Annotated in this window: 96 protein-coding genes, 3 rRNA genes, 2 riboswitches and 1 other annotated feature (2 of these 102 only partly in view); of the genes, 75 read left to right on the plus strand and 24 right to left on the minus strand. The window is 47.1% G+C overall.

What is annotated here, in order from left to right:
- The 4 genes from MKY85_RS03490 to MKY85_RS03505 all read right to left on the minus strand — a co-directional run.
- Positions 1-1,193: the 5' portion of a spore germination protein gene (locus MKY85_RS03490; RefSeq protein ID WP_342571785.1), read on the minus strand. It extends 277 nt beyond the left edge of the window; only the first 1,193 of its 1,470 coding nucleotides appear in the window; its start codon is at positions 1,191-1,193; the stop codon falls past the left edge of the window.
- Positions 1,174-2,280 (minus strand): endospore germination permease, encoded by a 1,107-nt coding sequence (locus tag MKY85_RS03495; protein ID WP_342571786.1) that lies wholly within the window; start codon positions 2,278-2,280, stop codon positions 1,174-1,176. Before MKY85_RS03495 ends, MKY85_RS03490 begins: the two co-directional genes overlap by 20 nt.
- 69 nt (positions 2,281-2,349) lie before the next feature.
- On the minus strand, positions 2,350-3,342 hold the full coding sequence (gene trpS / locus MKY85_RS03500) for a tryptophan--tRNA ligase (protein ID WP_342571787.1): 993 nt from the start codon (positions 3,340-3,342) through the stop codon (positions 2,350-2,352).
- Between the two features lie 140 nt (positions 3,343-3,482).
- Positions 3,483-3,796, minus strand: a binding site (T-box leader).
- 27 nt (positions 3,797-3,823) lie between these two features.
- Positions 3,824-4,759, minus strand: coding sequence for a DMT family transporter (locus tag MKY85_RS03505; protein ID WP_342571788.1), 936 nt, complete (start codon positions 4,757-4,759; stop codon positions 3,824-3,826).
- Between the two features lie 167 nt (positions 4,760-4,926).
- On the opposite strand from MKY85_RS03505, the gene MKY85_RS03510 reads away from it, so the two are divergent.
- The gene (locus tag MKY85_RS03510) at positions 4,927-6,312 is read left to right on the plus strand and encodes a PLP-dependent aminotransferase family protein (protein ID WP_342571789.1); all 1,386 of its coding nucleotides are present in this window, start codon (positions 4,927-4,929) and stop codon (positions 6,310-6,312) included.
- Positions 6,313-6,527: 215 nt separating this feature from the next.
- Here the strand turns inward: MKY85_RS03510 and MKY85_RS03515 are convergent, their stop codons facing one another.
- Positions 6,528-7,847, minus strand: a complete 1,320-nt coding sequence (locus tag MKY85_RS03515) for a glutamate-1-semialdehyde 2,1-aminomutase (protein ID WP_339239447.1) — start codon at positions 7,845-7,847, stop codon at positions 6,528-6,530.
- Positions 7,848-7,978: 131 nt separating this feature from the next.
- The gene (locus MKY85_RS03520) at positions 7,979-9,022 is read right to left on the minus strand and encodes an LCP family protein (RefSeq protein WP_339239448.1); all 1,044 of its coding nucleotides are present in this window, start codon (positions 9,020-9,022) and stop codon (positions 7,979-7,981) included.
- A 128-nt stretch (positions 9,023-9,150) separates the two neighbouring features.
- On the opposite strand from MKY85_RS03520, the gene MKY85_RS03525 reads away from it, so the two are divergent.
- The 4 genes from MKY85_RS03525 to bcp are packed head-to-tail and all read left to right on the plus strand — an operon-like array spanning position 9,151 to position 12,293.
- Entirely contained in the window at positions 9,151-10,197 is a 1,047-nt protein-coding gene (locus tag MKY85_RS03525; RefSeq protein ID WP_339239449.1) for an ABC transporter ATP-binding protein, read from the plus strand.
- 1 nt (position 10,198) lies between these two features.
- Positions 10,199-10,993, plus strand: coding sequence for an ABC-2 family transporter protein (locus tag MKY85_RS03530; RefSeq protein ID WP_339239450.1), 795 nt, complete (start codon positions 10,199-10,201; stop codon positions 10,991-10,993).
- A 4-nt stretch (positions 10,994-10,997) separates the two neighbouring features.
- Entirely contained in the window at positions 10,998-11,783 is a 786-nt protein-coding gene (locus MKY85_RS03535; protein WP_339239452.1) for an ABC-2 family transporter protein, read from the plus strand.
- 45 nt (positions 11,784-11,828) lie between these two features.
- Entirely contained in the window at positions 11,829-12,293 is a 465-nt protein-coding gene (gene bcp / locus MKY85_RS03540; protein WP_342571790.1) for a thioredoxin-dependent thiol peroxidase, read from the plus strand.
- 92 nt (positions 12,294-12,385) lie between these two features.
- Here bcp and MKY85_RS03545 read toward each other — a convergent pair whose 3' ends face one another.
- The 6 genes from MKY85_RS03545 to MKY85_RS03570 all read right to left on the minus strand — a co-directional run bounded on the left by MKY85_RS03545 (position 12,386) and on the right by MKY85_RS03570 (position 18,604).
- Entirely contained in the window at positions 12,386-13,513 is a 1,128-nt protein-coding gene (locus MKY85_RS03545; RefSeq protein WP_342571791.1) for an endospore germination permease, read from the minus strand.
- Positions 13,514-13,608: 95 nt separating this feature from the next.
- Positions 13,609-14,733, minus strand: a complete 1,125-nt coding sequence (locus tag MKY85_RS03550; protein ID WP_342571792.1) for an endospore germination permease — start codon at positions 14,731-14,733, stop codon at positions 13,609-13,611.
- 18 nt (positions 14,734-14,751) lie between these two features.
- Positions 14,752-14,988 (minus strand): hypothetical protein, encoded by a 237-nt coding sequence (locus MKY85_RS03555; RefSeq protein WP_339239457.1) that lies wholly within the window; start codon positions 14,986-14,988, stop codon positions 14,752-14,754.
- Between the two features lie 6 nt (positions 14,989-14,994).
- Positions 14,995-16,197, minus strand: coding sequence for a Ger(x)C family spore germination protein (locus MKY85_RS03560; protein WP_342571793.1), 1,203 nt, complete (start codon positions 16,195-16,197; stop codon positions 14,995-14,997).
- Positions 16,198-16,217: 20 nt separating this feature from the next.
- Entirely contained in the window at positions 16,218-17,732 is a 1,515-nt protein-coding gene (locus tag MKY85_RS03565; RefSeq protein WP_342571794.1) for a spore germination protein, read from the minus strand.
- Between the two features lie 224 nt (positions 17,733-17,956).
- Positions 17,957-18,604: a DedA family protein gene (locus MKY85_RS03570; RefSeq protein WP_342571795.1), complete on the minus strand. Its 648-nt coding sequence runs from the start codon at positions 18,602-18,604 to the stop codon at positions 17,957-17,959.
- A 242-nt stretch (positions 18,605-18,846) separates the two neighbouring features.
- Here MKY85_RS03570 and MKY85_RS03575 point away from each other — a divergent pair, with 242 nt between their 5' ends.
- From MKY85_RS03575 to rrf, 11 genes are all read left to right on the plus strand, one after another.
- A complete protein-coding gene (locus MKY85_RS03575) occupies positions 18,847-20,148 on the plus strand; it encodes a polysaccharide deacetylase (protein WP_342571796.1) in 1,302 nt (433 codons plus the stop codon).
- A 103-nt stretch (positions 20,149-20,251) separates the two neighbouring features.
- Positions 20,252-21,241 (plus strand): MoxR family ATPase, encoded by a 990-nt coding sequence (locus tag MKY85_RS03580; RefSeq protein ID WP_342571797.1) that lies wholly within the window; start codon positions 20,252-20,254, stop codon positions 21,239-21,241.
- Positions 21,238-22,497: a DUF58 domain-containing protein gene (locus tag MKY85_RS03585; RefSeq protein ID WP_342571798.1), complete on the plus strand. Its 1,260-nt coding sequence runs from the start codon at positions 21,238-21,240 to the stop codon at positions 22,495-22,497. Before MKY85_RS03580 ends, MKY85_RS03585 begins: the two co-directional genes overlap by 4 nt.
- Positions 22,484-24,850: a transglutaminaseTgpA domain-containing protein gene (locus MKY85_RS03590; RefSeq protein ID WP_342571799.1), complete on the plus strand. Its 2,367-nt coding sequence runs from the start codon at positions 22,484-22,486 to the stop codon at positions 24,848-24,850. Before MKY85_RS03585 ends, MKY85_RS03590 begins: the two co-directional genes overlap by 14 nt.
- A gap of 17 nt (positions 24,851-24,867) precedes the next feature.
- Positions 24,868-25,008, plus strand: coding sequence for a hypothetical protein (locus MKY85_RS03595; RefSeq protein ID WP_342571800.1), 141 nt, complete (start codon positions 24,868-24,870; stop codon positions 25,006-25,008).
- A 214-nt stretch (positions 25,009-25,222) separates the two neighbouring features.
- Positions 25,223-26,761 carry a glutamine-hydrolyzing GMP synthase gene (guaA, locus tag MKY85_RS03600; protein ID WP_339239472.1) on the plus strand — a complete coding sequence of 513 codons (1,539 nt, stop codon included), beginning with the start codon at positions 25,223-25,225 and terminating at the stop codon, positions 26,759-26,761.
- A 246-nt stretch (positions 26,762-27,007) separates the two neighbouring features.
- Positions 27,008-27,247: a hypothetical protein gene (locus MKY85_RS03605; protein WP_150364231.1), complete on the plus strand. Its 240-nt coding sequence runs from the start codon at positions 27,008-27,010 to the stop codon at positions 27,245-27,247.
- 368 nt (positions 27,248-27,615) lie between these two features.
- Positions 27,616-27,715, plus strand: a riboswitch (purine riboswitch).
- A gap of 172 nt (positions 27,716-27,887) precedes the next feature.
- Complete coding sequence (locus MKY85_RS03610; RefSeq protein WP_253430011.1) at positions 27,888-29,264, plus strand: NCS2 family permease; 1,377 nt, start codon at positions 27,888-27,890, stop codon at positions 29,262-29,264.
- An 816-nt stretch (positions 29,265-30,080) separates the two neighbouring features.
- A 16S ribosomal RNA gene (locus tag MKY85_RS03615) occupies positions 30,081-31,632 on the plus strand.
- A gap of 311 nt (positions 31,633-31,943) precedes the next feature.
- Positions 31,944-34,868: ribosomal RNA gene (locus tag MKY85_RS03620) — 23S ribosomal RNA — on the plus strand.
- Between the two features lie 76 nt (positions 34,869-34,944).
- Positions 34,945-35,061, plus strand: a 5S ribosomal RNA gene (gene rrf, locus MKY85_RS03625).
- Together the 16S, 23S and 5S rRNA genes form the textbook arrangement of a ribosomal RNA operon.
- Positions 35,062-35,239: 178 nt before the next feature.
- Here rrf and MKY85_RS03630 read toward each other — a convergent pair.
- Positions 35,240-35,791 carry an NADPH-dependent FMN reductase gene (locus tag MKY85_RS03630; protein WP_342571801.1) on the minus strand — a complete coding sequence of 184 codons (552 nt, stop codon included), beginning with the start codon at positions 35,789-35,791 and terminating at the stop codon, positions 35,240-35,242.
- A gap of 301 nt (positions 35,792-36,092) precedes the next feature.
- Between MKY85_RS03630 and MKY85_RS03635 the strand changes: the two genes are divergently transcribed.
- Complete coding sequence (locus tag MKY85_RS03635) at positions 36,093-37,094, plus strand: ketoacyl-ACP synthase III (RefSeq protein WP_342571802.1); 1,002 nt, start codon at positions 36,093-36,095, stop codon at positions 37,092-37,094.
- 178 nt (positions 37,095-37,272) lie between these two features.
- On the opposite strand, the gene MKY85_RS03640 is transcribed toward MKY85_RS03635, so the two are convergent.
- Positions 37,273-39,207, minus strand: a complete 1,935-nt coding sequence (locus tag MKY85_RS03640; RefSeq protein ID WP_339239476.1) for an amidase family protein — start codon at positions 39,205-39,207, stop codon at positions 37,273-37,275.
- Between the two features lie 372 nt (positions 39,208-39,579).
- On the opposite strand from MKY85_RS03640, the gene MKY85_RS03645 reads away from it, so the two are divergent.
- The 25 genes from MKY85_RS03645 (at position 39,580) to MKY85_RS03765 (ending at position 69,421) form a co-directional block, all read left to right on the plus strand.
- Positions 39,580-41,709: a DNA topoisomerase III gene (locus MKY85_RS03645; protein ID WP_342571803.1), complete on the plus strand. Its 2,130-nt coding sequence runs from the start codon at positions 39,580-39,582 to the stop codon at positions 41,707-41,709.
- A 160-nt stretch (positions 41,710-41,869) separates the two neighbouring features.
- On the plus strand, positions 41,870-42,007 hold the full coding sequence (locus tag MKY85_RS03650; protein ID WP_278296959.1) for a hypothetical protein: 138 nt from the start codon (positions 41,870-41,872) through the stop codon (positions 42,005-42,007).
- A 136-nt stretch (positions 42,008-42,143) separates the two neighbouring features.
- Positions 42,144-42,407, plus strand: coding sequence for a DUF1294 domain-containing protein (locus MKY85_RS03655; RefSeq protein WP_017690702.1), 264 nt, complete (start codon positions 42,144-42,146; stop codon positions 42,405-42,407).
- Positions 42,408-42,591: 184 nt separating this feature from the next.
- The gene (locus tag MKY85_RS03660) at positions 42,592-43,026 is read left to right on the plus strand and encodes a universal stress protein (protein ID WP_339239478.1); all 435 of its coding nucleotides are present in this window, start codon (positions 42,592-42,594) and stop codon (positions 43,024-43,026) included.
- A 270-nt stretch (positions 43,027-43,296) separates the two neighbouring features.
- Positions 43,297-43,398, plus strand: a riboswitch (purine riboswitch).
- A gap of 194 nt (positions 43,399-43,592) precedes the next feature.
- Positions 43,593-44,078 (plus strand): 5-(carboxyamino)imidazole ribonucleotide mutase, encoded by a 486-nt coding sequence (gene purE, locus MKY85_RS03665; protein ID WP_017690699.1) that lies wholly within the window; start codon positions 43,593-43,595, stop codon positions 44,076-44,078.
- Entirely contained in the window at positions 44,075-45,277 is a 1,203-nt protein-coding gene (gene purK, locus MKY85_RS03670; RefSeq protein WP_342571804.1) for a 5-(carboxyamino)imidazole ribonucleotide synthase, read from the plus strand. The genes purE and purK overlap by 4 nt, the downstream gene beginning before the upstream one ends.
- Positions 45,274-46,572 (plus strand): adenylosuccinate lyase, encoded by a 1,299-nt coding sequence (gene purB / locus MKY85_RS03675; RefSeq protein ID WP_339239480.1) that lies wholly within the window; start codon positions 45,274-45,276, stop codon positions 46,570-46,572. The genes purK and purB overlap by 4 nt, the downstream gene beginning before the upstream one ends.
- Before the next feature lie 252 nt (positions 46,573-46,824).
- Complete coding sequence (locus MKY85_RS03680) at positions 46,825-47,700, plus strand: phosphoribosylaminoimidazolesuccinocarboxamide synthase (RefSeq protein WP_342571805.1); 876 nt, start codon at positions 46,825-46,827, stop codon at positions 47,698-47,700.
- Positions 47,701-48,198: 498 nt separating this feature from the next.
- A complete protein-coding gene (gene purS, locus MKY85_RS03685; RefSeq protein WP_017690695.1) occupies positions 48,199-48,444 on the plus strand; it encodes a phosphoribosylformylglycinamidine synthase subunit PurS in 246 nt (81 codons plus the stop codon).
- Positions 48,445-48,448: 4 nt separating this feature from the next.
- Positions 48,449-49,138, plus strand: a complete 690-nt coding sequence (gene purQ / locus MKY85_RS03690) for a phosphoribosylformylglycinamidine synthase subunit PurQ (protein ID WP_342571806.1) — start codon at positions 48,449-48,451, stop codon at positions 49,136-49,138.
- Positions 49,116-51,359: a phosphoribosylformylglycinamidine synthase subunit PurL gene (purL, locus tag MKY85_RS03695; protein ID WP_339304177.1), complete on the plus strand. Its 2,244-nt coding sequence runs from the start codon at positions 49,116-49,118 to the stop codon at positions 51,357-51,359. Before purQ ends, purL begins: the two co-directional genes overlap by 23 nt.
- Positions 51,344-52,822, plus strand: a complete 1,479-nt coding sequence (gene purF, locus MKY85_RS03700; protein ID WP_339239482.1) for an amidophosphoribosyltransferase — start codon at positions 51,344-51,346, stop codon at positions 52,820-52,822. Before purL ends, purF begins: the two co-directional genes overlap by 16 nt.
- A 3-nt stretch (positions 52,823-52,825) precedes the next feature.
- Positions 52,826-53,269 (plus strand): immunity 26/phosphotriesterase HocA family protein, encoded by a 444-nt coding sequence (locus MKY85_RS03705; RefSeq protein ID WP_342571807.1) that lies wholly within the window; start codon positions 52,826-52,828, stop codon positions 53,267-53,269.
- A gap of 129 nt (positions 53,270-53,398) precedes the next feature.
- The gene (gene purM, locus MKY85_RS03710; RefSeq protein ID WP_105602187.1) at positions 53,399-54,439 is read left to right on the plus strand and encodes a phosphoribosylformylglycinamidine cyclo-ligase; all 1,041 of its coding nucleotides are present in this window, start codon (positions 53,399-53,401) and stop codon (positions 54,437-54,439) included.
- Positions 54,439-55,056 (plus strand): phosphoribosylglycinamide formyltransferase, encoded by a 618-nt coding sequence (gene purN / locus MKY85_RS03715; RefSeq protein WP_339258778.1) that lies wholly within the window; start codon positions 54,439-54,441, stop codon positions 55,054-55,056. The genes purM and purN overlap by 1 nt, the downstream gene beginning before the upstream one ends.
- Before the next feature lie 333 nt (positions 55,057-55,389).
- A complete protein-coding gene (gene purH, locus MKY85_RS03720; protein ID WP_339239487.1) occupies positions 55,390-56,937 on the plus strand; it encodes a bifunctional phosphoribosylaminoimidazolecarboxamide formyltransferase/IMP cyclohydrolase in 1,548 nt (515 codons plus the stop codon).
- Positions 56,938-57,067: 130 nt separating this feature from the next.
- On the plus strand, positions 57,068-58,333 hold the full coding sequence (gene purD / locus MKY85_RS03725; protein ID WP_339239488.1) for a phosphoribosylamine--glycine ligase: 1,266 nt from the start codon (positions 57,068-57,070) through the stop codon (positions 58,331-58,333).
- 716 nt (positions 58,334-59,049) lie between these two features.
- Positions 59,050-60,387: a hemolysin family protein gene (locus tag MKY85_RS03730; protein ID WP_342571808.1), complete on the plus strand. Its 1,338-nt coding sequence runs from the start codon at positions 59,050-59,052 to the stop codon at positions 60,385-60,387.
- Between the two features lie 229 nt (positions 60,388-60,616).
- Positions 60,617-61,699 (plus strand): hemolysin family protein, encoded by a 1,083-nt coding sequence (locus tag MKY85_RS03735; RefSeq protein ID WP_342571809.1) that lies wholly within the window; start codon positions 60,617-60,619, stop codon positions 61,697-61,699.
- A gap of 267 nt (positions 61,700-61,966) precedes the next feature.
- Entirely contained in the window at positions 61,967-62,920 is a 954-nt protein-coding gene (locus MKY85_RS03740) for a ring-cleaving dioxygenase (protein ID WP_339308761.1), read from the plus strand.
- A 14-nt stretch (positions 62,921-62,934) separates the two neighbouring features.
- Positions 62,935-63,540, plus strand: a complete 606-nt coding sequence (locus MKY85_RS03745) for an alpha/beta hydrolase (RefSeq protein WP_339261305.1) — start codon at positions 62,935-62,937, stop codon at positions 63,538-63,540.
- A gap of 334 nt (positions 63,541-63,874) precedes the next feature.
- Positions 63,875-66,166 (plus strand): glycoside hydrolase family 3 C-terminal domain-containing protein, encoded by a 2,292-nt coding sequence (locus MKY85_RS03750; RefSeq protein WP_342571810.1) that lies wholly within the window; start codon positions 63,875-63,877, stop codon positions 66,164-66,166.
- A gap of 370 nt (positions 66,167-66,536) precedes the next feature.
- Complete coding sequence (locus MKY85_RS03755) at positions 66,537-67,427, plus strand: alpha/beta hydrolase (protein ID WP_342571811.1); 891 nt, start codon at positions 66,537-66,539, stop codon at positions 67,425-67,427.
- Positions 67,428-67,490: 63 nt separating this feature from the next.
- Positions 67,491-68,783, plus strand: coding sequence for a threonine ammonia-lyase IlvA (gene ilvA, locus MKY85_RS03760; RefSeq protein WP_339239493.1), 1,293 nt, complete (start codon positions 67,491-67,493; stop codon positions 68,781-68,783).
- A gap of 50 nt (positions 68,784-68,833) precedes the next feature.
- Positions 68,834-69,421, plus strand: a complete 588-nt coding sequence (locus MKY85_RS03765) for a GNAT family N-acetyltransferase (protein ID WP_342571812.1) — start codon at positions 68,834-68,836, stop codon at positions 69,419-69,421.
- 127 nt (positions 69,422-69,548) lie between these two features.
- On the opposite strand, the gene MKY85_RS03770 is transcribed toward MKY85_RS03765, so the two are convergent.
- Positions 69,549-70,514: a hypothetical protein gene (locus MKY85_RS03770; RefSeq protein ID WP_342571813.1), complete on the minus strand. Its 966-nt coding sequence runs from the start codon at positions 70,512-70,514 to the stop codon at positions 69,549-69,551.
- Positions 70,515-70,831: 317 nt separating this feature from the next.
- Here MKY85_RS03770 and MKY85_RS03775 point away from each other — a divergent pair, with 317 nt between their 5' ends.
- Together MKY85_RS03775 and MKY85_RS03780 are read left to right on the plus strand one after the other, a co-directional pair.
- On the plus strand, positions 70,832-73,999 hold the full coding sequence (locus tag MKY85_RS03775) for a copper amine oxidase N-terminal domain-containing protein (protein WP_342571814.1): 3,168 nt from the start codon (positions 70,832-70,834) through the stop codon (positions 73,997-73,999).
- Between the two features lie 217 nt (positions 74,000-74,216).
- Positions 74,217-75,122 carry an AraC family transcriptional regulator gene (locus MKY85_RS03780; RefSeq protein WP_342571815.1) on the plus strand — a complete coding sequence of 302 codons (906 nt, stop codon included), beginning with the start codon at positions 74,217-74,219 and terminating at the stop codon, positions 75,120-75,122.
- Between the two features lie 104 nt (positions 75,123-75,226).
- Here the strand turns inward: MKY85_RS03780 and MKY85_RS03785 are convergent, their stop codons facing one another.
- Positions 75,227-76,039, minus strand: a complete 813-nt coding sequence (locus MKY85_RS03785) for a hypothetical protein (protein WP_342571816.1) — start codon at positions 76,037-76,039, stop codon at positions 75,227-75,229.
- Positions 76,040-76,450: 411 nt separating this feature from the next.
- On the opposite strand from MKY85_RS03785, the gene MKY85_RS03790 reads away from it, so the two are divergent.
- The 3 genes from MKY85_RS03790 to MKY85_RS03800 all read left to right on the plus strand — a co-directional run bounded on the left by MKY85_RS03790 (position 76,451) and on the right by MKY85_RS03800 (position 78,666).
- Positions 76,451-76,684 (plus strand): hypothetical protein, encoded by a 234-nt coding sequence (locus tag MKY85_RS03790; RefSeq protein ID WP_133387380.1) that lies wholly within the window; start codon positions 76,451-76,453, stop codon positions 76,682-76,684.
- Positions 76,685-76,946: 262 nt separating this feature from the next.
- Positions 76,947-77,777: an alpha/beta fold hydrolase gene (locus MKY85_RS03795; RefSeq protein WP_339239500.1), complete on the plus strand. Its 831-nt coding sequence runs from the start codon at positions 76,947-76,949 to the stop codon at positions 77,775-77,777.
- Between the two features lie 103 nt (positions 77,778-77,880).
- Positions 77,881-78,666, plus strand: a complete 786-nt coding sequence (locus MKY85_RS03800) for a class III extradiol ring-cleavage dioxygenase (RefSeq protein ID WP_339304153.1) — start codon at positions 77,881-77,883, stop codon at positions 78,664-78,666.
- Positions 78,667-78,833: 167 nt separating this feature from the next.
- On the opposite strand, the gene MKY85_RS03805 is transcribed toward MKY85_RS03800, so the two are convergent.
- Positions 78,834-79,046, minus strand: a complete 213-nt coding sequence (locus MKY85_RS03805; protein ID WP_017690673.1) for a hypothetical protein — start codon at positions 79,044-79,046, stop codon at positions 78,834-78,836.
- 154 nt (positions 79,047-79,200) lie between these two features.
- Positions 79,201-79,740 carry a DoxX family protein gene (locus tag MKY85_RS03810; RefSeq protein WP_339239503.1) on the minus strand — a complete coding sequence of 180 codons (540 nt, stop codon included), beginning with the start codon at positions 79,738-79,740 and terminating at the stop codon, positions 79,201-79,203.
- A gap of 338 nt (positions 79,741-80,078) precedes the next feature.
- Between MKY85_RS03810 and MKY85_RS03815 the strand changes: the two genes are divergently transcribed.
- From MKY85_RS03815 to corA, 4 genes are all read left to right on the plus strand, one after another.
- Entirely contained in the window at positions 80,079-81,155 is a 1,077-nt protein-coding gene (locus MKY85_RS03815; protein ID WP_342571817.1) for a DUF3048 domain-containing protein, read from the plus strand.
- Positions 81,156-81,471: 316 nt separating this feature from the next.
- The gene (locus MKY85_RS03820) at positions 81,472-82,089 is read left to right on the plus strand and encodes a DUF47 family protein (RefSeq protein WP_062836231.1); all 618 of its coding nucleotides are present in this window, start codon (positions 81,472-81,474) and stop codon (positions 82,087-82,089) included.
- A gap of 14 nt (positions 82,090-82,103) precedes the next feature.
- Positions 82,104-83,093 carry an inorganic phosphate transporter gene (locus tag MKY85_RS03825; protein WP_062836232.1) on the plus strand — a complete coding sequence of 330 codons (990 nt, stop codon included), beginning with the start codon at positions 82,104-82,106 and terminating at the stop codon, positions 83,091-83,093.
- Positions 83,094-83,443: 350 nt separating this feature from the next.
- The gene (gene corA / locus MKY85_RS03830; RefSeq protein ID WP_076333421.1) at positions 83,444-84,403 is read left to right on the plus strand and encodes a magnesium/cobalt transporter CorA; all 960 of its coding nucleotides are present in this window, start codon (positions 83,444-83,446) and stop codon (positions 84,401-84,403) included.
- Positions 84,404-84,630: 227 nt separating this feature from the next.
- On the opposite strand, the gene MKY85_RS03835 is transcribed toward corA, so the two are convergent.
- Both MKY85_RS03835 and MKY85_RS03840 read right to left on the minus strand, forming a co-directional pair.
- Complete coding sequence (locus MKY85_RS03835; RefSeq protein WP_342571818.1) at positions 84,631-85,719, minus strand: DNA alkylation repair protein; 1,089 nt, start codon at positions 85,717-85,719, stop codon at positions 84,631-84,633.
- Between the two features lie 135 nt (positions 85,720-85,854).
- On the minus strand, positions 85,855-86,490 hold the full coding sequence (locus MKY85_RS03840; RefSeq protein WP_342571819.1) for a tyrosine protein kinase: 636 nt from the start codon (positions 86,488-86,490) through the stop codon (positions 85,855-85,857).
- A 452-nt stretch (positions 86,491-86,942) separates the two neighbouring features.
- Here MKY85_RS03840 and MKY85_RS03845 point away from each other — a divergent pair, with 452 nt between their 5' ends.
- Positions 86,943-87,233, plus strand: coding sequence for a YerC/YecD family TrpR-related protein (locus MKY85_RS03845; RefSeq protein WP_017690665.1), 291 nt, complete (start codon positions 86,943-86,945; stop codon positions 87,231-87,233).
- Position 87,234: 1 nt separating this feature from the next.
- Positions 87,235-88,020 (plus strand): CbiX/SirB N-terminal domain-containing protein, encoded by a 786-nt coding sequence (locus MKY85_RS03850; protein WP_342571820.1) that lies wholly within the window; start codon positions 87,235-87,237, stop codon positions 88,018-88,020.
- Between the two features lie 76 nt (positions 88,021-88,096).
- On the opposite strand, the gene MKY85_RS03855 is transcribed toward MKY85_RS03850, so the two are convergent.
- The gene (locus tag MKY85_RS03855; protein ID WP_342571821.1) at positions 88,097-88,666 is read right to left on the minus strand and encodes a TetR/AcrR family transcriptional regulator; all 570 of its coding nucleotides are present in this window, start codon (positions 88,664-88,666) and stop codon (positions 88,097-88,099) included.
- A gap of 169 nt (positions 88,667-88,835) precedes the next feature.
- On the opposite strand from MKY85_RS03855, the gene MKY85_RS03860 reads away from it, so the two are divergent.
- Both MKY85_RS03860 and MKY85_RS03865 read left to right on the plus strand, forming a co-directional pair.
- Complete coding sequence (locus tag MKY85_RS03860) at positions 88,836-89,762, plus strand: 2-dehydropantoate 2-reductase N-terminal domain-containing protein (protein WP_342571822.1); 927 nt, start codon at positions 88,836-88,838, stop codon at positions 89,760-89,762.
- Between the two features lie 76 nt (positions 89,763-89,838).
- A complete protein-coding gene (locus MKY85_RS03865) occupies positions 89,839-90,255 on the plus strand; it encodes a DUF4395 domain-containing protein (protein WP_339258807.1) in 417 nt (138 codons plus the stop codon).
- A gap of 180 nt (positions 90,256-90,435) precedes the next feature.
- On the opposite strand, the gene MKY85_RS03870 is transcribed toward MKY85_RS03865, so the two are convergent.
- The gene (locus MKY85_RS03870) at positions 90,436-91,152 is read right to left on the minus strand and encodes an NPP1 family protein (RefSeq protein WP_339239511.1); all 717 of its coding nucleotides are present in this window, start codon (positions 91,150-91,152) and stop codon (positions 90,436-90,438) included.
- A gap of 523 nt (positions 91,153-91,675) precedes the next feature.
- Here MKY85_RS03870 and MKY85_RS03875 point away from each other — a divergent pair.
- The 17 genes from MKY85_RS03875 to MKY85_RS03955 all read left to right on the plus strand — a co-directional run bounded on the left by MKY85_RS03875 (position 91,676) and on the right by MKY85_RS03955 (position 110,521).
- A complete protein-coding gene (locus MKY85_RS03875; protein ID WP_074093499.1) occupies positions 91,676-92,557 on the plus strand; it encodes a diacylglycerol kinase in 882 nt (293 codons plus the stop codon).
- Positions 92,558-93,051: 494 nt separating this feature from the next.
- On the plus strand, positions 93,052-94,785 hold the full coding sequence (gene rlmD / locus MKY85_RS03880) for a 23S rRNA (uracil(1939)-C(5))-methyltransferase RlmD (RefSeq protein WP_342571823.1): 1,734 nt from the start codon (positions 93,052-93,054) through the stop codon (positions 94,783-94,785).
- Positions 94,786-95,500: 715 nt separating this feature from the next.
- Complete coding sequence (locus MKY85_RS03885) at positions 95,501-95,740, plus strand: phosphopantetheine-binding protein (protein ID WP_342571824.1); 240 nt, start codon at positions 95,501-95,503, stop codon at positions 95,738-95,740.
- Positions 95,737-97,230, plus strand: coding sequence for a class I adenylate-forming enzyme family protein (locus tag MKY85_RS03890; protein ID WP_342571825.1), 1,494 nt, complete (start codon positions 95,737-95,739; stop codon positions 97,228-97,230). The genes MKY85_RS03885 and MKY85_RS03890 overlap by 4 nt, the downstream gene beginning before the upstream one ends.
- A 48-nt stretch (positions 97,231-97,278) precedes the next feature.
- Positions 97,279-98,334, plus strand: coding sequence for a hypothetical protein (locus MKY85_RS03895; RefSeq protein ID WP_342571826.1), 1,056 nt, complete (start codon positions 97,279-97,281; stop codon positions 98,332-98,334).
- Between the two features lie 371 nt (positions 98,335-98,705).
- Positions 98,706-99,653 (plus strand): NAD-dependent epimerase/dehydratase family protein, encoded by a 948-nt coding sequence (locus MKY85_RS03900; RefSeq protein ID WP_342571827.1) that lies wholly within the window; start codon positions 98,706-98,708, stop codon positions 99,651-99,653.
- Between the two features lie 13 nt (positions 99,654-99,666).
- The gene (locus MKY85_RS03905) at positions 99,667-99,918 is read left to right on the plus strand and encodes a phosphopantetheine-binding protein (RefSeq protein ID WP_339239517.1); all 252 of its coding nucleotides are present in this window, start codon (positions 99,667-99,669) and stop codon (positions 99,916-99,918) included.
- On the plus strand, positions 99,915-101,273 hold the full coding sequence (locus MKY85_RS03910; protein WP_342571828.1) for a hypothetical protein: 1,359 nt from the start codon (positions 99,915-99,917) through the stop codon (positions 101,271-101,273). Before MKY85_RS03905 ends, MKY85_RS03910 begins: the two co-directional genes overlap by 4 nt.
- 44 nt (positions 101,274-101,317) lie before the next feature.
- A complete protein-coding gene (locus MKY85_RS03915) occupies positions 101,318-102,433 on the plus strand; it encodes a UDP-glucuronosyltransferase (protein WP_342571829.1) in 1,116 nt (371 codons plus the stop codon).
- Between the two features lie 27 nt (positions 102,434-102,460).
- Complete coding sequence (locus tag MKY85_RS03920; protein WP_339239520.1) at positions 102,461-103,555, plus strand: radical SAM protein; 1,095 nt, start codon at positions 102,461-102,463, stop codon at positions 103,553-103,555.
- 43 nt (positions 103,556-103,598) lie between these two features.
- On the plus strand, positions 103,599-104,777 hold the full coding sequence (locus MKY85_RS03925) for a radical SAM protein (RefSeq protein ID WP_342571830.1): 1,179 nt from the start codon (positions 103,599-103,601) through the stop codon (positions 104,775-104,777).
- Between the two features lie 32 nt (positions 104,778-104,809).
- Entirely contained in the window at positions 104,810-105,814 is a 1,005-nt protein-coding gene (locus MKY85_RS03930) for an ATP-binding cassette domain-containing protein (RefSeq protein ID WP_339239522.1), read from the plus strand.
- Positions 105,792-106,601: an ABC-2 family transporter protein gene (locus MKY85_RS03935; protein WP_253430152.1), complete on the plus strand. Its 810-nt coding sequence runs from the start codon at positions 105,792-105,794 to the stop codon at positions 106,599-106,601. The genes MKY85_RS03930 and MKY85_RS03935 overlap by 23 nt, the downstream gene beginning before the upstream one ends.
- Before the next feature lie 4 nt (positions 106,602-106,605).
- Positions 106,606-107,418, plus strand: a complete 813-nt coding sequence (locus tag MKY85_RS03940; protein WP_253430156.1) for an ABC-2 family transporter protein — start codon at positions 106,606-106,608, stop codon at positions 107,416-107,418.
- 4 nt (positions 107,419-107,422) lie between these two features.
- Positions 107,423-108,310 (plus strand): FkbM family methyltransferase, encoded by an 888-nt coding sequence (locus MKY85_RS03945; RefSeq protein WP_342571831.1) that lies wholly within the window; start codon positions 107,423-107,425, stop codon positions 108,308-108,310.
- 2 nt (positions 108,311-108,312) lie between these two features.
- Complete coding sequence (locus MKY85_RS03950; protein ID WP_342571832.1) at positions 108,313-109,266, plus strand: class I SAM-dependent methyltransferase; 954 nt, start codon at positions 108,313-108,315, stop codon at positions 109,264-109,266.
- 208 nt (positions 109,267-109,474) lie between these two features.
- On the plus strand, positions 109,475-110,521 hold the full coding sequence (locus tag MKY85_RS03955) for a hypothetical protein (protein WP_342571833.1): 1,047 nt from the start codon (positions 109,475-109,477) through the stop codon (positions 110,519-110,521).
- Positions 110,522-110,728: 207 nt separating this feature from the next.
- On the opposite strand, the gene MKY85_RS03960 is transcribed toward MKY85_RS03955, so the two are convergent.
- Complete coding sequence (locus MKY85_RS03960) at positions 110,729-111,667, minus strand: 2-dehydropantoate 2-reductase N-terminal domain-containing protein (RefSeq protein WP_342571834.1); 939 nt, start codon at positions 111,665-111,667, stop codon at positions 110,729-110,731.
- Between the two features lie 148 nt (positions 111,668-111,815).
- On the opposite strand from MKY85_RS03960, the gene MKY85_RS03965 reads away from it, so the two are divergent.
- On the plus strand, positions 111,816-112,397 hold the full coding sequence (locus MKY85_RS03965; protein WP_339258834.1) for a TetR/AcrR family transcriptional regulator: 582 nt from the start codon (positions 111,816-111,818) through the stop codon (positions 112,395-112,397).
- 130 nt (positions 112,398-112,527) lie between these two features.
- Here MKY85_RS03965 and MKY85_RS03970 read toward each other — a convergent pair whose 3' ends face one another.
- Positions 112,528-112,671 (minus strand): leucine-rich repeat domain-containing protein, encoded by a 144-nt coding sequence (locus tag MKY85_RS03970; protein WP_342571835.1) that lies wholly within the window; start codon positions 112,669-112,671, stop codon positions 112,528-112,530.
- Positions 112,672-112,884: 213 nt separating this feature from the next.
- On the opposite strand from MKY85_RS03970, the gene cysD reads away from it, so the two are divergent.
- Both cysD and MKY85_RS03980 read left to right on the plus strand, forming a co-directional pair.
- On the plus strand, positions 112,885-113,784 hold the full coding sequence (gene cysD, locus MKY85_RS03975) for a sulfate adenylyltransferase subunit CysD (RefSeq protein WP_253430176.1): 900 nt from the start codon (positions 112,885-112,887) through the stop codon (positions 113,782-113,784).
- Between the two features lies 1 nt (position 113,785).
- A protein-coding gene (locus MKY85_RS03980) for a GTP-binding protein (protein ID WP_342571836.1) crosses the window boundary here: on the plus strand, positions 113,786-115,343 show its 5' portion. 116 nt of this gene lie beyond the right edge of the window; 1,558 of the gene's 1,674 nt are visible here — the first part of the coding sequence; its start codon is at positions 113,786-113,788; its stop codon lies beyond the right edge, outside the window.

Consider the following 115,343-nt stretch of genomic DNA (forward strand, 5'->3'; position numbering starts at 1 on the left):
ACGAGAATATAGCTGGAGATAACTGAAATGGCTACCGTGACTATGATGGTAGGAGACGTAATCCCTGCGCGAATAGCGGCATCCCCAATGATAAGCCCGCCGACCACGCTGACGGTCTGGCCCAATGCACGTGGTAACCTGCGACCAGCTTCGTTGAATAGCTCGAACATAAAAATCATTAGAAATGCTTCCAGTGTCACAGGCATAGGCAGGCCCATTCGAGTACCAGCAATTGTAGCCAAGAGCGGTAGCGGTATCTGTTCCACATTGAAACTGGTCAGCCCAATATAGAAGGCTGGGAAGAAACAGGCAATCAGCAGTCCGGAGATGCGCAAGATTCGTTCGAAGGTAACGATGAAAAAGGGTGTACTCCTATCTTCAGGAGATTTCAATTGATTGAAAAGTGTAGTTGGCGCGATGACCGCTACTGGAGAACCTTCAATGAGAACGGCAAAACGTCCATTTAACAGGGAATCGACAACAAAATCAGGACGTTCAGTGTTATCCGTGAGCGGAAAGATGCTCCGAACCCCTCCCATGACAGCTCGCTCCATGATGGAGCTACCTATAATGCCGTCAATCTCAATTTGATCCAGATTGTGTCGTGCTTCTTTTAGAATGTCTGGATTAATAATATCTTTTACATACAGTAGTCCAATGGCAGTTTGAGTACGACCGCCTTTGACATATTTCTCGTAACACATCGAAGATGTTTTCATTCGTTTGCGAATAAGGGCGACGTTGGTCGTGAGTTCTTCGGTGAATCCATCGCGAGGGCCTTTAACTGAGGTCTCAATAGCTGATTCTTCTGGACTGCGTCCTGGAATATCAGCAATATCCAGACTGCAGGCTTGAACACCGTTATCAAAGATGATCAATAGCTGTCCACTAAAAATCAACAGATTAAGTTTCTTGAAATTGGTGATATCCTCAATCGGATTTAAGGTTAATCCCAACTCTTTGGGATGTGATTCCTCAATGATTAGGGCGTGCCGCTCTAAACGTGGGATAATAAATTGGTTGATTTGTTTACCGTCGACAAGCCCTTCGCAATACAGTAAGATGACTGGCTGATCGGATTCATCTTTGACAGGAAAGGTCTGAATAACAACATCTGCGCATGGATTGAACTGCTCTTTCAAAGAGGCAAGCAGTGTTTCATGGGACGTGGTGTCAATCTTTTGATGCTCCATGATGTTTCCTCCTCTGATGGCGTGAATGGATAAAGGCAACCGTCGTTGCTATAATCGCAAGTCCGCTCAGATATATGAGATTGAACGGGAATATGTATTCGACCAGAAGCTTTTCGAAGGTCATATCATCCAGAGGATACAACATGGTCAGGATAAAGAAGACACCCAACGAGATACAACTGATAAGCCTTTTGGTAGAGCTCTTAATATTCCATATTTCTACTACAATATACATGGCAAGACTAATTCGGGTGAATGCACCTGCCAGCCATTGGTAGATGGAAAAGAAGTCGGTCTGGGCAATGTATTTGCCCAAAGAGGCAATTCGCCATTCTTCAAAGGCGGGATATCTCATTTTGGCAGCCTCAAAAGGATCGAATTCCACAATCGCCCCAATGAGTGGGCCGACAGTTAGTCCTACAAGAATGAGTGCGAGCATCAGATACTGCCATACACGTATACGTTTGGTGAGATGAGGCTGGATGTACCAGATGAACAGCAGTTCAAACATGCCTGCAAGACTGTAGACCATGCCATTAAGAATGGGATGCCATCCATGTTCAAGAACAGGCAACAGACGGCTGTAGTCCTTGTATTGGGTATTTACGATAGCAACATAGAAACCTAACAAGACAACTAGTGGCAGGACTAACCCTGCGGTAAAGGCCAGCGAGCGAATACCTTTATACGCAGCGTAGGCACAGAGAGACATCAGGGCAATACTGGTTACCAATACGGGCGTTTCGGTCAGATAGTTCGTTTTAGCCCAAGCCGTGGTATCGTGCAGGGTGAAGTAGATGACGCTGAGAAAAAAGAGGCTGTTACCAACTCGAAATAACATGCCAATGGGCTTTCCGAGACGGGAAGTTAACCAATCATGCAGCGTTTGATGCTGAAGGAAACGAGAGACATAAGCGAGCATTAGCGCGAATATCAGAAATGGTCCGGCAGATAGCAGGACGGAAATCCAAGAATCCCTTTTGGCCGCAGCCAAAAGGGCAGGAATAATCAGAACATGGCTGATCAAGCCAACGGATAACATGATCAACATCATGGCTTGTAAAAAAGAAGGCTGTGTTCGTTTCATGCTGAAGAGTCCCCTTTTCCCATTAGACTGTCCTCAGCAGTGTTAACGTGTTTGAAGCCCTTCATACCGTCAGTCGAAATAACGAATGCCCATGGCATCTCTTACCTCTAACATCGTTTCCTGGGCCGCTTTTCTAGCCTCACGGGTACCCTCGATAAGAATCTCTTTCACCTGATCATCACGCTGTTCATAATAATTACGTCGTTCGCGAAAAGGAGCAAGCAGATCATTGATGGCTTCACCTGCGATCTGTTTACAATCTTTGCATCCAATCCGGCCTTGACTACAACTGGCATGTATTTCGACTGCGTTCTCCTTGCGGAAAAGCTGATGATAGGCAAAAACAGGGCAGATATCCGGATGTCCCGGATCGGAACGATGGATGCGGGCAGGATCTGTCTTGGCCTTGATCAATTTAGCTTTTACATCCTCAGGACTTGCATTTAATGAGATCGCATTGCCCATGCTTTTGCTCATCTTACCAACGCCATCCAGCCCTCCAAGCCGCTCTCCGGTCAAAATGCGGGGTTCTGGGAGAATGGGAGCGTATAACTCGTTGAACCGGCGAACCAATTTTCGTGCTGTCTCAATGTGAGGAATCTGATCTTCCCCTGCTGGAACAAGGGTGGCTTTACAGAATGCAATATCAGCAGCCTGACTGACCGGATATCCGAGAAATCCGTAGTACAGGTCGGTATATCCGCGATCACGTGCTTCGCTCTTGATAGTCGGATTATGCCGGAGTGTATTGACGGTAACAAACATGGAGAAGATCACAGTCAATTCCGCAATTTCCGGAATCATGGATTGAATGAACAGGGTAGCTTTGTTCGGATCAATGCCTACGGCGAGGTAATCAAGCGTGACTTGATGAACACTATCTGCAATCAGGCCAGGTTGATCATAGTGGGTGGTGAGTGCCTGAACATCTGCCAGTAAAATATAGGTTTTGTACTCTTCCTGCAATTGTACCCGACTGCGCAGGCTGCCTACGTAATGGCCGAGATGAAGTTGTCCGGTAGTCCGATCTCCTGTCAAAATAATATCCTTCTTTTTGTTCATGGTTTATTCTCCTTTGGTTTTGTGATTCTTCAACATTGAGCTGTCGCCACCAGCCGTCTTCCACGACCATCACCTCCTTTCAGCCTGCAAAAAAATCAAAAAAGCTTCGTCTTTTATCTCATTCCCCGGTTGGGAACAGAATAAAGGACGAAGCTTGTGCCTCGCGGTGCCACCTTCATTGGCCGCTCTGTTGCGGCCCACTTGAGGGATACGGATGAGGTATCTACCAGGAGCTCTTTTATGAGCTTCCATGCCTATCGATATCCTGTCCATGGATAACGGCTGGACATGCCGCCTCGCCTACTGAAAGTATGTATTCCTAGGAAAGGATACAGACTTTGTTCAACTTGGAACTCCGAAGCCCATTTCCACATATCCGATGCACCGACTCCCACCAGCCGCCGGCTCTCTGTAGCATCCTGACATATGTACTTCTCTTCATCATCGCGGATAACAAATGTTTACAATTTCCAGAATTATATCACTCTTTGATTCCACTGACCAGCCTATGTTTGCGACCGCTCATATTGGTGCCAAGCACACCTGCGATAATCAACAATGCACCAATATAGTGATGACTACCAACAGGTTCGTGCAATATCCATGCACCTCCTACGATGGAGATGAGTGTGGACAGGTTGCTGAATACACTCATCTGGGACGCCTCCAGATGGGTCAGGGCATAGCTCGCAAGCAGGGTGGAGATCATGGTGGAGAGGATCGCCAGATAAGCAAGGGCACCCAGATAGGAGGCATCTCCCAGTGGTTTGATGTAGTCCATCATGGAACTGCTTGAAGCATGTCGGACCAAGGAGACTGCGTTAAATACAACACAGCCAACCATCAGCGTGACCCATGTTAATTCCATCGGTTTGTACTTCTGGGTTAATGGTCTCGCAAGTACGCCATAACCTGCAAAACACACCGTGGATAACAGCAATAATGCAATGCCCTTCAGGTTACCCAAAGACATGCCATTACCTTGCATCATGAAAATAAAAACAACTCCAGCGACAGACAGCAGCAGGAATAGCTTCTGCAGGGTGGATGTTCGTTCTTTCAAGAAGACAGAAGCGAGAATGAGAGTGAAAACAGGGGCCATAGCCTGAATAATACCCGCTTCCGATGAGTTGGACGAGACGAGTCCAAAGGCTTGAAAGGCAAAAAATAGGACGGGAGATAACAGCCCAAGTGGAATAATTCGCCACAGATCATGAAGGTTCAGTCGGATTTTGATCCAACCCAAAACGACAGGAATGCTAACAACGATTAGCGACAACGCAAATCGGTGGGCAAGCACATCAATGGGATGTGCAACAGTGACCGTCATTTTAACAAATAGAAAAGATAGACCGATAATAGCCGCGTACAATACAGCTGCGATATATGCGTATCCCCGAGTATGTGCTGTGTTCATGAATGCTCCTCCAATACATTTGTCATAGCGTATGATCTTTATCATCCTGAAATATGTCAGGTTCAAGGCACGTGCTTGCCTTATTCAATATACTGCCGGGTGCATCGTGCTACAATAGATAAAAGGTTAAACTGTATCGGTACAGTTATAGGAGAGGAGTGGGTGCGGTGAGAAAATATGAAGTGATTGCCGAAGCTATAAAGCAATGGATTCAGGAACAGATGCAGCAGCAGGATCGTCGCCAGTGGGCAGATAAGGGCATCCGACTGCCAGCCGTGCGAGTTATAGCTGAACAGTATCAATGCAGTGTAAGCACAGCAATTCGTGCATATGAATGGTTGGAACAGCGGCATTTGGTGTACGCCATCCCTCAATCCGGCTATTATGCCGTACAGAACGGGACAGGTGCTCAGGATATGGACTGGCAGGGAGCATTGGACTTCGCTTCGGCTGCTCCGGATCCGCGGGTGTTCCCTTATGCGGACTTTCGTCATTGCGTGGATCAGGCGATGGAGAAGAAACAGGCAGAGTTGTTTATGTATGGAACAGATCAGGGATTGCCTTCGCTAATTCTGCTGTTGCAGAAGCAGTTTGCGGATTATCAGGTTTTTGCAAGAACAGAGCAGTTCTTTATCACATCAGGTGTGCAACAGGCGCTGGCTGTACTTGCGTTGATGCCTTTTCCCAATGGAAAAAGAACAGTAATGCTTGAACTACCGACCTATCACAATATGCCTTCCCTATTGGGTGGATTAAATGTACCTATTGCTGGTGTGAGACGTACCCAAGATGGGCTTGACTGGGCATCGCTTGAACGTCAGTTCGCAGAGGAAGAGATCAAGTTTTTCTATGTCATGCCACGCTTTCACAATCCGATTGGTACATCGTTAACGGTTGCGGAGAAGAAGAGACTGATCCGGCTTGCTCAGCGGTACGATGTGTATCTGGTGGAGGATGATTATCTGTCTGATCTGGAGGACAATACGAAACAGGACCCGCTATGGTCCTATGATACGGAAGGCCGGGTCATCTATCTGAAGAGTTACTCCAAAATTCTGTTTCCAGGCTTGCGTATTGGTGTAGCCGTTCTGCCTTTACCACTCATTCAATCTTTTGGTGCTTACAAAAAAATGCTTGATATCGACACTTCCGTCCTGTCTCAAGCTGCTCTGGAGATCTATGTCCATAGCGGCATGTTTGCTCATCACAGAAAAGTGATTCGTAACCGTTATGCTGCCCGGATGCACACGGTGCAGGAGCAGCTGGACGCCTATCCAGACTTTGCTCCGTTTATGGACGCTCCTCGAACAGGAGGAGAGCATACGGTGTTACCTTTGGCGGGTGATATGCCGCTTCGTGTTCTGCTATCCCGGCTTCAAAAGCGCGGAGTCATCGTTGATACGACTGAACGGTATTATCCAGAGGGAACCTATCAGGTACATCAGGATCAGATGTTGCGATTGAACATCTCCAATGTGCCGAAGCAGCGAATCGAGGAAGGGATGCAGGTGATCCGAGAGGAAATTTTGAAGCTGCAGATCAGTCAGAGATAAGTTAAGTAATGGCAGGATCATAACAGTGCACCCTATTAATAAGCTACGCTTGAAGATGTTGCATAACATCTCATCCTAACCCTATGTAAACCAATCACCCCTATTTGTAAAAAAACAAAGGCGTCCGCACAAGTTGAACACTTGTTGGACGCCTCTTTTCGTAGTTGCTGTCTCTCAACTATTTTGTATTACATCTGAAGAATTAATTGTTCGGGTTATTCCTGAGCCATTGCCTTGAAGGAAGCTTCTGCGGCTTCCAATGTAGCCTGAACATCCTCGTCTGTATGAGCCGTGGTCAGGAACCAAGCCTCATATTTGGATGGAGCGAGGTTAATGCCACGGTCCAGCATGTGACGGAAGAAGGAAGCGAACCGTTCTCCGTCTGTGTCTTGAGCATGATCGTAATTCGTCACCGGGTGATCACAGAAATGGGTGGAGAATGCACCGCGAATCCGGTTGATTGTCAGTGCAATCCCATGACGGTCAGCAGAAGCTTGCAGACCTGCTGTCAGGTCGATAGCAAGGCGTTCCATCTCCTCGTATACACCTGCGCCTTGCAGGACCTCCAGACATGCGATACCCGCCGAGATGGATGCAGGGTTACCAGCCATCGTTCCCGCTTGATAAGCCGGGCCGAGCGGAGCAACCTGCTCCATAACGTGTTTGCGTCCGCCGTAAGCACCGATGGGCAGGCCGCCACCAATAATTTTACCAAGAGCCGTCAGATCCGGTTCAATCTCCGCATGATTATCGAGCCCGGCATACGTCTGTGTGGAACCGTAATGGAAACGGAAAGCCGTAATCACCTCGTCATAAATAACCAGTGAGCCGTTGGCGCGTGTCATGGCACAGAGACCTTCCAGGAAGCCGGGTTCCGGCATAACCATACCGAAGTTGCCAACGATCGGTTCAACCATGACTGCGGCAACATCGTCACCCCAGTGCTCCAGTGCAGCTTTGAGGCTATCCAGGTCATTGTAAGGCACGGTGATGACCTCTTGCGCAATACTGGTAGGAATGCCGGCACTATCCGGGATACCCAGCGTGGATGGGCCAGAACCGGCCGCCACAAGCACCAGATCCGAGTGACCATGGTAACATCCGGCGAATTTAACGATCTTGTTACGTTTGGTATAGGCACGAGCTACCCGAATCGTAGTCATGACCGCCTCTGTACCGGAGTTAACAAAGCGTACTTTATCCATAGAAGGAATGGCTTCCTTCAGCATTTTGGCAAGCTTGATCTCTAATTCAGTCGGGGTACCGTACAGTACTCCATTGGCTGCAGCTTCTGTAATTGCCTGCGTAATATGAGGGTGGGCATGTCCTGTAACAATCGGACCGTAAGCGGCCAGATAATCAATGTAACGGTTGTCATCAACATCCCAGAAGTGGGCGCCCTGGGCTTTTTTCATAAATACAGGTGCACCGCCGCCAACGGCTTTAAACGAGCGTGAAGGGCTGTTCACCCCTCCTACAATATGTTCAAGTGCTTCTGCGTATAGAAGCTCGGAACGGGAACGTGATGGTTTCATAAGATAACTTCCTTTCGTAATTCAAAATATAATAAAGGTACAAGCCACAGAAAGATATGATGATTTTCTCATAATAGTATAGCCGGGCACAACGAGAGGGCAGCGTAATGGCTGCCCTCTGCATGTTTAGATTACTGAGCCGGTTGTTCTGACTTCTGATCGTCACCACTGGCTGTTTTATCTTCGGTGCTGGTCGTACTATCATCTGTTGTAGCAGGCGGGTGAATAATATCCTGAATATGCTGCTTCAATTTTTCTTCATTTGTAACCGTTAATACTTGCGCACCACCTGCTGTACGTTCTTCTTTCAACAGGTTCATTGGTGGGATCTGCTCACTGCCGTTCATGCTGCTCTGGTATCCGAGTCCACCCAGCTTCCACATATCGGAGAGTGTCAGATTCGTATCTACGTAAGGATTAACCTGTTCCAGAATGGCAGGCAGTTTGGCTATGGTAGTGGTGGACTGCATTTTTGCCGTAACAGCTTTCAGCAATTCACGCTGACGCTCGGAACGAGCGAAATCCGACATCGCATCATGACGGAAACGAACGTACATGAGAGCTGTCTCGCCATCCAGATGCTGATACCCTTTTTTGAGATCAATATCGTATTCGTTATTGTCTGCTTTACTTGTATAGTGCATGTCTTTCTCCACATTAAAATCAACACCGCCAACGGCATCCACCAATTTGATGAATCCTTGGAAATCCGTATACACATAATACTGTACAGGAATGCCGAGCAGGTCGCCGGCAGCTTGCATCGCTGCATTCGGGCCATGGGTGATGGCAGTGTTGATCCGCTCTTTACCATACCCGTCAATATCGACGTATGTGTCGCGCAGAATGGAGAATAGATTGATTTTTTTGGTAAGTGGGTCGAGCGATACGACCATCATGCTGTCGGAGCGGGGAACTTCACCTTTTTTCAATCCGCGCGCATCGACACCCATAACGAGAATATTGACCGTCTCTGTGCCTTCCCATTTGGGTGGGTCAGGTGTATTGACTTTCTCCACATTTTCGATACCGGCGAATGGTGATTCGTCACCGTCTTTTGCCAAACCGTCCAACTGATTGAGAATAGAACCGAAATAGTATGCCGCAGCTCCTCCGACAATTAACACGAAGGCGGCAAGAGAAATCCAGATGGTTCTCTTCGTCTTTCTGGTCATGCTAGCTCTCCTTTGTATTTGAGATGAAATAAAAAACGAGTTCAGGTATTGCTGAATTTTGACTGATACCATTATAATTTCTTTTTGGGCTACAAGCAATTTCAACAAAATCCAAGTGAGGTATAATCATGCTGGCGATTGATGTCAAAGATTTGCGCAAGTCGTTTAGCGTCCAGAAAAGCCGAGGTGGGCTGAAGGGCGCGTTCCAGGACCTGTTTGCACGTCAATACCAGGAGGTATTGGCTGTAAATGATATTTCATTTCAGATTCCGCAGGGCGAAATATGCGGATATATCGGGGAGAACGGTGCCGGTAAATCAACAACAATCAAGATGTTGACCGGCATTTTGGTGCCTACTTCAGGGCAAATATCGGTTGGTGGATATGTTCCGTATCAGGAACGGGAGAAGTTTGTACAGAATATTGGTGTTGTTTTTGGTCAGCGCAGTCAATTGTGGTGGGATATTGGCGTTATCGAATCCTTCCATTTATTGCGTAAAGTATATCGTGTAGGAGAGGTCGATTTCCGGAAAAGGCTGGATGAACTGGTTGAGCGATTGCAGCTTCAGGACCTGCTCAGTCGTCCGGTGCGCAAGCTCAGTCTTGGTCAGCGTATGCGCTGCGAGTTGGTGGCAGCATTGTTGCACAACCCGAGTATTGTTTTTCTGGATGAACCAACCATTGGTTTGGACATTGTGGTGAAGTCGGAAATTCGGGATTTCTTGAAGGACATGAACAAGGAGCATGGAACAACCATTCTGCTCACAACCCATGATTTGCAGGATATTGAGGCCCTATGTTCCAGGGTGATCATGCTTGATGCGGGTAACATCATCTATGATGGAGGTCTGGATCATCTGAAGTCCCAATGGGGCAAGGAACGGGAAATCCGCTTCAAGTTCGGTTCAGCTCACAACATGAGTCAGATGCAGGAATGGACTGCGGCGTTACCTGTACGTTGGACGGTAGAGAATGAATTGTCTGCATCCGTATGGATTCCACTGGAATTGAACGTTTCGGATGTACTCGGACGTGTCGTTGGACAAGCCGATATTACCGATATTCAGATTATCGAGATCAACACGGATGAGATTGTGCGCAGTATTTACCAATCCGGTTCCGCCGAGCGTCCCGAGATTGTGGGAGCAGGGAAAGAAGCGGTGAGTGTATCCTAAGATGAATAGTGCCTTTATTGATTTCATGCGCATCCGTTTTCTAACGATGCTGGCATACCGGGTGAATTATTACTCTGGCATTTTGATATATACGCTGAATATCGGCGTGTATTACTTTACCTGGCAAGCCATTTATGGCAGCAGTGGTGAACTTGGCGGCTTTACGGCAGCACAGATGACAACCTACATCGCTGTATCCTGGATGGCACGTGCCTTTTACTTTAACAACCTGGACCGAGAGATTGCCGCAGACATACGGGATGGCTCCATTGCGATTCAATTCATCAGGCCAATCAATTACGTTATGGTCAAAATGATGCAGGGTCTTGGCGAAGGCATTTTCCGCTTCCTGCTCCTCATGATTCCGGGGATGCTCATTGCCATTCTGCTGTTCCCGGTTGAACTGCCTACGGCGCCGTCGGCGTGGATTGGCTTTCTCGTCATGCTGTTCTTCAGTTTCCTCATTAATTCCCAGATTAATGTGATCACGGGACTGGCGGCATTCTTTGTGGAAAATAATGAAGGCATGATGCGCATGAAACGCGTCGTGGTTGATTTGTTCTCCGGTCTCATCATCCCGATCAGTCTGTATCCAGGCTGGATGTCCGCGGTGATGAAGGTATTGCCTTTTCAGGCCATTACGTATCTGCCCGGTTCGGTCTTCACGGGAAGAGTGGAAGGTACCGCTATCTGGAATGTACTCGGTATTCAGGTGTTCTGGTTTGCCTTGCTGCTACTTCCGATGGTACTGATCTGGCGTAAGGCGCGCAAGCGTCTGTTCGTGCAAGGGGGATAACAGAATGTACTATATGGGTCTGATCTGGGAATATTTGAAGAACTACATGAAAACACGACTCACGTACCGTGCTGATTTCTGGGTGGAGATCCTATCGGATCTGCTGTTCCAGGCAACCAACCTGATCTTTATCTTTGTGGTCTTTCGCCATACGGATAACCTGGGCGGCTGGAGTGAGAGTGAAGTGCTCTTTGTTTATGGATATTTTATGGTGCCCTATGGCATCTTCAGTTGTTTTATCAATCTGTGGGGATTCAGTGAGCGGTATATCGTCAAAGGCGAGATGGATCGTATCCTAACACGCCCTGCACATAATCTGTTCCAGATCTTGCTTGAAAATGTAGACCCGCCTGCACTCGTGGGCTCGTTTATCGGCTTGATCATTATGATCTTCAGCGGAGCAGAGATGGGCCTGGTGCTGGAATGGTGGCATATTCCTGCCTTGATTATTTTGGCGCTTAGCTCAGTCATGATCTATGCCGGAATCTATACCACACTGACTTCGTTGTCCTTTTATTCGGACGCACCAACAGGTATTCTGCCATTGATGTATAACATCCAGGGATATGGGCGTTACCCGGTAACGATCTACAACCGTGCTATTCAGGTGCTGCTGACCTGGGTCATTCCGTTTGCCTTTGTTGGCATTTATCCGGCTGCCTTGTTTCTGGAGAGGTCCGAGATGCATCGCATGGCACTGCTGACACCTGTGATGGGGTTGGTGTTTGGTTCCGTGGGTTTGCTTTTGTGGAATTATGGCGTGAAACGGTATCGTGGAGCAGGATCATAAAATGCCCTCAACGCAATTCGTGGGCGAGACTAGGGAGGAATTGACATGACGTTAACTGTAGGCGAAGTGGCACCGGATTTTGAGCTGCCGTCCAGTACGGGGGAGAAGGTGAAGCTTTCCGATTACCGCGGACAGCGGGTGCTGCTTTATTTTTATCCCAAGGATATGACCTCGTCCTGTACGCAACAGGCTTGTGATTTCCGGGATCGACATGCTGAATTTGAAGGGCTGAACACGGTCATTCTCGGGATTAGTGTTGATCCGATGAAACAGCATGACAAGTTTATCGCCAAATATGGACTACCGTTCACCTTGTTGTCAGATGAAGAGCACGCTGTAGCCGAGCAATACGGTGTATGGCAACTCAAGAAAATGTATGGCAAGGAGTATATGGGTATGGTTCGCTCCACTTTTCTGATTGATGAAGAGGGTAGATTGATCCAGGAGTGGTCCAAAGTTCGGGTCAAAGGACATATTGAGGCTGCTCTTGACGCAGTGAAGGCGTTGTAATGTAATAACCGGGACATGTATGAATGAATACATCTTATCCGTTTCATCACCAAAGGCTGTGTTTCGCGGGATTTACCGTGAACACAGCCTTTTTAGGTGGGCAATCGTTTATGACTGGGTGAATTGTTCTTGCTCTTGCCAGAACGAAGCCGATGCACAAGCAGAAGGAATAGCGGAATAATAAAGCTTACAGTGATATCCCAATCCACCCAGGCGGGCATGATCGTATTGGTGTAGAAAATGACATTGGGAGATATCAGTACAGCTAAAGCGAATAGTAACATGGCTGATGGCAGGATGAGAGGCTTGTATGTTTTCAACCGAAATAGTTGTGCTATTCCAATGACAAAAGAAAACATGTACAGCAGGCTTTTGAAATAGGTGGCAATCAACCAGGCGGTCGCCATGAACGCCTCAATTCGCTCGAAAAAATTGCCAATATTAATTTTTTGAGACAGGGTATAGGAGATGTAGATGTCATGTTGGGTCAGAAAGGGACCAAAGATCATCAGGGAAATGAGCAGCAGAGTGGTTAACATTAAGCCTCCACATAAGGTGGCGAGTAACATGTCCCGTTTGATATGAGGTCCTGACACAACATACGGGAGAACCATGGTAATCACGATTAGTTCACCAAAGGAAGTGAAAGCCCCCCTAATGGTAGATTGAATCAGTTGGAGCCAGGGGGTGTTCAAGAAAGGCTGTAGATGTGAACTGTTTACTTGGGGGATCAGCCCCATGAATAACAGGATCATAAATGCAACAACGATCGGCGTCAGCATTTCACTGCTTCCTCCTATTGTATTCAAACCATGCATAACTCCCCAGATAAGAGCGCACATAAGTATAATCAGAATGACCCGGATGGGGGTCTGAAGATAGATCTGTGTAGTCATGAAGTCGCCAACTTCACGGATACATATGGCAGCACCTATGGCGAAATAGAACAGATATGCAGATGACAAAACAGCTCCTACCCATCGGCCAAGTATTTTTTGGCAGATTTCAATAAGTGACAGATCAGGATGTGTCTGATGAAGTTTGTAAAGAACCCATATAATGAGTAAGCCGATCGGCTGACCGATAAGAGAACAGAACCATGCATCCTGCTTACCGGAAGCAGTAACCACGGAGGGATAGAGCAGAATCATGTCTCCGACCATGACCAGGAAGGTGAGCAGTGTAAATTGCCTAATGGTGATTTTCTCCTTAATTAACATAGACCTTACACTCCTTCACTAAATTCAGCATGGATGACATTCGTTGATGAACTTCAATTATTCATCTATACCAGGCTCCTTCCCGTAAAAAGTATTCATTCCTGTGAGGAGTTGCTGTGAGTAACCGATGATTTTCTGTTCGACTTGAGCAACTGGATCAGCAGGAGACAGCCGGGCAGAATGATCCCCAGCGTAGTATCCCAATCTACCCAATAGGGAACAACGGTGATTACGATAAAGGTTACGCTTGGTGAGACAAGATTGGCTAATCCAAAAACGAGTAGCGACGCTGGGAGCACAAGCATCCGATACTGCTTAAGCTTGAACAGTTCCGCACAACCAACAATAAAGGCGTATAAGTATATCATCGCTTTGAAGTAAGTGGAGATCAGCCAGGAAGAGGCCATAACAGCTTCAATACGTTCAAAGAAGCTTCCAATACTAATTTTCTGGGATAAAACAAAAGAAGCATATATGTTGTGTTGTGTGAGAAAGGCACCCAAGACCAGCAGGGATATGGTAACAAGTGTTGCCAATACCAGATTGCCTAGGCCTGCTGCGATAAGTACGTCCCTTGTTCGATGAGCCTGCTTGGCAACGTAGGGCAGAATCATCATGATGGGGACGACTTCACCAATTGGATATATAATGCTTACCAGAATGCCCTGTGAAATAGAGACCATATTCGTATCACTTACTGGTTTCAGATTGCTGGCATCAATCTGGGGAAGCAGGCAGAATGCAAGGACGACAATAAACACAATAACGACAGGCATCAGTAGTTCACTGCTTCGACCCATCGCCTCTAATCCGTGGAATACTCCCCAGCCGATCACGATGACAAACATCAGAATGATGATACGAATGGGAGTGTACTGGAAGATTTGAGAGGTCATGAAATCGCCAACTTCTCTCGTATGAGTGGAAGCACCAATAATAAAAAAGAACAGGTAGAAGCAGGAAAAGAGAGTACCTGGCCAGAACCCCAGAATGCTTCGTGCCATTTGTACCAGATTTTTTTCTGGGTGCAAACTGCACAACTTCAGGATCATGGCCAGTAGTGCCATTCCCAGAGGAATGCCTATGAAAGCACAGATCCAGGCGTCTTGTTTTGCGTAGGATGTGATGACTGAGGGGTAGATCAGCATCATATCTCCTACCACCATCAAAAAAGTGAGAGTGGTCAATTGTCTTGTTCCAAGGCGCCCGTGTTCAAGCATAATCGTCCTCTCCTTTTTCTAGGTTCCCGTCAGATGCGCCAAGAATTGATTAACAGGTTCATAGATCCACATGATGATATAGAGCGGACTCGGAAAATCCCACAGGTTTGCTGCGATTATACTAAACCCTGTGGCAATGATGAGCATGCCGCTATACACAGCTGTTTCCCTCCATTCCTTACGGCGGATAAGACCCGGCAGATCAAACAAGCCTATAAGGCCCGCTATGACAATGACAGTAATTGTAATCAACATCCGATCTCACTCCTTCAAATCCTCCTTGAATGAATCATCCAGTGTACCTACCCGTTTGATCTGAACATTGGCTTCATACGTGACATCCAGGTTCTCAAAATATTGATCCCAATCCTTCTCAATCTTTTTGAAAAATCCAGGATCGGCATGATATACTTCCTGACCAAATCCAAAAATATCGGTATGGAATTTTCGCCGAACCGATTTCACTGATTTTTCCATTAGCTCGATTAGCCGCTCTTCACTGTCTTTTTCCAACTCTTTGAGCGTTTTCATTGAACCAATTCGGATTCCGCACTCAACTGCACCAATGGAAGACACATTTTTTATTTTGATATGAATTACTGGCTGGTCATGGATAACCTTCGCTTTTCGTTTCGTCTTGGTACGAAGGGTTTTGAAAGTCACATTACCGCCCTTTTGGCAAGGCAAGTGACCTATGGTAGATACCACGTTGTTGCGAATATAGTTGTATCCTTTGGATTCATCTTCAGTTAACCAGCCGATTAGTTTGTCCTTCTTGAAGACACTTAATCCCGTCGAATTGAGACGAGCGGGGGACGTGATTGTCGAGATATTATCTTTGCTTCCGCTTCTCGTAGTATTGCCTACAACCTCTACACCGGTGATTACGGGCTGTATTCCGGGAGCCAGCATATACTCCATCAACTGATCTCCAGTGACAGTAGTTGTGGGTGACCAGGTTTTGGCGGAGACGTCGAGGGAATTAAATATCTTCTCTGCAGGTAAATTCTCCAATGGAGTAAGTGTATCCAGTACCTTGGAAGCTGTTGTATTTCGAGCAACGATAACGTAATAATCGGGTCTCGCAGTAGGTTCTCTCATTAACGCTTCAATGACATCGTAGATGCCTTCTTTGCGGGCATATTCCTCACCGAACACCAGTATACGGATATGGGCCATGAATATGCGGCGCGGACTTGTCTCAGTCAGCTTTTGAATTGCTTCAAACAGTGTGGATGCGGAGGCTTCATACTGTGTGACAGGAGTGCCATTCCCTCCGCCCGATTTGGAGGATACTTCATTCGGTACAACGACCTGAGCGCTCACTTTAATCAGATCACCATCCTTATCTACACCAAGACCCAGCATAATGCCAAGTTCATTCAATTCCTGGCGGTCCCAGCATCCGGTAAGGAGAGGGAGCAGGAATGTAATGCATAGGATTAATCGGAAGCACTTGTTCATACATTATTCTCCTTACCGAATTAACGCTTCGTTTTTTTGCTGGCTTGTCTGGTTTTGTTCGGTGTACCTGTAGAGAGTGGACGTGTTTTCATATGGGACCAAGGTACACGAAACAGAGTATCCTTCAGATCTTTCTGAATGAAAGGTGCAAAGGGAGACATATAAGGTACGCCAAAAGAACGCAAGCTGCATAGATGGGTAACCGTAATGAGCAGAACAATGAGAATACCGTAGAAACCAAATGCTGCCGCAAGTATCATCAATACAAATCGCAGAATTCGAACAGAGATGGATAGTCCATTCTCTGGAATGACATAACTGGATATAGCCGTAATGGAAACGATAATAACCATTGCAGCGGAGACAACCCCTGCATCAACGGCTGCCTGGCCGATAACCAGCGTCCCGACAATGGAGACGGCCTGACCAACGGTTTTCGGAATCCGTATGCCTGCTTCCCGCAAAATTTCATAGGTCAATTCCATAAGTATAGCTTCAATGAATGCGGGAAAAGGCACGCCTTCACGTTGAGCTGCCAGACTAATAAGCAGATTGGTGGGCAGCATCTCTTGGTGAAAAGTGGTAATAGCAATATAGAAGGATGGGGCCAGCAGAGCGATGAAAAAGGACAGATATCGAATCATACGAATCAATGTGCTGATATCGGCCCGTTGATAGTAATCCTCCGGTGACTGGAAGAAATGCACGAACAATGCCGGGACCAGTAGTACAAAAGGCGTTCCATCTACAATGATGGCTACTCTCCCCTCAAGCAAGGCAGCACAAACCGTATCCGGACGTTCACTATTGTAAACGGTAGGAAATAGCGTGCCTGTTTCATCCTGTACAAGTTCTTCGATATACCCGCTTTCCAGAATCCCATCAATATCGATCTCATCGAGCCTCCGCCTTAGTTCCTCCACGACACCTGCATCAACGGTATGTTTCAGATATAAGACAGCAACCCTTGTTTTGGTGATACGACCAATCTCTCTTTCTTCGATCCAGAGATGAGGGTCCCGAATCCGTTTGCGGATCAAGGCTGTATTCGTACGCAGATTTTCATTGAATCCTTCCATGGGACCCCGGACAACGGTCTGTGAGATGGGTTCACCCACAGCACGGTCTTCCCAACCGGCGGCAGCTATTTTCAATCCACGCACACAACCTTCGATCAGCAGAATAGCCGATCCTGACAGGAGAGCATTGAGCACATCCTCCATGTCATCCACCAGAATGACATTGCTCGCGGCTAAAATATCATTTTGAATGTAGCTTAGATGCTCTTCATCTGCCGAAAATTCCGGGAGGTCATGTGTCTTTAACAGGGATTCCAGGATGGAATGATTCAGGATCTGCACATCCACTAATCCATCAATGTACAACATGACGGCAGGCCATTTATGTAGACACTGGAGAGTGCGCATCATCAAGTCATTGCTGTTCCCCATGACTTGCTTACAGTAATCCATATTTTCGCTGAGATTCGGTGAGATTTGCCTCTGATCTTGATGCTCCACGTTTGGTTCACTCATACCTTCACCCCCTATACATCCTATATTTGCAAGTTAGTATGACCTGGATGAATTCGGATTATCACAAAAAAGAATGATAGTTCATCATTCCGTTTGAGTAAGTGTTTATTTTGGAGGAGGTGATGAAGTGATTACAGAGTTTAATTGAAAAAAAACGAAAAAAAAAGAGCCGCGATTATTCGCAACTCCTTGCTTACTTATTATAGATGGACGTTTGCCCGAATTTACTTTTGTCTTTGACGAACAGGGGCTGACTTGGATACGGCGGATCTTGATACCCATGCTTTGCGGTAATGGTAAAGCACGGCAACAATAAGCAATAAGCCAATTCCTCCCACGATATATGCTGCATATTGATGAGCCAGATGGAATACGGCATTCCACTGGGGGCCGAATATTTTGCCGATGCCCAGAAACAGTACAACCCAGAACAGCGCGCCCGAATAAGCGTAGAGAGCGAACTTGCGAAAAGGAACAGCAGCTATTCCCGCGAAATATCCGGTGAAATGCCGTACTCCCGGAATGAAATAACCGATGAAGATTAAAGCATTACCATACTTGGCGAACCACTTTTGCGTTTTATCGAGCTTGTCCTGCTTCAGCAGAAACCATTTTCCGTATCGTGTTATAAAGGGCAGTCCTGCTCTGGCTCCAATAAAATAAGTGATGGTCATGCCTATCGTTGTTCCCAGAAAAGCCAATATGGTGAGGATTCCGAAGTCGAGATGACCCTTGTAGGAGAGAAACCCTGCGTAAGCCATCGTTGTTTCACCAGGAAAGGGAAGTGCGATGAATTCAAGCAACAAGCCAAAAAACAATACGCTGTATCCGTAGGACCCAAACAAATGTTGGATCTTCTCAAGCAATTCCAATAGATTTCACTCTCCTGAAGACGGGGTGGGAGCATGAATCCTCTCCAAGGTGTTTTGAATACGTTCTGCCTGTCCATTATGCTACCTAATCTGAAACGAAGAATCAATCACACACCATACCAAATTGTGAAAAAATATTAAACAAAAAGGCGTCTTTTTTCAAGAAAGCCTCCATATAATTCTAACAAATCTGCTGAAGTCTATCAGCAAATTCACTAGAGACGGTGGAGGGCGATTCGTAAATGGTACAGAGACCGGAATTAAGAATCAAGGGAACAGGGGAAATTCCCGTAACATCCATACATACGTTTTTATCTGGACAATGGTCTGTCATTCTCGTGCGAATTGCGATATTACTATGTGTGTTCGCTGTATACGCTGGCACCGCGTATGCATCTTCTGCTTCTGGCTCAGATGATTCGATCAGGGAAGATAAGAATACGCAAGACAAGGTCGTCTATCTGAGTTTTGACGACGGACCGGGTAACCATACACGAGAAGTATTGGATATTTTGCGCAAAGAGCAGGTTCTGGCCACTTTTTTTGTGCTGGGTGAGCAGGCAGAGCGTTATCCCGAGTTAATCCGGTCGCTGGTGGAGCATGGACATGCTCTGGGCAATCATACGTTTAATCATCAATACAAACAGCTGTACAGTGATTTTAAAGTGTTCTGGAACCAGATCAAGCAGACAGAAGACGTGCTGGAGCGTATAACTGGTTTCCGTCCGAATCTGGTGCGAGCGCCAGGAGGTACCTACGGACATTTTGACCAGAGTTATTTTGATCTGCTGCAATTGGGTGGATACACCGTCATGGACTGGAATGTCGATAGTGGAGATTCCAAACGAAAAGGTGTTCCGGCCAAAGAAATCCTTAAAAATTCCACCAAAGTACCTGCGGGAACACGTTCGGTGATTGTCCTGATGCATGATGGAGGTGCGCACGCTGAAACGGTAAAAGCACTTCCGGGTATTATCAAATATTATCGTGATCACGGATACCGTTTTGACATCATAAAGAGTTCGGATCAGCCGGTTCAATTCCGAGTTCATCCCGATGCTAAGTATAAGTTCCGCAAGGCTCCGGGAAAGGCATGGATCGCAGAGCATGTAGAAGGTAATGCTGCGTTGTGGCTCACAAGCAAGAAGCTGAAGATAGAGGTAGGATTGGCTGCGGCAACCTTACAACCTGGAGAATTCCGAATGGATGGGGAGCGAATCATGGTGCCTTTGCGTACATTCATGAAAAAATTCGGGGGCAGCACGCGCTGGGACCCAGAGACAAGGACAGCCACAGCAGTATGGAAGGAAAGAACGATTCATGCAGACAGTGTGAGCGGAACACTGAGCTCAACAGGGGTAATTGAAACAGGAGCAGTACAGAGTCAGGGGGGAACCATCTGGGTTCCGTTACGTGAGTTACTGGAGCAGATGGGGTTAAAAGTGAATTCCTTAACCAGTAATAAGGCAGAGTGGACGGTAAAGGCGGGCGCTTCCAGGTCCATTTCGGCAATGAATCTCATATTTAAGTATAAAATGATCTGAAGAAAGTCATGCTTGCAGGACTATTCTCTCTACTTCCGGGCAACACTGAATCATAGATTACTATGGTTCAGAAATGCCGATGGACGGAAGGAGATCAGGAGAAATGTCTTATATCCGAATGGAACATGAACATGCGGTTGAATTGTTAAACAGGGTCATGAAGCGTGTTGAAAGTGTGATTGTTGGCAAAAAAACAGAGATTCGTTATGTTCTCACTGCAATGCTCAGTGGGGGGCATGTACTTCTGGAAGATGTGCCGGGTACCGGTAAAACCATGCTGGTTCGTGCCGTTGCTTCCGCGTTGGACTGCTCCATGGGCCGGATTCAATTCACGTCCGATGTCATGCCGGCAGATGTTACGGGCACTTCAATCTATCATCCACATACAGCTGAATTCAAGTTTCGCCCCGGACCTGTCATGTCCAACGTTGTCTTGGCGGATGAAATAAACCGGGCTTCACCCCGGACTCAGTCTGCCCTGCTGGAGGCAATGGAGGAACGACGTATTACGGTTGATGGAACAACCTATGCCTTGCCACGCCCCTTCTTTCTGCTGGCGACACAGAATCCGTTACAGTTTGAGGGTACGTACCGGCTGCCTGAAGCGCAGCTGGATCGATTTATCATGAGGATTGGACTGGGGTATCCCGATCCGGAACAGGAATTGGAATTGTTAAGTCGGATGCAAGGTAGAGAAGAGCTTGATGAACTTCGCCCTGTCCTGCTTGCTGAAGAAGTTGTAGCCATGCAGCGTGAAGTCAAACAGGTACATGTTGACCCGGTCGTCAAACAGTATCTGGTGGCCGTTGCTGTAGCCTCTCGCAGCCTTCCGGCGGTCAGATTGGGCATCAGCCCGCGTGGAACACTGGCCTGGATGGCTGCGGCGCAGTCGTTTGCCTACCTTCAAGGACGCAGTTATGTCATTCCCGATGATGTGAAAGAGTTGGCTGTGCCTGTTCTCTCACATCGAATTCAATTGAAGGCCCAGAACAGAGCGGAGGTTTGGGGACAAGTCCAAGTCATTGAAGAAGCCTTGTCATCCGTCCCTGTTCCTGTACAAATGGCATCACAGGGAAGGGGACGGAGGCAATGACTGCTCTGGGACAACGGATGTTGAGTGCTGTCCTTGTGGTGGCTTTGGCTTCCTTATATCAGTGGCATGGTGGCAAAGCGGCGTTGTTTCTATCCATTATGGCTTGCTTGATGTTCATAGGAGGTCTGCTTCTCCATTGGTTCGGACCACGGCGTATTCACATCCGTCGGAAAATACATGCGAATCGGATTGAGGCAGGCGAGCGGGTGCGGGTTCAAGTCGAACTGGAATTCGAATGTCGTATTCCATTGTTATGGATCGTTCTGTGTGAAAATTCACCTGCAGGTGTTCATCGCAAATTAATTTTCCCGGGAACTCGGCGGCAATTTTCCTATCAATATGAATGTTCCGGTTTACGCAGAGGGGTCTACAGATGGGATACGGGCAGATTGTACTGGGGAGATCTGTTTGGCTGGAATACCCACTCTACAGAGACCGCAGGCGGCACCCCCTTGATTGTTGTTCCTCAAGCATCGGCTTGGGGGGAGGGGGATTCAGCAGAATTCGCAGCGATGATCGAAGGGACTCTGTCGGAGAGAAGAAATAGCCAGGGAAACCGTAGCCCCGAGTTCCGTGAATATCAACAGGGTGACCCGCTGGGACGTATTCATTGGAAAAGCACAGCCAAAACGGGGCAACTTCAGACCTTTCTGCCCGATACCACAGATCTGGCTTCACTGGGCATCCTTGTGTATGAAGGCACATCGGGTTATGAGGTAAAACAGCCAGAGACTATGGAAGCACCTGCTTTTGAACGAGTGGTGGGTGCAGCCGCCCGCTGGATTCATACGGCTGAGCGGGACGACATTCCTTATCATCTGTGGATGGAAGGCGGAGATAAGAGCTGTGATGAACAAGATCAATGGCGACATGGGTCATTCCAGGCAGATGATGAGTGTCATGGTCTGGACAGACTAGCAGGGGCACGAATATCCACAGCCCAATCCGTGTCGGTTTCACTCCGAACGGAGATGCTGGATGGACTGGCGCGCGGTTCGCGAATTGTGGTTCTCACAGGCAAGATCGATCAGGTTCTGACCGAATGGATTATAACTGCAATGGGTTCAGGTTATCGTGTAGAGGTGCAATTGGCTGAAACGAACCAGCTAGGATCAAAGGATAGATTCATGACTGGAATTGAGCATGACAGCTCAAGTATAGAGCGGCTTCGTCACACCGGGGTATTGATTCAAGCGGTTACAGACGTTGCGTTATCTTCATTGGGAAGGGTGGAGGTAACGGATGTGGGAGCGTAATAAAAACCAGGAACCCAATTCCACTGTGGCGGCTGACAAAGCGTCAACAGCCCGTCTGAGATTAGAATCGGTCCATTCTGTAGTTAGAAATGTGAACCACACTTCTCTTACAGAGATAAAGGATGAGGGATCTGTTAGAGTGCCGGTTCTGTATAGGATCTTTATTTCCGCCATTTTACTTATACTGTCTCTGGAGTGGATATATCCTGTTACGTCATCAGGTCAGCAGGGCAGTGAACGTTTCTTGTCCGTAATGGCGGGGTTAACTGGAGCATTGCTGCTCGTTGGGTTAATTCGTACAGGGTGGATCACCGGAATACTGATCCGATTATTTATTGCACTCGCTGCGCTATGTCTGATGTATGGAGGAAGTGATCCTGCCCGTTGGGCGGTTGCATACCCGGGAATACTTTCAGCGGATATGGACACCTTTATGGATAACTGGCGATTCCACTCGATTAGTACAGAAACGAGAGGACTGTTCATGATGTGCGGTTGGAGCATGCTCATGGCTTCTGTGCAATCCCTTGTATTGCTGCGTAGAAGCGTTATGCTATTTGGCAGTGCAACGCTAGTATACTTGCTTCTGCTTGAATCCTTTGCGGGGTTGGATGTATATGCTTCAGTAATACGGTCTGTGTTATGGACTTTTCTAATTCAGGCTCTGCTTCAGCTACTACGCCTCAACGGAGGAGTAACTACCCCGAGTTATCGTGGCAGTCCCTATGGCCGTTGGAGCGTTATAACCATTGTTGCTTCCACAGGTATGGTCCTTTTCTCTGCGTTACCTGGTCAGTTCGCTTCCATACCTCAACCGGAACGCATATCCCTGGAGCAGATGGGTGAACGCATAGCTCGCTGGGCAGGTTATACACAGCACAGTAGCATCCCTGCTGCAACGGCGGTAACGGGATATAGCACGGCAGATGCGCCCATGGGAGCACCTCTGGTGCAGGGGAATGCCCTCTTTTTTACAGCAAAGAGTCCGGAAGTGACGTATTGGCGAGGAGAGACTCGTTCATATTATAACGGTAGTACCTGGAGTGACCCAGAGCAAAGCTTTGAAACGGCCAGTCCTTACGGAGTCCTGCGTTCTGATGGTTGGGAGAATCAAACCTATTGGAAACGTATTCGCCAAACAGTCACGATGAAACGGGAATGGAAAGGGCCGAATCCGTTATTTACCGGGGGAATCCCGCTGAATGTATCGTTTCAAGATAAGAACAGCAATAATGAGGAGAACATGCTTACGTTGTTATCTAATCGAGATTCCGCAACGTTGTGGCTTGCAAACGCCGGCGAAGATCATATGGTTAAAAATTATACGGCAGACGTCATGTTTCCTGTGGCCTCGCCGGAACAGTTACGTCTGTTAGGGAATGCGAATAAAGGGAAAGATCCTGCCTCTATACGGAGGACATATCTGCAATTGCCCACATCTCTCCCGGGTCGGGTGCAGACGCTCGCCAAGGAAATCATTCAAGGCAGTGAGACTCGGTATGACGCTGTACAAGCCGTCAAGACTTATCTGGCTGCTCATGCCGAGTATACGCTTGATACCCGTATGCCACCGCGTGGAACAGATTTTGTGGACGATTTTCTATTCGTCACACGGCAGGGGTATTGTAATCATTTCTCCACTGCCATGATTGTGTTGCTGCGTGCAGAGGGAATTCCTGCACGCTGGGTTAAAGGCTTCGGGACTGGAATAGCTGACCCGAATACACCGGGACAATATATCATTTCCCAAGGAGATGCACATTCCTGGGTAGAGGTGTATTTTCCAGGTGCAGGCTGGATGCCGTTCGAGGCTACGCCGGGCTTCACCATGGCGCAAGGCGCGGGTGAAGATGTGGCAGCACTCGCCGGGCCGCAGCCTGTTGTAGAGACTCCGCCGTATATGAGCGGCGGATGGGCTAACGCGGGCGCATGGCTGCTCGCCCGCGCACGGGCCATTGCCGCGGAGCCGGGGCTCGCGGCAGCCCTTGTCGCAGCGGCCCTGCTGGGCGCCGCTGCTGTGATCCGCATGCGACGGCTACGCCCCGCGCTGCGGATCAGGCTGCTGCTGGCATGGCCGCGCAGCAGCTTTCCAGACCGCGAGCGGCTGCTGGGCGCCGCCGCTCCGGTCTGGGCCGCGCTTGCGCGCCGGTACGGCCCGCGGCCGCCGGGGATGACGCTGCGAGAATATGCAGCATCACCGGCATTGGCCGCATGCGCGGACGGCGCGGACATCGCGCGGTTTGCAGCCGACTGGGAACGGCTGCTGTACGGGCCAGACCGTCCGCTGCGCGCAGACAGTCTGGACTTCCTGCGCCGGGCACTTCGTTTGGCCCGGCGATTGCAGGCGTTGTAACCCAAGGATGTTACAACATGGAGGCCACACAACCTGCCGGTGATTGCAATCTCGCTATCGCTTCCGATACAGATTGGCAGGTTGCAGCAGCAGATGATCACCACTGGCGCATCTGTTCTATTGTGCTTCGGTTGTCCATTGTTGCATGTTACACATAAGACGCCTTTCGCGCTCCGCTGCGAACGAGGCGTCTTTCCACGATCATACACTTGAACCAGCATCTTGCTGCCATGTTTTCTGATCGGAATTTCATATTTAGAGGCATTTGGTAATCCTGTTTTGATATGTCGAAAAAAGGAGTTTCGCCTTTCCTTGACGGTATGTTTTGTCGTTGCGTATAATTAGTTTCATTGAATTGAGGGAGGCACGGTTATGAATAAGCAGAATGAGATTGTGGTTGTCCTTGACTTTGGGGGCCAATACAACCAGTTAATCGCCAGAAGAATCCGGGATCTTGGCGTATACAGTGAGCTTTTGCCGTATAATACACCGGCGGAGAAGATCGCAGAATTGGCACCAAAAGGGATCGTATTTTCAGGTGGGCCGTCCAGCGTATACGCTGAGAATGCTCCACACGTGGACCCGGCTGTCTATGACCTGGGCTTGCCGATCTTCGGGATCTGTTACGGGATGCAGCTTATGGCTCAACAGCTCGAAGGTAAAGTAGAGCGTTCCGAGAAGCGTGAGTATGGTAAAGCAGACCTTGAATTTGCTGCTGGATCTGCACTTGCAAAAGGCATTGAAGGTGAACATACCGTATGGATGAGTCACGGTGACCACGTGGTTACACTTCCTCCAGGTTTCAAATTGGATGCAGGCACGGAAAGTGCGCCAATCGCTGCCATGAGCGACGATGAGCGTAAATTGTATGCTGTTCAGTTCCATCCGGAGGTACGTCACTCAGTTCGAGGTAACGACATGATTCGCAACTTCCTGTTCGAAATCTGTGGTTGTGAAGGCAACTGGACGATGGAAACATTCATCGATGACACGATCAAAGACATTCGTGAAAAAGTGGGCGACAGTAAAGTACTGTGTGCTCTTAGCGGTGGCGTAGATTCTTCCGTTGTTGCTGCATTGCTTCACAAAGCCATTGGTGATCAACTGACATGTATGTTTATCGACCACGGTCTGTTGCGCAAAGGCGAAGCTGAAAGTGTAATGGAGACGTTTGTTGGCAAATTCGACATGAAAGTTGTCAAAATTGATGCTCAAGAACGCTTCATGTCCAAGCTGGCTGGCGTGGATGATCCAGAACAAAAACGTAAAATTATCGGTAACGAGTTTATTTACGTATTTGACGAAGAGTCCAAGCAGTTCGATGATTTTGCATTCCTGGCGCAAGGTACACTGTACACGGACATCGTGGAAAGTGGCACAGCGACTGCACAGACGATCAAATCCCACCACAACGTGGGCGGTCTGCCTGAGGACATGAACTTCAAACTCATCGAGCCACTGAGCACGTTGTTCAAGGATGAAGTACGTAAAGTCGGTACCGAGTGTGGCCTGCCGGACGAAATTGTACACCGTCAGCCATTCCCTGGTCCGGGTCTTGCGATCCGTGTTCTGGGTGAGGTTACTGAAGAGAAACTCAAAATTGTTCGTGATTCGGACTACATCCTGCGCGAAGAGATTGCCAAAGCCGGCCTCGACCGCGAAATCTGGCAGTACTTCACAGCCCTGCCGAACATGAAGAGTGTCGGCGTTATGGGTGATGCTCGTACGTATTCCTACACTGTAGGTATCCGTGCCGTAACATCCATTGACGGTATGACTGCGGACTGGGCACGTATCCCTTGGGATGTGCTGGAGAAAATCTCCGTACGGATCGTTAACGAAGTGGATAACGTCAACCGTATCGTTTATGATGTAACATCCAAACCACCTGCAACGATCGAGTGGGAATAGGATATACGCCTTAACAATAGATTGAAAAAAGACTCTCTTTTATCTGCGGTGTTTAGCAAATAGAAGGGAGTCTTTTTTATTGCGTACCGTACCGTATGAGTAAACATTAATCCAGGCGCTGTTCCTTATTAATAATCTCTAGAATTTCATCCCATTTTAAAGTTCATTTCATGATTCTTTCAGGTCCAGGCTGTACAATAAGGATATACTAAGAGCTAATATGGCTACTGAAAGGAGATTGAATGTATGCGTAAAACCGACTATATGAGCAAATGGAAAATGGGCATTGGAAGTGCATTTCTGATGGTGATGTTGGCAGGGTGCGGTTCAGGTATGCAAGACCTGGCTTCCGGTTCAGGAGACTTTCCACTTGTGAACTTAGAGGCAGCGGATGCTTCTTCCGATCAGACCAGAAACCCGGACTTAACAACGAACACGAATCAGGAACAACAAGAGGGACAGGATGCTCCACAGACAGAGATTTAACTAACATAGGACTGATCCGGTAAAAAAAGCTCCGGAACATGTCGCCAATTGCTCCATATACCTAATTAACATTGACTATTCACCTGATTGCCAAAACGCATCAGAAACATAAGCTGGCCAGATTAGAGCGCTTTTCGCCCTTTGATCAGGCTAGCTTTTTTATGTTAAACTGCTGAACTTTCTAGTCTGACAGAATGAACATATTCCCTAGAGATTTCACCGAAAAAAGCGCATACAATTGGGTTGTAAACCGCTGAACTGGTTCAATCTGTTAAATAATACGAACGATATTATAGGATATCGATATTAACATTCGTTTTTATGATTGACAAAAACATATTGCCCTCCTAAAATAGTGATGGGAAACAAACAAATAGCGCATACTAATTCGTATAATCTCGGGAATTGGCCTGAGAGTCTCTACGAGATCACCCTAATGATCTGGCTACGAAGAGGAGAAGGCTGAGCACAGGAATTCTACATGATTGCGGGACATCACGCACATTAGAATTTTTTTTGTTCTTAGTAAATGGCATCGTGCCGCTCCTTGTCAGCTGAACCCTGGGTGAAGAATATTCATCAGGGTCATTTGTCGTTTTTCAATATGGCTTCAACATCTCTAAGGGGGAGTTAGTGAATTATGGATCGTTTTTTTAAATTAAAAGAAAACGGAACAAATGTTAGAACGGAGATTGTTGCGGGTCTTACTACCTTTATGACAATGGCTTACATTCTTTTCGTAAATACGTTGTTCTTGGGACAGGCCGGAGCGGGTATGTCGGATAATGCAGTATTCTTTGCAACAGCCGTCGGTGCCGGATTAATGACTATTATTATGGGATTGTTCGTGAATATTCCAATCGCGCTTGCACCAGGTATGGGATTGAATGCGTACTTCATGACTGTTGTTCTAAGTTCGAACGGGGCGATTACTTGGCAGGCTGCTCTCGGAGCGGTATTCCTTTCCGGTATCGTGTTCATTATTTTGACCGTGACAAAGATTCGGCAAATGCTGCTTGTGGCAGTTCCGCAGTCGATCAAAATGGCCATTACGGTGGGTATCGGTCTCTTTATTACCATCATCGGTTTCAAACTTGCTAATCTCGTGGCGGTAACCGTTAATGTCGCACCAGACGCAGACCTGAGTCAGCCGATTCCGGGTAGCAGTTTTAACCTGTCATTGGGCAACTTTGTAACACATCACGATGCATTGCTGGCTCTGATTGGTTTGCTCCTGATTGCTATACTGATGGTTATGCGTGTCAAAGGCGCTCTGCTGATCGGGATCGTAGTAACAACGCTGATTGGTATTCCAATGGGTGTTACGAATCTGAGTGGTCTTTCAGGCGCAAGCTGGTTGCCTAACTTCAGCGATCTGGCAGTTGGACAACTGGATTTGAAAGGTGCTATCAGTCTCGGATTGTTCGAGATCATCTTCATCTTCACCTTCGTTGAATTGTTCGACACGTTCGGTACGATGGTAGGTACGGCAACACGTATGGGGATTATGAAGGACAAGAAAAAAGGCGAGAAAACGATCGGTAAAGCGATGCTCGTCGATGCAGTTGGTGTCAGTGCAGGTGCTGCGCTGGGTACAAGTACAATTACGGCATACGTTGAAAGTGCTTCAGGCGTTGAGGCGGGTGGACGTACAGGACTGACTTCGGTAACGACAGGTTTGTTGTTCATTTTGGCCCTGTTTATCGCTCCGCTTGCGCTGGTTGTTCCATCCGCTGCGACAGCTCCGGCATTGATCATCGTGGGTGTGCTTATGATGAGTCAAGTACGTAGCATCGAGTGGGATGATTTCCTGCAAGCTTTCCCAGCGTTCCTTACCATTGTATTGATGCCTTTCACAGGCGGAATTGCAAACGGGATCTCCGCAGGTATCGTATCTTATGTGATTCTGGCGGTGTTCAGTAACTTGGTTACAGAGCGTAAAGTTAAAATTCACTGGCTCATGTGGATCTTGGCAATCATTGTAGTCTGCCGATACGTATTTATTGGCGGGGAGTAAGCATACAATAGTTGTGAGGAAGAATACTGTATTAAGTATGTAGTCTTATATATGAAAGAAAAGCGGAAGCCACGGGATCTAAACCCGGAGCTTTCGCTTTTTTTGTTTTCTTTTCTTGAGTAAAATGAATTTCAAAATTGTTTTCCTTCTATAATAGAAGGAATGAGTATAATGCTCTATGATCTGTTGATTAATTATCCAATGAGATCATACAGTTAGCATGTTTCTATAAGTATGAAGATTCTATACTATTCTTTCTTTTAAAATGAAGGATAATAGTGAAGTGAACTTCTCGTGATCTGAATGTCATTAGCGCAATTGTGGTAGCGTGTATAGAAAAGGAGTTTTCTCTACAATAGGATTGGTTAATCGTACGGGGGGGGATTCATACGTATCATACGTCCGACACTGAGGAAATGCTTGTTAAAGGACTATGGATAATATATTTGAAGAAACTAATCTTATTCGAAAAAAAAAACTTGCATCCGATAACTGTACATGGTATATTCTAATTCCGGCCAAGAAAACACGAGATACACGGTGCGGCAAGCGAATGAAATGAGCTTCGAAAGAAACTTAAAAAAAGAGCTTGCAAAGTTGGTTCGGACATGATATTATATAAGAGTTGCTGAAGAGAACGACATTCGGTAACGAAACAAGTTTGATCTTTGAAAACTGAACAACGAGTGAGTAAACATTCTGCTTGCAGAATGAACGCGAAAGTTTGAAACAAGCCTTGGCTTGAATCGACTGGAGCACAAATGAGATGTTTAATCTCGTCAGATTCAAAATGAGCTTATCGCTCTTTTCAATACTTTATTGGAGAGTTTGATCCTGGCTCAGGACGAACGCTGGCGGCATGCCTAATACATGCAAGTCGAGCGGAGTTGATAAGAAGCTTGCTTCTTTGAGACTTAGCGGCGGACGGGTGAGTAACACGTAGGCAACCTGCCCTCAAGTTTGGGACAACTACCGGAAACGGTAGCTAATACCGAATAATTGTTTTCTTCGCCTGAAGGAAACTGGAAAGACGGAGCAATCTGTCACTTGGGGATGGGCCTGCGGCGCATTAGCTAGTTGGTGGGGTAACGGCTCACCAAGGCGACGATGCGTAGCCGACCTGAGAGGGTGATCGGCCACACTGGGACTGAGACACGGCCCAGACTCCTACGGGAGGCAGCAGTAGGGAATCTTCCGCAATGGGCGAAAGCCTGACGGAGCAATGCCGCGTGAGTGATGAAGGTTTTCGGATCGTAAAGCTCTGTTGCCAGGGAAGAACGCTTGGGAGAGTAACTGCTCTCAAGGTGACGGTACCTGAGAAGAAAGCCCCGGCTAACTACGTGCCAGCAGCCGCGGTAATACGTAGGGGGCAAGCGTTGTCCGGAATTATTGGGCGTAAAGCGCGCGCAGGCGGTCATTTAAGTCTGGTGTTTAATCCCGGGGCTCAACCCCGGATCGCACTGGAAACTGGGTGACTTGAGTGCAGAAGAGGAGAGTGGAATTCCACGTGTAGCGGTGAAATGCGTAGATATGTGGAGGAACACCAGTGGCGAAGGCGACTCTCTGGGCTGTAACTGACGCTGAGGCGCGAAAGCGTGGGGAGCAAACAGGATTAGATACCCTGGTAGTCCACGCCGTAAACGATGAGTGCTAGGTGTTAGGGGTTTCGATACCCTTGGTGCCGAAGTTAACACATTAAGCACTCCGCCTGGGGAGTACGGTCGCAAGACTGAAACTCAAAGGAATTGACGGGGACCCGCACAAGCAGTGGAGTATGTGGTTTAATTCGAAGCAACGCGAAGAACCTTACCAGGTCTTGACATCCCTCTGATCGATGCAGAGATGTATCTTTCCTTCGGGACAGAGGAGACAGGTGGTGCATGGTTGTCGTCAGCTCGTGTCGTGAGATGTTGGGTTAAGTCCCGCAACGAGCGCAACCCTTGATCTTAGTTGCCAGCACTTCGGGTGGGCACTCTAAGGTGACTGCCGGTGACAAACCGGAGGAAGGTGGGGATGACGTCAAATCATCATGCCCCTTATGACCTGGGCTACACACGTACTACAATGGCCGGTACAACGGGCTGTGAAGCCGCGAGGTGGAACGAATCCTAAAAAGCCGGTCTCAGTTCGGATTGCAGGCTGCAACTCGCCTGCATGAAGTCGGAATTGCTAGTAATCGCGGATCAGCATGCCGCGGTGAATACGTTCCCGGGTCTTGTACACACCGCCCGTCACACCACGAGAGTTTATAACACCCGAAGTCGGTGGGGTAACCGCAAGGAGCCAGCCGCCGAAGGTGGGATAGATGATTGGGGTGAAGTCGTAACAAGGTAGCCGTATCGGAAGGTGCGGCTGGATCACCTCCTTTCTATGGAGAATCGTTTCCCGCGTGGAAACATTCAAATACAAAATCTAGCCAGGTCGGCTAGTTACTCACTCGTTGCTCAGTTTTGAGAGCTCAAACTCTCAAACAGCTTGCTTTTGCATGGAGCTTGTTCTTTGAAAACTAGATATCGAAACGAAAGTAAATGCGAATTAGAACATTCCTTTTTAGCTGAACTTGTGTAAACAAGTTTCAATAAAAACGGTAGATTGCACGTACGATGGTATCGAATGGGAGCGACTTTTGGCTTTGCGCAAGCAAAACAAGGGAAGCGAGCAGTCGAAACCGGAGCACGAGGTTAAGCTACTAAGAGCACACGGAGGATGCCTAGGCGCTAGGAGCCGATGAAGGACGTGGCGAACAACGAAACTGCCTCGGGGAGCTGTAAGCAAGCTTTGATCCGGGGGTGTCCGAATGGGGAAACCCAGCTGGGGTAATTTCCAGTTACTCATAACTGAATACATAGGTTGTGTAGAGGCATACCAGGGGAACTGAAACATCTAAGTACCCTGAGGAAGAGAAAACAATAGTGATTCCGTCAGTAGCGGCGAGCGAACGCGGAGAAGCCCAAACCAGAGAGCTTGCTCTTTGGGGTTGTGGGACGTCTCACATGGAGTTACAAAGGAACCGGTTAAGCGAAGAGGTCTGGAAAGGCCCGCCAAAGAAGGTAAAAGCCCTGTAGTTGAAAGTCTGTTCCCTCCGAGACGGATCCCGAGTAGTGCGGGGCACGTGAAACCCCGTATGAATCCGGCAGGACCATCTGCCAAGGCTAAATACTTCCTAGCGACCGATAGTGAAGCAGTACCGTGAGGGAAAGGTGAAAAGCACCCCGGAAGGGGAGTGAAATAGAACCTGAAACCGTGTGCTTACAAAAAGTCAGAGCCCGTTTTAGGGGTGATGGCGTGCCTTTTGTAGAATGAACCGGCGAGTTACGTTCCCGTGCAAGGTTAAGGTGAAGAGCCGGAGCCGCAGCGAAAGCGAGTCTGAATAGGGCGATGTAGTACGTGGACGTAGACCCGAAACCGGGTGATCTACCCCTGTCCAGGGTGAAGGTGCGGTAACACGCACTGGAGGCCCGAACCCACGCACGTTGAAAAGTGCGGGGATGAGGTGGGGGTAGCGGAGAAATTCCAATCGAACTCGGAGATAGCTGGTTCTCCCCGAAATAGCTTTAGGGCTAGCCTCGGAAAACAGAGTCGTGGAGGTAGAGCACTGATTGGGTGCGGGGCCCGCAAGGGTTACCAAGCTCAGTCAAACTCCGAATGCCATAGACTTACTTCCGGGAGTCAGACAGTGAGTGCTAAGATCCATTGTCAAAAGGGAAACAGCCCAGACCATCAGCTAAGGTCCCCAAGTGTGTGTTAAGTGGGAAAGGATGTGGAGTTGCACAGACAACCAGGATGTTGGCTTAGAAGCAGCCACCATTGAAAGAGTGCGTAATAGCTCACTGGTCGAGTGACTCTGCGCCGAAAATGTAACGGGGCTAAACACACCACCGAAGCTATGGCTTGATGCTTGCATCAGGGGTAGGGGAGCGTTGTATAAGGGTTGAAGGTGTACCGTAAGGAGCGCTGGACATTATACAAGTGAGAATGCCGGTATGAGTAACGAAAAGATCAGTGAGAATCTGATCCGCCGAAAGCCTAAGGGTTCCTGAGGAAGGCTCGTCCGCTCAGGGTAAGTCGGGACCTAAGGCGAGGCCGAAAGGCGTAGTCGAAGGACAACAGGTCGAAATTCCTGTACCACCGTAAGCCGTTATGAGCAATGGGGGGACGCAGTAGGGTAGTGACGCGGACTGATGGATGTCCGTCTAAGCAGTAAGGCTGATGTGTAGGCAAATCCGCACATCATAAGGCTGAGCTGTGATGGGGAGCGAAAATTGTAGTAGCGAAGGTCATGATCTCACACTGCCAAGAAAAGCCTCTAGCCAGGTGAAGGTGCCCGTACCGCAAACCGACACAGGTAGGCGAGAAGAGTATTCTAAGGCGCGCGGAAGAACTCTCGTTAAGGAACTCGGCAAAATGACCCCGTAACTTCGGGAGAAGGGGTGCCCCGGTAGTGTGAATAGCACGAGGGGGCCGCAGTGAAAAGGCCCAAGCGACTGTTTAGCAAAAACACAGGTCTGTGCGAAGCCGTAAGGCGAAGTATACGGGCTGACGCCTGCCCGGTGCTGGAAGGTTAAGGGGAGTGGTTAGGAGCAATCCGAAGCTGTGAACCGAAGCCCCAGTAAACGGCGGCCGTAACTATAACGGTCCTAAGGTAGCGAAATTCCTTGTCAGGTAAATTCTGACCCGCACGAATGGCGTAACGACTTGGGCGCTGTCTCAACGAGAGATCCGGTGAAATTTTAATACCTGTGAAGATGCAGGTTACCCGCGACAAGACGGAAAGACCCCATGGAGCTTTACTGCAGCTTGATATTGAATTTGGGTACGATCTGTACAGGATAGGTGGGAGCCTTTGAAACGTGAGCGCCAGCTTGCGTGGAGGCAACGTTGGGATACCACCCTGATCGTATCTAGGTTCTAACCTGGTACCGTAATCCGGTGCGGGGACAGTGTCAGGTGGGCAGTTTGACTGGGGCGGTCGCCTCCTAAAGAGTAACGGAGGCGCCCAAAGGTTCCCTCAGAATGGTTGGAAATCATTCGAAGAGTGCAAAGGCATAAGGGAGCTTGACTGCGAGACCTACAAGTCGAGCAGGGACGAAAGTCGGGCTTAGTGATCCGGTGGTACCGCATGGAAGGGCCATCGCTCAACGGATAAAAGCTACCCTGGGGATAACAGGCTTATCTCCCCCAAGAGTCCACATCGACGGGGAGGTTTGGCACCTCGATGTCGGCTCATCGCATCCTGGGGCTGAAGTAGGTCCCAAGGGTTGGGCTGTTCGCCCATTAAAGCGGTACGCGAGCTGGGTTCAGAACGTCGTGAGACAGTTCGGTCCCTATCTGTCGTGGGCGTAGGAAATTTGAGAGGAGCTGTCCTTAGTACGAGAGGACCGGGATGGACGTACCGCTGGTGTACCAGTTGTTCCGCCAGGAGCACCGCTGGGTAGCTATGTACGGACGGGATAAACGCTGAAAGCATCTAAGCGTGAAGCCCCCCTCAAGATGAGATTTCCCAGTATGTAAGACCCCTTGAAGACGACGAGGTAGATAGGCTGGGGGTGGAAGTGCAGCAATGCATGGAGCTGACCAGTACTAATCGGTCGAGGGCTTATCCAAATATGCAAGTTGTAGTTCGCATGTTTCGTTTCGAATCTAGTTTTCAGAGAACGATCTCTGAAATGTAAGCTACGCGTTTGGTGGCGATGGCGGAGGGGTTCCACACGTACCCATCCCGAACACGACCGTTAAGCCCTCTAGCGCCGATGGTACTTGGACCGCAGGGTCCTGGGAGAGTAGGATGCCGCCAAGCAATCGAAGGACACACTTGATCATATCGAGTGTGTCTTTTTTATTTTAATCCTAAATACTTATATAAACCTTAACAGCCCTGGTAAATAACCAAGGCTGTTTTTTATTTCAATATTTATGAGAATGTTAAATAACTTTAAAAGGATCATTTCTCTATCAGGGATTAGTACAACATTTGTCTAGCCTTTTATTTGATTGCAAGCATCCTCAAGGATTGAAAGGGAGTTCTGCAATGCATGCTGGGTTTCCGAATCAATGATGACGCCTTGTTTGTTCATTTTCAAGGTAATATGAGGAATAATTAAACAGCCCTCCTGTAGAACTTGTGCATTGATCATGTTTAGTGTCAGCAATAAGGAAGCATGGGCTTTGTCACCTCCCATGGGGCTTGGGGAAGCAGCGATGGCAATAGTGGGTTTATTGAGCCATTCTCCAGAAGATACAACCCAATCTAGTGCGTTTTTTAAGACCCCGGGAACACCATTTCCATACTCTGGCGTGCAGATAAGGACACCGTCCGAATGCTTAAGTTGGGCTCTCAAGTTCTGTATGGACACTGGACCCTCCTCGACATCGAGGTCAGGGTTAAAATGCGGCAGATCATTTAATCCATCGTATACTTCAAACTTAAGGTTAGTGTGAGCCAGCTTAATTATGGCGTGCATTAGTAACGTATTGGAGGACTGATTGCGTAGACTTCCGGAAATGGCAAGGATATTTAATTCTTTCATGGGTATAGGTCATCTCTATTCTTTAGTAATGTAGGGTAATCTGTTTATTTTCCCCCTGTTGGAATGAACTGTCTATAAAAAACGCATTTAATTAAGAGATTCTTCATGTTAGTCAGGGGATATTCACAATTCTTCATCAAAAATGCATGCCATCGTTTGTATTGCTCTGGGTAATAAATGAAGAGATCATTTTAAAATAAACAACTAACGAAAGAATCATAATAAATATTTTATAAAATTAGTACCAAGTCCTAATACTTAGTGCTATAATGATGAAAAACCAAATGAGGTGAATGCCGATATGAATCATCAATCAAAGGCAACGATCACGGCAATGGGAGCATATGTACCGGATCGAATATTAACGAATGCTGATCTGGAGAAATTAGTCGAGACAAGTGACGAATGGATTGTGCAACGTACAGGCATGAGAGAACGGCGAATTGCAGCTGAAGACCAATATGTATCTGACCTGGCTACGAAGGCTGTAGAAGATATGATAACTCGTTATGGAGTTAGTATAGAAGATGTGGATATGATTCTTGTGGCTACCAGCACACCTGAATATGCATTTCCAAGTACGGCATCCAGAGTACAGGCTAATCTTAAGATCCACCACACGGGTGTACTTGATCTAAATGCGGCATGCGCTGGTTTTTCCTACGGGCTGCAGCTTGCTGACAGTCTGGTGACCAGTGGAATGTACCGCAAAGTGCTAGTTATCGGCGCAGAGACGTTATCCAAAATTACGGATTACACAGACCGCACGACTTGTGTCCTGTTTGGGGACGGAGCTGGAGCCTTCTTGGTTGAGAGAGCTGCACATGATGAAGGTGACTTTATGGCAGCGATATCCGGTACGCATGGAGAAGGCGGTATCCATCTTTATAAGAGTGGTCTGTCTTCAGAGATGGATGGAGTGCCTTTACAGGGCGAAGGTTGTTTGGTTCAGAATGGACGAGAGGTATATAAGTGGGCTGTACGGACGATTCCAGAGCAATTGGATAAGCTTATAGGAAAAGCTGAATTAAGACCTGAACAGATTGACTGGTTTGTCCCGCATAGTGCCAACATGAGAATGATTGAGGCTGTTTGCGAACGTGGCCCGGTCCCTTTGGAACGTACTTTAACCAGCGTCGAGTATCGTGGAAACACATCTGCTGCCTCCATTCCGCTTGCTTTACAGCTTGCAGTGGATGAAGGGAAATTGAAAGAAGGACAGACTGTAGCTCTCTTTGGTTTTGGCGGTGGTCTGACTTACGCAGGTCTGGTGCTGAAGTGGGGCGTACCGGACAAAGTTTAGTAATGGATAACATACGACTGTATGCAACACAAAAATAAATAGAGAAAATAAAAGAGACCACCCGGACTCCATTCAGTCATGAAGAGGGTGGTCTCTTTAGTGAGAACTCGTTTAAATAAAATGATATGAATGCATCTGTTTTTTGTGTTAACAGGAAATGCTTAATCCCATAAATATTTTACGGCGTAAGCTTAGGCGCTTGGCGGTGATGTGTACCTTGTTCGTAGCTGTAAGCCAGCTTGATCAAAGTTCCTTCATCAAAGGCACGACCCAAGAACTCCATGCCTACAGGCAGACCATCGGTTGTGAAACCAGCAGGAACCGTGATCGCCGGGAAGCCGGAGAATGGACTCAAACGGTTGTTACCACCAGAGTTTTGTCCTTCGCCAATAACACCAGCGGCTTGTGTGGACGTAGGATAGATGATGGCATCCAGATTATTATCTGCCATTACTTTCAGCAAGGATTCACGTGTAACTTGGGTACGTTTCAGGACGATATCCTTATATTCGGTAGTCTCCAGGGTTTGGCGTGCATCCCGAGTCTTCATGGATTGTTCTTGGGACTTATCAAACTCTCCGGAAGCGATGATCTCGGACAGACTGTGGTATGGAGCATCTGCACCCAATGATTCCAAATAGTCATTCAGCTGGAACTTGAATTCATATCCACTAAGGCTTGGGTATTTGTTGATCTCAGCCAAGTTCGGGATAGAAATTGGAACTGCGGTAGCGCCAAGTGATTTCAATTCTTCAACAGCTGTGTTGATTACGTCAGCAACGGCTTTTTCTTCAGCTTTGGTACTTGGGATGAGTTCGGTGGCCACACCGATGCGCGCACCTTTCAGTCCATTTACATCCAAGAAGTCAGTGTAGCTGGAAGGGATTTTCCCAACCGCGTAAGCTGTAGCGACATCTTTTTTGTCATAGCCGGCTGTAGCATCCAGCATGATTGCGGCATCACTTACGGTACGAGCCATTGGTCCACCGACATCCTGTGTCAAAGCCAATGGGATAATGCCTTCACGGCTGGATAGTCCGATGGTTGGGCGGATACCCACAAGGCTGTTGAAGCTGGAAGGGATTCGGATCGAACCGCCAGTGTCTGTACCCATGCCAGCTGCGGCAAAGTTAGATGCAATGGCAGCGCCTGTTCCACCGCTTGAGCCACCTGGATAGTGGTCCAGGGCGTATGGATTCAATGTTTGTCCACCCAATGAGCTGGATGTTGTGATGCCAAATGCGAATTCATGCAGGTTTGTTTTGCCCAAGATAATGGCGCCAGCTGCTTTGAGTTTCTTCACTTGTTCAGCATCGTGAGCAGGAATGGAATCCTTAAGACAGATACAACCTGCAGTTGTCGGCATGTCATTGGTATCGAAATTGTCTTTCACCAGAATTGGAACGCCATGCAGAGGTCCGCGGGCACCTTGAGCTGCACGTTCTTCATCCAATTGCTCCGCGATTTGGAGCGCATCCGGGTTCAGGGTTAATACCGCATTGATGCTTACACCCTGATCATCGTATTTTTCAATGCGGTCCAGATATTTCTGAACCAGTTCTTTTGATGTCAGTTTTCCTTGCGTCATAGCGGCCTGGAGATCCATGATGGTTGCTTCCTCCAGGACAAACGGTTTTATGTAATTATAGATGCGATCTTTCAGTATGGAGAGGTCATTCTCGGTAAGTACAGCATTTGGAAGGAAGAGGGATTCCGTATAGCCTTTCATCAACCCCGCAGTGTTCAATGCACCGACAGCACCTGCAAAGGTGGATTCATCCGGGACATCCTTGAATGATTCGGTAGTCGAATCCAGCTTGAGCCATTGTTGCAAGGCAACCGCAGCATCTTTACGTTGTACGGTTGTTCCGGAGAGCTTGTCCATGGTAAAAGGAACACCTGCAAGTGTAGCGGCTTCTTCCATGGCTTGAACAAATGCTGCCGGCGTAGCAGGCGCTTTCCCTTTGGAGACAGCTGCTACTGTTGTTTTGCTTGTAGGCGTTGCCGTTGCGGCTGATGCCGAAGGTAATGTTCCTCCCCATGTTGTGGCAACGACAGCTCCCGCCAGTAACAAAGCCCCACTTTTTTTCAATACAGATCCATGATAAGTCATGCATCCACGCTCCCTTCCTGTGTCTCATTGATGTGTGTTAACAGCGATTCTGTTTCTATGCTTTTGACACATTGTATAGTTATGTTAGGTAATCTTACAAGGTTTATATTTATCCAAAAAAACGTATACATCAATATCGATCGGTATAAAACCTTATCCATGCTTCTATTTACTTGATCACAGTAAAACTATTAATTATTCTTATGTAAATAAATGTGACATGAATTCGATATATTGATTAAACATTAGAAACAGAATGGGAGTAAGATGAGGGAATGGAGATCACAGAGCATACCTTTAGTGCGAGATGATATAATGAAAAGATAGGAATAAAAGAGACATAACGTTCTACCAGAGAGGAAGAGATATGAAGTGAAGACATTAGTACTCGCAGAAAAACCATCTGTAGCACGCGAAATAGCCAGAGTTATGGGCGCGCGTGATAAACATAAAAGTTATATGGAAGGCCCGAAATATATCGTTACCTGGGCGCTGGGGCATCTGGTTGGATTAGCTGAGCCAGAGGATTACGATAAGAAGTATGCCACATGGAATCTGGAGGATTTGCCGATTCTGCCAGAGCGTACGAAACTGAAGGTACTGAAAGAGACCAATCATCAATATAAAGCCGTACAGCAGTTGATGAAACGTCAGGATGTGGGCGAGCTGGTCATTGCCACAGATGCGGCCCGTGAGGGTGAATTGCTGGCCCGTTGGATCATGCAGATGGCGGGGTGGAAAAAATCATTCAAACGTCTATGGATTTCATCTCAGACAGATAAGGCGATCAAAGACGGATTTGCTTCGCTAAAGCCAGGCAGTCAGTTCGACCGTCTCTATGAATCAGCACGTTGCCGGGCAGAGGCCGACTGGATGATTGGACTTAACGTGACTCGTGCGCTAACTGTTCGTTTCAATGCGCAGTTGTCTGCTGGACGGGTGCAAACGCCGACCTTGGGCATGATTATGGATAGAGAAAATGAAATTAATGGGTTTCGCTCTCAGGAGTATGAGACGTTAACGGCAGATTTAGGAGATTTTCAGGCTGTGTGGCGGGCAGCAGGGGGAGATTCGCGCATATTCAACCCTCAAGAAATGCAAGAATTGAAGAAGCGGGTAGACGGGCGTAAGGGCACGATTGCCCAGGTGAAGAAAAGTGAGAAAGTAGAGCCACATCCACTGGCATATGACCTGACGGAACTGCAGCGGGATGCCAACCGGAAATATGGTTTCTCGGCAAAGCAAACCTCAAATGTCCTGCAACGTCTATATGAGCAGCACAAACTCGTGACGTACCCACGTACGGACAGCCGATATCTGACTGCCGACATGACAGCTACATTGAAAGAACGTCTGGACAGTGTAGCCATTGGACCTTATGCGTCTCTGGCACGTCCTTTGCTGCGCAAAAATCTGAATATCACCAAACGTATTGTGGATGACAGCAAAGTGACCGATCACCATGCCATTATTCCCACGGAGCAAACGGTACTTCTGAATCAATTGAACCCGGAGGAACGCAAATTGTACGATCTGATTGTACGTCGTTTTATCAGCCTGTTCTATCCGGCAGCGAAGTACGATTCGGTTGCAATCACGGTTCAAGTGGGGAATGATTCCTTCCATGTCAAAGGTACAACGGTGAAAGAAAGCGGATGGCGCGAAGTGTACGGCGGTGATTACAGCGATGATGACGATGACCGTGCTGACGATGCAGCAGACCATGAGCGTGCGCTTTTGCCTGATGTGCAGCAAGGACAGTCCGTGACGGTTCAGCGTTGCCATATTAAAAGTGGACGGACGATGCCGCCTAAACGGTATACCGAAGCCGCTTTACTTTCCCAGATGGAAAAGCATGGACTCGGCACTGCGGCTACACGGGCGGATATTATTGAGAAGCTGGTCAGTTCCGATACGATAGATCGTCAAGGCAACAGTATGCATCCAACCGGCAAAGGAAAACAGTTAATTGAACTGGCTGCTCCGCAGCTGCGTACACCGGATCTGACTGCCCGCTGGGAAGCTGAACTGGAGCGCATCGCTCGTGGGCAAGGACAGCCAGGCCCTTTCCTGGACAGCATTCGTTCTATGGCCAAAGAGCTGGTGTCAACGGTAAAAGGCAGCAAAGCAGAATACAAGCCGCATAATGTGTCCAATAGCCACTGCCCTGACTGCAATGCGCGATTATTGGAGAAGAAGGGCAAGCGCGGCAAGTTCCTTGTATGTCCTACGGAGGACTGTGGATATCGTCGTTCGGCCGAGAAAAGATTGTCCAATCGTCGTTGTGCGCAGTGCCACAAAAAGATGGAAATCAAAGAAGGCAAAGCGGGGCTATACGTGCAATGTCTGCCTTGTGGTATTACAGAAACATTGAATAAGGACAAACAGCATGTGAACAAACGCGATCAGCAAAAACTCGTGAAACAATATGCGAAGCAGGAGTCCATTGGGTCTAACCTTGGAGAGCTGTTGAAGGCGGCTATGGAGAAAAAGGGAGAGTAGAGCAAGCTCTGAGTTAGGACAGATCGCATCCTCATGTAACGCTAGTTGCGAATAACTGGCGCTATGGAAAGTGATTGCTGCGTGTGTACCTAATCAACCATGTGAAGGGGTATAAGATCCTCCGTTTTCAGGCAACGTAAGCCAAGGAGGTGATACCCGTATGCCGCACAACAAACCCGAAAAGATCCATAACCAGCAGAACAAAGACAGCATTAGGGAAGAAAACATCGATGTTCGTCCAGCCAAAGCAGCCAAAAGAGTACCCAGTCTGAACGGTATTCCTAAGCAGGAGTCCTAAAATTATCTAAACTGTCGATCTTAACGCGTGCCTCGCAAAATACTGCGGTTCCCCACCGGTGCGTTGAACGTGTCTCTAATGAGGACTATAATGGAGACAGGGAGATGTCCCGGGACAGGGGGATCGCTAGAATTATATGCAAACCGGACTTATATTGTGGTTTTTATTTATTAATGTAGTGGGTTATCTGGTGATGTCGGATGATAAGAGGCGTGCACAACAGCGTCGTGACCGTACACCCGAACGGACGTTATTCTTGCTTGCTTTTATTGGCGGTGCTTTGGGAGTCTGGATCGCGATGTATCGGAAAAGGCATAAGACCAAACATCCCAGCTTCACCATTGGCATTCCGTTGTTATTGTTCCTGAATGCGGTAATCTATGGTTATTTTATTCAATGAACACTTGGAACAAATGCGTAATCGTTCATCGTCACCGTAAGGATTTATATGTAAATTCATTCGTATAAATGGTTCATTGTGGCTCCGGTACGTTTAAGGAGTTATATGGTTATATTAGTTTAATGGATGTCAGACCGAAGCTTGCTTCGCGTGCTCTACATATAAAGGAAGGGACGGGATTCACATGTTATTCTCCAAAATATTAGTGGCTTATGATGGTTCCAAAGCTTCAAATAAAGCACTTGATCGTGCAATTGAGCTAGCCAAAGTGTCCCCGAATGCTGTACTGGATGTCATTCATGCTTTTGATTTCCCGCGTGTATTCATCGGTGAGGGATTGGCGCCTCTGCCACCTTCACTTAATAATGACTACTACAATTTGGCGGTGCAAACAACAGATGAAGCGAAAGAACGACTTCAGGCTGCTGGTGTAACGGCCAATGTAGATCTGATTCAAGGAGCGGCTGCGGAAGTGTTGCTTGATTTTGCCAAAGAAAATGATTCGGATATCATTATTATTGGCAGCCGCGGACTCGGTGGAATTCGGGAATTTGTCCTGGGGAGTGTCAGTCACAATGTGGTGCAGCATGCTCAGGTTCCAGTACTGATCGTAAAATAATGGATGCAGTGTGTACGCACTGAAAAGCAGGAAGCCGGTTGCCTTCGAGAGATTGAAGAGGAGCCGGCTTTCTTTTATGGGATGAAATGGATGTCTAACCGAATTTAATGAAGCAATTCCCGAACATTATATTTGTCAATATGTTAAATGTTCGTCTTTAAGTTGACATTAGCTGTAGGGGATTGTTAAAATGTTAGATGTGTCGATCAGGTAAGAATAAGGTCGAGTAGGAACGAAATGTGTAATAAGAGATTACAAAAATGAACGAAGATAGTTTGATAGATATTTGCTCGTATAACGCCGGGAATAGGGCCCGGAAGTATCTACCCGGGAACCGTAAATTTCCGGACTACGAGGAGATACGGCTGAGAGTCGCATGCAACCAGATGCGGACAGCAAGCCCCCTTTTGGCATGCCCAAATGAGGGATACGTATTTCTTGGAGTCCGGTGTCCGAAGAAAATGTGATGTTTTCGCGGGTAGCGGATTTTTTCATTTCACATGTAATAGGAGTTTCTTATTGGTCAGATGTAATCAAAAAAGCTCAGACGGGAGTTGGATGTATTCATGTCACTGCAAGTCGCTGTAATTATGGGCAGTAAGTCGGATTGGGAAACGATGAAACATGCGTGCGAGGTGTTGGACGAACTGGAAATTGGATATGAGAAAAAAGTGGTCTCCGCCCATCGTACACCGGATTTGATGTTCGAATACGCAGAGCAAGCAATTGATCGAGGATTCAAGGTGATCATTGCAGGCGCAGGCGGGGCAGCACATCTACCCGGTATGGTTGCAGCCAAAACGATGCTTCCAGTCATTGGCGTACCGGTTCAATCCAAAGCATTGAACGGTCTCGATTCCTTGTTGTCCATTGTTCAGATGCCAGGTGGTATTCCCGTCGCAACTGTAGCGATTGGGAAGGCAGGGGCAACGAATGCAGGATTGCTGGCAGCTCAAATGATCGGTGCTTTTGACCCGGATGTCCAACGTCGCTCTGAAGCTCGAAGAGAGCGCATCAAACAAGAAGTACTCGAAAGCAGTGAAGAACTATGAGTAGAGCCGCCAACCAATCCGGCATAGCAGGAGAACTGAAAAATGTCCTGCTACCGGGGAAAACAACTATCGGCATTCTTGGAGGCGGACAGCTGGGACGTATGATGACGCTCGCAGGAACGGCAATGGGGTATCGATTTGTTACCCTTGATCCCGCTTCGGATGCGCCTTGTGGTCAAGTTGCTCGTCAGATTGAAGCGGGATATGACGATGCCAAAGCTGCGCTTGAACTGGCTCGGCAATGTGATGTTATTACGTATGAATTCGAAAATGTGGATGCAGAAGTCGCTGGACTGCTCGAGCGTGAGTCCTACGTTCCGCAAGGAAGTGCGTTGCTGTACACCACACAACATCGATTACGTGAAAAACGTGCAATTGAAGCCGCTGGAGTAAGAGTTGCGCCTTATCGTGAGATCACTAGTGCGGATACGATGCTTGCTGCTGTAAGTGAACTTGGCGTGCCTTGTGTACTGAAGACGGTGACTGGAGGTTACGATGGCAAAGGCCAGCGCGTAATCCGAGAGGCGAAGGAGGCTGTGGCTGCGTATGAAGAGCTCGCAGCTACAGGTGCGGAACTGGTGCTGGAACAATTCATCAAGTTTGAATGCGAGATTTCGGTCGTCGTAGCGCGCAGTACCAATGGAGAGATCAAAACGTTCCCGCCAGCGGAGAACATTCATGTGAATAACATTTTGCATGCTTCCATTGTACCGGCTAGAGTTGCTGCAGACATCCAGATTGAAGCGCAAAAGCTGGCAGCAGCGGTAGCTGAATCGATGAAGGCTGTCGGGCTGCTGGCAGTGGAACTGTTTGTGGCGGCGGATGGAAGACTGTATGTCAACGAACTGGCGCCAAGACCACATAATTCCGGTCACTATACGATGGAAGCTTGTGCCACTTCTCAGTTCGAACAACATATCCGTGCGATCTGCGGATTACCACTTGGGGACACTTCGTTATTGAGCCCGGTCGTCATGGTCAATGTGCTTGGAGAACATCTGGAAGGCATCATCGCCAGAACAGGGCAACCTGATGCAGAAGCGATAGAACTCGGTGTGATTCCCAAGCTTCACATATATGGTAAAACCGAAGCGAAAACAGGACGTAAGATGGGGCATGTGAATCTGCTTTGTCAGGATGTTGAAGAAGGATTGCAATGGATTGAACAAACTAACCTCTGGAGGAATACAAATTCATGATTGAACGTTATAGCAGACCCGAAATGAGAGCCATCTGGACCGAAGAGAACAAATTCCAATCGTGGCTGGAAGTTGAAATATGTGCATGTGAGGCGTGGGCCGAACTGGGTGTAATCCCTAAGGAAGAAGCAGCATTGCTTCGTCAGAACGCATCTTTTGACATCGACCGCATCTATGAGATTGAAAAGGAAACACGTCATGACGTAATCGCATTTACACGTACGGTATCTGAAAGTCTGGGTGCGGAGCGGAAATGGGTGCACTACGGACTGACTTCCACAGATGTCGTGGATACGGCTTTGGGTTATGTACTGCGTCAAGCGAATGAGATTCTGGAGAAGGATATCGTGAATTTCATTGAAATTCTTCGTGAAAAAGCACTGACTTATCAGCACACACCAATGATGGGACGTACGCACGGGGTACATGCAGAGCCAACAACATTTGGACTGAAAATGGCGTTGTGGCATGAAGAGATGAAACGGAACCTGGAGCGTTTCCGTCATGCAGCAGACAACGTACAATACGGCAAAATCTCAGGCGCAGTAGGAACGTACGCGAACATCGATCCATTTGTTGAAGAGTTTGTCTGCGAGAAGTTGGGTACGAAACCGGCGCCAATCTCCACTCAAACACTGCAACGTGACCGTCACGCGGAGTATATGGCTACACTGGCATTGATCGCAACGTCCCTGGACAAGTTCGCAACAGAGGTACGTGCACTGCAGAAGAGTGAATTCCGTGAAGTGGAAGAAGCTTTTGCTAAAGGTCAAAAAGGATCTTCCGCGATGCCGCACAAGCGTAATCCGATCGGTAGTGAAAACATCTCTGGCTTGTCCCGCGTCATTCGCGGACATATGGTATCGGCATATGAGAACGTAACGCTCTGGCATGAACGCGACATCTCGCACTCTTCTGTAGAACGTATCATTCTGCCGGATGCAACGATGTTGCTGAACTACATGTTGAACCGTTTTGGTAACATCGTGAAGAACCTGACGGTATTCCCTGAGAACATGAAACGCAACATGGAGCGCACCTTCGGTGTGCCATTCTCTGGCCGTGTAATGACGAAGCTGATCGACAAAGGCTTCAGCCGTGAGCAAGCATACGATACCGTTCAACCACGTGCGATGCAAGCATGGGAAGAACAACGTCAGTTCCAGGATATCGTGAAATCCACCCCGGAAATCACCGAAGTACTGAACGAAGAGGAAATCGCAGATGCGTTCAACCCGTCATGGCACCTGAAGCACGTCGATACGATCTTCAAAAAGCTAGGTTTGAACGACTAATATATTAAGGCTTTGAATTAGTCTACTCCCTAAAAGTATAGGTTAATTATGTGTTCACGCTGGAACGGAGAAGGCAGAAAAAACCTGAAGAAGCAAAGCGCTCGCCTTTATCACAGGATTTTCCCCTTGAGAAAGGGGATCAGAAAAATCCGGGGATAACAGCGATCGGAAGGTTGTTCTGTATTCGGAGTGGCCCCGCGTGATGAGGGGAATTGGACGTATACTTTACATCTCCTGAAAGAAGGTGAACCCATGGCACTGTCCACTGCGGCAGATCTCGTTAAAGCACCTCTGTTATATAAAGGAAAAGTACGTGAATTGTACGATCTGGGTGAACATTTTCTGATCGTGGTTACCGACCGAATCTCGGCATTTGATTATGTGCTGGACCCGGCAGTTCCCGAGAAAGGAAACGTACTGAACAAGCTCAGCAGTTTCTGGTTTGAACTGACAGGCAGCATGATGGAGAATCACGTGATTCATACCGATGTGAACAAATTGGGTGATCTGGTCACAGACCCAGAATTGCTCAAAGACCGCATCATGGTAACCCGCAAAGCAGAACGCATTGATATTGAATGTGTCGTGCGTGGATACATCACTGGTGGTGGATGGAGACAATACGAGACGAGCGGTGAAGTGAATGGCATTAAACTGCCTGAAGGGCTGCGCAAGAACGCCAAACTCGAAGTTCCCATTTTCACCCCGGCAGCCAAAAATGATGTAGGGCATGACGAGGACATTTCGATGGATCGCATGAAAGAACTGGTGGGCGACGGACTTGCAATGGAGCTTCAGGAAAAAAGCCTGCGCCTGTACGAATTCGCTCGTGATTACTGTGATCAGCGTGGCATCATTCTGGCAGACTGCAAATTCGAGTTCGGCATCGTGGATGGCAAGGTCATCCTGATTGATGAAATCTTCACCCCAGATGCTTCACGCTTCTGGGCCAAAGAGAATTATGAACTCGACATCGAGATCGATAGCATGGATAAAGAGCCAGTGCGCACCTATCTTGCTGGAACGGATTGGGACAAGAACAGCAAACCGGATCCACTCCCGCAAGCCGTAGTTGAAGCAACAACCGCCAGATACGTCGATATTTATAACCGTCTAACGGCACAATAAATTAAATTGTTTTCACGAATGGTCTGGTTTGACCATTACACACCGTACAACGTAAAAGGTTTAGGCCTTTAAAAAACGTCGCATGGACTAGCGTAGGGGCGGAATTGTTCTTAAAGGAGCGATAGCGTTCGCCTTTGTCCCCGGGTTTTGACCGCAAAGCGGGCCAAAACAATCCAAAAACCTGGGGATAACAAGCGACCGGAAAGAACAATCCGCCTGGGAGCAAGCACTAGACAATTACACACCGTACAACGTAAAAGGTTTAGGCCTTTAAAAAACGTCGCATGGACTAGCGTAGGGGCGGAATTGTTCTTAAAGGAGCGATAGCGTTCGCCTTTGTCCCCGGGTTTTGACCGCACAGCGGGCCAAAACAATCAAAAAAAACCTGGGGACAACAAGCGACCGGAAGAACAATCCGCCCCGGAGCAAGCTCCACACCCCATTTTTAACAGCGTAAAGCATTTATCCCGTTCATTACTGAGGAGGAACATAAGGATCATGATCAAAGCAACCGTATATGTCACTATTAAGCAAAGCGTACTCGACCCGCAAGGCGTAGCTGTTCAAGGAGCCCTGCATTCCATGGGATTCAACGAAGTGGAAAGTGTACGGATCGGTAAAGTCATGGAACTCAACCTGGATACAACAGATCGTGCGGAAGCGGAGAAACGTTTGAAAGTCATGTGTGAAAAGCTGCTGGCCAACACCGTTGTTGAAGATTACCGCTACGAATTGGAGGGTTAATCTCATGAAATTTGCAGTTCTTGTGTTCCCTGGCTCCAACTGCGACATCGACTGTTACAAGGCAGTGGAAGATGCGATTGGACAAGAGGTTGATTATGTATGGCACACGGCTACAGATCTTTCGGCTTATGATTGTATTTTGGTTCCGGGTGGTTTTTCTTACGGGGACTACCTGCGTTGTGGAGCGATTTCTCGCTTTGCACCGGTAATGAACGAGGTAGCGAAAGCTGCTGAACAAGGTAAATATATTTTGGGCATTTGCAACGGATTCCAGATTCTGACGGAAGCAGGCTTGCTCCCTGGGGCATTGATCCGTAACACATCTCTGAAATTCCGTTGTCACGATACGGTATTGAAAGTGGCGAATGCAGATACACCATTTACACGTGACTATGCACCGGGCGAAGAGATTGTCATCCCAATTGCTCACGGTGAAGGTAACTATTATTGCGACGAGGAGACGCTCGCGAGTCTGCAAGCGAACAACCAGATCGTATTTACGTATGGTACCAACCCGAATGGTTCCCTGGGTGATATCGCGGGAATCTGCAACGAGGGTGGAAACGTAGTCGGCATGATGCCGCATCCAGAGCGTGCAGTGGATTCACTGCTAGGTTCGGAAGACGGCAAACGTATGTTTACATCTATTTTGAAAGCATGGAGGGATCGGCATGACGCAGCAGCTATCCGCTAAGGAACCAACAGCAGAACAGGTCGCAGAACATAAACTTTACGCACAGATGGGCGTGTCTGACAGCGAGTATGAGCTGATCTGTGAGTTCATGGGCCGCAAGCCAAACTACACGGAAATTGGTGTGTTCAGTGTCATGTGGTCTGAGCACTGCGCATACAAAAACTCCAAGCCGCTCTTGCGTCGTTTCCCGACAAGTGGACCACGTGTCCTGATGGGACCTGGTGAAGGTGCCGGAATCGTGGATATCGGTGACAACCAAGCCGTTGTTTTCAAAATTGAAAGCCATAACCACCCTTCCGCGGTAGAGCCTTATCAAGGCGCGGCAACAGGCGTTGGTGGCATTATCCGTGATATTTTCTCCATGGGAGCTAGACCGGTTGCATTGCTGAACTCTCTTCGTTTCGGCAAGTTGGAGAGCGATCGTGTTAAATATTTGTTTGAGCATGTCGTAGCCGGTATTGCGGGATATGGTAACTGTATCGGTATTCCTACCGTTGCAGGTGAAGTGATGTTTGACGAGAGCTACGAAGGCAATCCGCTGGTTAACGCCATGTGTGTGGGTCTGATTGATCATGACAAGATTCAGCGCGGTGTAGCCAAAGGTGTAGGTAACCCGGTGTACTACGTTGGCCCACCAACAGGTCGTGACGGTATCCACGGTGCAACGTTTGCATCCGTTGAGCTGACAGAAGAATCCGAGTCCCAACGGACAGCGGTTCAGGTTGGTGATCCGTTCATGGAGAAACTGGTCATGGAATCCTGTCTGGAATTGATCGACACGGGCATCGTGCTCGGAATTCAGGATATGGGCGCTGCGGGTCTGACATGTTCAAGTGCAGAGATGGCAAGTAAAGCGGGTAACGGTCTGGAATTGTATCTGGATCAGGTGCCACAACGTGAAGAAGGCATGACACCTTATGAGATGATGCTGTCCGAGTCTCAGGAGCGTATGTTGTTCGTCGTTGAGCCCAAGGATGAGGCGCAGGCGATGGAAATCTTTGAACGTTGGGGCGTAATCTGTGCCAAAGTTGGTAAAGTAACGGATGACGGTCGTCTGAAACTGATCCACCACGGTGAAGTAGTTGGAGACATGCCAGTAACAGCACTAGTTGACGAGTGCCCAGTGTATGACAAACCATCTTCTGTACCTGCGTACTATGAGCAAAGTGCTTCCATCGACACGCTTCGTTACGACGAAGTGTCGGATCTCGGCGGAGCGCTGAAACAAGTACTGGCTTCACCAACGGTTGCAAGTAAGAAATGGGTGTATGATCAATATGATTACATGGTGCGTACAAGCACTGCCGTTCGTCCAGGTTCGGATGCAGCCGTAGTTACCATTCGTGGAACACGCAAAGGTCTTGCGATGACAACGGACTGTAATGGACGTTATGTATACCTTGATCCTGAAGTTGGTGGAAGAATTGCGGTTAGTGAAGCTGCGCGTAACATTGTATGTTCTGGTGCAGAGCCGCTGGCAATTACGGATAACCTCAACTTTGGTAACCCGGAGAAGCCGGATATTTTCTGGCAAATGGAGAAAGCGGTAGATGGTATGGCAGAAGCTTGCCGTGTGCTGGATACGCCGGTCATCGGTGGTAACGTAAGTCTGTACAATGAAAACGCCAAAGGCTCCATCTATCCAACGCCAGTGGTCGGTATGGTAGGTCTGGTTCATGATACGGATCATATCACGACACAAGCATTCAAATCCGAAGGAGATGTCATCATTCTCCTCGGTGAAACCAAAGCTGAACTCGGCGGCAGCGAGCTGCAATACGCCGTTCATGGTCAGACGGAAGGCCGTCCGCCAGAACTGAACTTGCAAACAGAAAAAGCGTTGCTTAGCACGGTGCTTGAAGCTATTCAATCCGGTCTCGTTCGCTCGGCGCATGACTTGTCTGAAGGTGGCCTGGCTGTAGCACTTGCAGAATCATGTATCAGCGGTAATGTAGGCGCACAGGTGAATGTGGAGACTGCACTGCGTGCAGATCACGCCCTGTTCAGTGAGAGCCAATCCCGTATCTTGTTGTCGGCTACGCCAGAGCAAGCGGGTAAACTTGAAGCATTTGTACGTGAGCGCGGTGTACCTGTAGCTGTGATTGGACGTGTAGAAGGAAGTAACCTGACGATTGAACTGAACGGAACATCAGCCGTGAGCGAACCTGTAGGAGGTTTGGCTCAGGTCTGGGAGGATGCGATTCCATGTCTCATGAACTGATGACAGGACCGTTGTGGACAGGCGATTATTATAATGAAGGGTCCGGCAAGGAAGGACTCGACAAATTGAAGGAAGAATGCGGCGTGTTCGGGGTGTTCAGACATCCTGACGCGGCTTCACTCTCCTATTATGGACTGCATGCGCTACAACATCGGGGAGAAGAAAGTGCGGGCATGTGTGTGAGTGATGGCAGCCAGTTTAACTATCATCGCGGCATGGGTCTGGTGAAAGAAGTATTCACCAAAGATCTGATGCAGACGTTAACCGGGGATATTTCCATTGGACATGTCCGGTATTCAACAAGCGGTGACAGTAAACTGACGAACGCACAGCCATTGGTATTCAAATACCGTGATGGCGATCTGGCAGTAGCGACTAACGGTAACATTGTAAATGCACCAACGATCCGGCGTGAGCTGGAGCAGAGCGGTTCCATTTTCCAAACAACAAGTGATACCGAGGTTATTGCGCATCTGATTGCACGTTCCTCCAAAGGGCTTGTGGAAGCAGCAAAAGAGGCATTCCAGCGCATTGTCGGCGGTTATGCGTTTCTGATCATGACCAACGACAAGTTGCTCGTGGCTTCCGATCCACACGGACTACGTCCGCTGACGATGGGTAAGCTGGGAGATGCGTATCTGTTTGCATCCGAGACTTGTGCACTGGAAACAATCGGCGCAGAGTTAATTCGTGATATTGAACCCGGTGAACTGCTTGTGCTGGATGCAGATGGTCTGCACGAAGATCGCTTTGATCATCACAAGCACCGGAAGGCTTTATGCGCGATGGAATATATATATTTTGCTCGTCCAGATAGTGATATGAACGGTGCGAACCAACATGCTGCCCGTAAACGGATGGGAAGCCGGATGGCGATTGAGTCGTTTGTAGATGCGGACTTGGTTACGGGGGTACCAGATTCCAGTATCTCAGCGGCCATTGGTTATGCGGAGCAAACGGGTATTCCGTATGAGATGGGTATGATCAAGAACAAATACACCGGACGTACGTTTATCCAACCAAGCCAGGAATTGCGGGAGCAGGGCGTGAAGATGAAGCTGAGCGCTGTGCGTCGTGTTGTCGAAGGCAAACGTGTGGTCATGATTGACGACTCGATTGTACGGGGAACGACCTCCCGTCGGATCGTGAACATGCTGCGTGATGCAGGAGCAACGGAAGTTCATGTACGCATTACATCGCCACCTTTCAAAAACCCTTGTTTCTATGGCATCGATACACCGGACAGCCGCGAATTGATCGCTTCACAGCTGTCGGTGGAAGAGATCTGCCGTGAAATTAATGCGGATTCCCTGTCATTCCTCAGTCCGGATGGACTGATTGCATCCATTCAGGGAGATAATCAGGATGATCCCAAGGGCGGGCTTTGCCTCGCATGTTTTGATAATGATTACCCAACCCGCCTCGACTTTGGCGGCGAAGAAAAATTCGGCTGCAGCTGTTAATCCATGCAGATGAGAAAGAGTTATAACGAAGGTGACGTGTTCCTGATTCCGATGAAGGATGGCCGATTTGCGGTATGCCAGGTGGTATGCGCACTTAAAGGCCGTTTCAAAAAGGCATTTTCGTTCGGCGTGATGAGCATTCAGCGTGACGAAACCGTAAGTTTGGAAGATGGCCATTTTCTCTTCTATTCCTTTGGAAAGCGTAGAACCAACATCATATTTACTTCTCCGGCCAATATCCGAAACGGGTCGTGGAGGATCGTGGGTAACACACCTTTGACGCCCGAAAAGGAAAAGCTGAAAGTGTTTCAGTGTGCCGGACATTTATACTGCGGTGATGAGTACATTCGTAACCTCCCGATAGAAGAGTATAGTCAGTTTAATACGCTCGGCGTAGCCGGATTTGAATTGGTACAAAACCATCTGTTAGAGATGGAGCAAGGATAGGTAGGTTGGACTTAACATTGACACGATAAAATCTGGAGATAACGGCAATCGAAAGGTTGTCCAGTCATCGAAGGGGTACGTGTTAATACGCTGGTTCAATTTTTATAAGATATGAAGGGTGTGATGGTTGTGTCCGAAGCATATAAAAAGGCCGGCGTCGATATCGCGGCAGGTAATGAAGCGGTTGAACGGATGAAAAAACACGTGAAGCGTACCTTCCGTCCGGAAGTGATGACAGATCTGGGTGGATTCGGTGCCCTGTTCGGTTTGAACAAAGATAAATACGATGAGCCAGTGCTTGTATCCGGTACGGATGGCGTAGGCACCAAGCTGAAGATTGCATTTGCGATGGATCGTCACGATACCATCGGAATCGACGCGGTAGCCATGTGTGTGAACGACATTGTGGTACAGGGTGCAGAACCACTCTTCTTCCTCGACTATCTGGCATGTGACAAAGTTATTCCTGAGAAGATCGAAGCTATTGTTGCGGGTATCGCTGAAGGCTGTCATCAATCGGGTTGTGCGCTGATTGGTGGCGAGACGGCAGAGATGCCGGGCATGTACAGTGAAGGCGAATACGATATTGCCGGATTCACGGTAGGTATCGTGGACAAAGCGAAGATCATCAACGGCACAACCATCGCCCCTGGCGACACTGTGATTGGATTGGCCTCTAGCGGTGTACACAGTAACGGATTCTCGCTGGTACGCAGACTTTTGTTGGAAGATGCGGGACTTGATCTGCATGATGAAGTAGCGGAACTGGGCGGTAAGCTGGGGGATTCCCTGCTGGAACCTACGAAGATCTATGTTAAACCCCTGTTGTCCCTGCTGGAAAAGGTAAAAGTAAAAGGCATGGCACACATTACAGGTGGTGGCTTCATCGAGAATATCCCACGTATGTTGCCGAGCAACGTGAATGTGGATATTAACTACGGCTCTTGGCCGATCCTGCCGATTTTCAACCTGTTACAGGAAAAAGGATCTGTCTCGAACCGTGACATGTTCACCACCTTTAACATGGGTGTTGGGCTTGTACTGGTCGTTAATGAAGCAGATGCAACGGAAGCACTGCAACAACTGAAAGCATCTGGTGAAGAAGCGTACATCATTGGACGTGTTACTGAAGGAGACGCGCGAGTAACCTTCACGGGAGCGGATGTTTAATGGCGAACTACCGCATAGCTGTATTTGCCTCGGGTGAAGGGACTAACTTTCAGTCATTGGTCGATGCAGTACGGAACGGTGGGCTGAATGCATCCGTAGATCTGCTCGTGTGTGATAAACCGTCTGCACGTGTTGTGCAGCGGGCACAGGATGCAGGCGTGGATTGTCATCTGTTTACTCCGAAAAATTATGCTTCCCGTGAAGCCTATGAGGCTGAGATCGTGGAAGTGCTAGAATCCAAAGAGATCGACTTGGTCGTTCTTGCCGGATATATGAGATTGTTGACTTCGGTTGTGGTGGATCGTTACGCAGGGCGGTTGATTAACATTCATCCGTCCTTACTGCCGGCGTTTGCAGGCAAGGATGCGATTGGACAAGCACTTGAGTATGGTGTGAAAGTGACTGGTGTGACTGTGCATTTCGTAGATGGAGGTATGGATACTGGCCCGATTATTGCCCAGCATCCGGTTCCCATTCTGCCAGAGGATACGCCTGAAACGATCAGCAAAGCCATTCATGCAGCCGAACAGCAGCTATATCCTGAAGTGGTATCTTGGTTCGCTCAAGGGCTGGTTCAATTGGATGGGCGTCACGTCACTGTTAACAAACCGGTTTGATATAAGTTGAAATTTTTTTACACATTAACGGAGAGGACAGAAAAAACCTGAAAAAGCGAAGCGTTCGCCTAAGAGCTTTCTGAAAGAAAGCTGCTTCGGAAGCATAGGCTTATCACCGGATTTTCCCTTTAAGAAAAGGGAATCAAAAAATCTGGGGATAACAGCGATTAGAAGGTTGTTCTGTCATCGGAGTGTCCCGTGTAAACATCTTAGTTCCGCTTATATAACAGAAGTCGAAAATTGGTACGCATTTTGTGATATTTCTCGGGAAATAAATCGGCTGTGTTTCGTCAGGAAACGCGAAGCCATGGGACATTAAAGGAGGAGCATATTGTGAGTATCAAAAGAGCGCTGGTCAGCGTATGGGATAAAACAGGCATCGTGGACTTTTGCCGCGAGCTGTCACAAATGGGTGTGGAGATTATTTCGACAGGAGGTACAAGCAGCCTATTGTCGAAGGAAGGCGTACCTGTCATCGGAATTTCGGATGTGACCGGATTCCCGGAAATTATGGACGGACGTGTCAAAACATTGCATCCGGCAGTACATGGTGGGTTGCTGGCTGTTCGTGACAGCGAAGAGCATAAGCGCCAGATGGAAGAGAACGGACTGGATTATATCGACCTCGTTGTCGTGAACCTGTATCCCTTCCAAGATACTATCGCCAAGCCGGACGTAACATACGAAGACGCGATCGAGAACATTGATATCGGTGGTCCTACCATGCTTCGTTCTGCTGCCAAAAACCATGCTTTTGTTAGTGTCGTTGTTGACACAGCAGATTATGGGCAGGTGCTTGAAGAAGTTCGCAGCAATGGAGATACCACTCTCGAAACACGCAAACGGCTTGCGGCAAAAGTGTTCCGCCATACAGCGGCTTACGATGCAGTTATTTCTGACTATCTCTCCAACCTGAATGGTGATCCACTGCCAGAGCGTCTGACGGTTACTTACGAAAAACTCCAGGATTTGCGTTACGGCGAAAATCCACACCAGCAGGCGGCATTCTACCGCAAACCGCTGGCTGCTCAAGATACGTTGACAACAGCCGAGCAATTGCATGGCAAAGAGTTGTCTTACAATAACATCAACGATGCAAACGCAGCATTGCAGATTGTAAAAGAATTTGAAGAGCCTGCGGTTGTCGCGGTTAAACATATGAACCCATGCGGCGTAGGCATTGGCGCAAGTATCTATGAAGCTTACAGCAAGGCATATGCTGCAGATCCAACGTCCATCTTTGGTGGAATTGTGGCAGCCAACCGCATTATAGATAGCGATACAGCGGGCAAATTGAGCGAGATTTTCCTGGAAATCGTGCTTGCTCCTGACTTTACGCAAGAGGCACTCGATATCCTGACGAAGAAGAAAAACATTCGTTTGCTCAAAACGGGTGAACTGAACGCTGCTCGTAAACGGGAGAGCCAATTCGTGGTAACTTCCATCGACGGTGGTATGATCGTACAACAGTCCGATGTACATTCCATCGAAGCGAGCGAACTGAACGTGGTAACGGATCGTGCACCATCGGAAGAAGAACTGAAACAGCTGTTGTTTGGCTGGAAAGTAGTTAAACACGTGAAATCCAACGCGATTGTACTAGCTTCGAATGACATGACAGTAGGTGTGGGCGCTGGACAAATGAATCGTGTGGGTGCAGCCAAAATTGCGATTGAGCAAGCTGGCGAGCAAGCAAAAGGCGCTATTCTGGCATCAGATGCATTCTTCCCAATGGGGGATACGCTGGAACTGGCAGCAAAAGCCGGCATTACAGCGGTAATTCAACCTGGCGGTTCGATCAAAGATGAAGAATCCATCAAAGTAGCCAATGAATACGGAATTGCCATGGTCTTCACAGGCGTTCGTCACTTCAAACACTAGAGCGTAAAAGGTTCAAATAAGGGGTGTCGCCAGTCATACTTATGACTTATGGTACACCCCCTATTTTTTAGGTTGTTCAATACGCAGTAGCGTAACAAATACTGTTATGCACGGAGGGGGAACAGAGCGAATGGATATTCTGGTAGTAGGCGGCGGTGGCCGGGAGCACGCAATCATCTGGGCGCTGGCGAAGAGTCCAAAGGTAGGCAAGATTCACTGTGCACCGGGAAATGCAGGTATTGCTCAGCTCGCTGAGTGTCATGCGATTGCGGTGAATGAATTCGATCAACTAACGGCTCTTGCTGTAGAGCTTCAAGTAGGATTAGTGGTTATTGGTCCGGATGATCCGCTGGCGGATGGGATCGTGGATGCATTTGACTCCACTGGTATTCCGGTATTCGGACCTCGTCGCAATGCAGCAGAGATCGAGGGAAGTAAAACGTTCATGAAGGATCTGCTGCACAAATACAACATTCCAACGGCAGCCTATGAGAAATTCGATAACTACGAACAGGCTCAAGCATACCTGAATGAACAAACCATTCCGGTTGTCATCAAGGCAGATGGACTGGCAGCGGGCAAAGGTGTGACGGTAGCTTATTCCCGTGCTGAGGCTGATCAGGCACTTCGCAGCATCATGGTGGATAAAGTGTTTGGTGAAGCGGGAGCGAAAGTGATCATCGAGGAATTCCTGGCAGGTCAAGAAATGTCCATTCTGGCCTTTGTTGATGGGGAAACGGTTCGTCCGATGGCCGCAGCACAGGATCACAAACCCGTGTTCGATAATGATCAGGGGCCAAACACAGGCGGTATGGGGACATATTCACCATTGCCACATATCCCGGCTTCCATTATTGAGGAGGCTGTGGAAACGATCATCAAACCAACGGCTAAAGCAATGGTGTCCGAGGGACGTCCATTCCAGGGTGTATTGTTTGCCGGATTGATGATCTCGCCCGATGGTAAACCCAAAACGATTGAGTTCAACGCACGTTTCGGTGATCCGGAAACACAGGTTGTTTTGCCGCGTCTGAAGAGTGATTTGTTTGATATCTTCTGGGCAACTGTCCATGGCAAGCTGGCTGACATTGAGATTGAATGGAGCGATGAAGCTGCTGTATGTGTGGTACTTGCTTCAGGCGGATATCCGGGTCCTTATGCCAAAGGTGTAGTTATTGAAGGACTGGATCATGTGGATGATGCGGTGGTATTCCACGCAGGTACATCGCGTAATGAAGCAGGAGACTGGGTCACCAACGGTGGACGAATTCTGGGCGTTGTGGGCCTTGGTGCTGATATTGCCGAAGCTAGAAACAAAGCCTATGCACAGGCGGAGCATATCCAGTTCGATGGCAAACATCAGCGGACGGATATTGCTGCTAAAGCACTGGTATAGAATGAACAAAGAGTCCGTAAAGATGTGTACCGGAAAGGTATTTGCATCCTGCGGGCTCTTTGCTTCGTATATAGATGTATCTTGTGTAAACGATCGGACTTGTTCATAGGTGAAAGATAGGGGAAAGAGACGAAACAGGATTAAACCTGGATGTTCAGGATGTTTAATGCCCAGAGGTACAGGGTAGTATTTTTAGAAATCGGACTATACTAAACTTGTGAACAATATCACATTATAAGGCCATATTATTCATATTATATAAAGTACGTAACATACATAGAGACTAATTTGTGAACATTATACTGTAACCTTGTTCCAAACCATAACGTGCAACTGGATGGTTGAGAGGGAAACATGGTATACTTTTCGGAAACAGGAATGAGTACGAGGGGAGGTGGATATCTATTGGGTAGGCGATATTGTAAATTGTCCAAATGGCGAATCTAGGTGGAGTTAAGCGAGGAACAATTGACAGCATGAGGGGTAACCCGATTTGAATGAAGAAGTTTCTGCAAGTCATTGACTTCATCTTGAATTCCTGTTTTGTAATTTTACAAGGTCAAAACGTAAGACTTATACAAAAATTATCATTGAAATCGATTTTATATAAGGCAGACGTCGTGTTGAAAGACTAACAGCGGATGAATGGTTAACACAGTTAACGGATCACGCTGTAACTATCTCTGGAGGTGAATCCCTGAGAATCGGGGAAATCATTGGACATAATTACCATATTGAATATCGCTTTACTTATTATCTTGATTGCATTGACTGCATTTTTCGTAGCATCGGAGTTCGCTGTAGTCAAAATTCGTACATCAAGAGTGGATCAACTGGTTGCCGAGGGCAATAAAAAGGCCGTACTCGCCAAAAAAGTTGTCTCGGACCTGGATTATTATCTGTCAGCCTGTCAGCTCGGTATTACAGTCACCGCTCTGGGACTGGGAGCACTCGGAAAACCGACGGTTGAGAGATTGTTATACCCGGTATTCAATTATTTAGATGTGCCTGCTTCAATCTCATCCATTGCCTCATATGCAATTGCCTTTATCCTCGTCACATTCTTGCATGTGGTTGTTGGTGAGATGGCACCCAAAACATTGGCGATTCAGTTTTCGGAAAAACTGACGTTATTGCTCTCGCCGCCTTTATATTGGTTTGGTAAAATCATGTATCCGTTCATCTGGGCACTTAATGGAGCCTCACGTGTTATTCTGCGGGGATTCGGTGTGAAGCCTGCCGAACATGATCAAGCCTACTCGGAAGACGAGATCAAGATCATCATGAACCAGAGTTATGAAGGTGACGAGAACAACAAGACCAAGCTTTCTTATCTGGAAAATGTATTTGTATTCGACGAACGTGATGCCAAAGACATCATGGTACCACGTACGGAACTGGTGACATTAGATCAGGATATGACCTATGACGATATTATTCCTATATTGGATGAACATAACTATTCACGTTACCCTGTCATCGAGGATGGGGACAAGGACCGCATTATCGGCGTCGTGAATGTGAAAAAGATTTTGCCGGATATGGTTGCTGCAAGATCGTATCAACTGAGCGAGTTCGTTCGTGAGATCCCATTCGTTTCCGAAGTTACACGTATCCAGGATGCGATGATTAAAATGCAGCAGGAACGTGTACACATGGCCGTGGTTGTGGATGAATACGGCGGTACTTCGGGAATCATTACGATGGAGGATATTCTGGAGGAGCTGGTCGGTGAGATTCGTGATGAATTCGATGCCGATGAGGTGGCTGATATTCAGGAGACCGGAGAGAATCAATATCTCATTAATGGTCGGGTCCTTTTGGATGAAGTGGAGCGGCAGTTTGGGCTTAGCTTTGAAGGAAACGAAGAGATGGATACCGTAGCCGGATGGATTCAGTACCAGAAGGGTGTGGGTGTGGAAAAAGGCGACACGGTAGAACACGGTGATTATGTCTGGACCGTTGTCGATGCCGAAAATTATCACATCAAGCAAGTTCTTCTGGAACGAGTGAGCGGCGCTGAAGTTGAGGAAGGTGCAAGCGATCTGGCGTGATCTTACCCGGAAATTTTTAAAATTTAAATGTTTTTGCGATAACGGAGAGGACAGAATAGACTGAAGAAGCGAAGCGTCCGCCTTTATCCCCGGATTTTCCCCTTTTATATAAGGATCAAAAAAATCTGGGGATAACAGCGGTCGGAAGGTTATTCTGTCATCGGAGTGGTCTGAGCAACCTTAATATAAATTTTACTTGGAGGTGAATCCCTCAACCTGAGGGAAATCATTGGACGGAATAATAGCCTTGAATTTATTTTTAGTAGCCGTATTTATAGGTCTGACAGCCTTTTTCGTTGGAGCCGAATTTGCAATTCTTAAAGTACGGATGTCCCGAATCGATCAACTGATCTCGGAAGGTAACAAAAAGGCAGTACTGGCCAAAAAAGTGGCACACAACCTGGATTATTATCTGTCGGCATGTCAATTGGGGATTACCATTACGGCGCTCGTATTGGGAGCCTTGGGTGAACCTACCGTTGAGAAAATGCTGCACCCGCTATTTGAGCGCTTGGAAGTGCCAGCGGCGTTGTCTACCGTGCTTTCCTATGGTATTGCTCTCGCGATTATTACGTTCCTGCACGTGGTTATTGGTGAATTGGCACCGAAAACACTGGCGATTCAGTTTGCAGAGAGAATGACGCTGCTGCTGGCACCACCACTGTACTGGTTCGGTAAAATCATGAATCCGTTCATCTACGCGCTGAATGGAGCTGCTCGTCTGTTGCTTGGCATATTTGGTGTAAAACCTGCTGGGCATGATACCGTTCACTCGGAAGAAGAACTGAAGCTGATTATGGCACAGAGCTATGAGAGTGGTGAGATCAACCAGACGGAGCTGGACTATCTGAAGAACATTTTTGCTTTTGATGAGCGTTTGCTTCAGGAGATCATGATTCCAAGAGACAAAATCGTTACCTTGAATAAAGAAATGCCGCTTGATCAGATCATTGAGACGCTGAATCGACATGAATACACGAGATATCCTGTTATTGCAAATGGAGATCAGACGCATTTTGTTGGTTTCATCAATACCAAAGAAATGCTGACAAGTGTGGCTGCAGGCCGTGCCTTTAATATGGAGACATTTGTCCATAATACGCCGAGTTTCTCCGAGCGTTCTCCGATCAAGGACGTGCTGATTCAGATGCAGCAAAGCCGTGTACACATTGCAACCGTGAAAAACGAGGCAGGTGTTACGGTAGGTATGGTTACGATGGAGGATATCCTTGAAGAGATTGTCGGAGATATCAAGGATGAATACGAGCACAAAGATTTGGTGAATCCTCCCAAAAGAATGAAATTGGTTTAAGCAGCAGTGTTAAAAAGAAATTACAGCATTAACGAAGTATCGAAGTGAAGCAACGTAATTCTTCTAACGATAAAAGCAGGTTCCCGATGTGATCGGGGCCTGCTTTTTGGTTTACATCTTAATTTTAAAATAAAAGCTTGCATATTGAGGTGCAATGGATTAATATAAATTTAAAGAATCTTAATTTAAAGATAAATAACAAAAGCAATACAATAAATAAAAGAAGCGCATCTAACTTATGATATTACTAAAACCAAGGGAGTGGAGATTATGTTCAGAACTTCAGGCATTCATCACATTACAGCTTTTGTAGACGATGCACAGAAAAACGTTGATTTTTACGCAGGTGTGTTGGGTCTTAGATTGGTAAAAAAAACAATTAACTTTGATGCACCAGACGTGTATCACTTGTATTATGGGAATGAGCAGGGTGCACCGGGCACAATCATCACCTTTTTCCCACAGCAGAATTCAAGAAGAGGTGTTATTGGTTCAGGTCAGACTGGAGTTACCGTATATGCGGTACCTGTAGGAAGCTTGCCTTTCTGGAAAGAACGTCTTACTTCCTTCGACATTCCGTATGAAGATAAAACGAGATTCGGTGAGCAGTACATTCGTTTCTTCGATAAAGGTGGCTTGTTGCTTGAACTGGTTGAGCGCGAAGGTGGTCAGCCAAGCAGCTGGAGTTTCAACGGTGTGACACCGGAGCATGCCATCAAAGGATTCGGCGGTGCTGTATTGTTCAGCCACGTTCCTGAGAAAACCATGGATGTACTGGTGAGCAAACTGGGTCTGGAGCAGGTTGGTGAAGAGAACGGACTCCTTCGTCTACAGGCAAGCGGCGATATTGGCCAGATCATTGACATTCAGTCTACAGGCATTCAACGCGGGATTGGCGGAGCCGGAACGGTTCACCATATTGCATGGCGTGCCAAAGACTACACGGAGCATGAGCAAATTCAGCAGGATCTTGAACAATCCGGGTATCATCCAACACCAGTCATTGACCGTCAATACTTCAACGCTGTGTATTTCCGGGAGCCGGGAGGCATACTGTTCGAATTGGCTACCGATCCTCCGGGGTTTGCACGGGATGAACCCGCAGAGAGCATGGGTGAGAAACTGATGTTGCCTGAATGGTATGAACCACAGCGCGAACAGATTGAACAATTGTTGCCACGAATTGAAGTACGTGAATGGAAAGGAGAGTCCAAATCATGACCACAACTAATACAATGAAACATATCTATAAAGCAGGTGCTCAGCCGGATGCGCCAACAATCCTGTTGCTTCATGGCACAGGCGGAACCGAGAACGATCTGATCGGTCTTGCCGAGATGATCGCGCCAGAAGCTGGCATACTTGGGGTGCGAGGTAACGTATCGGAGAACGGGATGCCCCGTTTCTTCCGCCGCTTGGCCGAAGGTATTTTTGATGAAGAAGATCTGATTGCTCGTACGGCAGAGCTGGGATCTTTTGTAGATGCAGCTGCGGTGGAGTATGGTTTCGATCGGTCCAACGTGTATGCACTGGGCTACTCTAACGGTGCCAACATTGCGGCAAGCCTGATCTTCCATCAAGCGGATGTATTCAAAGGTGCAATTCTGCATCATCCAATGGTACCGCTGCGTGGTCTGGAATTGCCAGATCTGAAAGGTCTGCCTGTGTTCATCGGTGCAGGCGAGAACGATCCGATTGTACCAAGACGTGAAACTGAGGAACTTGCTTCGCTGCTCAGTGGTGCAGGTGCCGATGTAAACACGTATTGGGAGCGTCAGGGTCATCAGTTGACTCGTACCGAGGCAGAAGCTGCGGCAGCTTGGTTTAAGACACAGGCGTAAGTTGGGTATTTTCTTATTGAATGAGCGGTATGATTAATCCCAAATATTGTGAAGCTAAAGCAATAAAAAACAGTCCTGATGAAATTGAAATCGGGCTGTTTTTTATTTTATTTTTGGCTTGTGAAGCAAACGAAAAGCTGCTGTTATGTAAGCGAGACGAAGGGGTAAACATTTGAATAATCAATAGTTGAAGATGTATTCTTGTTATATTACTTAAATCCAACTAAAGATTTACATGACAACGGAAAATACAGAAAAAACTTGAAGAAACGAAGTGTTCTGTCATCGGAGTGCAGTGTAAATTGTACTAACATCATGAACTGGAGGGGTTAATGTGGAACGTAACATCAAGGAACTGGTACAGCGGATGACACTGGAGGAGAAAGCGGGTATGTGCTCGGGGCTGAACTTTTGGCATCTGAAAGGGGTGGAGCGTCATGGCATTCCTTCCATCATGGTGACGGACGGACCTCATGGGCTACGCAAGCAGGATGGCAGTGCAGATCATCTCGGTCTGACGTCGAGCGTGCCCGCAACCTGTTTCCCCTCTGCGGCAGGACTGGCTAGTTCATGGGACAAGGATCTGGCGCGTCAGGTCGGAGTAGCCTTGGGTGAGGAATGTCAGGCTGAGGATGTAGCGGTATTGCTTGGGCCGGGTGTGAATATTAAACGTTCCCCACTGGGCGGACGTAATTTTGAATACTTTTCCGAAGATCCGTTGTTATCCACGCAGATGGCTACAGGTCATATTCAGGGTGTACAGAGTCAGGGCGTGGGTACGTCTCTCAAACACTTTGCAGTCAATAATCAGGAAGAACGGCGCATGTCGATTGATGCAGTGGTGGATGAACGGACGCTGCGCGAGATCTATCTTGCGAGCTTCGAAGGTGCGGTGAAGGATGGACAGCCGTGGACGGTGATGTGTTCCTACAATAAGGTGAACGGTACGTATGCTGGTGAGAATGAATGGTTGCTTACCGACATCCTGAAAGACGAATGGGGACACGAAGGTCTTGTGGTATCCGACTGGGGCGCGGTCAATGAACGTGCAGACGCCCTTGCGGCAGGACTGGAACTAGAGATGCCAACAAGTGGTGGAATTGGTGAGCGTAAAGTGATTGATGCCGTAGAGAGCGGACAATTGCCGCTGGACAAGCTGGATCGAGCGGTGGAGCGTCTGCTTACGCTGATCTTCAATGCCGTTGATCAAAAGAAAGAAGGGGCTACATATAACAAGGATGAGCATCACCAACTTGCGCGCAAGGTGGCAGCCGAGAGTATGGTTTTGCTGAAAAATGAAGAAGGTCTTCTGCCGCTGGGGCGTGAAGGAAAAGTGGCGTTAATCGGAGCATTTGCGCGTAAACCCCGCTTCCAGGGCGGTGGCAGTTCCCACATTAATCCGACCAAAGTGGATGATATTGTGGAAGAGATGACACGGGTGGCTGGCGAAGGTGTAACCTTCTCCTATGCCCCAGGTTATCGGATTGAAGCGGATGATGTGGATGAGACATTGATGCATGAGGCTGTCCAGGCAGCGCAATCAGCGGATACCGCTGTAGTGTTCGTTGGATTGCCGGATCGTTATGAATCCGAAGGGTATGATCGTTCCCATCTGCGCCTGCCTGACAATCATATCCGGCTGATTGAAGAGATTGCGAAGGTTCAATCACGCGTCGTCGTTGTGCTGAGCAACGGATCTCCAGTGGAGATGCCTTGGCTGCCGAAGGTGCAAGCGGTGCTCGAAGCGTATCTTGGTGGACAGGCGGTTGGTGGAGCGATAGCCGATCTGTTGTACGGAGAGGTGAATCCGTCCGGCAAACTGGCAGAGACATTCCCTGCCAAACTCAGCCATAATCCATCTTATCTGAACTTCCCGGGCGAAGGGGATCGTGTCGATTATCGGGAAGGTATCTTTGTGGGTTACCGCTATTATGACAAAAAAGAGCTGGAGCCCCTGTTCCCGTTTGGTTATGGACTGAGTTATACCACATTTGAATATGCCGACCTGAAGGTAGATCGCACGGAACTGACCGATCAGGATGAGGTGAATGTGCAAGTTCGGGTCACTAATACCGGAGACAGAGCGGGCAAGGAGATTGTACAACTATATGTCAGCGACGTAGAGAGCACAGTTATTCGTCCAGTCAAAGAACTGAAGGCTTTTGCCAAAGTAGCGCTTGAACCGGGAGAGTCAAAAGTAGTGAGCTTTACACTAAACAAGCGTTCATTCGCCTATTACAATGTAGATATGAAGGACTGGCATGTGGAGACTGGAGAGTTCGAGATTCAAGTGGGCAGTTCCTCACGGGACATCCATGTGCAAACACGGGTGAATGTAGAGTCTACAGCGACATTCCTTCCAACCTATACGCGTAACAGCACATTGGGGGATATCCAGCGTGATCCGGCCCATAAAAAGCTGCTCGAACAGGCTTTGCAACAATTCCAGGAAGCCAGCGGGTTCGGTGGCGAGGATGCGGGTGATCATGCAGATATGATGGATGCAATGATGAAATATATGCCACTGCGTGCACTGGTTGCGTTTAGCGGTGGGGCCATGACGGAAGAAGCGATGAACGAGCTTCTGGAGCAGCTGAACAACAAGGATCATGGTATTCGGGGATAAGGGGCAGTAGCCTTAAACCGAGTATTCAACCATCCTTGGGTTAAGCGAATGTGCAATCCGTGCAGGAACTGCGCACGAAGCAACAAGAAGGTGTATGTGAGGACCAGCCGCATAGTGGCTGGTACAGTTACCCGATCCGATTGTGGATCGGGTTTTCTTTTTGCATAAGGGAAAAGAGGGAGAAAGGAACGGTGGGATAGGGGATAATCCATGCAACGCAACAGAAGGTGATAGAAACGACAGGACGGCTGTAACATTGATGAATCAACATGGTTGTGGTAAAGGATGGAGTATTCTATAATGGAGTAATTGATAATGATTTTCAATTAGATCGGTGAAAGATGATTATGCTTGTAATCAGGAGGGGAATATGAATCCTAACTCTAGCTCACATACGTTTGGCTCAAGTGCGTTTGTTCAGACCCGCGATGGTCGCAAATTACATTATATGTCCAGGGGAACAGGAGAACTTACGGTTGTATTTGAATCCGGCATGGGTGCCTCCAGATCGAACTGGGGATTAGTTGCACCAGCCATTGCTGAGCATGCACGCGCCGTCGTGTATGACAGGGCAGGGGCGGGACGAAGTGATGTAGACGCGGCTCCCCGTAGCCTTGAACGCATTGCAGGGGATCTTGGGGAACTGCTGACTGCGCTGGGTCCGGGGCCTTTCATTCTGGTTGGACATAGCTGGGGAGGTCCGATCGTACGGGCTGCGGCGGCTGCACATCTGTCTCGATTACGTGGCATTATTCTGGTAGATCCATCAGACGAGCATTGTGAAATGTATTTTTCCAAACTTACTAAGATGAGCTTTGCCTTCAATGGTTTCCTTATTCCAATCATGGCACGTACGGGTTTATATAGGTTGCTCGGCAGCAAAGCGGGAAGCATTCAGCCTGACGATGTGGCGGCGGATCACCTCAAGGAAGATTTTACTTTACGAGCAGCCAGCACGATGCTTGCGGAGGGCAAAACATTTCTGACTGACATGGCAGCGCTGCTGGAACATCCTCCGGCTCTGGATAATCTGGAAGTCAGCGTGATCTCGGGTACGAAACCGGGTAAGGGAGAGGGGAAAATCAGACCTGCACTCATCAAGGCGCATCGCCAGACGGTGGGCAAGCTATCCAATGCAAGATGGATTGGGGCAGATCAATCGGGACATATGGTTATATATACAGACCCTCAGGTCATTATCGATGAAATTGTACGAATGATAAATGATGTAAGCTCAAGCGCAAGAACAGAACAAAAGTGATACAATACAAAGAAAAGCAGTGCGCGACATTGCTAGACCATAAAAGCGGAGTGTGGAGACAACATGAAACCAGTTGAACAAGAACCAACGGGAACCACAAATCCCGGCCGTGCCAGTGTTGGCATGGAAGATATCGTGCGTGCACATCATGTGCTGCGTGAGGTCATTGTAAGAACGCCGTTGCAGCGGGACGCTGTATTGTCGGCCAAATATAACTGTAATGTGTATCTGAAAAGGGAAGACCTTCAAGTGGTGCGCTCGTTCAAAATTCGGGGTGCCTATAATATGATTCGCAGTCTGACACCAGCCGAGATGGAGAAGGGTATTGTCTGTGCAAGTGCGGGTAACCATGCCCAAGGCGTCGCTTTTAGCTGTAATGCCCTTGGAATTAACGGCAAAATCTTCATGCCGAGTACAACCCCGAACCAAAAGGTGAAACAGGTAAGACGTTTTGGTGGTGACAACGTTGAAGTGGTGCTGATCGGGGATACGTATGATGATGCGTATGCTGAAGCGATGCGTGCATGTGACGAACAGGGCATGACGTTCATCCATCCGTTTGATCAACCGAAGATTATTGCAGGTAATGGTACAGTAGCGATGGAAATCATGGAAAGTCTCGATGAGAATGCCGACTATGTGTTCGTGACGATTGGTGGCGGAGGGCTGGCGGCCGGTGTGGGAACCTACATGAAAACCGTGAGTCCGGAGACACGAATCATTGGTGTTGAGCCACTTGGGGCAGCTTCCATGAGTGAGGCGATGTTCCGCAAACAGGTTGTAACGCTGGATGATATTGATAAATTCGTGGATGGCGCAGCGGTGAAGCGAGTTGGCGACCTGACCTATGATATCTGCAGCAGTATACTTGATGACATTGTGAAAGTGCCGGAAGGCAAAGCTTGCACAACCATTCTGGAGCTCTATAATGAAAATGCAATCGTGGTTGAGCCTGCCGGTTCCTTGGCAGTTGCGGCGCTGGAGCAGTATCGTGAGCAAATTGTGGGCAAGACGGTGGTCTGTGTCATTAGTGGCGGGAACAACGATATTGACCGGATGCAGGAGATCAAAGAACGTTCTCTCATCTACGAAGGTCTGAAGTATTATTTCATGGTTAATTTCCCACAGCGTGCGGGAGCTTTACGTGAATTCCTGGAGGAAGTTCTAGGGAAGAATGATGATATCACCCGGTTTGAATATACGAAGAAGCATGATAAGGAAAATGGCCCTGCCCTGGTGGGCATTGAGCTGATGTACAAGGAAGATTACCAACCGCTCATTGAACGTATGAACCGCAAAGGTATCGCCTATACTGAGCTGAACAAAAACCTGAATCTGTTCAACATGTTAATCTGATGAATTATTCAACAAGGCAGTCAGACATGCAGTCGGAGGTGAAATGAAGTATGCAATCAGATCACCAAGAAACATCTCCTCTGATCAGACCAGGGCGCATAGAAGATGTAGATCAAGTCATTCCATTGTTGGTTCAGGCGATAGGAGATATTGCTTACGCGCTCGCGGGTGAGGCGGATCATGATAAGGCGATGCAGATTTTGCAGGCGTTCTATGTACAGGAAGACAATCGGATTAGCTATCGTCACGTAACGGTGATGGAGCAGGATGGACTTGTGGCGGGAATTCTCGTAGCCTATGATGGCGGTGAAGCGGATCATCTGGACCAGCCGATTCTGAATCGCCCTGGACGAAGTCGGGATGAGAAGTATGCTTTGGTTAAAGAAACCCGCCCGGGTGAGTATTATCTGGATACTCTCTCGGTAAGTGAAGCTTATCAGGGGCAGGGCATCGGCCGGGCACTGATGGCTGCTTTTGAGCAGCAGGGCAGAGATCTGGGTCACTCGCAGGTATCCCTGATTGTAGAACGGGACAACGGCCGTGCGCTAATGCTCTATGAACGGCAGGGATATGTCAAAGACGATGTCATTGTCATCGCAGGACATGAGTATAATCATATGGTCAAGCCACTTCAATAGAGTAAGAAACCAAGAAGAAACCGCTACAGGGAGATCCTGTGGCGGTTTTTTGTCGTAATGAGATGTTGTAACGTACCCTAAATATTTAGGCCTCAATGTTAATATGGGAAAAGAGCGCATTGACTCATTAATTGGCATAATCACTGACCGGCACATGCTGCTCCAGCCATTTCTCGACAGCAGCCGTTTTCTCATACTTCGATTCTTTCACCACGTCCATAAAGGCATCCAGCTTAGTCAGGAACTCACTATCAACGGATGCAAGACGCTGCAAGACGCCGATGTAGCCTCTTTGGGCGTTCGCAACCATTTTGTTCGTGTCATAATCAAACAGCGGTGTATTGTTCAGCCCATAAAAAGTATACATGGTATAACTGTTTAACAGATTATGCACCTGCTTGGCCCGATTTGATTTCGGATAGAGTTCCAAGAATTTTTCCTGGCTGAGTGCTCGAAGGAGAATTTCCTGATAGCCAATGATTAGAGCTCCGTCATCCGCAGGCAATTTTTTCGTTTCCTTCGTCATGATACTGATATAGCTTGAGATATCTGCTGTAATATCAGATGAATATTTCACGAATGCCGCATAATTCATTATGGGATAGAGGGAGCCTTCGAGCATGACGAGGCGGTAGCCACTGTCACGGGCTTCTTTTAGCAGTGCACGCAGATCGGAGTCCTGGGTACGCTCTATGAGTTTGGTGAAGCTATCATTCATCTTGTATGCCTTGAGCATCTTGTCCTGAACGTTAGGAACGAGCAGGCGGTCCGTCATGGCACTCAGCGCCTTCAGGCGAGCATTCTCCAATTGAAGCACCATCAGGGTGGCGTGATGTTTTGTTACTTTTTTGATATGAGATTCGAGATAAGTATCCGCGGCAGGCAGTCCGTTCTTTTTGTAGAGTATGGACTGAAATGTTTGATATATGGTTGTTGAACTGGCAGTTGTGACTTTGGAATCTGTACTGGAAGAAGCGGCAGAAGCAACTCCGGATAATGGAGCGACAGCCGATTGGAGCAGCATAAGGACGGCGGTTGCAGTAATAAAAGTACGCATGCCTTTACGTTTGGCAGATTGGAACGATGATGTCATAGATATGAACCTCCCCGTAGTTAAGAAAATGATAGGCGTTGTTCACTAGTCACTATACATTAACGCAATTGGGGCAGGATGAGGTTGCGGAATAGTGACAAATTCTTCTGTTATTTTTAACTTTTGGAGGGTGGAAGATAGAGGAAGATTTCTGCGAAAATATTTTTTGTACAACTGGAAACTTTTGAGCTGATCTGAACGTCTTAGTTGTGCACAGGTAAATACAGGAATGAATGAAAAGAACAACGAATCTATTTCGATGTTAACTACATGCGAGAATGGGGATATGGGATATGAGGAAAGCAGGAGGAACACAAGTGAAGAAGGTAATGTCAGCGCTGGCTGTATCGGCCATGCTGATGTCCGCACTTCCAACGTCGGTTATGGATGCAGCTGCGAGGATCAGCATATATATTAATGATGCAGAGTTATCATCTGCTCAGGCACCTGTGATGAAAGGTGGGCGCGTACTGGTTCCGCTGCGGTCAATTTTTGAAGGATTGGATGCGAAGGTACAGTACACAAACAGAACCAAAACGATTGTTGCAACTCGCGACGATCAGGAAGTTACATTGACACTCGGTTCCAAAACGGCATACATCAACGGGGAAGCGATATCGCTGGATGTACCTGCAAACACGATTAAGGGCAACACGATGGTTCCGATTCGTTTTGTCAGTGAAGCTTTTGGAGAGAAAGTATTCTGGAACTCGCGCAATCAGCGTGTAGATATCAAGACAACGGCAACGCCACCAGTGGACGAGACACAATATGCTGCATGGAACATCTATGGTTCGGTATCCGGAAGTAACGGGGATGGTCGTGACCTGACCGTGAGCTTCACACGTCCAACGTCGGAGAAGGCGGTCTCTGCTTACCGGATTATGTTGGTGAAAACACGCGATGTGAATACCTTCACGGAGTCGGCAGCATCGGCCGTACCTTCTGCGAACTATACATCTGTAACACCGAATGGCAGCAACCCGAAACTGACGCTTAATGCACAGACGCGTGACGTAAACGGGGATTTGCTCAATAGCAATGAAACGTATCGCCTGTATGTTCTAACTGTTGGTAACAGCAGCAATAATTATAAAAATGCATTGAACTGGTCTTCCCAGGCATTGAAGCTCAATATTGTGAAATCCACAGTACAGGCAGTTACAAGTCTGCGTGCCGCAGATATTAGTGACTATGGCGATGGCCGCGATCTGGAGATCAACTTCACACAGCCGAGCACGACATCGAACATTACGTATTATCGTGCATTTGTTGTTAAAGCGAAGGATTCTTCTGCATTCAATCTGGCTGCAGCGAACAAAGTGTCCAGTGCAAACTCCACGATTATATACAAAGGCAACACCGCTGCGGTCAAAAGTCAGCTGACTTCTTCGACTCGGGATACGTCCGGCGAATTGATTAAGAGCGGTACAGCATATGTAGTATACATCTTGTCTGTAAGCACAAATACAACAACAGACAGCAAGCTGTCCGCAGCATCTTCTTCACTTACATTGTCATTGAACACAGCAACGTCTCCGGTAATTACGCAGGTGAGAGACAACTCGGATTATGGAGATGGTCGTGACATTCAAGTGAGTTTCAACCGTTCATCGGATGAGTCCAAGGTGGCGAACTATCGCGTCTTCGTGGTGCGCAACTCGGTTGCCAGCAGCTTCAATCTGACGACAGCAAGCAATCTGTCCTCCAGTCTGTATTATACGGTGAACAAAACAGGCAACAACATTACAACGACATTGCCTTCATCCATGAAGGATACAAGTGGTTATAATGTAACGAATCTGCAAGATTATCGCATCTACGTGATGGCAGTGGGCAATCAGCAAAATGGATACACCAATGCGCTGTCAGCTTCCTCCACTGTGCTGAGACTTACAACGAACGGTAATGCGGGAGTTATCAGCAACCTGGCTGTTGCGGATATTAGTGACTACGGTGATGGTCGTGATCTGCGGGTTTCGTTCAACAAAGCTGCGGATGAATCCAGAATCTCTGCCTACCGTGTATATGTCGTTCGTTCCGCTAATGTGGGCAGCTTTACGTTGAGCGCAGCTAATGCGTCAAGCAACTACACACAGGTGAACAAAACGGGTGGTAACCTGTCCTTTACGCTTCCGAACTATGCGGTAGACACTAATGGTTACACGATTACCAATAACGTTGCTTATCGGGTATTCGTGCTGTCGGTGAATAACAACGGAAACTCCAGTCAGAATGCGTTGTCTGGTTACTCTTCCCAAATTACGCTGACACAGAACGCGGCTATAACGGCTCCGAGCAATGTGGGTGCAACGGATATTGGTGATAACGGAGATGGCCGTGATTTGCGTGTGACATTTAATAAATCCGCGGATGAGACGAATGTGAATCATTATCGGGTGTTTGTGGTGAAAGCGGGCAGCACGTTTAATCTGAACATAGCGAATGGTGTGAGCAGCGCGTATTACAGAACCGTCAGTAAAACAGGAGCTAATCAGACTGTTACTTTAACAAGTAGCTCAAGAACAGTGGATAACGAACCGATTCGTAATGATGTGGCCTACCAAGTATATGTGATGGCCGTGAATAACAATGCTTCTCTGGCAAATGCATTGTCATCGCCTTCCGGTGCCATTACTCTAACTTCAGCTACTGCCGTGACAGCAGTGAGTAAAGTGAATGTAACCGTCAAAGATCAGGGGCAACAGGCAAGTGACCCTTCTGATGTAACTATTAATTTTGATAAAGCATCAAATGAAACGGGAATTGCTAAATATCGTATTTTCATCGTGCCTTCGAATCAGGTAAATGGTTTCACTGTAAGCTCAGCGCTTGGTCTTAATTCAGGTTCTTATAACGACCTAGATTTAAGTAGAGCAGGCACGCCTATCGTACTTAATGGTGGGTACCCTGACATTAACGGAAAAGCTCTAATTGTTGGACAGAAATACAAAGTGTTTGTTATGTCCCTGTCCAACAATACATCTCGCGCATCTAATCTATCACCGGCATCCAATGAATTTAATATCTATGCACAACCAACATTTGTTCAGGCTGCCACTATTACGGGTTTGCAGAATTCCGGTACAGTAGACGAGGCGAGTTATAAGCTTACCTTTATTAAACCTAATCCTGGAACTGGAATTTCTGAATATCGACTCTTTATTGTTAAAGGAACAGATAGTTTGGATGTTACAACAGCAACCTCTAACACCAGTTACCAAATTGGAAATCCTGCAGTGGTTGAAGTGACTTTAACTACAACGGCTATAGATTCAACAGGAACGAATCTGGTGGAAGGAAGTGACTACAAGGTGTACATTCTTTCCGTTGCTGGAGATACAACAACAAATAAACATACACTTTCGGGCCCATCGGATACATTCAAGCTTGAGAAGGCTCAGTCTACACCTGCACCTACACAGGATCAGACGTCTTCTACCAATCCACCTGCATCGAGTGAGGTCCAAACACCACAGAGCTGAGCGTAAAAATCTAAACTGCAGTAAACTCGGACTCCCTTTCCTACTGGAAGGGGAGTTTTCAATATGCCTGAAGAACGATCGTTTAGCATAAATTTCAAACTTGCGTTTTGAAAATCTTGTCGCCAAAAAGGTTCCTTAGACCATTGCTGCAATAGGACAACCCGATAGATAATAGAAGGAATAAGCTAGAAGCCTATGAGCCGAAAGGAATGATGGAATGCTTGCGTTTCGTTTGACGGGCCAGCCGGATTCCCGGTTGCCACTGTACCTGTATTGTGTGGGCACGCAGGAAGCGAAAGTTCTGCATAGACCGGATGGATTTCCGGTGTATCAGTTGTTTTTGTCACGGGGTGGTGAAGGGCAGTTCAGGATTCCGGGAAAAGGGACGTGGACGATGGGAGCAGGGCAGTTATTCATCGTGGAACCCGAGGTTGCGCATGAGTATGTGCCTCATTCCAAATCCAAAGAAGAACTTGGTTATATCGGTATTGGCGGTGCATCTGCTGGATCGGTACTTCATAGCGCAGGTTTGCTTCAGAACGAGCCGTATTCCATCTCCAGTTTTGAATTCATCTGGTCGCGGTTAGCAGATCTCTGGCACGCGCTGGATCAAGGAGCAACGGAGATGTGGAACACATCAACTCTGATCTACCAGCTCATTTTGGATATAGCACAATCAAAAATTGCATCGGATGTCGGTCGTGTGGATATTGGATCATCTATGGTGCAGGAGGAGATAGTAACCGGTTCGAATCGGGAGTCCGATATGGGCAAGGAGGCACTCATCCGGGCAGTAGCATTGATGCATACACATTATCAGGATGACCTGTTATTGAGGCATGTCGCTGACGCAGTGGGTTATTCGGTGCAGCATCTCAATCGATTGTTTCATCATCATTATGGCGTGACAGGACATCAATATATGCAGCGATTGCGGTTGCAGAAGGCTTCGGACTGGTTGAACAAGCATCCAAGTGCAAGCGTGCGAGAGGCGGCAGAGAACATCGGCATGGAAGTGAACTATTTTATCCGGATGTTCAAGCGGGAGTTTGGAGAAACACCAGGCAAAGGAATCAAACATCGGCACCAGCTCCAAATGGAAAAAGACCTCACGAATTCGTAAAGTGTTCCCGTGACCCTTTTACGTGTATCTATTAGTCAGAAGCGTTATTTCGTCAGAACATGAAAAAGGGACCCCTAAGGCCCCTTAATCCATGATATAACGTGTTATGCTGTTTTCTTTTGACCGAATAAAGGCCGTAACGTAGCAAGCCCCACAATGCCGATCACTGCACTCACCCATGGAGCTAGTGCAAATACCGGAAGTTTATCACGGAGCGGATACCCGACAAACAGCACGAGTACCACGACTACGATGTAGATGACGATCCCCCGAATATTGAGCTTAGGTACCTTATTTCGGTCCGCTCCTTCATCGTCTGGTCGCTCAGCAAGGCGGCGGAGCATCTCTACCAATGCGATTCCGCCAACGGCTGCAACGATCAGAGAGAACAGACTGATGTGTTGGAATGGTTCCGTGTCTCCACCATTCCAACCCACGAACAATCCTGCACATCCTTGGATCAGCATGACAAAAGACAGTGCGGCCCATGCGATCATGGCATACCACTTTGGTGTCCGTTTCGCTGGCTCGGCATTCTCCGCTGGCTGTGGTTCAGCATCGTTGGCTTTCTTTTTCGATGAAGCTGATGCATTCTGACCACGGGTTGGAGTGGATGTACCCACCTCAGTGGCAGCCGTCTTCTTCGGTGCTGTATCTGTTATCCCGAGCTGTGCATGGATGTCTTGTTCCAGATCAGGTCCGTATAGCTCGCGTGCGGGTTTGTTATCCCGCTGAGCCTGCACGATTGCTTTTCCTGCGGAGAGAATCCATTCTTCCTGTGTTCTCTCGTCCGCTGGTGCATGACGCGCAATGGTGCTGATCTCGTCATACAATTTCACATGTTCAGGTGTCATACGACTCATCTCGGTTATTTGCCGATTCTGTATTTCTTTCAGTTTCTTATAGGAAATCCCCAATGATTGCTCCCCCTGTCTACACACGTTCTGATCTTCCAGTTATCTGAAGACCCTGACGGTATTTTAGTATACGGGAAGGGCTCTCGTTTCGCAAAGTCATTCCTTATTAAAAAGCTGCTCATGGTTGGCCCAGATGCCCACACAGGCCAGAATGACACAGGTGCATAACAGTACCAGTTTACCGTGTTGTTGAATCCATTCCAATAAATGTTCCATGAATTCATTCCTTTCGGCAGAAGGATTCCGAGGCATATGCTGCCAATGATTGTTCGTTTATTTTCCCCCATTCATGTGAAAAAATACCTCAGGCATCACAGATCTAACGATTGTGTGAAGTATGCATAAAGAGCAGCCAATTCCATCACAATAGTAGCATTTCCAACAGAAATCCAAGATTGGAGTGTGCTTGTTATGGACAAACAAACAGATTTGACGCGTAAGCTGCTACTGAACAGCAACTCCCGTGGAGTTGTGGACGAGGTTGTATCCTTTGAGGAGAATCTGGAGGACACGGAGTATGCAGAAGAACTGACAGATGGGAATTTGAGGGGGAGAAGTTTCTGGGACAATAGTGATTCGGGTCATGAGCATGAGTGGAATGGACGGGTGGAGACCCACGAGATGTTCCGCAGAAGCTACGAATAACGATCCTGCAACCCTTGGTTTGAATTCCAAAAAGATAAAAGATATCCGGGCCAGCTGTCATCAGCATGGCTCATTTTTTTGCGCTTATCATCCGATAAAATGAAGACTGGCATTCGACATAGAAAGGGTCCTTCCTTACGTTGACTTGCAGGTTACGGGATGATAATATATGAATAACATCTTAATACACACTAAACTTATCGGATTATATATATTTAATAAATGAAACTTAACAGGCTAAGCGTGGAAAGGGGAAATCGGTATGGAACGTCAGATCAGTATCCGTCATGGACAGGAAGAATTAACAGCCACGATTCACTATCCGGTTGTGAAAGATATCAAGGAGGAGAAGAGTCAGCAGCGCGTACCTTTGGCAGTCATCTGCCACGGTTTCGTGGGTAGTCGGATCGGTGTGGACCGTTTGTTTGTAAAGACTGCCCGTGAGCTGGCTGAAGACGGTTATCTGGTTCTGCGTTTCGATTATATCGGTTGCGGAGAGAGCAGTGGGGAGTATGGAGCGGAGGGACTGGAGTCCATGGTGCTGCAGACACGCTCGGTGCTGGATTACGCGGTGAATTGCAGTGATGTAGATCCTACACGCGTAACGCTGATTGGTCATAGTCTGGGTGGTGCCGTTGCATTACTAACAGCTGTGCGCGATAAACGTGTCAAGAATCTGGTGATGTGGTCCTCCGTGGGTTATCCATTCAATGATATCGTGAAGATTACGGGACGGGAAGTCTACGATGAAGGCGTGAAACTGGGTGCGGCTGATTATCTTGGATACAAATTCACACCTACCTTCTTCGAATCTCTCGCTGAACATCAACCATTCCAGGAAGCAGTCAAGTTTAGCGGTGATGTTCTCGTCATGCATGGCACGTCAGATGAGATTATTCCTGTAGATTACGCATTCCTGTATCAAAAGGTATTCTGGATGCGTCAGGAAGGGCGTTGCGACAAGGAGATCATCTTCCAGGGCGATCATACCTTCTCTTCAGGTAAAGAGCGGGAACAGCTAATTACGCGTACCAGAGAGTGGCTGGGTGAACGTCAAAAGATCGAGCAGGATTGGCAGCACTGGATGATATAAATGGCAGGATTGCAACGGTTTGGGGATGTCAGCTTGGAAAAGCGCCTTCTTAGGGGTAAAATAGAAGAGTAAGCATTCTATCCGTGTCTGGAGGTTGGCAGCAATGACATTACCCGCACTTTTCATTGCGCATGGTTCTCCCGCTCTGGCGGTGGAGAGCAATGACTACACTCACTTCTTGAACCAGCTTGGAGACAGGCTGCCGGCTCCGAAAGCCATTGTCGTATTTACGGCACATTGGGATTGTCCTGAACCGTCCGTGACGATGGATGATACACATCAGACCTTGCATGACTTTTATGGATTTCCTTCTACGATGTATACGATGGAATACCCTGCATCCGGGCAGCCAGATCTGGCGAACGAGATATGTGCTTTGTTCACCCGTAGCAATCTTGCGCATCAGCCGATTCGAGGCCGAGGATTGGATCATGGCGTATGGGTACCGTTGCTCCATATGTATCCCGAAGCGAATATCCCTGTGATTGCTGTATCTGTAGACTCGCTGCGTACGCCGCAGGAACAGTATGATATTGGCCGAATGCTGGAACAGCTGCGTCATGATGATGTGCTGATCATTGGCAGCGGTGGAACGGTTCACAATTTACGTATGTTGGGCGATACGGATGAACCGCAGGAGTGGGCGGTGGAATTTGATAACTGGATTGGGGATCGCTTGGAGCAGTGGAACACAAGAGAACTGTTTCAATATGAGAAAAAAGCCCCTCATGCACGTATGGCAGTGCCGTCGTATGGGACAGAACACCTTGCGCCTTTGTTCTACGCGATGGGTACAGCGGATATGTCCCGATCAGCGAAGCGTCTATTCCAGTCTTACCCTTATGGAACACTCAGTTTGAACTGTTGGCAGTTTGGAGACGGCGTGTAACTTGGAACAGACAACAGCCTGAATATGGTGTCAGAAACCAGTTGGGTACGGATAACATGTGTTAATGTATACCATTACAATATATAAATAAAAGAAGGTTCCTTTAGACCCTTGATGGGCTAAAGGAACCTTTTTTCAATACGAGGACTTATGCATGCAATGGATCTTTATTTGCGAATTTCGAACAATTCACAGTCTGTACGCGAATGATAAGCAAGTTCACTGACACTGGATTGTACAACTACGGTATTGCTGTCAAAACGGATAATAATGCCACCCGAGTCAATCTGGTGATTATCTTTAAAAACTCGAACCTTATACTTCATATTCATGGCTTCCTGGAAGTCTGCATCGGTCTCAAGACGTCGCTGGGTCGGCATATCGTGTACTCCTTTAAAGTTCAACTTTATGTTCATCATAATATGATATTCTGTGGATGGGCAAGTCAGTCAGGACATTCAGGATATCTTGAAAAGCAAAAAGCCCTGCTCTCCGGGGGATGGAGAGCAGGGCGGCAGCGTTGTTGATTATTGTTTAAGCTGTTTTATGAGTTGGGCTAATCGTTGGTGTGTCTTTTGGGTGATTACCTTTGTTACGAGTGATCAATCCGCGAAGGTAAGGCAGTACCCAGTGATCCAGACCGATTTTACCTGCATTTGCACCAGCAACTACTAGGAAGATTTGCATCAGAACCAGTTGAGCGTTCGTGCTTACTGTACCCGAGAAGAGGAACGCGAAGTTCATCACGAGAGCCATCAGCGCAGCCAGTGTTGTGAAGCATCCGAGAATGAGTCCTACACCTACAAGGAATTCACCAAGCGGAATGATGAAGTCGAACAATCCTGCGTTTGGTACTGCGAATTTTTCAAGGAACGTTCCCCACCATGCTTGAACTGTTGGATTTTCACCCGTTGCTTTACCGACTGCCCCGGCGAGGAACCCGCCAGCTTGGAATCCGCCAGTCAATTTGCCCCATCCGTGAGTCATCCAATCGTAACCGATATACACCCGAAGTACTGTCAAAATCCACATTGCCACTTTGTTTTCTCTAAGCCATTGGTTGAAGCTGAACATATGAACCACTCCTTCATGGAATCTAGTGTGTGTTGTTTTTGTTTTTTCTAAGTGATCACCTTTGATGTCTTTATTGTATAGTCCAAAAGTCGTTTTGTTTGTGATTAAAATCACAATCTAGTTCAAATTTTAAGTAAGGTTTGAGAAGTTCACATTTAGGACATATTTTTCTCGCTATTCACTGTTTCAAATATGAATTTCACGCTGTATCAAGGCCTTCAGGGCGCAGACAAATCGGATGGGGTGTGATTAAATGGAAAGAAATACGTGAAATGGTTGCCCACATGAGACATATATCACAACTTAGAACCAGGCCATATCGTTCAGGAGGTCCTATATTGAAGCTTTTTAAATGGAACAAAGCAGCATCGGCTGCATCCCTGTTAATTCTCTCATTGAGCCTTGTTGCCTGCCAAAACCAGGAGACGTCTCAGATGCCACTTCAGCCAGAACCGACACCTGCACCTGTACAAGAAGAACAGACTGTGGAGGAGTCCAACGCTTCACTCTACACAGCACCTCTTACAGGTCTGCCTGTAGATGAAGCGATTACGCGTCGTCCCCTTGCCGTCATGATTAATAATGCACCAGCGGCTCGGCCCCAATCGGGTCTGAGTTCCGCCGATATCATTCTTGAAATCCTCGCAGAGGGAGGCATTACCCGGTTTATAGCCATCTTCCAGAGTGAAGGCGGTGCTGAGACGGTTGGACCTGTTCGCAGTATACGTCCATATCTGATTGAGCTTGGCGAGAGTTACGATGGGGTGCTTGTTCATGCCGGAGGCAGTCCGGAGGCATATTCCATTTTGCAAAGGCAGCAGAAACAGCATATGGATGAAATCTCGAATGGTGGACCTTACTTCTGGCGTTCCAAGGATCGTAAAGCGCCACACAATCTGTATACTTCAGCGGACAAATTAAGAGAAGGGGCAGACATCAAGGGTTACAGCCATGAGTTTAAATCCCCCGTTTACATCTATAACGAAGAAGGCGCGACATCCGCAGGAGAGGCAGTGAAGCAATTCGACATCCATTATTTATTGGATAGTTACCGGGTGACGTATGATTATGATGAAGTTAGCGGACGATATATGAGAATGGTGAATGGTAAAGCAGATCAGGATCTGGATAATGGGACTGCACTTGGCGCAGCGAATATCATTGTGGCAGGTGCAGATCACAAGGTGCTCGATAGTGTAGGTCGGTTGTCCGTCAATTTGGAACAGGGCGGGGAAGCCATGTTGTTCCAGAAGGGAAAAATGATTCGTGGGCAGTGGTTGAAGAAACAGGGGGATATTATCCGGTTTGTTCAGGATGGCAGTGAAGTGGCTCTTGTGCCGGGTAAAACCTTTATCAGCATTGTTCCCAATCAACCGGAATTCTCCAGTCATGTGAAGCTGGCTGTGCAGCAATGAAGGATGTAATGAAAGAAAACAATGAAACAGGTATGCATTTTGTTATCGAAAAGGCGTTATATTGTATCTTAGCGTGAAAAATAGAATCGTGTCGATTCTGTCTTTGGATGTCGAATTGTAAACGCAGTGTAAAATCTTGACTTGAATTTACCATTATTCCAAATAATTAAGATTCATTTCAGATTAATGTGATAAGAATATAAAAAAGGATCACACCTTTTGTACAAACCATGAAACAAATATGATAAGATATCAAAGGTTGTCATTTCATGTTTCATCGGTTATCGGCAATTTTTTCCGTAAAGGGGATAGGGCTATGAAGCTTAAGAAGAAGAAGGATATATTTTTTGAGACACTGGAGAACATGGCAGATACGGTTGTTCAAGCGGCAGATTATTTCTCCCAGCATGTTTCCAACCTTCAGGATGTGACTCTTTTTGCCAATGAAATGAAGAAGTACGAGTCCCAATGTGATGACTATGTGCACACAATCATTACGGAACTCAACAAAACGTTTATCACGCCGATCGAACGCGATGATATTATGGAGCTGACAACAACACTTGATGACGTATTGGACGGACTCGAAGCAACGGCTTCCCGTTTCTATATGTACCAACTGACGGATCCTGACGAATATATCGTGCAATTTGCTGAAATTTTGCGCCAATCGGCTTACGAAATTCAGAAGGCTATTCATTTGCTGTCTCAGAAAAAATTGCTGGCGATTCGTGAGTACACGATTCGATTGAATGATCTGGAAAATCAGGGTGATGAAGTGTTGCGCATGTGTATCAAGAACCTTTTCGCTACCGTTCCTGATCCGATTGAATTGATCAAACGTAAGGAAATTTACGAACGTCTTGAGACAACAACGGATGCTTGTGAACACGTAGCAAATGTGCTCGAATCCATCATCATGCGTAATTCTTAAGGAGCCAGAGAATAATGGAAACAACGATTTGGGTATTAGGTATAGTCGTCTTCCTTGCACTGGCGTTTGACTTCATCAACGGTTTTCACGACACGGCCAATGCCATTGCTACTTCAGTATCGACACGGGCACTAACGCCACGTCGCGCGATCCTTTTGGCAGCGGTAATGAACTTTGTCGGTGCGATGATGTTTACAGGCGTCGCGAAGACGATTGGGGGGAGTGTAACCGACCCCACCACGCTAGATAACGGGATCGAGGTCGTCATAGTCACCTTGATCGCTGCGATTATCTGGAACCTGGTTACATGGTGGTTTGGTATTCCGTCTTCTTCATCACACGCATTGATTGGAGCCCTTGCTGGTGCCGTGCTCGTTGGCGCAGGTTCCGATAAAGTGAAGTGGAGCGGGTTCATTGATATTGTCGGAGGTTTGCTATTATCACCTCTAATCGCATTTGCCATCGGTTATGTGGTCATGACGATTCTCAAATACATTTTTGCCAAACGCAGTCCGCATAACGTGAATAAAGGTTTCCGTACGGTACAGATTTTCACGGCAGCACTGCAAGCTTTCACACATGGTACGAATGATGCACAGAAAGCAATGGGTATTATTACGTTTGCTTTGGTTGCAGCAGGTGTACAAGATCATCTGGAAGTGCCGCTGTGGGTTAAAATCTCAGCAGCAACCGCGATGGCTCTGGGTACATCCATTGGTGGTTGGAAAATCATCAAAACGATGGGTACCAAAATCTTTAAAATTGAACCGATTAACGGTTTTGCCGCCGATCTGTCAGCTGCTTCCGTTATTTTCACAGCAACGTTGCTTCACCTTCCAGTTAGTACAACGCACGCGATCACATCAGCTATTCTGGGTGTGGGTTCCGCAAAACGTTTCTCTGCTGTGAAATGGGGACTTGCTGGACGTATCATTATTACGTGGTTCATTACGATTCCAATCACTGCTGGACTGGCAGGATTGCTGTACTGGATTATTTTCTAAAAAGAGAAGTGATCCCGTACGAATCCGGGGTTACCAGACAAACTGTTCATAACTGTGTGAATATCGGGATATGTGGACAATTATACAACCAAAATCAAGAGACGCCTGTGCATGAACGTGTGGACAGGCTGGATATGTGGATAGCCATCCGTGGAATGATAAACCAAAAGAAGATATTCCTGTGGATACAGGGAACTGTGGATAGGGAAATGAGAGAAGCCAACAGGGTTGGCTTTTTTTGTTGTCGAGTTTGTAGGTGTCTGTGGATATTTGGGGACACGTGGGAGACGTGTCTATGGTTAACGTTGTACAATGACGTAAAGATACAGGACAAGGACGTGGTCTGATTTATGATTCGTACACTCGCCATTACACGAGAACATCAAGTCTCCGTGAACGTACCGCTTACACAGCTGGATCTGAACGATTACGCCTGGGTATGGGCGGATTTTAACCAGCCAACGGAAGAGGAAAGCCGTTTGCTGGATACATATTTTCATTTTCACCCCTTAGCTATTGAGGACTGTCTGCATGTGTTGCAGCGGCCAAAGCTTGATTATTATGAAAATCTGCAGTTTCTTGTACTGCATGCACTGAACCCGTCCACACTGGAAGCCGAGGAGGTTGACTTGTTTCTCGGAGCGAACTTCCTTGTATCCTTTCATCATGGTGTACTGGAGGAAGTGGATGAAGCGTGGGAGCGATTATTGCATCATGCACATGAACGTACGATCTGGGCCCGGGGTCCGGTGGCAGCGGCCTATACGGTGATGGACAAGCTGGTCGATCATTATTTTCCGTCCCTATTTGCCATTGAGGATGAACTGGCTGAACTGGAGAACCGGGGTGGACAAGAGTCCGTTGAAGACCTGATGAATCAGGTGTTTGACTTGCGAAGCCGATTGCTGAAGCTCAGAAGAACGGTTGTACCGATGCGGGATCTGCTCTATCGAGTGGTGAACTCCCAGCATGTGCAGCGAACAGGCGAACATACGGCTTATTTTACCGATATCTATGACCATTTATTGAAGCTGACGGACATGATTGAAGCCGATCGGGAGATGACGGCCGACCTGCGCGACAGTTATATTTCCCTGAACTCCAACCGGATGAATCAGATTATGAAGACACTTACGGTGATTACGACTGTATTTATGCCGCTCACGCTGATCGCGGGTATTTATGGCATGAACTTTGCCTATATGCCTGAGCTTCAATGGAAGTTTGGGTATGGGGCGGTGCTGCTGTTGATGTTTGTGCTTGGCGGAAGTATGGTGGCCTGGTTTGTGAAGCGTGGATGGTTTAAGTAGAACGTGTTACATTTGGATAGCGGTGAGGGTAGGTAAGGGGAATTGCAGTTAGAATTACATATAAAAAAGGCCACTGGGTCATGATCTCAGGCAGAAATAACTGTAGGGAGATGATGTTTGCCAGGTGGCCTTTCTGATGCTGCTATAGATATGCTAAAAATATTCTATCCACATGTGAATAAGTATTTCTTTGGAGTGAGATGTGTATAACTTACGATTGCTTCCTGTTACTCCATTTCAAGAACAAAAGAAGTTGTTGCTGCCGCTTGACCATTCACTACAATCGTTAGCGTATGTAATCCGGCATAGTATTTTCTCGTTGTAATGATTTTGAACGACTGTTTGGTGGCTACCTTGGTTCTGCCTGTCGGATACATTTTATCAGAGCATTTGAATCGTTTGGGAGCCTGCTTGCCGTTTGCCTTCATATAACCCATCTCATATTCAATTCGCAGCATCTGTGACTCACCACTCTCATTAACAACATCAAATGAAAAATGAAGATCCTCGCCAATGGCAATCGTATCTTGTACAAGCTGAAGCTGCTCAATGTGAATGGAATCCTGCTCGTTATAACCAAAAAGACTTAGTGCTTTGGGATGTCCTTTCTTCAGTAAGGACCTGCTGGCATGCCGGACAATCCAATCTGTGTGGGCGTGTTGTCCATACCAGGTGGTGGCCAGATCCAGGACCAGTTCGGGGTGGTCTTTGGAGATGTCATTCAGATGATTGGCAACACTTTTGCGCACATAGAGGGACTCGTCCTGTTTCAATGCGTGCAGAATCGGAAGTACAGGTGTTGGATCAGTGATAAAGTTCTGAAGTTTGGCGCCCCATGGCAAACGTGGCCTACTCCCCTCACTGGCAAGTCTGCGGATATGCTCATTGTGGCTATCTGCCCACGCCATCATATGTTTCATCGTTTGCATGGGATAACGTTCAATAAACGGGCGTACCGCAAACTCGGAGCTGGAATAAGGTGTGAAGAGGGTCAGATACTTCATGGATAACTCGTAATCCTCCGGCTCAAGTCCGTTCACTTCGATAAAATCCGGTACAAACAGATATTCAACACCTCTCATATTCGGAGCGGCTTGTTCGATAATATGTAACGCTTCTTCATAATTATTGGGCAGCACTTCGGTCAACGCCAGTGTGATTCGGCGAATGCGCCCTTTGAATTCCAACTGTCCCCAGCCTTCAGCGAAAACCAATTCATGAAATAGCTGTGTATCCAGCTCTGGGTAGAATTGATGCAACAGTTCGCCTGTCCGATCGATTAATGCGGGCGTGTATTTGTCTTTGAAAAGTTCCATGGTCCGCCTCCTTTAGTTACTATCCAGTATACCTCAAAGTTGCAGAAATAAGAACATAGGTTCCTGGAATTTTATGTGTGTAGTGATGAACGCGGTTAAGGCACCCACCTTCTGTATGGGGGTGCCTGGATGAGTTTAACGTTTGCGACTTTTGGGACGGCGCTTCGTGGAATTGGATTTGCGGCGTACTGGAGTTGTGTTGCGACGACGTGGAGTGCTCGTTTGTTTATTCGTCCGCTTGCGCTTCCGTCTCCGGGGCGGTGTATATTCTTCATAGTCTGCGTCAGCCGCGCTGTTATTACTTTTACCTTTTCCAAAAGGCAGAATGCCCATAACGAGTTTCATCATCGGAGCCATCTGCTGGATGCCGCCGACGACCTTTTGCATTTTGCCTATTCCACTCATGATTCCATCAATACCGCCGAAACGGTCGATCATTCCTTTTAACTCACCGATGTTAGCTAATGAAAAGCCTGAACTGCCAGAAGCAGGTGTCGGTACCGGAGCTGGGGCAACAACCTGTGCTGCACCTCCGTATAAGTTCCCTCCAGCTACACCTTGCCCATAGGGTACGACTGCAGATGCTTCGACTTCACCGAAGCCCGGGTAATGGGGCTCTACTCCAGGGTACATCGGTTGAATCTGAGTTTCATTTAAAGACCGCTGAACCATACCGGGCGGCACATAGGCAGAAGTATGTGCCTGCCGATGTGTATGAGAAGACGGTCGGTGCCCTTGTGCTGGCTGGCGGTGATAATAATGCTGTGGCATGAACGATCACGTTCCTTCTATTGGATTTCGGAATTGCGTTCCACAAGTTTCATGACAGTGTACATCATATGCGGTAGTGGAACTCCCTTTTGTTATACTGTATGTCATTCGCGGAGAGACGGCGTAGGCGGGTATCCCGGAAAACGGGATATTTGCGGATTTGGGCGCATGGCATGATGGCAGGTTGTCAAAGAGTAAAATGTAGTTTAGACACAAAATTGTCACAATTTAACGGGTTGAAATCCTACATAAGTAATCGGATATATACAGGTGAAAACTGGGAAATAGCGGGGTAATTTCATCTGATGTGCGCGAGGGGAGGACAATAGTACCTTTTGTAAGCGGTAACATGTATTTTTATTCTGTAGTGCGTGAAATCGGTAACGCTTGAAATACCAACTCAGTGTGAGTACAATGTAGGTACACAGTAACCGCTAGGGGATGATGATGAAATGCAGCTGAAAAAGCTAAATGATAAAAGCATTGAACAACTATTTGAGGCTATTTTGACGTTAAAAGATATTGAAGAGTGTTATGTTTTCTTTGATGACCTCTGCACAGTAAACGAGATCCAATCCATGTCCCAACGGCTGGAAGTGGCTCGTATGTTGGGTAAAGGCAATACGTATAACCAGATTGAAGCAGAGACAGGTGCGAGCACAGCTACAATCTCACGTGTCAAACGCTGCCTGAATTACGGCAATGATGGTTATAAAATGACGCTGGAACGCCTGGGACGCTAACATGAAGAAGCCGGGCGTACTCATCATCAGTCACGGTTCACAGGAGCAGACCTGGGTGGAATCCGTCGATGACGCGATCTCCCGGTTGAATCTGCCTATTCCATTGCCAGTTGAAGCTGGTTTTCTTGAACTAGTGGAAGGACGCTTAATCCAGGACGGTATCGACCGACTAGAAGCACAAGGCGTAACCGATATTCTGGTCGTACCTCTATTTGTTTCATCCGGGAGTACACATGTGGATGAAATTGAATATGCCATTGGTGCAAAGGAAACACCTGATCGCGAAACGGATCTGGAGCCGTTCCATGTCAAGGCTCGGGTTCACTTCGGTTATCCAGTAGATAACGATCCGGATATTGCCGTGATGGTGTGGGATAAGGTCAAGTCACTCTCGCAGCAGCCTGAGCAGGAGACGATTCTGCTGGTGGGACATGGGAGTATTCATGATGGTTTTCGCGAGCGTTGGGAAGCCGGAATTTCTTCCCTTGCAGAGCTTGTGCAGGAAGTTAGTGGTGTAGCCCATACGGATTATGCCTTGCTAAATCCGGAGAGCGTGTATGACAAAGTGAAGTATTGGAGCGAAGAGCGGGGGAACCGGGTTATTGTGGCGCCGCTGTTTTTGAGTGCCGGTTACTTCACGAGGAACGTAATCCCGGACCGATTGAAGGAACTGGATTATGAGTATAGTGGTGAGACGCTGTTGCCACATCCATTGCTTGGGCAGTGGCTGGAGCGCCAGATCCAGATTTTGCTGGATAGATGTAATGAGGTTGGAGCTTCTTCGTGAAGTATATCAAAACCACGTCCAAGGACGTGGTTTTTTGTTTGTTGTAGACCACTCGAACACTCGAACGAGGGCCAGGTTACCCACTTATGGGAGCGTGCAAATTCAGATGTAGTTCCAGTAGATCTATTAATTGGTCAACGATCTCCTCGGCCGGATAAGGCATGGCATTCATAATCCACCACTCCAGGAGGCCTACAGCAGCGGAAGCAAGAAACTGTAGGGTAATCTCTTTTTTCATACCTTCCTGGATGCCACAGGCATCCATCTGATCCTGTACTCCCTGGACCAACAATGTCATCAACTTACTACGGAATGCCGGAATACCTTTTTTGGTTAGAAGTGTAGTATAGGTAGAGGCATACTGTTCCAGATAACGGAAAGTTCTGAGCAGCGCATCCTTGGCCGTAACAGGTGTTGTAGTAGAGCTTTCGATCATGCAGGCATCCAACAACTTTTGCAAATAGGTCTCAATGCATTGATCCAACAGGTCGAACTTGTCAGCGTAATGCAAATAGATGGTTCCTCGGTTTACGTTAGCCCGATCAGCAATATCGTTTATCGTAATTTGCTCGAAATCCTGTTCCTCCAGTAACCCGACAAAAGCTTCGATTATCGCCTTTCGTGTCTTGAGTACTCGTCTGTCCATGGCCCCTCCTATAGATGGTTTTCAACAATAAGGAAACATTCGTTGATTATTCAACAAAAGCGGATATTTTAACGATTGAAGCATAGTAGGTGCTTTGTTACTCTTATTTTATCAACAAATGTTGATAAAACAACGATTATTCATAAAATATGAAATTGAGGGATAACCAATGAAAATATTAGTGTATGGTGCGGGGGTTCTGGGGAGTCAACTGGCGCACGTCCTGGTACGCGGTGGCAATGATGTCACTGTTCTGGCTAGAGGGAAGCGGGCAGAGGAGCTGGAGAAGGATGGAGTCGTCATCCGGCATATGTTTCAATTCAAAACGACAGTTGATCCGGTTCGGGTCACCAGAACGTTGGAGGTGGATGACCAATATGATCTGATTTTTGTTGTGATGAAATATAATGATTTTCCTTCAATATTACCTATTCTGGCAGACAATCAGAGCAGCAATATTGTAATCGTAGGTAACAACGCAGATGCACGAAGCATGCAAAACTTTTTGGAGGCAAACAGCAAGGTGGCAAAACAGATCGCGTTTGGATTCCACGTGAGTGGAGGGAAGCGTGAAAAAGACCGCATGTTATCGATCGGTGGAGGCAGCGGACAAATGGTGATTGGCAGTCTGGACGGTGATATCAAATTTAAACCTTTGCTGGATCAAGCTTTCCAACATGTGAAATACAAGTTGAATGTTCTAAGCGATATTGATGCCTGGTTGAAAAGCCATATTGTGCCCATTCTGATGCTGAATGCAGTGAGCTTTAATGAGAAGTTTGAGTTGATCAAGTTGGACGGGAACAGAAAGCAAATTCATCATATGATTAGGGCGATGGATGAGGGCTTCAGCGTACTTGAGGCAATGGGCATAACGATTATACCGGAGATTCAGGCTAAAATGATTCGTAAGCATCAACGGACGTTGTACCTTCTGTTGAAGATCTATAGTGTGCTTCCAATCCATAAGCTGATTGCGGGTTCTTTTGGAGAGATTGAGGCACTAAATAATGTATTTAACGATTGGAAAAAGACAACAGGTATCCCGACACCCCATTGGGACGTGCTGAAAAGAGATTTTACTCCCCTTAAATAAAGTGTACTCTTGCTCATTAACCCAATACCGACTACAATAAAACCAACTAATAAAATAGGAATAAGGTGATATTCTGATGCGAGAAGTGCCCATGCGCTATGTGAAAGCGAATCAGGTCGGTATTGTGTTGTTTGTTTTACTTTCTTTTGTGTTTAATCCACTTGTAGTTCTGGGCGCGCTGTGGAGCATTCAGGTGGTTGGTCTGGCTTCCGGTGGAAAGCTTAATCTGTTTGTGCAAATTGGGAAAGTTGTGTTGACCGATAAAGGGACAGAAACGCAGGCAGTGGAGCTGCAGCGATTCAACAATATTCTGGCTGTGCTCTTCCTTTCTCTGGCGATCATTTCATTTTCACTTGGCTGGACGGTCGCAGGTTATCTATTTGCTGTCATGCTTCTTGCAGCTGCAAGTGCCGCCTTGGTGGGCTATTGTGTGGGCTGCACCGTATACTTCTGGTACAAACAATTGCGAGCTGGCAGAAAAATTGGATTTTGAGGTTGGCTGAAGTGAGACGGAGATACGATGACGAGAGAACGCCCGATACTTCGAGTAAAGAGAGCTATACTCCGAGGAGTTTCCTTGCGGCAAGTATCAGCTGAACCTATAGCGATCGTGATACGAATCACTTCATATGAAATCCCCTTCAAGTGAACCGTTCACTTGAAGGGGATTTTTTTACCTAAACCAAGCCTTGTTCAGATTGTTCGTGAAATTGTTATCGTTAAAAGGTACGTTGGCGCTGCCAAAGTCCGTAGTATTAAGCGCATTTCGTGCCGCAGAAGTCAGGTCGTCCCATCCGATTAAAGGTTGTGTTCCCCCAACAGTGTTAGTAACACCAAGTTCATGGTTTAGCGGCCAGGTGCTATTATAGGAAATTAACGGATGGTTACCTTGTGTATTGGTATTGCTCGGTGTGACGTTGGTGAACTGGCCGTGACCGGAATACGCGATGGAGAGGATTTGGGGATTGGCCGCTGCCGGATTATCCACCCACACGACGATACCTTCCCAATCATGACGATGGCCGAGTCCAGGGGAGGGGGAGTCTTTGGGGAAATACCACGAATACATGATAGCCCACACCCCATTGTGCCAAGCGGAACGGGAGTAAATCTGTCCTGTACTGGAGCTACAGTTTCCATTCGATGACCCGGACGTATTCAAACCAGCACTGGTATTGCCCTGTTGATCCACTGCGGGGAAAGGCACACAACCATGATAGACTTTGAGAAAAGGCTGAAAACGCTTGGCTGCTTGTTGTGTCACGGTAACGGGTGAGAGTTCCTGAAATCCGACAACCTGATCATGATTAATCTCCGCTGCTTCAACAACGGTGACCCAAGGAACACATGCCATAAGAAAGGCCAGGAGCATTAACACAATTTTTTTCATTCCTAATTCTCCTTCGCTGATAAGGTGTGATGCTGGGGGAGGGTGCACTAAGACTATAGTGTAAAAAGGTTTATATTATTTATCTTTTTATCTTAAGATTTGTAAATTTGTAGTATATCCATGTCATAATCAGATGAAGGTATCGAAACCGAAGACTAATTCCTGTGCAAGCGGGCAGAATGGTTGAATAATGAGACTATTTTACATAAAAGGCAGTGGGAAAGATTCAGGACTGGTGCAGGATGTTTATTGGGTATTAGATGGATTAGTGGGTACATATATGAAAAAATATACTTATAGATTATAGGCTAGGACATCTTTACATTTGATGATATGATAGGAGTTAAAGGCTTTGGAATGAGACGGAATTCCTGATGCATAGATATAGGTAAGACGAAAGATTAGAGCAGAATGAACGGAAGTTCATTGTTGTGTTAAAGTTTTGCCCTTTTGTGGACTGATGCAAGGTAAGATTATGAGGTCGTATAGACTCATGGATAATGTGGAATAGGTGGCGTATGAGATGAAAAAAGCTCGCTTAATATATAATCCGACCTCAGGCCGGGAAGAAATGAAGAAACGTCTGGCTGATATTTTGCAGCGTTTGGATCAAGGTGGTATTGAAGCTTCATGTCATGCAACAACAGGTGAAGGTGATGCAACCCGCGAAGCTGAACTCGCGATTGAACGCGGCTATGACATGATTATTGCTGCTGGTGGCGATGGTACGTTGTACGAAGTCATCAACGGTATGGCCGAGCGGGAGAACCGTCCTCCGCTGGGTGTGTTTCCTTTGGGAACAACGAATGATTTTGCGCGTGCACTCGGCATTCCGAGACAGTGGGAAGATTACGTGGATCTGGTCATTAACCAGCAGCTTCGTCCGCTCGATCTGGGCAAAGCGAATGATAAATATTTTATCAACATCGCCGGTGGCGGATCATTAACTGAACTGACCTATGAAGTACCGAGTCGTCTGAAAACGATGATTGGGCAACTGGCCTATTATATGAAGGGTATTGAGAAAATGGCGAGCCTGTCTCCTCAGGAGCTGATTATTCGCGCCGACGGTCAGGAAGAGATTCATGATGAATTCATGTTATTCCTCATCGCCAATACCAATTCGGTCGGGGGCTTCGAGAAGTTGGCTCCAGGTGCAACCATTGACGATGGTCTGTTCGATGTGATCGGTGTCCGCAAATGTAATCTGGCTGATATGATCCGCCTCGTCACGCTCGCGCTGCGTGGGGAGCATCTGAACGATAAGAAAGTGGTTCATTTCCAGACAAGTCATATGGAAGTTACGTCGCCAGGCTATGTGCAACTGAACCTCGATGGAGAGTTGGGCGGCACGCTGCCAGCCACATTTACGAACCTCAAGCATCATCTGCAATTGTATCGTTAAAAATGTGGATGCTGGGGGCACTAGGGGTCGCTTGCGAAAAGCAATGTTGATCGCCTCAGAAAAGCTATGAAGCTGCAGCGGTGGTTGCACAGTATCGCATAACTGTTGAGGAGAGTTGGATTCAGCTCTGCGGTAAGGCGGATGGTAGTGGATTTTCCAGTTGCTGTGTACGGTGGGATCGCGTATAATCTCATGTGGTCACCGTGCGTCTGAGCTTAACGAACTCAGAAAGCCTTAAAAGTGGCGAAATCGCCGAAGCTGCGAATCGAACGAATCTCAACGTCGTTATTTTGGAGAAAATGATCTAATAAGGTCATAAAACACCATCTGAGGTTGATATAACGTTTCTGAAGTTCATTAGAAATTCGGAACGTTATTTTTGATGTGAATAAGGTATGCCAGATTCGTTAGAATCAGGAACAAAATGAAAAATGAGATTTTTCCCTCGCCTGCACAGGCAGGGTACTATATAAGAAGAAAGAAGTGAATGTACGTTGTCTAATACGAACCGCAGCGGTCGTGGAAAAAACCGCCGGAATTCGGCTGCCTCTCAGGGGCAAGGGAACGCTTCAGCGTCCCGTCAGCCAAGTCAATCATCACGTCAGCAAGGAAAAGAGGTGCGGTCACAAAGCGCATCTCTTTCTGCCGTTCGTCCGAAGGGGAGAGCGCGTGAATCTGCACCAATCGAAGGGCTGCCCGTTAGCAAAAATGAAGAGACCGTCATCGACATCATTGGTATGAACCATGACGGTGAGGGCGTAGGTCGTGCGAATGGATACACGCTCTTTGTGCAGGGTGCGCTTCCAGGTGAAACCGTACGCGTGCGCGTGATGAAAACCAAGAAGCAGTATGGCTACGCCAAGTTACTGGAGATCGTGAACGCCAGCCCGGATCGTGTGTCCGCGCCTTGCCCGATCTATGATCAGTGCGGAGGCTGCCAGATCCAGCATATGAGCTATGCCGGACAGCTTGCGTGGAAACGCCAGTTGGTCGTAGATAATTTGCAGCGGATTGGCAAATTGAACGTGATGGTGGAGGATGCGGAGACGTTGGGATCCAACGTGCAGGATGACGCTTCAGTTGGTGATGCAAATCAGACAACTGAACCGGCTACTTCTGAAGTGCAAATGATCGGCAGCAATCGTATTCGACTTCGCCTTGAAGGTGTCATGAACGGAGAAGATACGGAGCAGGGCATTCGTGTACTGTCTACGATGGGTATGGACGAGCCATGGCGCTATCGGAATAAGGCACAGGTGCCAATTGGTGTGACCGAGGGTGGCCTGGTAGGTGGATTTTACGCCAAAGGAAGCCATCGGATCATCGATATGGAGAGCTGTCTTATTCAGCATGAGCATAACGACGAAGTGGTTGCGAAGGTGAAGGAGATCGGCAGTCATTTTGGAATCAGTGCTTATAACGAAGAGACAGGTCGCGGCTTGCTGCGCCATGTGGTTGTGAAGAAGGCGTTCCGTACAGGCGAGATGATGCTCGTACTGGTCACCAATGGTCGAGATATTCCGTACAAAGACGAATGGATCGGCAGTATCCGTGAAGCGATTCCGCATGTGGCGAGCATCTGCCAGAATGTGAACAAGAAACAGACCAACGTCATTTTTGGCGATGAGACCCGAGTACTGTGGGGCCGTGATGTAATTTATGATTATATCGGTGATGTACAGTTTGCGATCTCGGCGCGTTCGTTCTATCAGGTGAATCCGGTGCAGACGGAAGTACTGTATGGGAAGACGGTAGAATATGCCGGACTGAGCGGCAAAGAGACGGTAATTGATGCCTATTGCGGCATTGGAACGATTTCTCTTTTCCTCGCACAACATGCGGATCAAGTGTACGGGGTAGAGATTGTACCTGAAGCGATTGAGGATGCTCGCAGCAATGCGCTCTTGAACGAGATGCGTAACGTGAAGTTCGAAGTTGGCGCATCCGAGGACGTTATTCCACGCTGGAAAGAACAAGGCATCGAAGCCGACGTAATTGTTGTCGATCCACCGCGTAAGGGCTGCGATCCACGTTTGCTGGATACCATCCTGGAGATGAAGCCGGAGCGCGTAGTGTACGTGAGTTGTAACCCAAGCACGTTGGCACGTGATCTACGTGTGCTGGAGGATGGCGGGTATCGCACGGTTGAGGTAACGCCAGTGGATATGTTCCCACACACGGTGCATGTTGAGTCGGTGGCGATGCTCAAATGGAAGGGGCAGGACTAATTCCTACGCCTCTCGTTGTTCCAACTTCCTTATTGATTGAGGATTGGAAATATGTAATGTATGGCTTTGATTGAACCGTCTTGCTTTATATAGGCACGGAGTTGTTCTTCCGTGTTTTTTTTTGTACCTGTAATACTAGGAACAGCCAGATGACAATGGAATTCCAGAGGGCATCAACGGGCTTTTCGAAACTGTTGACAATTGGCATATATGTAATTATATTTAATATATCAGGCGCTTGGTGCTGTAAAACTACTAGTGTAAACGCTCCCAAGCAAAACTTTACGCAATATAGTTCAATTCCGCCGAGGAAGAAAATGGAGATTTGATGGTGTACTTATTCCCGGTTTTGTACACGCACTGTCCATTTACGAGTGACATTCATCGTAGTTTTGTAGAGCATTTTCAGCAACGCTTCATTGCTTGGGAAAATGCTTTTTTCTTTAGGCTTTGCGATGTTGACGAAGGAACCCTCAAGTACTTCCGTCGTTGTACTCTTCGCATCAAGCTTTTTATGTCCTGCATCGTGTCATACTCCGCCTCCAGCATGAATTGCAGAATCTCTGCATACAACTATGCAAACAACTCTTTCAGTGCAAATTCACCTTGTCCATCGTTATGGACTTATTCTTCTGCACAATTACTTTCACTTGCTCATCACGTATACCATCCTCTTTAATCAGCCTTTCTAAAGATTATCTAACGGGGGAATATGATGTCTAAATCAATAGAATTGATCTTGAAAGATGAAATTTTTGCTGAGCTGGACATCGAGTACTCTGAAGACCACGATACCCGTTTGTTGGACCAAGGGATCGATTCAGTAGGCTTCGTCAAGCTTATTGTTTTAATGGAATCGAAGTTTAATATCTCGATCCCTGATGAAGATCTGTTATTTGAGAAGTTCTCCACGACTGAATTAATCCTTAATTATTTGACTGAGAAAACGCTATGATGACTATCATTCAGCGTCTATTTCTAGAGGCCTCTGATCGCCAAGATCATATTATCCTTGAAGATCTAAAGCAGCAATGGACTTACGCAGAGGTGATGACAGAAGCTTATTTGATTGCTTTATACATCCACAAGAATTTTGAGCTTGAGTCCGGAAGTCATCTTGCATTATACACAAATAATGAGCCCTTGTTCATTTTTGCGGCGCTTGGCATTCAATTCTGCGGTTTTGTGTTAGTACCGGTTCCTTATTCGGCATCCAATACTGAAATTGAAAATATTTTAAATGCCAGTGACGCCAAATTGGTTATCAGCAAATCTGCACAGCCTGCGCATTTAAATTGCGATATTCCTTGGGTTACCGCTCAGGATATATCGCAAGAACCAATGCCTGCGTTCGAATCGATCTCGTTAACCAATCAGTCCAATCCCAATCAATGTGCGATTCTCCTTCCTACATCAGGCACAACCGGAAAATCTAAAATCGTTATGTTATCCCATTGGAATGTATTAACGAATGCGTTGGCACATGGCGGAAAGGTGGGGTATACGGATCAAGATTCGTTTCTTGTAACGATGCCCGTTCATTTCAGTTCTACGATTGTCACGCAATTGATTTCTTGCATGTTATATGGAACCCGAATTAAACTTATCAGCTTGCCTTTGCTGCCGCGCACAGCGTTTAAACTGTTTCAGAATAAGGCGGTCACGGGATTCTCAGCGGTGCCTACGCAATTGATGCACTTTGTTTCCGATTTCCATCAGTCAAAGAACTGGAGTGCCTTTGATTCAATTGAATTTATTGTAATTAGCGGTGCGGCGATTCCCGCGAAATTAGTAGACCATCTTCAGACTGTATTTCCTCACTCGGACATTATTCAAACCTATGGATTGACCGAAGCTTCTCCGCGGGTGAGCATGATGGAACGGGGAGAGCGCAGCTTATCCTGTGGATCACCCATCAATGACGTTTCTATTCGTCTTGTCGACGAAGAAGAGAATGAGGTTGAAGGAGCAGCTATCGGAGAAATTTGGGTCAAGGGCCCGAATGTGATGCTCGGTTATTACAAAAACCCGGAGCTAACGAACGCTACCATTGTTGAGGGCTGGTTGAAGACAGGAGATTTGGGATATTGGAATGAATCAGGATGTCTTATACTCACAGGCCGAAAGAAGAATATCATTATATCCGGCGGTATCAATATCTATCCGGAAGAAATCGAGGAATTTTTGTACGGCTTGAAAGAAGTGGAGGAGGTCATGGTTGTTGGTGTACACGATAATTTGTTAGGTGAAGTGCCCATCGCATTTCTGAAAGTCTTTAATGATTGCCTGGTTGATATAGATGCACTGACACGACATTGCAAATTGCATTTGTCATCGTATAAAGTGCCTAGACAATGGAGGATTGTAGATAACATTCCAAAAACAAAGACAGGAAAACTGGACAGAGCAAGTACGAAGCGCTTATTGCTAAATGAGATATACTGATTCGGAATCCTTAAGCCATTTAACCAAATAACCAGGGGTGAACGAAGGTTGAAGAATTCAACTCAAACATTGGGCAGAAAAATATTGCCGGTCAGTTATCCGATGATTACAACCTATACGCAACATGCTCATCTCTTGTCGATCCTTACCCATTACGAGTGCGCACACCCATGGATATATAGCAATTATATTCAATTATTTATTAACAAAGATTATAAACACCATTGGGGAGATTTTTATTTCCCTCTGACTTATGAGCTGCGGCCTTCGGATGCGTGCAAATGGATTACTACTCAAAAGCTACATAGAGATACTGTAACAACGAAATGGGACTCTGTTATTCATTTTATTGTAGAAAATATTAATGCCAATAACTATGTCCATACCATGATCAATTATTTCTACGTGCCCTTAAGCGATCGCTACAATAAACTTCAATTGCATCATGACATATTTGTTTACGGCTATGATTTGGATAGAGAGATATTGTATGTTTCCGATTTTTTTAAGAACGGGGTGTATAGTCAGGCTGAGATATCATTTACTGATTTCAATCTTGCGTTCGACAAGAATCATCTAACAACGAATCATGATTATCTGAGAGAAATGGTTTACCTGTATACATTCAATGATCATTATCAGGATAAATTCAGTGCAGATACCCTAGTGAATTCGATAAGAAATTATTTCACTAAGAAAACGCCGGAGTATTGGGAGATGTTTAACTACGGGGGCGACAGGCATAATCTTGACTTCGGCATGCAAATATATACAACTCTATTTAATTATGCGAAAGAGACATCGGAACATAAGGCTATGCTTGATATAAGACCCTTTCATTTACTTTATGATCATAAGAAGATAATGACGCTAAGATTCAAGTACTTGTACGATAATCAGCATTTAATTGAATTAAATCAAGAGCATATAGATGAATTCACAGCTATTGAAATTAAAGCAAAGATCCTTGTGAATCTAACGATTAAATATAATTTGACAAAGGATACGAGTATTTCCGAAAGTTTACAAACGCTGATTACGAATATAGAAAATGAAGAATCCATATTCCTTGAACGATGGCTGAAGAAAGTAGACATTCAGTAATGTTGAGGGAGCAGATGATCTCAGTTGTGGATATCTTTTCTTGCACCTGAATAGAAGCCTTAGCTCGAAGCCCGTGGTAATCCGGGCATATTTATGGAGGGAGTGATGCCGGGATTATAATCGTTGCGATACAGCGTATGGAGTAAGCCAAACTGTTGCTCTTGTCTTAACGATTCCGTTTGCTGACAGCTTATCGCCTTCTTGTCTTTCAACGATCCGCATTGCTTCAAGCGCTTTTTTCCGGCACAACCACAGCGAATCAGCTCACCTCAAGAATCTCTCCTTTTATTTGACCCGACATCTTGTGATTCATGCATAGCATTATACCTGTTCGATTGAATTAATAGTGGTTTCACAAACCTTAAGCAAGGGTGGGGATCATAATATTCATTGTATTAACAGGAGTTGCAGGTTTCATCGGTTCCAACCTTGCCGAGAGGCTGCTGCGGGAAGGCCATTCCGTTATCGGCGTCGATAATTTTCTGACCGGGTCTACTGTCAACATAGACAATCTCTTACGGTCGCCAAATTTCAAGTTTATCGAGCATGACGTCATTTATCCGCTCGCAATTGAAGGCCCTGTCGATTGGGTGATGCATTTTGCAAGCCCTGCCAGTCCGCCTAAATATTTGTCCTATCCGATCGAAACGATGAGGGTCAACAGCGAAGGGACGATGCATCTGCTGTATCTGGCCAAAGAGAAGCAGGCTGCCTTCTTCTTGGCTTCAACAAGCGAGATCTACGGTAACCCAACTGTTCACCCTCAGCCGGAGAGCTACTATGGCAACGTGAATTCGATTGGAGCAAGAAGCTGCTACAACGAAGCGAAGCGCTATGCAGAGGCGATCACCTACTGGATGAACAGGAAATACGGTATACCGGTAAGGGTCATTCGGATCTTCAATACATTCGGCCCGAAGATGGATCTACATGACGGACGCGTCATTACCAATTTCATTAATGAAATTATGTCCAAGCAAAACCTTACGATTTATGGCGACGGCAGACAGACGAGAAGCTTTCAGTATATCGACGATTTGCTGGAAGGGATTGTGAGACTGATGAGCACCACGTATGAACAGCCAGTCAATTTGGGGAATCCGGAGGAAGTCACCATACTTGAAGTCGCCCAAATATTGAAGGAGTTAATGAAGTCCAACGCGCAGTTAGAGTTTCTCCCGCTGCCGGAAGACGATCCAAGGAGAAGGAAGCCGGATATTACCATTTCAAGGACGATTATGAACTGGGAACCGGCGATCAGTTTACATGATGCACTCGCTAGAACGATCCATTATTACCAGGGTCAATATATCCATTAAACGGGAGGTACCTATGCAAGAACAAATCATAGCGATGATAAGCGAAATCAAGGAAGACGCTGAGCTGGCAAACCGTTTGAACGAGCATTCCAACATCATGGAAGACGGGGGATTGGACTCCCTACAGCTAATTACTTTTGTATTAAATGTGGAAGAGCGTTTCGGTATTGAAATCGATTTTGAACAATTCGACTTCGATCTTATGGAGTCGGTAACGACCTTCTGCAATTATATCTCGGAGCTACAGAAGACAGCACCTGTATGAACGATAGACGCAAGTTCGAGCTCATTATCGGGACATTTGATGCGGAACGCTTCTGGCGCGACCCTAATCTAGCCAAACTGCCGTCGTTTCACGATCCTGAAATGGAGAATATCGTGATGGCCATGGATGAGCTGCTCTTCCCATTTTGCGAGGCGCCGGATAGGCTCATTACTCGCTATCGAATGAACGTTTGCCATAAAGCGTATTTGCATGAGATCGGATTTAAATTTCTTTCTAATTCAACCGATCTCGAGAGTCCTGATGTAGGAAGCGCAGGCAGAACCGCCAATATATTCGACCTGCTCACATCAGCCGATCGAATGGGGGACATGGATCTCTACTTGCTGGATGGCGCCCGGTTGTCGCCCTTTGCAATCATTCCGGGGGCGGATCGTACTGCAGCGCGTTACGGGCTGGAACAGGATTTTCCAGCTATCGAAACGGTTCAGACTGTCAATTCGAAGCTGTATTCAACCGAATTGAACCGTCGCCTTGATCTTCAGTGTGACAGCCAGACGGTCTATTCTCCCGAAGAGCTGCTGGCAAGCGGCTTGACTTTGCTGAATCAAGGACCCTTCCTGATCAAAGATGAGTTTGGGGTATCGGGGAAAGGGAATTTGTTGATCGAGTCGGAAGCGATTTTGCGGCGAGTCACATCCTATGTCGCCGATCAGTGCAGCAAGGGAAAAACGGTTCGGTTTATTGTTGAGCCGTTCCGCCGCAAGGAATTGGATTTTTCTTGCCAATTCCACATCGATCCGGACGGTACTTATCGACATATCTCAGTGCAGCAGTTGGTCAATCACAATTTCGCTTACCAAGGCTCCTATACAGCAGACGATAGGTTGCTTCATATGCTGCAGGAAGCGAAGTATTTTGATGTAATGAAACGGGCGGCTCGCGAGCTTTATCGGTCGGGTTATCACGGCGACGTATGCGTCGATTCCATGCTGTTGACAGACGGCCGCATCGTTCCGATTGTTGAGGTGAATGCCAGAAGATCGATGAGTCTGATCAAGCATTACGTTGACCGCTACCTGAAGAAGCACGACACGGCAGGGAGCATGACGCATGTGAATTTACAGTTTGCCTGCGATGTATCATTCGATCAATTGCTTGAATCGCTGGACCGCGAGGGTGTTCTATATAAGCCTGATCGAGGATTCGGTATTTTACCGTTAAGCGCGAATACGCTCCTTATTAACAAAGTCATCAATGAGTGCAAGGGGATCCGGAATAAGCAGGTGAAAGGCAGATTATATTATTCGTTGATTGAAGGGGAATGGGATAACGAACGATTGATCGCTAAGGTTAAGGAGGTGCTGTCGTCGTTATCCTTCAAGATCGCCCGCTGATGCAGTCCGAAGCGCTTGAAGCCATGAATGGAGGAAGAAATTTTATGGGTAAGCGGAAAGTGACGATTCTATGCTCGGGTTTCGGTCTGGGTTTCTATATTCCCGGTCTGTTAGCTGCAAGTGATTTCGAGAAAAGGGATATCGCGACGGAAGTACTCGTGTTCGAAAGCTATTTGGAGCAAGACAAGATGGATCATATTGTAGACAGCAGAAGGGCTTATCACAATAATTTCGCACTTGCCAATCTATCGGCCCGAATGCCGATGGATATCCGGGGCAGCATTGATTATGCCCTGGTCGAGCTGTTGCTGGAGGCGTGGAAAGCGGAAGACCGATACGAATTCATATCGCTATCCGGACACTGGATCTATATTCTTGATTTGTATAGGGAGAAGATGCTGCCGAATCGAATTCATGTAGACCTGCTCTACGTCGATTCAGATCTGGCCCCGTCCTGGAAGAGCTTGAAGAAGTTTCATCCTCACTACGACGAGTATTATTACAATGCTTGTCTCTATGACACCGACAAGATGGAGATTCGATGCGAAATCCCGGTTCTTCATCGTACGCCAATGCCCTTCGACTCAAGGAAGCGGCGGCTTGTTGTTCATGGCGGCGGCTGGGGGATGGGCACTTATCAAAGTACAATTCCAGAGCTTGCCGGCCATAGCTACGGGCTTGATATCGTAGCTTACGATTGGAAGGAAGCGAAGCCCGATCCCGATCACCGATATTGGATGAATGATCCGGAATGGTGTGCATGGGTGAAGAATGCGAACGGCCTGCACGAGTTTCCGCCATACATCGAAATAACGGGAGAAGGCACGAAGTCATACGCCGCTGAGGTTGATCATCATTGGTTATTCGATATCGCTTCGGAGGCGATGGCTATCGTGGCCAAGCCGGGAGCGGGCACATTAATCGACTCGCTTGCATCCGGTACCCCTCTTATTTTGCTGGAGCCGTTCGGAAGTCACGAGCTTAGCAATTTGGAATTGTGGGAGTCTCTGGGGTTCGGAATCCGCTACGAGAAGTGGCGGGAGATGGATTTTTCCGTAGAGGTCCTTAAGGAGATGCATCAAGCGATCATGAACAGACCCGGAGAACGAACGAATTATGTGGATCATTATTGTGCGAGAGTCGCGTTAACGAAGGGGTAACATTTCAATGGCAAAAGGGGTTATGCGATGAGCGTAAACAAATTGAGTGTCGTCCAAGATAAGACAATGACAAGCTATCCGAGATGGATTGTCATGCAGCTGTTGGAGGAGTGTAATTTACGATGCAAGATGTGCTATGAGTGGGGACTCGAAGGGCCGTACAAAAGCAAAAAAACGTTAGCGCATCTGGATCCGGATCTCATTAAAAAGATCATCGTCGAGTGCAGCCCGGGCAAGCCATATTACGATTTCTTCGGTGGCGAGCCACTGATGTACCCTTGGCTGGGCGACATTCTCGCCATGATCAATCACTATGGAAGTAAAGCAGATTTCCCCACGAACGGCACATTGCTTGAGCAGCATGCCGAGATGCTTGTCGAGACTGCTCCAAATAAGATCTGGATGTCTCTCGACGGCCCTGAGGAAATCAACGATAAGCAGAGAGGCAAAGGCGTATTCAAGAAAGTAATCAAGGGGATCGAGAAGCTTTATGAGCTTCGGGAAAGCAAGGGCAAGCAATTTCCGAAAATGGGTGTATCCTTTATCATTACGCCCTTGAACTATATGTACGTTGAGGAATTTTTCTTTAAGCATATCGACTTGTCGATGTTGGACCATATCAGCATGGAAGTGCAGCTCTACGCAACGGAAGAGCAGTATGCCCAATATGTGGAGGTTCTTAGTGACAAATTCGACGTGCATGAAGCTCCTTATGCCAAGGGGATGGTGTGGCGGGACACCAGTTCGTTCAGCCAGATCGATATTCCGGAATTGACGAGACAGCTCAATAATGTTAAAGCGTATTGCTTGAAAAACAGCATTCATGTGATCACCTATCCGAAAACGATAGATGAGCAAAATTTGAGCAACTATTTCTCGGGGCAATTCCATCAGATGGCTGATAAACGAAATCGCTGCTCCCTTCCATGGGTTTATGCAGAGATTACAGCAAGGGGCGACGTTTCGCCCTGCCATGCCTTCTATGATTTGACCTTTGGCAACGTGAACGAAGAGAGCTTGATGGATATCTGGAGTAGTGACAAGTACAAAGATTATCGCGCGTATATGAAAAAAAATATGCTTCCGATCTGCACGGCTTGTTCAAGGTATTATATCTATTGATTCATGTGAATGACCTAATAGGTTTAAGAGGGGTGGTGTTGATATGAATCCGAAATCAGAGATTAAACGTTCCCCAAAGGATTTGCAAATATTGAAACGTACGATCAAGAATACGGTGGAAACCAAGCGGAACATGGAAAAAATAGCGGGTTACGCGACACCGTTGCCAGAGTCGGTCGGGATTAAACTGACGAACCAATGCAACTTGCGCTGCAAGCATTGTTATCAATGGAACGACACTGGCTACCATCACTTTATGACACCGGAGCAGCAGCGGGAGCAGCTCGACTACGGGCTGCTGGAGAAGCTGATCCTTGAGACGGAACCAGCCAAGTCGAGACTCTATATCTGGGGCGGCGAGCCGCTCGTATACAGCCATTTCGACCGTTTGGCCGATTTGCTTGAAGCCCATCCTCGCGAGACGACGATCTGTACGAACGCGATGCTGATCGAGCGAAAGCTGGACACCTTGCTGAGAATCTCCGACAACCTGGAGCTGCTCATTGCACTTGATGGATTCGAAGAAGAGAATGATGCGCTTCGCGGCAAAGGGGTATTTAACAAGGCGATAGATGCTATTCGGATGCTAGTCGAGCTGCGCAAGGAAAACCGATTCAGGGGCAAAATTACGATCCATACCGTCGTTAACGATGGGATGACCGACAAGCTTTATGATTTGTTGGACTTTCTGGAGGGCGTCGGTGTAGATATGGTCATGGTCTGCTTCCCGTGGTACATCTCGGACGAATGCACGCAGGGAATGGACGATTATTTTGACCAGAAGTTCGACTTCCTTCCGGCGAGCGAGCACAAGGGCGAACGAAGCTGGCACGCCTTTAACTACAAGCTCGATCCGGAGCGTATCCCTGCTTTGATGAGCGAGTTGGACCGGGTGAATAATCGGGTCTGGAAAATGCGTTTACGCTACCAGCCGAATCTGGATTATGACCAGATCGAAGATTTCGTGCTCGGCAAAGAGGTGAGGAGTAAAGGCACGATGAACAAGAAGTGCCTGGCTCTCTCGAACCGGATGGACATTACGCCCGATGGAACGATTGTTGCGTGCAAATTTTTCAAGGAGTTCGAGATCGGCAATTTAAATGAAGCGTCCGTACAGGAATTATGGCACGGCATGACCTACAGAAGGATAAGGGAAATGATGGATGAACGACTGACACCGGCATGTTCCAAGTGCAGTGTCTTGCATTTGCACGGTGTTTAACTATTCTACATGAGCATAAATGAGGTGAATCAGTGAGCATTATCCAAGTGGAACGCTTATCCAAAAGCTTCAATTACTACGAAAAAGAATTGGGGTTCAAAAAATCGCTGAAAAATTTAGTGAAGCGGAAATCACTGATCAAAGAAGCGGTTAGCGAAATATCACTTGTCATCGAGCAAGGCGAGATGGTCGGGTTCTTAGGCCCGAACGGTTCCGGCAAAACGACTACGCTTAAGATGCTGTCCGGCATCTTGTATCCGACAAGCGGGCAAGCGACGGTATTAGGCTATATCCCTTGGGAGCGAAAAAAAGAATTCAAGATGCAGTTCTCGATCGTGATGGGGCAGAAATCGCAGTTGTGGTGGGATTTACCGGCGAACGAATCGTTGTACCTGAACAAATGCATTTATGAGGTCGAGGATAAGCCCTACAACCTTGTCCTGGATGAGCTTACGGAGATGCTTGGTGTTAAAGATCTGCTCAATATTCAGGTGCGCAGGCTTTCGCTGGGGGAACGGATGAAGATGGAGCTAATTGCGTCGCTCATCCACCGGCCTAAGGTGATTTTCCTGGATGAGCCTACAATCGGACTCGATCTGATTTCGCAGAAGCGCATTCGGGAGTTCCTGAAGTATTATAACCAGCAGACGAAAGCAACGGTCATTCTGACAAGCCACTACATGGCGGATATTGAGGATTTATGCAAACGCACGATCATCATCAATCAAGGGAAGATCGTATACGATGGCGATCTTCGGCGTGTGAACGAATTGTTTCATGCAAAAAAGATCATCAAGCTGCAATTTACGGACGAAGTGCCGAGGCAGGCGCTAAGCGACTATGGCGCTATTATGGAACATGACGGCATGAATGCGGTCATGGAGATCGATAAGCATGACCTCCAGCGGCTTTCCAAGATGATGCTGGACCGGTTCCCGATCCTCGATTTCACAGTGGAAGATATACCTGTCGAGCGAGGCATCGAAAGCTTGTATCAGAAAGATGGGGTCAAACATGAAAGCCTTGCAGAAGTATAAAAGGACGTACATTCTTGCACTTCAGAATGCGATGGAGTATCGGACCGATTTCTTTATGAGTATTATCAGCGGCGGCTTCATCATTCTCGTCCAATGCTTCCTCTGGACGGCCGTGTTTCGCAGTTCGCCGCAAGAGATTATTAACGGCTATACGTATTCACAGATCATCATTTATTCCGTGTTGTCTGGCGTTGTCTCCAAGCTGGTTTCTGCCGGCTTCGAAGGGGAAATCGCGAATGATATCAAGACGGGTGGACTGAGCAAATTTATCGCTCAGCCCATTCATTATTTCAGCTATCGGATATGCAATTTTTTCGGTGGGAAAACGGTTCAGATCGGGGTCGTCCTTGTCTTATTCGTCATACTGATGATCGTTTTTACTCAGATTTGGGGGTTTCACCTTAGAGGGGTGCAGATCGTTATGTTCCTGGTCAGCATTCTGTTCGGACTGCTCATCAACTTCCTGCTTTTTTATTCGATTAGTGCTCTCGCGTTCATCATTACCGAGGTTTGGGGCGTTTATATCGCGTTCAACCAAGGCGTCTATCTGCTCAGTGGTGCCATCTTTCCGCTTAATATTTTCGGAGATACGTTTGCCAGAATCTCCAGCTACTTACCGTTTCAATATGTCGTATTCTTCCCGGTTAACATCATCAATGGGAGCATGGCGATTCATGAAATCGTGCGCGGGCTTCTCTTACAGGTGGTCTGGGTAATTGCGCTTATGATAATTTCGAAGTTGTCGTGGGATTCCGGGATGAGGAAATATGTAGCCGTTGGAGGTTAGATCTGTGAGTATCAGCTTGACGGAGTTTCGGAAGCATGTACGTATGTTCTTTATTTTCGCAAAGAACAGCTTGGTCGGTTACATGGAATACAAAGCGAATTTCTACTCCGGTTTGATCATGGAGACTGTATTTCTGTTTTCCAAGCTGATCTATATCTTGTTCGTTTTCCAGCTCGGGATCGAAATCAATGGCATTTCTCCTGACCAGATGATGATCTTCACCGGAACCTATACGATTATGATCGCGATCTATACAGGACTGTTTATGGATAACTTTTATAGATTCGCCGGCCATATCCGCAACGGGACGCTGGACTTGTATATGACGAAGCCGCTTTCGCTGCAGTTCATGATTTCATTTCGGCACGTTAACTTCGCGTTTCCGATCCCGAACCTGATCGCCGGGATCACGATGATCGTACTGGCTTGGCGGCGTCTTGACATCGAGCCAAGCTTTATCCACGTGGCCGGATATATCGGCGTGATCTTGAGTAGCACGATCGTGACCTATTCGGTGCTTCTACTTCCGCAAATTCTTGCCTTCTGGACGGTGAAGTCCGGTTCGATCTTCGAAATACTCGACAAATGTTGGGATTTAAACAATATGCCGATGTACATATACCCCAAATGGCTGCGGAGAATAGGGCTGTATGTTGTGCCGATCTTGTTCATCACCAACATGCCGTCGGTTTATTTGATCGATCGATTGGACTTGTTCCTTGGGATATGGATTTTTGTAGCTCCCGTTATATCGCTTATCGTGGTCAGGCTGTTCTGGAAGCTGGCCGTCAAACGCTATGAAAGCGCCAGCAGTTAGAGAAATGCCCAAAAAACAAATTGTTGAGAAGGTGAATCGAATGAGCAGGACGGAGCATGAGAGCCATCCGTTGCAGACAAAGGCTATCGAAAAGAAACGGCTGCACAACGGGATCGAAATCTATCAAAACAACGAAGGCGAGACCGAGTTCCTCTACAATGAGATTTTTCACAAAGAGATGTATTTCAAGCACGGTATTACGCTCCCGGATCATGGCACGGTCTTGGACGTTGGGGCTAATATCGGCATGTTCAGCCTATATGTCAGCAGCAAGAGCGACTGCAGGGTATATGCTTTTGAGCCACTGCCGCCGACTTTTAATCTCTTGAAGATGAATACGAGTTCGCTGCCTCGCGTAACGACGGTTAATGTCGGGCTTTCCAATGAGATCAAGGAAGCGGAGTTTGCCTATTTTCCTACGATGTCTACGGACTCTGTCCAGATCAAATACAGGGAGAACCACGATCAAGATCTCCGATACGGGTTAATCAACCATTACGAAGATAATTTCGCTGACCCGCGAATGCTAAACCGCTTTGTCGATCATCTTATGTCGCCGAAGCTTCTGAATGAACAAATCTATCGTTGCAAGCTAACTACGATCTCTGAAATGATCCGCTTTTACGGTCTGAACCAAATTGATCTGCTCAAAATCGACGTGGAAAAAAGTGAGTTCGAGGTGCTGGAAGGCATAGAGCCAGAAGATTGGGGCAAAATCAGACAAATTGTAATGGAGGTACACGGACTGGACGGAGAGCAGATCAGCAGGCTCGAGAACATCTTCCAAACCAACGGCTTCTATGCCGTGATCGATTATTACGAAGATTTGAATATCCCAAATTACTATAATGTGTACGCGTTGAATCAAATGCATACGTCGGCTGGGCGATAGTCATGTTACAGAATCTGCATGCAAGGTTGGTATGCTCCAGCTGCAAGGGCGAGCTGGAGCAGTCGGAGGCAGTGCTGCAATGCTGCAGCTGCGATGCGGTATATACGAACGATGATCGTTACTTATCGATGCTCGACCGGCGAGAACAGTTTGTCCACCCTTCCGAATGGAACCGAAAAGAGGCTGAAATTCGGGATTATAGCGAGATTTCGCACTCCCTTGCGCTGTCCGGTATAGGCCGATTCGCCACCTTCTTGAACTATGGTTACGTCCCGCACGAGAATGAGCAACATGCGGTGCTCGAGCCGGGCGATGCATGGAATAGAAATTCGGTCAAGCTGCTGCTTGAAACAGTGGGTAAGACGGCGATTCGGGAGCGGCAGGTGATCGACATCGGATGCGGCAGGGGAGGGAACATAGCGGCTCTGTCTAAATATTTCAAGCCGCTGTCTATTGTCGGTCTCGACATCTGCCCGGCGAATATTGCCTTTTGCAATGCCAAATCCCGATTGGGTGAATCTTTGTATCTCGTCGGCGATGCGGAGAATATACCGTTTGCTGACGAGAGCTTCGATGTGGTGTTAAATATAGAATCCGCACATGCCTATCCGAACCGATCACGATTCTATGAAGAGGTATACCGGATCATGAGAGTTGGTGGCGTATTTCTGTATACGGAGCTGATGCTGGGAGATCAAGTAGCGCAAAACGTCAGGCTGTTAGAGGAAGCAGGCCTGTCTGTAATCCGCAATCAGGATGTGACTTCGAATGTTCTTCTATCATGTGATGAGAGTGCGAAGCAGCGTACTGGCACACAAGGAATTGCGAATAACGCCAATTCAAGCACGAATATTGGAGATATCCATGAATTCATCGCATTGCCCGGCTCGAAGAAATATGAAGAGATGAAGGCTGGAACGCGGCAATACCGTATGATGAACCTTGTTAAGAGGTAATATAGCCGTGATATCAACAATAATTTTTGGGCGTGTCTGAAAACTCTGAAGGCGGCAGATTTTGCTGAATTTTCGTTCCAAGCCAGGAAGTTTTCCGCAGGCGTGCCGGGGCACGTCAAGGGAAATTGACGTAGCAGGGGGCGAAAAGGCGGTAAAAGATGCACTTCAGTAGGTTTCAAGACACGTCCTAGGTTAGGAGAAATATTTTATGGAAGAAATTATTTCCCTGGACACCTTTCAGCCTTTCGACGGCATGACGAAAATGTTTCCTCATCATAATTTTCCTTATTTTAATTGCGGCTACAATTTGTTATTAACGCTTGCCAGGTATTTTAAAAAAGATGAGCTGTCGATTTTGAATAATGTCATTACTATTTATAGATTTGATAAACAAAAAATACAAACAAGAGGATATTTCAAGTTAGAGGTGTTGGATCTTGAGGAGGGAGATCAGATCCTTGAGGAAATGGGGATATCTATTCGTAAAAAATCCCCTGCACTAGATACGTTACAAGATGAGATCATCAATTCTATTTCTAGTGGTCATCCGATTTCCATATTTATTGATTTATTTTATCAACGCGGGAGAGACTTTTACTATAACCAAAAACATGGACTGCATCCTGTTTTTGTCTATGGCTTCAATCTTACGAACGAGGAGATATATACGGTTGATGATATTACAGAATACAGACAATATGCTCTGTCATTTTCAGAATTTAAATGGTCATGCATGACTTCGGAACACGTAAAGATGCCAGACTACTTTTGGGAATATGCGCTAGTGGCCCCCGGTAATCATGAGATATTGAACAATAAGAATTCAGCACACACAACCATCAATACATTCGTAGAAAATATGTGCAGGTATCAAAATGAAATAACGGAAAGTTTGAATAATATCCTGTTGCTCGCAGAAAATTACGAGCTCATTATAAAAAATGAAACGATTATAGAAACACTGAGCAGTACGATTTATAGAAAATGTTCTGAGAAATACAGGTTAAATACTCTCTATAAGTACAACATTGATCATATCAATGCAAAACATACGCTTGACCCGTTATTGGACCAAATTATTCATGACTGGAAGACAGTAAGGATCTATTCGAATAAAGCCATCATGTCCCAAAAGTTCACTGGGGAAATCATAGACAAGTGCATTGGTTTATTTACAAAAATATATACGAATGAAATACATTTTAATAATCAATTATTTTTAATGTTAAAGGCTTTCAGGTATAATCACATCTAATATTGCTAGAAATGAGCCGCATCAACAGGCTGGTCAGGAAAGACTAAAACCCTTACAAGCCCTGTAAGGCATAATAAAAGAGCCGCCCTTCATGGGTGGCTCTGCTTCTATCATTCCTTATACAGCCCCTCAATGGTGAGTTGTTCGATGGTTTATATAATCATTAGTAGAGTTGATGGTGATCTGAACAATATCAAGTTTTCCAGTTTATCCGTTTTTAATAACTTTGTGGTGTTCAGTGTTTTCTAATGCGGAGGTTAGACGTGGCAAAGGTATACCTAACTTTTGGGCTTCTCTCACAACTTCAAGTACAGCAAAACTGGACGTACTATTATTGTATTCAATGAAAAGTCGTGGTAAGCTGCCCTTTGCAAAAATAACCTTGTTAAACAGCAGGCCGAGAAGTGCCGGTGGGATCTTGGTCAACAATAGAGTAATCGCGTCCATCTTTGCGCCTCTTGCTTTAAGTACAGGGGTCATTTCCCGCATACTCTTACCGACATTTGCGAATGAGTCACTATGATTCAAGACTGATGGGAAACTTCCTCGTTTTAACACCTCGGTCTCCATCGCCGCATTCATGGCAAAATGATTCCATAGCCAGCTTTGCATATCCTTGATCCAATTGATTTTAAAATTGGCGCTTTCAAATAGTTCTTTGACCTTGTTGTTTATCTGTTCCGTGCCTACCCGTGGTTTTTCCAGAAATATCGTTTTTAAAAAGCCGCCCTTAAGCTTATTGTCCTCAATGCCGCCTCCTGCTCCTGGGAACCCAAAGACAACATTGTTCATAGACAGGGGCAAGATTGATGATTTTAAATCCTGCCAAATATTATTGAATATTAGGATCGGGGTGTTACCAGCAGTAGTCGAAAGTATTCTTGCTGCTTCGGGAAGTTGCTCCGTGTTGACACTCGCAATAATGAGATCATAATTTGGGCTTATCTCCTCATGCAGCTTGATTTTCCAGCTTTCTTGGATGAACTGTTTTCCTCTTCGTGCGTCCCACATTTCAAGCGCGATATGACTTCCGAACGTTTCTTTCCTCCCTTTTCTAACGTAAAACTCAACGGTATGCCCTGCCTTCTCTAAAGCCCAAGCGTATTGGGTCGATATTACACCTCTACCGAAAAATAAAATTCTCATCTTAGCCTCCTAATATCCATATTCCTCTTTGTTGATGATCCAACAACGTGTTGTATAATGTTATTGTATAGATTCACTATTTGGTCATCAACCATCAGATTTTTAATATCTGTCGTATAATCAATTCAACAGAAAATGGAGGTTAACAATGAAAAAGCAACCTGAAATTACGGAAAAAACAAGGCAGACATTTATAAATGTATTCTGTGATTTATATTGCCGAAAACCAATCGAAAAGATATCCATTCAAGAGATTGCTAACCAATCAGGATATAACCGGAGTACATTTTATCAATACTTTACAGATATCTATGAGTTGTTGGACTGCGTTGAAGAGCGTATGTTGAAATCGATTAAGGAGGAAATGGCAGGAAGAGAGTTTTCTACACATACTATCCAAGATGCACTTCAATGCTTGGAAAATGCAGAGGAAATTTCAGTTCTTAAAGCTGTATTGGGCGACTATGGTTCTGTTCATTTTGTGGAACGCTTGAAAAGAGAAATTCCCTTTGAACGATTGATTATGGATTTTTCAACAGATGATGTCTTGGCACCATACATCATCGAGTTTTACATATCTACATTAATATCTATGTTTCGTCTTTGGATACACAGAGACAAAGATCTATCGTCGGAGGAATTGATCAAGCTGATCGATAGTCTATTTACAAAGGGGATAACACCGTATCATATCTTTGGCACGGTCAATCCGCAACGTTCTGGAGTGTAGCGATGATGGTTAGAAAGCTAAAGATAAACAAAAAGAGGTCGAGAATTTCATATATTTTCGACCTCTTTTTTGTCTTTGTTTCAATACCATCCATTAACTAGTCTAAAACTCCCATTATCCCAGGCGGTAATTAATATAAGTGCACATCCGTACCAGGCACGGATTTGTTTTGTACGGTATTACCGGATAGGTACACCTTTTGCAGATTAGGCAGCTGACTTAGAGTCTCGATATTGGAAATGGCATTGTTTTCGAGATGAAGCTCAAGTCCCATGTCCCTCCGATTCCATTTGCAGCTCAGCACAACTCATTCGTTCAGGCGATTTTATTATAGGAGGAACGGCTATTCCATGCTGAGTATAGTCGATCCAACACATACACATCATAAATTTTGCTTTTTTCCACTTTGCAATAAAGATGGAATCTGATAGGATAAGTTTATAAATACGATGGTTTTAGTGAGGATTAAAAAGGAGGCCGCCTTGCCATGCAAGAATTAACACATCTGGATCAACTTGAGGCTGAAGCGATATACATTATCAGAGAAGTAGCAGCGGAGTGCGAGAAACCGGTCATGTTGTATTCCGTCGGCAAGGACAGCTCGGTCATGTTGCACTTGGCCCTAAAGGCTTTCTACCCCGAGAAGCCGCCGTTCCCATTCATGCATATCGATACAACCTGGAAATTCAAGGAAATGATTGAGTTCCGCGACCGAAAAGCGAAGGAATTTGGTATCGAGATGATCGTGCACTCAAATGAAGAGGCTATTCAACAAGGAATTAACCCCTTCGACCATGGTTCCGCATATACCGACATTATGAAAACCACAGCCCTGAAGCAGGGATTGGACAAATACGGATTCACGGTTGCGTTCGGTGGCGGAAGACGTGATGAGGAGAAGTCGCGTGCGAAGGAGCGGATTTTCTCGTTCCGGAACAAGAATCACTCGTGGGACCCTAAGAACCAACGTCCGGAGATGTGGAAGCTGTTCAACACGAGAATCAACAAGGGAGAGAGCATTCGAGTCTTTCCGCTGTCCAACTGGACTGAGAAGGATATCTGGCAATACATTCGTCGGGAGAACATCGATATCGTTCCGCTTTACTCCGCCGACGTAAGACCGATCGTTAATCGTGACGGGCATATCATCATGGTGGATGACGAGCGGATAAAGCTTGAGCCTGGCGAGAAGGTAGAGATGAAGAAGATTCGCTTCCGCACGTTGGGTTGTTACCCGCTCACGGGCGGAGTCGAGTCCGATGCTGTTACGCTGGATGAGATCATTGAGGAGACATTGGGTGCGTTATCTTCCGAACGGACCAGTCGGGTTATCGATCAAGAAGCGGCGGGAAGCATGGAACGACGCAAACGGGAGGGCTATTTCTAACATGAAGAGTCTACTTAAATTCATTACCTGTGGAAGTGTGGATGATGGCAAGTCCACGCTGATCGGACATATGCTCTATGAAGCCAAGCTGCTATTTGCCGATCAAGAACGCGCGCTTGAGCTCGATAGTCGATTGGGAAGCCGAGGCGGCAAAATCGACTACTCGCTGCTCCTGGATGGTTTGCTGGCCGAACGCGAACAAGGGATTACCATTGATGTGGCATATCGTTATTTTACGACGTCTCATCGTTCCTTCATCGTGGCGGACACACCGGGACACGAAGAGTATACGCGCAACATGGCTGTAGGCGCTTCCTTTGCCGATCTAGCCATCATTCTGGTGGACGCTACCAAAGGCATCATTACCCAGACCAAACGCCATGCCCGGATCTGCGCCCTGATGGGGATCAAGCATCTCGTATTGGCTGTGAACAAGATGGATCTGGTCGGTTTCGATCAGAGGACGTTCGAGGCAATCAAGGAAGAGTTCATCCAAACGACGGCCGAATTCCAAATCAAGAGCATTCAGGTCATTCCCGTGTCCGCTACGGAAGGGGACAACATTACAACCCAGTCGCCGAATGCACCCTGGTACGAGGGGTTAGCATTATTACCGTATTTGGAAAGTATAGATGTTCATACTACCGATGATACGAAGCCTTTCATGATGCCAGTTCAGCGTGTAAGCAGACCGGACCACACGTTCCGTGGGTTCCAGGGCCAGATCGAGGCTGGAAAGATTTCGGTCGGAGACGAACTCATGACTCTGCCAAGTCGGGAGAAAGCCAAGGTTAAGCGGATTTTGGTGACGGACCAAGCTCAGGATTCGGCTTATGCTGGCCAACCAGTTACGATACAACTGGACCGCGAAGTTGATGTCTCGCGAGGTTGTGTGCTCACGATGGACAATCAAGTCCAAGAAGCTGACAGCTTCGCTTCTACAATCCTGTGGATGGACGATTCCGTCCTGACTCCGGGCAAGCATTATTGGGTAAAGGTCGGAACGAAGACTCTTCCAGGCACTGTAACGGCGATTACCCATAAAATTGACATTAACACGGGCCATACCGTTCCGGCCGATCAAATTGTTAAGAACGAATTGGCCAAGTGTGAATTCACGCTGTCGGATCAGATCGTCTTCGATTCCTTTGAACACAATAAGAGCATCGGAGGTTTTATCCTCATTGATCGTGTCACCAACATGACGTCTGCTTGCGGAGTCATCGATCAAGCTCTGAAGGGAGAAAGCCGATTTGCCACGCTGGATACGGGAATCACGAGAGATGTTCGCGCCCAGCAGAAAGGACAATCTCCGCTCACGGTATGGTTTGCTGGCTCGGATACGGTAGCTCTCGCCAAGGAAGTGGAGAAGCGACTAATGTCATCCGGTTACCATACGATGCTGCTTGAGAGCGTCAGTGGAGAAACGCTCCGCGGAACGGCAGAGATGGCAAAGGTGTTGAACGACGCCGGCCTGATCTCACTGGTATCCCATGATTCTATCAGTGCGGGCGAACTTGAGACAGCTCGAGAGATCATCGGGGGCAAAGGATTTATTG

It is taken from the genome of Paenibacillus sp. FSL R5-0749, assembly GCF_038595085.1.
Taxonomy (GTDB): Bacteria; Bacillota; Bacilli; order Paenibacillales; family Paenibacillaceae; genus Paenibacillus.

Excerpts from the sequence above, each read along its gene's own strand:
- MKY85_RS03835 (WP_342571818.1), bottom strand. The coding sequence starts at position 85,719 with ATGGAACTTTTCAAAGACAAATACACGCCCGCATTAATCGATCGGACA.
- purF (WP_339239482.1), top strand. The coding sequence starts at position 51,344 with ATGTCTCATGAACTGATGACAGGACCGTTGTGGACAGGCGATTATTAT.
- MKY85_RS03910 (WP_342571828.1), top strand. The coding sequence starts at position 99,915 with ATGAACGATAGACGCAAGTTCGAGCTCATTATCGGGACATTTGATGCG.
- MKY85_RS03885 (WP_342571824.1), top strand. The coding sequence starts at position 95,501 with ATGTCTAAATCAATAGAATTGATCTTGAAAGATGAAATTTTTGCTGAG.
- MKY85_RS03595 (WP_342571800.1), top strand. The coding sequence starts at position 24,868 with ATGGAGGCCACACAACCTGCCGGTGATTGCAATCTCGCTATCGCTTCC.
- MKY85_RS03800 (WP_339304153.1), top strand. The coding sequence starts at position 77,881 with ATGACATTACCCGCACTTTTCATTGCGCATGGTTCTCCCGCTCTGGCG.
- MKY85_RS03875 (WP_074093499.1), top strand. The coding sequence starts at position 91,676 with ATGAAAAAAGCTCGCTTAATATATAATCCGACCTCAGGCCGGGAAGAA.
- MKY85_RS03805 (WP_017690673.1), bottom strand. The coding sequence starts at position 79,046 with ATGCCGACCCAGCGACGTCTTGAGACCGATGCAGACTTCCAGGAAGCC.
- MKY85_RS03850 (WP_342571820.1), top strand. The coding sequence starts at position 87,235 with ATGAAGAAGCCGGGCGTACTCATCATCAGTCACGGTTCACAGGAGCAG.
- MKY85_RS03920 (WP_339239520.1), top strand. The coding sequence starts at position 102,461 with ATGAGCGTAAACAAATTGAGTGTCGTCCAAGATAAGACAATGACAAGC.
- MKY85_RS03610 (WP_253430011.1), top strand. The coding sequence starts at position 27,888 with ATGGATCGTTTTTTTAAATTAAAAGAAAACGGAACAAATGTTAGAACG.
- MKY85_RS03790 (WP_133387380.1), top strand. The coding sequence starts at position 76,451 with ATGGACAAACAAACAGATTTGACGCGTAAGCTGCTACTGAACAGCAAC.
- MKY85_RS03770 (WP_342571813.1), bottom strand. The coding sequence starts at position 70,514 with ATGACATCATCGTTCCAATCTGCCAAACGTAAAGGCATGCGTACTTTT.
- MKY85_RS03950 (WP_342571832.1), top strand. The coding sequence starts at position 108,313 with ATGTTACAGAATCTGCATGCAAGGTTGGTATGCTCCAGCTGCAAGGGC.
- purQ (WP_342571806.1), top strand. The coding sequence starts at position 48,449 with ATGAAATTTGCAGTTCTTGTGTTCCCTGGCTCCAACTGCGACATCGAC.
- MKY85_RS03965 (WP_339258834.1), top strand. The coding sequence starts at position 111,816 with ATGAAAAAGCAACCTGAAATTACGGAAAAAACAAGGCAGACATTTATA.
- purK (WP_342571804.1), top strand. The coding sequence starts at position 44,075 with ATGAGTAGAGCCGCCAACCAATCCGGCATAGCAGGAGAACTGAAAAAT.
- MKY85_RS03560 (WP_342571793.1), bottom strand. The coding sequence starts at position 16,197 with ATGAACAAGTGCTTCCGATTAATCCTATGCATTACATTCCTGCTCCCT.
- MKY85_RS03545 (WP_342571791.1), bottom strand. The coding sequence starts at position 13,513 with ATGTTAATTAAGGAGAAAATCACCATTAGGCAATTTACACTGCTCACC.
- MKY85_RS03825 (WP_062836232.1), top strand. The coding sequence starts at position 82,104 with ATGGAAACAACGATTTGGGTATTAGGTATAGTCGTCTTCCTTGCACTG.
- MKY85_RS03575 (WP_342571796.1), top strand. The coding sequence starts at position 18,847 with ATGGTACAGAGACCGGAATTAAGAATCAAGGGAACAGGGGAAATTCCC.
- MKY85_RS03655 (WP_017690702.1), top strand. The coding sequence starts at position 42,144 with ATGCAAACCGGACTTATATTGTGGTTTTTATTTATTAATGTAGTGGGT.
- MKY85_RS03935 (WP_253430152.1), top strand. The coding sequence starts at position 105,792 with ATGAAAGCCTTGCAGAAGTATAAAAGGACGTACATTCTTGCACTTCAG.
- MKY85_RS03525 (WP_339239449.1), top strand. The coding sequence starts at position 9,151 with ATGCTGGCGATTGATGTCAAAGATTTGCGCAAGTCGTTTAGCGTCCAG.
- MKY85_RS03955 (WP_342571833.1), top strand. The coding sequence starts at position 109,475 with ATGGAAGAAATTATTTCCCTGGACACCTTTCAGCCTTTCGACGGCATG.
- MKY85_RS03960 (WP_342571834.1), bottom strand. The coding sequence starts at position 111,667 with ATGAGAATTTTATTTTTCGGTAGAGGTGTAATATCGACCCAATACGCT.
- MKY85_RS03810 (WP_339239503.1), bottom strand. The coding sequence starts at position 79,740 with ATGTTCAGCTTCAACCAATGGCTTAGAGAAAACAAAGTGGCAATGTGG.
- MKY85_RS03915 (WP_342571829.1), top strand. The coding sequence starts at position 101,318 with ATGGGTAAGCGGAAAGTGACGATTCTATGCTCGGGTTTCGGTCTGGGT.
- MKY85_RS03870 (WP_339239511.1), bottom strand. The coding sequence starts at position 91,152 with ATGAAAAAAATTGTGTTAATGCTCCTGGCCTTTCTTATGGCATGTGTT.
- guaA (WP_339239472.1), top strand. The coding sequence starts at position 25,223 with ATGAATAAGCAGAATGAGATTGTGGTTGTCCTTGACTTTGGGGGCCAA.
- MKY85_RS03840 (WP_342571819.1), bottom strand. The coding sequence starts at position 86,490 with ATGCCACAGCATTATTATCACCGCCAGCCAGCACAAGGGCACCGACCG.
- purN (WP_339258778.1), top strand. The coding sequence starts at position 54,439 with ATGGCGAACTACCGCATAGCTGTATTTGCCTCGGGTGAAGGGACTAAC.
- MKY85_RS03580 (WP_342571797.1), top strand. The coding sequence starts at position 20,252 with ATGTCTTATATCCGAATGGAACATGAACATGCGGTTGAATTGTTAAAC.
- MKY85_RS03745 (WP_339261305.1), top strand. The coding sequence starts at position 62,935 with ATGAAACATATCTATAAAGCAGGTGCTCAGCCGGATGCGCCAACAATC.
- MKY85_RS03590 (WP_342571799.1), top strand. The coding sequence starts at position 22,484 with ATGTGGGAGCGTAATAAAAACCAGGAACCCAATTCCACTGTGGCGGCT.
- MKY85_RS03635 (WP_342571802.1), top strand. The coding sequence starts at position 36,093 with ATGAATCATCAATCAAAGGCAACGATCACGGCAATGGGAGCATATGTA.
- MKY85_RS03795 (WP_339239500.1), top strand. The coding sequence starts at position 76,947 with ATGGAACGTCAGATCAGTATCCGTCATGGACAGGAAGAATTAACAGCC.
- MKY85_RS03680 (WP_342571805.1), top strand. The coding sequence starts at position 46,825 with ATGGCACTGTCCACTGCGGCAGATCTCGTTAAAGCACCTCTGTTATAT.
- MKY85_RS03650 (WP_278296959.1), top strand. The coding sequence starts at position 41,870 with ATGCCGCACAACAAACCCGAAAAGATCCATAACCAGCAGAACAAAGAC.
- MKY85_RS03705 (WP_342571807.1), top strand. The coding sequence starts at position 52,826 with ATGCAGATGAGAAAGAGTTATAACGAAGGTGACGTGTTCCTGATTCCG.
- MKY85_RS03890 (WP_342571825.1), top strand. The coding sequence starts at position 95,737 with ATGATGACTATCATTCAGCGTCTATTTCTAGAGGCCTCTGATCGCCAA.
- MKY85_RS03530 (WP_339239450.1), top strand. The coding sequence starts at position 10,199 with ATGAATAGTGCCTTTATTGATTTCATGCGCATCCGTTTTCTAACGATG.
- purL (WP_339304177.1), top strand. The coding sequence starts at position 49,116 with ATGACGCAGCAGCTATCCGCTAAGGAACCAACAGCAGAACAGGTCGCA.
- MKY85_RS03640 (WP_339239476.1), bottom strand. The coding sequence starts at position 39,207 with ATGACTTATCATGGATCTGTATTGAAAAAAAGTGGGGCTTTGTTACTG.
- MKY85_RS03515 (WP_339239447.1), bottom strand. The coding sequence starts at position 7,847 with ATGAAACCATCACGTTCCCGTTCCGAGCTTCTATACGCAGAAGCACTT.
- MKY85_RS03550 (WP_342571792.1), bottom strand. The coding sequence starts at position 14,733 with ATGCTTGAACACGGGCGCCTTGGAACAAGACAATTGACCACTCTCACT.
- MKY85_RS03780 (WP_342571815.1), top strand. The coding sequence starts at position 74,217 with ATGCTTGCGTTTCGTTTGACGGGCCAGCCGGATTCCCGGTTGCCACTG.
- MKY85_RS03755 (WP_342571811.1), top strand. The coding sequence starts at position 66,537 with ATGAATCCTAACTCTAGCTCACATACGTTTGGCTCAAGTGCGTTTGTT.
- MKY85_RS03660 (WP_339239478.1), top strand. The coding sequence starts at position 42,592 with ATGTTATTCTCCAAAATATTAGTGGCTTATGATGGTTCCAAAGCTTCA.
- cysD (WP_253430176.1), top strand. The coding sequence starts at position 112,885 with ATGCAAGAATTAACACATCTGGATCAACTTGAGGCTGAAGCGATATAC.
- MKY85_RS03905 (WP_339239517.1), top strand. The coding sequence starts at position 99,667 with ATGCAAGAACAAATCATAGCGATGATAAGCGAAATCAAGGAAGACGCT.
- MKY85_RS03845 (WP_017690665.1), top strand. The coding sequence starts at position 86,943 with ATGCAGCTGAAAAAGCTAAATGATAAAAGCATTGAACAACTATTTGAG.
- MKY85_RS03970 (WP_342571835.1), bottom strand. The coding sequence starts at position 112,671 with ATGGGACTTGAGCTTCATCTCGAAAACAATGCCATTTCCAATATCGAG.
- MKY85_RS03505 (WP_342571788.1), bottom strand. The coding sequence starts at position 4,759 with ATGAACACAGCACATACTCGGGGATACGCATATATCGCAGCTGTATTG.
- purS (WP_017690695.1), top strand. The coding sequence starts at position 48,199 with ATGATCAAAGCAACCGTATATGTCACTATTAAGCAAAGCGTACTCGAC.
- MKY85_RS03860 (WP_342571822.1), top strand. The coding sequence starts at position 88,836 with ATGAAAATATTAGTGTATGGTGCGGGGGTTCTGGGGAGTCAACTGGCG.
- purE (WP_017690699.1), top strand. The coding sequence starts at position 43,593 with ATGTCACTGCAAGTCGCTGTAATTATGGGCAGTAAGTCGGATTGGGAA.
- MKY85_RS03765 (WP_342571812.1), top strand. The coding sequence starts at position 68,834 with ATGCAATCAGATCACCAAGAAACATCTCCTCTGATCAGACCAGGGCGC.
- MKY85_RS03565 (WP_342571794.1), bottom strand. The coding sequence starts at position 17,732 with ATGAGTGAACCAAACGTGGAGCATCAAGATCAGAGGCAAATCTCACCG.
- MKY85_RS03535 (WP_339239452.1), top strand. The coding sequence starts at position 10,998 with ATGTACTATATGGGTCTGATCTGGGAATATTTGAAGAACTACATGAAA.
- corA (WP_076333421.1), top strand. The coding sequence starts at position 83,444 with ATGATTCGTACACTCGCCATTACACGAGAACATCAAGTCTCCGTGAAC.
- MKY85_RS03555 (WP_339239457.1), bottom strand. The coding sequence starts at position 14,988 with ATGTTGATTACAATTACTGTCATTGTCATAGCGGGCCTTATAGGCTTG.
- purD (WP_339239488.1), top strand. The coding sequence starts at position 57,068 with ATGGATATTCTGGTAGTAGGCGGCGGTGGCCGGGAGCACGCAATCATC.
- MKY85_RS03495 (WP_342571786.1), bottom strand. The coding sequence starts at position 2,280 with ATGAAACGAACACAGCCTTCTTTTTTACAAGCCATGATGTTGATCATG.
- MKY85_RS03865 (WP_339258807.1), top strand. The coding sequence starts at position 89,839 with ATGCGAGAAGTGCCCATGCGCTATGTGAAAGCGAATCAGGTCGGTATT.
- purB (WP_339239480.1), top strand. The coding sequence starts at position 45,274 with ATGATTGAACGTTATAGCAGACCCGAAATGAGAGCCATCTGGACCGAA.
- MKY85_RS03925 (WP_342571830.1), top strand. The coding sequence starts at position 103,599 with ATGAATCCGAAATCAGAGATTAAACGTTCCCCAAAGGATTTGCAAATA.
- MKY85_RS03855 (WP_342571821.1), bottom strand. The coding sequence starts at position 88,666 with ATGGACAGACGAGTACTCAAGACACGAAAGGCGATAATCGAAGCTTTT.
- MKY85_RS03945 (WP_342571831.1), top strand. The coding sequence starts at position 107,423 with ATGCCCAAAAAACAAATTGTTGAGAAGGTGAATCGAATGAGCAGGACG.
- trpS (WP_342571787.1), bottom strand. The coding sequence starts at position 3,342 with ATGAACAAAAAGAAGGATATTATTTTGACAGGAGATCGGACTACCGGA.
- MKY85_RS03585 (WP_342571798.1), top strand. The coding sequence starts at position 21,238 with ATGACTGCTCTGGGACAACGGATGTTGAGTGCTGTCCTTGTGGTGGCT.
- MKY85_RS03605 (WP_150364231.1), top strand. The coding sequence starts at position 27,008 with ATGCGTAAAACCGACTATATGAGCAAATGGAAAATGGGCATTGGAAGT.
- bcp (WP_342571790.1), top strand. The coding sequence starts at position 11,829 with ATGACGTTAACTGTAGGCGAAGTGGCACCGGATTTTGAGCTGCCGTCC.
- ilvA (WP_339239493.1), top strand. The coding sequence starts at position 67,491 with ATGAAACCAGTTGAACAAGAACCAACGGGAACCACAAATCCCGGCCGT.
- MKY85_RS03630 (WP_342571801.1), bottom strand. The coding sequence starts at position 35,791 with ATGAAAGAATTAAATATCCTTGCCATTTCCGGAAGTCTACGCAATCAG.
- MKY85_RS03520 (WP_339239448.1), bottom strand. The coding sequence starts at position 9,022 with ATGACCAGAAAGACGAAGAGAACCATCTGGATTTCTCTTGCCGCCTTC.
- MKY85_RS03820 (WP_062836231.1), top strand. The coding sequence starts at position 81,472 with ATGAAGCTTAAGAAGAAGAAGGATATATTTTTTGAGACACTGGAGAAC.